The sequence below is a fragment of the Streptomyces sp. NPDC048504 genome (genome assembly GCF_043200035.1).
In the GTDB taxonomy this organism is placed as follows: Bacteria; Actinomycetota; Actinomycetes; order Streptomycetales; family Streptomycetaceae; genus Streptomyces.
Map to the genome: position 1 here is coordinate 1 of NZ_JBICXA010000022.1, position 114,373 is coordinate 114,373.

General features: G+C 70.2%; 99 protein-coding genes, 2 tRNA genes and 1 riboswitch. Of the genes, 43 read left to right on the forward strand and 58 right to left on the reverse strand.

Annotated elements, in window-relative coordinates:
* Positions 1 to 132 precede the first annotated feature (132 nt).
* The gene (locus ACGFY9_RS41500; protein WP_393763207.1) at positions 133 to 1,728 is read right to left on the reverse strand and encodes a Na+/H+ antiporter; all 1,596 of its coding nucleotides are present in this window, start codon (positions 1,726 to 1,728) and stop codon (positions 133 to 135) included.
* Positions 1,729 to 1,790: 62 nt separating this feature from the next.
* On the opposite strand from ACGFY9_RS41500, the gene ACGFY9_RS41505 reads away from it, so the two are divergent.
* The 3 genes from ACGFY9_RS41505 to ACGFY9_RS41515 all read left to right on the forward strand — a co-directional run bounded on the left by ACGFY9_RS41505 (position 1,791) and on the right by ACGFY9_RS41515 (position 3,861).
* Complete coding sequence (locus ACGFY9_RS41505; protein WP_393763209.1) at positions 1,791 to 2,051, forward strand: UBP-type zinc finger domain-containing protein; 261 nt, start codon at positions 1,791 to 1,793, stop codon at positions 2,049 to 2,051.
* A 266-nt stretch (positions 2,052 to 2,317) separates the two neighbouring features.
* Complete coding sequence (locus tag ACGFY9_RS41510) at positions 2,318 to 2,731, forward strand: anti-sigma regulatory factor (protein WP_393763211.1); 414 nt, start codon at positions 2,318 to 2,320, stop codon at positions 2,729 to 2,731.
* A complete protein-coding gene (locus tag ACGFY9_RS41515) occupies positions 2,728 to 3,861 on the forward strand; it encodes an RNA polymerase sigma factor SigF (RefSeq protein WP_393763213.1) in 1,134 nt (377 codons plus the stop codon). The genes ACGFY9_RS41510 and ACGFY9_RS41515 overlap by 4 nt, the downstream gene beginning before the upstream one ends.
* A gap of 72 nt (positions 3,862 to 3,933) precedes the next feature.
* Here ACGFY9_RS41515 and ACGFY9_RS41520 read toward each other — a convergent pair whose 3' ends face one another.
* On the reverse strand, positions 3,934 to 4,392 hold the full coding sequence (locus ACGFY9_RS41520; RefSeq protein WP_393763215.1) for a hypothetical protein: 459 nt from the start codon (positions 4,390 to 4,392) through the stop codon (positions 3,934 to 3,936).
* 116 nt (positions 4,393 to 4,508) lie between these two features.
* Here ACGFY9_RS41520 and ACGFY9_RS41525 point away from each other — a divergent pair, with 116 nt between their 5' ends.
* Complete coding sequence (locus tag ACGFY9_RS41525) at positions 4,509 to 5,477, forward strand: diacylglycerol kinase family protein (protein ID WP_318018745.1); 969 nt, start codon at positions 4,509 to 4,511, stop codon at positions 5,475 to 5,477.
* 319 nt (positions 5,478 to 5,796) lie between these two features.
* Positions 5,797 to 6,054, forward strand: a complete 258-nt coding sequence (locus tag ACGFY9_RS41530) for a WhiB family transcriptional regulator (protein WP_006142322.1) — start codon at positions 5,797 to 5,799, stop codon at positions 6,052 to 6,054.
* 171 nt (positions 6,055 to 6,225) lie between these two features.
* Here ACGFY9_RS41530 and ACGFY9_RS41535 read toward each other — a convergent pair whose 3' ends face one another.
* Both ACGFY9_RS41535 and ACGFY9_RS41540 read right to left on the reverse strand, forming a co-directional pair.
* Positions 6,226 to 7,692: a PAS domain-containing sensor histidine kinase gene (locus ACGFY9_RS41535; RefSeq protein ID WP_366490390.1), complete on the reverse strand. Its 1,467-nt coding sequence runs from the start codon at positions 7,690 to 7,692 to the stop codon at positions 6,226 to 6,228.
* Positions 7,693 to 8,054: 362 nt separating this feature from the next.
* Positions 8,055 to 9,125 carry an SIS domain-containing protein gene (locus ACGFY9_RS41540; protein WP_393763217.1) on the reverse strand — a complete coding sequence of 357 codons (1,071 nt, stop codon included), beginning with the start codon at positions 9,123 to 9,125 and terminating at the stop codon, positions 8,055 to 8,057.
* Positions 9,126 to 9,339: 214 nt separating this feature from the next.
* Between ACGFY9_RS41540 and nagB the strand changes: the two genes are divergently transcribed.
* On the forward strand, positions 9,340 to 10,125 hold the full coding sequence (nagB, locus tag ACGFY9_RS41545; protein ID WP_393763219.1) for a glucosamine-6-phosphate deaminase: 786 nt from the start codon (positions 9,340 to 9,342) through the stop codon (positions 10,123 to 10,125).
* A 106-nt stretch (positions 10,126 to 10,231) separates the two neighbouring features.
* On the opposite strand, the gene ACGFY9_RS41550 is transcribed toward nagB, so the two are convergent.
* From ACGFY9_RS41550 to ACGFY9_RS41565, 4 genes are all read right to left on the reverse strand, one after another.
* Positions 10,232 to 11,758 (reverse strand): glycoside hydrolase family 3 protein, encoded by a 1,527-nt coding sequence (locus ACGFY9_RS41550; RefSeq protein WP_393763221.1) that lies wholly within the window; start codon positions 11,756 to 11,758, stop codon positions 10,232 to 10,234.
* An 8-nt stretch (positions 11,759 to 11,766) separates the two neighbouring features.
* Positions 11,767 to 12,630 (reverse strand): carbohydrate ABC transporter permease, encoded by an 864-nt coding sequence (locus ACGFY9_RS41555; RefSeq protein ID WP_393763223.1) that lies wholly within the window; start codon positions 12,628 to 12,630, stop codon positions 11,767 to 11,769.
* Positions 12,627 to 13,610 carry a carbohydrate ABC transporter permease gene (locus tag ACGFY9_RS41560; protein ID WP_393763225.1) on the reverse strand — a complete coding sequence of 328 codons (984 nt, stop codon included), beginning with the start codon at positions 13,608 to 13,610 and terminating at the stop codon, positions 12,627 to 12,629. The genes ACGFY9_RS41555 and ACGFY9_RS41560 overlap by 4 nt, the downstream gene beginning before the upstream one ends.
* A gap of 312 nt (positions 13,611 to 13,922) precedes the next feature.
* A complete protein-coding gene (locus ACGFY9_RS41565) occupies positions 13,923 to 15,209 on the reverse strand; it encodes an extracellular solute-binding protein (RefSeq protein WP_393763227.1) in 1,287 nt (428 codons plus the stop codon).
* A 309-nt stretch (positions 15,210 to 15,518) separates the two neighbouring features.
* Here ACGFY9_RS41565 and ACGFY9_RS41570 point away from each other — a divergent pair, with 309 nt between their 5' ends.
* The 10 genes from ACGFY9_RS41570 to ACGFY9_RS41615 all read left to right on the forward strand — a co-directional run bounded on the left by ACGFY9_RS41570 (position 15,519) and on the right by ACGFY9_RS41615 (position 28,053).
* Positions 15,519 to 16,283: a GntR family transcriptional regulator gene (locus ACGFY9_RS41570; protein WP_033282079.1), complete on the forward strand. Its 765-nt coding sequence runs from the start codon at positions 15,519 to 15,521 to the stop codon at positions 16,281 to 16,283.
* Between the two features lie 68 nt (positions 16,284 to 16,351).
* On the forward strand, positions 16,352 to 18,493 hold the full coding sequence (locus ACGFY9_RS41575; RefSeq protein WP_393763229.1) for a carbon starvation CstA family protein: 2,142 nt from the start codon (positions 16,352 to 16,354) through the stop codon (positions 18,491 to 18,493).
* Positions 18,465 to 18,677 (forward strand): YbdD/YjiX family protein, encoded by a 213-nt coding sequence (locus ACGFY9_RS41580; RefSeq protein WP_393763231.1) that lies wholly within the window; start codon positions 18,465 to 18,467, stop codon positions 18,675 to 18,677. Before ACGFY9_RS41575 ends, ACGFY9_RS41580 begins: the two co-directional genes overlap by 29 nt.
* 152 nt (positions 18,678 to 18,829) lie before the next feature.
* A complete protein-coding gene (locus tag ACGFY9_RS41585; protein WP_393763233.1) occupies positions 18,830 to 19,093 on the forward strand; it encodes a DUF3311 domain-containing protein in 264 nt (87 codons plus the stop codon).
* Positions 19,090 to 20,700 carry a monocarboxylate uptake permease MctP gene (mctP, locus tag ACGFY9_RS41590; RefSeq protein WP_393763235.1) on the forward strand — a complete coding sequence of 537 codons (1,611 nt, stop codon included), beginning with the start codon at positions 19,090 to 19,092 and terminating at the stop codon, positions 20,698 to 20,700. The genes ACGFY9_RS41585 and mctP overlap by 4 nt, the downstream gene beginning before the upstream one ends.
* A gap of 120 nt (positions 20,701 to 20,820) precedes the next feature.
* Positions 20,821 to 21,327, forward strand: a complete 507-nt coding sequence (locus tag ACGFY9_RS41595) for a GNAT family N-acetyltransferase (RefSeq protein ID WP_393763237.1) — start codon at positions 20,821 to 20,823, stop codon at positions 21,325 to 21,327.
* 22 nt (positions 21,328 to 21,349) lie between these two features.
* Positions 21,350 to 21,504: riboswitch (cobalamin riboswitch) on the forward strand.
* 175 nt (positions 21,505 to 21,679) lie between these two features.
* Positions 21,680 to 24,058 (forward strand): ribonucleoside-diphosphate reductase subunit alpha, encoded by a 2,379-nt coding sequence (locus ACGFY9_RS41600; protein WP_393763527.1) that lies wholly within the window; start codon positions 21,680 to 21,682, stop codon positions 24,056 to 24,058.
* Positions 24,058 to 25,071, forward strand: a complete 1,014-nt coding sequence (locus ACGFY9_RS41605) for a ribonucleotide-diphosphate reductase subunit beta (protein WP_262055759.1) — start codon at positions 24,058 to 24,060, stop codon at positions 25,069 to 25,071. Before ACGFY9_RS41600 ends, ACGFY9_RS41605 begins: the two co-directional genes overlap by 1 nt.
* A 311-nt stretch (positions 25,072 to 25,382) precedes the next feature.
* Positions 25,383 to 27,467 carry a putative Ig domain-containing protein gene (locus ACGFY9_RS41610; RefSeq protein WP_393763239.1) on the forward strand — a complete coding sequence of 695 codons (2,085 nt, stop codon included), beginning with the start codon at positions 25,383 to 25,385 and terminating at the stop codon, positions 27,465 to 27,467.
* Positions 27,468 to 27,594: 127 nt separating this feature from the next.
* On the forward strand, positions 27,595 to 28,053 hold the full coding sequence (locus ACGFY9_RS41615) for a hypothetical protein (RefSeq protein WP_393763241.1): 459 nt from the start codon (positions 27,595 to 27,597) through the stop codon (positions 28,051 to 28,053).
* On the opposite strand, the gene ACGFY9_RS41620 is transcribed toward ACGFY9_RS41615, so the two are convergent.
* Positions 28,031 to 28,195, reverse strand: coding sequence for a hypothetical protein (locus tag ACGFY9_RS41620; RefSeq protein ID WP_329257156.1), 165 nt, complete (start codon positions 28,193 to 28,195; stop codon positions 28,031 to 28,033). The two genes, ACGFY9_RS41615 and ACGFY9_RS41620, sit on opposite strands and share 23 nt — an antisense overlap.
* Before the next feature lie 87 nt (positions 28,196 to 28,282).
* Between ACGFY9_RS41620 and ACGFY9_RS41625 the strand changes: the two genes are divergently transcribed.
* Complete coding sequence (locus tag ACGFY9_RS41625) at positions 28,283 to 29,245, forward strand: GlxA family transcriptional regulator (protein WP_393763243.1); 963 nt, start codon at positions 28,283 to 28,285, stop codon at positions 29,243 to 29,245.
* A gap of 17 nt (positions 29,246 to 29,262) precedes the next feature.
* On the opposite strand, the gene ACGFY9_RS41630 is transcribed toward ACGFY9_RS41625, so the two are convergent.
* The 10 genes from ACGFY9_RS41630 to ACGFY9_RS41675 all read right to left on the reverse strand — a co-directional run bounded on the left by ACGFY9_RS41630 (position 29,263) and on the right by ACGFY9_RS41675 (position 39,427).
* On the reverse strand, positions 29,263 to 30,633 hold the full coding sequence (locus tag ACGFY9_RS41630; protein WP_393763245.1) for a cytochrome P450: 1,371 nt from the start codon (positions 30,631 to 30,633) through the stop codon (positions 29,263 to 29,265).
* Positions 30,633 to 31,727, reverse strand: a complete 1,095-nt coding sequence (cyc1, locus tag ACGFY9_RS41635; RefSeq protein WP_393763247.1) for an epi-isozizaene synthase — start codon at positions 31,725 to 31,727, stop codon at positions 30,633 to 30,635. Before cyc1 ends, ACGFY9_RS41630 begins: the two co-directional genes overlap by 1 nt.
* Positions 31,728 to 32,023: 296 nt before the next feature.
* A complete protein-coding gene (def, locus tag ACGFY9_RS41640) occupies positions 32,024 to 32,674 on the reverse strand; it encodes a peptide deformylase (protein WP_393763249.1) in 651 nt (216 codons plus the stop codon).
* Positions 32,675 to 32,902: 228 nt separating this feature from the next.
* Entirely contained in the window at positions 32,903 to 33,883 is a 981-nt protein-coding gene (locus tag ACGFY9_RS41645; protein WP_033282065.1) for a tetratricopeptide repeat domain-containing protein, read from the reverse strand.
* A gap of 104 nt (positions 33,884 to 33,987) precedes the next feature.
* Entirely contained in the window at positions 33,988 to 35,238 is a 1,251-nt protein-coding gene (locus ACGFY9_RS41650; RefSeq protein WP_393763251.1) for an HD-GYP domain-containing protein, read from the reverse strand.
* Positions 35,239 to 35,242: 4 nt separating this feature from the next.
* Positions 35,243 to 36,583, reverse strand: coding sequence for an HD-GYP domain-containing protein (locus tag ACGFY9_RS41655; protein ID WP_393763253.1), 1,341 nt, complete (start codon positions 36,581 to 36,583; stop codon positions 35,243 to 35,245).
* Positions 36,584 to 36,740: 157 nt separating this feature from the next.
* Positions 36,741 to 37,043 (reverse strand): mycothiol system anti-sigma-R factor, encoded by a 303-nt coding sequence (gene rsrA, locus ACGFY9_RS41660; protein ID WP_393763255.1) that lies wholly within the window; start codon positions 37,041 to 37,043, stop codon positions 36,741 to 36,743.
* Complete coding sequence (gene sigR, locus ACGFY9_RS41665) at positions 37,040 to 37,732, reverse strand: RNA polymerase sigma factor SigR (RefSeq protein ID WP_033282150.1); 693 nt, start codon at positions 37,730 to 37,732, stop codon at positions 37,040 to 37,042. Before sigR ends, rsrA begins: the two co-directional genes overlap by 4 nt.
* A 236-nt stretch (positions 37,733 to 37,968) precedes the next feature.
* A complete protein-coding gene (locus tag ACGFY9_RS41670; protein ID WP_393763530.1) occupies positions 37,969 to 38,601 on the reverse strand; it encodes an alpha/beta family hydrolase in 633 nt (210 codons plus the stop codon).
* 10 nt (positions 38,602 to 38,611) lie between these two features.
* Entirely contained in the window at positions 38,612 to 39,427 is an 816-nt protein-coding gene (locus ACGFY9_RS41675; protein ID WP_393763257.1) for an SOS response-associated peptidase, read from the reverse strand.
* A gap of 50 nt (positions 39,428 to 39,477) precedes the next feature.
* Here ACGFY9_RS41675 and ACGFY9_RS41680 point away from each other — a divergent pair, with 50 nt between their 5' ends.
* The 4 genes from ACGFY9_RS41680 to ACGFY9_RS41695 all read left to right on the forward strand — a co-directional run bounded on the left by ACGFY9_RS41680 (position 39,478) and on the right by ACGFY9_RS41695 (position 43,088).
* Complete coding sequence (locus tag ACGFY9_RS41680) at positions 39,478 to 40,200, forward strand: M50 family metallopeptidase (RefSeq protein ID WP_393763259.1); 723 nt, start codon at positions 39,478 to 39,480, stop codon at positions 40,198 to 40,200.
* A 125-nt stretch (positions 40,201 to 40,325) separates the two neighbouring features.
* Positions 40,326 to 41,654, forward strand: a complete 1,329-nt coding sequence (aroA, locus tag ACGFY9_RS41685; RefSeq protein WP_393763261.1) for a 3-phosphoshikimate 1-carboxyvinyltransferase — start codon at positions 40,326 to 40,328, stop codon at positions 41,652 to 41,654.
* Between the two features lie 12 nt (positions 41,655 to 41,666).
* Positions 41,667 to 42,677: a ribosome small subunit-dependent GTPase A gene (gene rsgA / locus ACGFY9_RS41690; RefSeq protein ID WP_033282058.1), complete on the forward strand. Its 1,011-nt coding sequence runs from the start codon at positions 41,667 to 41,669 to the stop codon at positions 42,675 to 42,677.
* 87 nt (positions 42,678 to 42,764) lie between these two features.
* A complete protein-coding gene (locus ACGFY9_RS41695) occupies positions 42,765 to 43,088 on the forward strand; it encodes a multidrug efflux SMR transporter (RefSeq protein ID WP_043674501.1) in 324 nt (107 codons plus the stop codon).
* Between the two features lies 1 nt (position 43,089).
* On the opposite strand, the gene ACGFY9_RS41700 is transcribed toward ACGFY9_RS41695, so the two are convergent.
* On the reverse strand, positions 43,090 to 43,710 hold the full coding sequence (locus tag ACGFY9_RS41700; protein ID WP_393763264.1) for a TetR/AcrR family transcriptional regulator: 621 nt from the start codon (positions 43,708 to 43,710) through the stop codon (positions 43,090 to 43,092).
* A 216-nt stretch (positions 43,711 to 43,926) separates the two neighbouring features.
* Between ACGFY9_RS41700 and hisN the strand changes: the two genes are divergently transcribed.
* The 6 genes from hisN (at position 43,927) to ACGFY9_RS41730 (ending at position 48,802) form a co-directional block, all read left to right on the forward strand.
* Entirely contained in the window at positions 43,927 to 44,727 is an 801-nt protein-coding gene (gene hisN / locus ACGFY9_RS41705) for a histidinol-phosphatase (protein ID WP_366433843.1), read from the forward strand.
* Positions 44,728 to 44,964: 237 nt separating this feature from the next.
* Positions 44,965 to 45,339 (forward strand): cyclic nucleotide-binding/CBS domain-containing protein, encoded by a 375-nt coding sequence (locus ACGFY9_RS41710; protein WP_393763266.1) that lies wholly within the window; start codon positions 44,965 to 44,967, stop codon positions 45,337 to 45,339.
* Positions 45,340 to 45,464: 125 nt separating this feature from the next.
* Entirely contained in the window at positions 45,465 to 45,881 is a 417-nt protein-coding gene (locus tag ACGFY9_RS41715) for a Fur family transcriptional regulator (RefSeq protein WP_393763268.1), read from the forward strand.
* Between the two features lie 151 nt (positions 45,882 to 46,032).
* Entirely contained in the window at positions 46,033 to 46,800 is a 768-nt protein-coding gene (locus ACGFY9_RS41720) for an ABC transporter ATP-binding protein (RefSeq protein ID WP_393763270.1), read from the forward strand.
* Complete coding sequence (locus ACGFY9_RS41725; RefSeq protein WP_393763272.1) at positions 46,797 to 47,660, forward strand: ABC transporter permease; 864 nt, start codon at positions 46,797 to 46,799, stop codon at positions 47,658 to 47,660. Before ACGFY9_RS41720 ends, ACGFY9_RS41725 begins: the two co-directional genes overlap by 4 nt.
* A complete protein-coding gene (locus ACGFY9_RS41730) occupies positions 47,657 to 48,802 on the forward strand; it encodes an ABC transporter substrate-binding protein (RefSeq protein ID WP_393763274.1) in 1,146 nt (381 codons plus the stop codon). Before ACGFY9_RS41725 ends, ACGFY9_RS41730 begins: the two co-directional genes overlap by 4 nt.
* A 49-nt stretch (positions 48,803 to 48,851) precedes the next feature.
* Here ACGFY9_RS41730 and ACGFY9_RS41735 read toward each other — a convergent pair.
* The 4 genes from ACGFY9_RS41735 to ACGFY9_RS41750 form a co-directional block, all read right to left on the reverse strand.
* Positions 48,852 to 48,925, reverse strand: a tRNA-Met gene (locus ACGFY9_RS41735).
* 177 nt (positions 48,926 to 49,102) lie between these two features.
* Positions 49,103 to 50,938, reverse strand: a complete 1,836-nt coding sequence (locus ACGFY9_RS41740) for a tetratricopeptide repeat protein (RefSeq protein WP_393763276.1) — start codon at positions 50,936 to 50,938, stop codon at positions 49,103 to 49,105.
* 205 nt (positions 50,939 to 51,143) lie between these two features.
* Positions 51,144 to 51,217: transfer RNA gene (locus ACGFY9_RS41745), tRNA-Met, on the reverse strand.
* Positions 51,218 to 51,260: 43 nt separating this feature from the next.
* Positions 51,261 to 54,176 (reverse strand): UPF0182 family protein, encoded by a 2,916-nt coding sequence (locus ACGFY9_RS41750; RefSeq protein ID WP_393763532.1) that lies wholly within the window; start codon positions 54,174 to 54,176, stop codon positions 51,261 to 51,263.
* Between the two features lie 174 nt (positions 54,177 to 54,350).
* On the opposite strand from ACGFY9_RS41750, the gene ACGFY9_RS41755 reads away from it, so the two are divergent.
* Positions 54,351 to 54,893: a PPA1309 family protein gene (locus ACGFY9_RS41755; RefSeq protein WP_318018719.1), complete on the forward strand. Its 543-nt coding sequence runs from the start codon at positions 54,351 to 54,353 to the stop codon at positions 54,891 to 54,893.
* Between the two features lie 85 nt (positions 54,894 to 54,978).
* Here ACGFY9_RS41755 and ACGFY9_RS41760 read toward each other — a convergent pair whose 3' ends face one another.
* The 4 genes from ACGFY9_RS41760 to ACGFY9_RS41775 all read right to left on the reverse strand — a co-directional run bounded on the left by ACGFY9_RS41760 (position 54,979) and on the right by ACGFY9_RS41775 (position 58,179).
* Positions 54,979 to 56,076, reverse strand: coding sequence for a PDZ domain-containing protein (locus ACGFY9_RS41760; protein ID WP_393763278.1), 1,098 nt, complete (start codon positions 56,074 to 56,076; stop codon positions 54,979 to 54,981).
* Between the two features lie 53 nt (positions 56,077 to 56,129).
* On the reverse strand, positions 56,130 to 56,294 hold the full coding sequence (locus ACGFY9_RS41765) for a hypothetical protein (RefSeq protein ID WP_393763280.1): 165 nt from the start codon (positions 56,292 to 56,294) through the stop codon (positions 56,130 to 56,132).
* A 174-nt stretch (positions 56,295 to 56,468) separates the two neighbouring features.
* Positions 56,469 to 56,930, reverse strand: coding sequence for a molybdenum cofactor biosynthesis protein MoaE (locus ACGFY9_RS41770; protein ID WP_393763282.1), 462 nt, complete (start codon positions 56,928 to 56,930; stop codon positions 56,469 to 56,471).
* A 136-nt stretch (positions 56,931 to 57,066) separates the two neighbouring features.
* Positions 57,067 to 58,179 (reverse strand): SDR family oxidoreductase, encoded by a 1,113-nt coding sequence (locus ACGFY9_RS41775; RefSeq protein ID WP_266772347.1) that lies wholly within the window; start codon positions 58,177 to 58,179, stop codon positions 57,067 to 57,069.
* Between the two features lie 192 nt (positions 58,180 to 58,371).
* Between ACGFY9_RS41775 and ACGFY9_RS41780 the strand changes: the two genes are divergently transcribed.
* Complete coding sequence (locus tag ACGFY9_RS41780; protein WP_393763284.1) at positions 58,372 to 59,811, forward strand: zinc-dependent metalloprotease; 1,440 nt, start codon at positions 58,372 to 58,374, stop codon at positions 59,809 to 59,811.
* On the forward strand, positions 59,808 to 60,329 hold the full coding sequence (locus tag ACGFY9_RS41785; protein ID WP_393763286.1) for an NUDIX hydrolase: 522 nt from the start codon (positions 59,808 to 59,810) through the stop codon (positions 60,327 to 60,329). Before ACGFY9_RS41780 ends, ACGFY9_RS41785 begins: the two co-directional genes overlap by 4 nt.
* Before the next feature lie 76 nt (positions 60,330 to 60,405).
* Here the strand turns inward: ACGFY9_RS41785 and ACGFY9_RS41790 are convergent, their stop codons facing one another.
* From ACGFY9_RS41790 to ACGFY9_RS41805, 4 genes are all read right to left on the reverse strand, one after another.
* On the reverse strand, positions 60,406 to 61,161 hold the full coding sequence (locus ACGFY9_RS41790; RefSeq protein WP_393763288.1) for an AIM24 family protein: 756 nt from the start codon (positions 61,159 to 61,161) through the stop codon (positions 60,406 to 60,408).
* 17 nt (positions 61,162 to 61,178) lie between these two features.
* A complete protein-coding gene (locus tag ACGFY9_RS41795) occupies positions 61,179 to 61,859 on the reverse strand; it encodes an AIM24 family protein (protein WP_393763290.1) in 681 nt (226 codons plus the stop codon).
* Between the two features lie 11 nt (positions 61,860 to 61,870).
* Positions 61,871 to 63,553 carry a TerD family protein gene (locus ACGFY9_RS41800; protein ID WP_393763292.1) on the reverse strand — a complete coding sequence of 561 codons (1,683 nt, stop codon included), beginning with the start codon at positions 63,551 to 63,553 and terminating at the stop codon, positions 61,871 to 61,873.
* Positions 63,554 to 63,666: 113 nt separating this feature from the next.
* Positions 63,667 to 64,263 carry a M48 family metallopeptidase gene (locus ACGFY9_RS41805; RefSeq protein ID WP_328679205.1) on the reverse strand — a complete coding sequence of 199 codons (597 nt, stop codon included), beginning with the start codon at positions 64,261 to 64,263 and terminating at the stop codon, positions 63,667 to 63,669.
* A 217-nt stretch (positions 64,264 to 64,480) separates the two neighbouring features.
* Between ACGFY9_RS41805 and ACGFY9_RS41810 the strand changes: the two genes are divergently transcribed.
* Positions 64,481 to 65,707 carry a TOMM precursor leader peptide-binding protein gene (locus tag ACGFY9_RS41810; RefSeq protein WP_393763294.1) on the forward strand — a complete coding sequence of 409 codons (1,227 nt, stop codon included), beginning with the start codon at positions 64,481 to 64,483 and terminating at the stop codon, positions 65,705 to 65,707.
* Positions 65,700 to 67,097, forward strand: a complete 1,398-nt coding sequence (locus ACGFY9_RS41815; RefSeq protein WP_393763296.1) for an ABC1 kinase family protein — start codon at positions 65,700 to 65,702, stop codon at positions 67,095 to 67,097. Before ACGFY9_RS41810 ends, ACGFY9_RS41815 begins: the two co-directional genes overlap by 8 nt.
* 49 nt (positions 67,098 to 67,146) lie before the next feature.
* Here the strand turns inward: ACGFY9_RS41815 and ACGFY9_RS41820 are convergent, their stop codons facing one another.
* From ACGFY9_RS41820 to ACGFY9_RS41840, 5 genes are all read right to left on the reverse strand, one after another.
* Entirely contained in the window at positions 67,147 to 67,356 is a 210-nt protein-coding gene (locus ACGFY9_RS41820; protein WP_393763298.1) for a hypothetical protein, read from the reverse strand.
* A gap of 135 nt (positions 67,357 to 67,491) precedes the next feature.
* Positions 67,492 to 67,818 (reverse strand): hypothetical protein, encoded by a 327-nt coding sequence (locus ACGFY9_RS41825; protein ID WP_366489738.1) that lies wholly within the window; start codon positions 67,816 to 67,818, stop codon positions 67,492 to 67,494.
* Positions 67,815 to 68,183, reverse strand: a complete 369-nt coding sequence (locus ACGFY9_RS41830) for a WhiB family transcriptional regulator (protein WP_019058340.1) — start codon at positions 68,181 to 68,183, stop codon at positions 67,815 to 67,817. The genes ACGFY9_RS41825 and ACGFY9_RS41830 overlap by 4 nt, the downstream gene beginning before the upstream one ends.
* A gap of 173 nt (positions 68,184 to 68,356) precedes the next feature.
* Positions 68,357 to 68,674: a hypothetical protein gene (locus tag ACGFY9_RS41835; protein WP_393763301.1), complete on the reverse strand. Its 318-nt coding sequence runs from the start codon at positions 68,672 to 68,674 to the stop codon at positions 68,357 to 68,359.
* 168 nt (positions 68,675 to 68,842) lie between these two features.
* The gene (locus ACGFY9_RS41840; protein WP_393763303.1) at positions 68,843 to 71,134 is read right to left on the reverse strand and encodes an ATP-dependent DNA helicase UvrD2; all 2,292 of its coding nucleotides are present in this window, start codon (positions 71,132 to 71,134) and stop codon (positions 68,843 to 68,845) included.
* Positions 71,135 to 71,221: 87 nt separating this feature from the next.
* On the opposite strand from ACGFY9_RS41840, the gene ACGFY9_RS41845 reads away from it, so the two are divergent.
* Complete coding sequence (locus tag ACGFY9_RS41845; protein ID WP_318018708.1) at positions 71,222 to 71,479, forward strand: mycoredoxin; 258 nt, start codon at positions 71,222 to 71,224, stop codon at positions 71,477 to 71,479.
* A gap of 245 nt (positions 71,480 to 71,724) precedes the next feature.
* Here ACGFY9_RS41845 and nudC read toward each other — a convergent pair whose 3' ends face one another.
* The 5 genes from nudC to ACGFY9_RS41870 form a co-directional block, all read right to left on the reverse strand.
* Positions 71,725 to 72,669: an NAD(+) diphosphatase gene (gene nudC, locus ACGFY9_RS41850; RefSeq protein ID WP_393763305.1), complete on the reverse strand. Its 945-nt coding sequence runs from the start codon at positions 72,667 to 72,669 to the stop codon at positions 71,725 to 71,727.
* Positions 72,670 to 72,824: 155 nt separating this feature from the next.
* Complete coding sequence (locus tag ACGFY9_RS41855) at positions 72,825 to 74,237, reverse strand: dipeptidase (RefSeq protein ID WP_393763307.1); 1,413 nt, start codon at positions 74,235 to 74,237, stop codon at positions 72,825 to 72,827.
* Positions 74,238 to 74,247: 10 nt separating this feature from the next.
* Complete coding sequence (locus tag ACGFY9_RS41860) at positions 74,248 to 77,820, reverse strand: UvrD-helicase domain-containing protein (protein ID WP_393763308.1); 3,573 nt, start codon at positions 77,818 to 77,820, stop codon at positions 74,248 to 74,250.
* 100 nt (positions 77,821 to 77,920) lie between these two features.
* Complete coding sequence (locus tag ACGFY9_RS41865) at positions 77,921 to 81,358, reverse strand: ATP-dependent helicase (RefSeq protein ID WP_393763310.1); 3,438 nt, start codon at positions 81,356 to 81,358, stop codon at positions 77,921 to 77,923.
* 257 nt (positions 81,359 to 81,615) lie between these two features.
* The gene (locus ACGFY9_RS41870; RefSeq protein WP_393763312.1) at positions 81,616 to 82,002 is read right to left on the reverse strand and encodes an MGMT family protein; all 387 of its coding nucleotides are present in this window, start codon (positions 82,000 to 82,002) and stop codon (positions 81,616 to 81,618) included.
* A 186-nt stretch (positions 82,003 to 82,188) separates the two neighbouring features.
* Here ACGFY9_RS41870 and ACGFY9_RS41875 point away from each other — a divergent pair, with 186 nt between their 5' ends.
* The 3 genes from ACGFY9_RS41875 to ACGFY9_RS41885 all read left to right on the forward strand — a co-directional run bounded on the left by ACGFY9_RS41875 (position 82,189) and on the right by ACGFY9_RS41885 (position 88,278).
* Entirely contained in the window at positions 82,189 to 84,954 is a 2,766-nt protein-coding gene (locus ACGFY9_RS41875; RefSeq protein WP_393763314.1) for a lysylphosphatidylglycerol synthase domain-containing protein, read from the forward strand.
* A gap of 85 nt (positions 84,955 to 85,039) precedes the next feature.
* Positions 85,040 to 86,584: an alpha/beta hydrolase gene (locus tag ACGFY9_RS41880; RefSeq protein WP_393763316.1), complete on the forward strand. Its 1,545-nt coding sequence runs from the start codon at positions 85,040 to 85,042 to the stop codon at positions 86,582 to 86,584.
* 137 nt (positions 86,585 to 86,721) lie between these two features.
* The gene (locus tag ACGFY9_RS41885) at positions 86,722 to 88,278 is read left to right on the forward strand and encodes an alpha/beta hydrolase (protein WP_393763318.1); all 1,557 of its coding nucleotides are present in this window, start codon (positions 86,722 to 86,724) and stop codon (positions 88,276 to 88,278) included.
* Positions 88,279 to 88,358: 80 nt separating this feature from the next.
* Here the strand turns inward: ACGFY9_RS41885 and moeZ are convergent, their stop codons facing one another.
* The 12 genes from moeZ to ACGFY9_RS41945 form a co-directional block, all read right to left on the reverse strand.
* Positions 88,359 to 89,537 carry an adenylyltransferase/sulfurtransferase MoeZ gene (gene moeZ, locus ACGFY9_RS41890; protein WP_384162523.1) on the reverse strand — a complete coding sequence of 393 codons (1,179 nt, stop codon included), beginning with the start codon at positions 89,535 to 89,537 and terminating at the stop codon, positions 88,359 to 88,361.
* A gap of 63 nt (positions 89,538 to 89,600) precedes the next feature.
* Positions 89,601 to 90,350 carry a spherulation-specific family 4 protein gene (locus ACGFY9_RS41895; RefSeq protein WP_393763322.1) on the reverse strand — a complete coding sequence of 250 codons (750 nt, stop codon included), beginning with the start codon at positions 90,348 to 90,350 and terminating at the stop codon, positions 89,601 to 89,603.
* A complete protein-coding gene (locus ACGFY9_RS41900) occupies positions 90,338 to 91,297 on the reverse strand; it encodes an NAD(P)-dependent oxidoreductase (protein WP_033282020.1) in 960 nt (319 codons plus the stop codon). The genes ACGFY9_RS41895 and ACGFY9_RS41900 overlap by 13 nt, the downstream gene beginning before the upstream one ends.
* 144 nt (positions 91,298 to 91,441) lie before the next feature.
* Positions 91,442 to 92,914, reverse strand: coding sequence for a hypothetical protein (locus tag ACGFY9_RS41905; protein ID WP_393763325.1), 1,473 nt, complete (start codon positions 92,912 to 92,914; stop codon positions 91,442 to 91,444).
* The gene (locus ACGFY9_RS41910) at positions 92,911 to 94,644 is read right to left on the reverse strand and encodes a DUF3492 domain-containing protein (protein ID WP_393763327.1); all 1,734 of its coding nucleotides are present in this window, start codon (positions 94,642 to 94,644) and stop codon (positions 92,911 to 92,913) included. Before ACGFY9_RS41910 ends, ACGFY9_RS41905 begins: the two co-directional genes overlap by 4 nt.
* Before the next feature lie 212 nt (positions 94,645 to 94,856).
* Entirely contained in the window at positions 94,857 to 96,551 is a 1,695-nt protein-coding gene (locus ACGFY9_RS41915) for a dipeptide ABC transporter ATP-binding protein (RefSeq protein WP_393763328.1), read from the reverse strand.
* Positions 96,548 to 97,546: an ABC transporter permease gene (locus ACGFY9_RS41920; protein ID WP_393763330.1), complete on the reverse strand. Its 999-nt coding sequence runs from the start codon at positions 97,544 to 97,546 to the stop codon at positions 96,548 to 96,550. The genes ACGFY9_RS41915 and ACGFY9_RS41920 overlap by 4 nt, the downstream gene beginning before the upstream one ends.
* Positions 97,543 to 98,649 carry an ABC transporter permease gene (locus ACGFY9_RS41925; protein ID WP_393763332.1) on the reverse strand — a complete coding sequence of 369 codons (1,107 nt, stop codon included), beginning with the start codon at positions 98,647 to 98,649 and terminating at the stop codon, positions 97,543 to 97,545. The genes ACGFY9_RS41920 and ACGFY9_RS41925 overlap by 4 nt, the downstream gene beginning before the upstream one ends.
* Before the next feature lie 4 nt (positions 98,650 to 98,653).
* On the reverse strand, positions 98,654 to 100,372 hold the full coding sequence (locus tag ACGFY9_RS41930) for an ABC transporter substrate-binding protein (RefSeq protein ID WP_393763334.1): 1,719 nt from the start codon (positions 100,370 to 100,372) through the stop codon (positions 98,654 to 98,656).
* A gap of 203 nt (positions 100,373 to 100,575) precedes the next feature.
* Entirely contained in the window at positions 100,576 to 100,668 is a 93-nt protein-coding gene (locus tag ACGFY9_RS41935) for an Ms4533A family Cys-rich leader peptide (RefSeq protein WP_366433810.1), read from the reverse strand.
* Positions 100,669 to 100,724: 56 nt separating this feature from the next.
* Complete coding sequence (locus tag ACGFY9_RS41940; protein WP_393763336.1) at positions 100,725 to 101,816, reverse strand: DUF3152 domain-containing protein; 1,092 nt, start codon at positions 101,814 to 101,816, stop codon at positions 100,725 to 100,727.
* Between the two features lie 1,377 nt (positions 101,817 to 103,193).
* Positions 103,194 to 104,408: an alpha/beta fold hydrolase gene (locus ACGFY9_RS41945; protein WP_393763338.1), complete on the reverse strand. Its 1,215-nt coding sequence runs from the start codon at positions 104,406 to 104,408 to the stop codon at positions 103,194 to 103,196.
* A gap of 206 nt (positions 104,409 to 104,614) precedes the next feature.
* On the opposite strand from ACGFY9_RS41945, the gene ACGFY9_RS41950 reads away from it, so the two are divergent.
* The 4 genes from ACGFY9_RS41950 (at position 104,615) to ACGFY9_RS41965 (ending at position 106,517) form a co-directional block, all read left to right on the forward strand.
* Entirely contained in the window at positions 104,615 to 104,800 is a 186-nt protein-coding gene (locus tag ACGFY9_RS41950) for a hypothetical protein (RefSeq protein ID WP_393763340.1), read from the forward strand.
* A gap of 249 nt (positions 104,801 to 105,049) precedes the next feature.
* Complete coding sequence (locus ACGFY9_RS41955; RefSeq protein ID WP_393763342.1) at positions 105,050 to 105,694, forward strand: TetR/AcrR family transcriptional regulator; 645 nt, start codon at positions 105,050 to 105,052, stop codon at positions 105,692 to 105,694.
* A 134-nt stretch (positions 105,695 to 105,828) separates the two neighbouring features.
* Positions 105,829 to 106,056 (forward strand): DUF3107 domain-containing protein, encoded by a 228-nt coding sequence (locus ACGFY9_RS41960; RefSeq protein WP_019072095.1) that lies wholly within the window; start codon positions 105,829 to 105,831, stop codon positions 106,054 to 106,056.
* Between the two features lie 191 nt (positions 106,057 to 106,247).
* Entirely contained in the window at positions 106,248 to 106,517 is a 270-nt protein-coding gene (locus ACGFY9_RS41965; protein WP_393763343.1) for a hypothetical protein, read from the forward strand.
* Between the two features lie 22 nt (positions 106,518 to 106,539).
* Here ACGFY9_RS41965 and ACGFY9_RS41970 read toward each other — a convergent pair whose 3' ends face one another.
* The gene (locus tag ACGFY9_RS41970) at positions 106,540 to 107,277 is read right to left on the reverse strand and encodes a ferritin-like fold-containing protein (protein ID WP_033282009.1); all 738 of its coding nucleotides are present in this window, start codon (positions 107,275 to 107,277) and stop codon (positions 106,540 to 106,542) included.
* A 480-nt stretch (positions 107,278 to 107,757) separates the two neighbouring features.
* Between ACGFY9_RS41970 and ACGFY9_RS41975 the strand changes: the two genes are divergently transcribed.
* Both ACGFY9_RS41975 and ACGFY9_RS41980 read left to right on the forward strand, forming a co-directional pair.
* The gene (locus ACGFY9_RS41975; protein ID WP_393763344.1) at positions 107,758 to 110,400 is read left to right on the forward strand and encodes a DEAD/DEAH box helicase; all 2,643 of its coding nucleotides are present in this window, start codon (positions 107,758 to 107,760) and stop codon (positions 110,398 to 110,400) included.
* 129 nt (positions 110,401 to 110,529) lie between these two features.
* Positions 110,530 to 111,408, forward strand: coding sequence for an alpha/beta fold hydrolase (locus tag ACGFY9_RS41980; RefSeq protein ID WP_393763346.1), 879 nt, complete (start codon positions 110,530 to 110,532; stop codon positions 111,406 to 111,408).
* Between the two features lie 7 nt (positions 111,409 to 111,415).
* Here ACGFY9_RS41980 and ACGFY9_RS41985 read toward each other — a convergent pair whose 3' ends face one another.
* Positions 111,416 to 112,309, reverse strand: coding sequence for an NYN domain-containing protein (locus ACGFY9_RS41985; protein WP_393763348.1), 894 nt, complete (start codon positions 112,307 to 112,309; stop codon positions 111,416 to 111,418).
* Positions 112,310 to 112,505: 196 nt separating this feature from the next.
* On the opposite strand from ACGFY9_RS41985, the gene ACGFY9_RS41990 reads away from it, so the two are divergent.
* Positions 112,506 to 112,658, forward strand: coding sequence for a hypothetical protein (locus tag ACGFY9_RS41990; RefSeq protein WP_019058373.1), 153 nt, complete (start codon positions 112,506 to 112,508; stop codon positions 112,656 to 112,658).
* Positions 112,659 to 112,810: 152 nt separating this feature from the next.
* On the opposite strand, the gene ACGFY9_RS41995 is transcribed toward ACGFY9_RS41990, so the two are convergent.
* Positions 112,811 to 113,416 carry a MarC family protein gene (locus ACGFY9_RS41995; protein ID WP_393763350.1) on the reverse strand — a complete coding sequence of 202 codons (606 nt, stop codon included), beginning with the start codon at positions 113,414 to 113,416 and terminating at the stop codon, positions 112,811 to 112,813.
* 63 nt (positions 113,417 to 113,479) lie between these two features.
* Positions 113,480 to 114,337, reverse strand: coding sequence for a PHP domain-containing protein (locus ACGFY9_RS42000; RefSeq protein WP_393763351.1), 858 nt, complete (start codon positions 114,335 to 114,337; stop codon positions 113,480 to 113,482).
* Positions 114,338 to 114,373 lie beyond the last annotated feature (36 nt).

A 114,373-nucleotide genomic window follows, 5' to 3' on the forward strand; every position in this document is an offset into this window, starting at 1 on the left:
CATCCGTCAGCTCGTGTCGCCGCACCATACGGAGCTGCTGCCCGGCAAACCCCGAGATCCACCCAGCCCACCAAGAGCCATCAGAAACGGCCTAGGGGCCCTCGCCACAAGCCCGAGCGGCCCCCGACAGACCTAAGCCGCCTCCCGGTAAGCCGCCGCCTCCTCCAGGTCCAGCCTGCGCAGCAAGGTGCGGAGCATCTCGTCGTCGATGTAGCGACCGTCGCGGAGGCGGACGAACATTGAGCGTTCGGCGCTGATCATCTCGCGGGAGAGGCGGCGGTAGGTGTCGTCGACGGTCTCGCCGGTGACGGGGTTGGTGGCGCCGAGGCGCTCCCAGACGGCGTTGCGGCGGCGTTCCAGGACCTCGCGGAGGCGGTCGGCGAGAGGAGGCGGCAGGGCGTTGCGTTCGTCCTCCAGAAGGGCCTCCAGGCGTTTTTCGGCGACCCGGGAGGCCTGTGCCTGGGCGTTGGCCTCGGCGAGCGTCTCGGCCTGCTGGTCGCGGCCGGGGAACTTCAGCAGCCGGATGATCGGGGGCAGGCTCAGGCCCTGCACCACCAGGGTGCCGATGACGGTCGTGAAGGTCAGGAACAGGATGAGGTTGCGCTGCGGGAAGGGGTCGCCGCCGTGCACCGTGAGCGGGATCGAGAAGGCGATGGCCAGCGAGACCACGCCTCTCATGCCGGCCCACGCGGTGGTCATCGCCCCCTTCCAGGTGGGGCTGTCCTCGCGCTCCCTGATCCGCGCCGACAGGATGCGGGGAATGAAGGCCGCCGGGTACACCCACACGAACCGGGTCACGACGACGACCAGGAAGACGGCGATCGCGTACCAGGCGGCGTCCAGGCCCCGGTACTCGCCAAGTCCCTTGAGAACCACCGGCAGTTGGAGCCCGATCAGGGCGAACACCGCCGACTCCAGGACGAAGGCGACCATCTTCCAGACGGCCTCCTCCTGGAGGCGGGTCGCGAAATCGACCTCCCACGCGCGGTGACCCAGATAGAGCGCCACGACCACGACGGCGAGCACCCCGGAGGCGTGCACCTGCTCGGCGACCGCGTAGGCAATGAACGGGATCAGCAGCGAGAGCGTGTTCTGCAGCAGCGCCTCCTTGAGGTGGGTGCGCAGCCAGTGGATCGGCACCATCAGGAGGAGCCCGATACCGACACCGCCGACCGCCGCGAGCAGGAACTCGCCGATACCGCCGGCCCAGGTGGCGCCCTCGCCGATCGCGGCCGCGAGGGCCACCTTGTAGGCGGTGATCGCGGTGGCGTCGTTGAGCAGGGACTCGCCCTGGAGGATCGTCGTGATCCGTGACGGCAGTCCGACCCGGCGGGCCACCGCCGTCGCCGCGACCGCGTCCGGCGGCGCCACCACCGCGCCCAGCACCAGGGCGGCGGTCAGCGGCAGCCCCGGCACGATCACATAGGCGGCCCAGCCGACGACGAACGTGGCGAAGAGCACGTAGCCGACCGACAGCAGTGCCACGGGCCGCACTTGGGCCCGCAGGTCGAGGTACGAGCTGTCGGTGGCCGACGTGTACAGCAGCGGGGGCAGCAGCAGCGGCAGTACGACCTCAGGATCGAGGGTGTAGTCGGGCACCCCCGGGACGTACGAGACGACCAGCCCGACCGCGACCAGCAGCAGCGGTGCCGGCACCGGGGTGCGCCGGGCCGCGGCGGCCACCACGGCGCTCCCCGCCACCAGCAACAGCAGTGGCATCACGTCCATCGTTCTCGCCCGCCCTCGTTTTTTCGCGCGGCCAACCGCACACCCGTCGTAATCTGGCAATCATGAAACAGTGCACGCACGCCGACGCGCTGCCGCTCCCCGAACCGGGGCCCCAGAGCGAGACCTGTCTGGAGTGTCTGGCGGCAGGCACCCACCCGGTGCAGCTGCGACTGTGCCTCTTCTGCGGCCATGTCGCCTGCTGCGACTCCTCGCCCCTGCGCCACGCCACAGCACATCACAAGGACTCCGGACATCCGGTGATGCGGACGTTCGAGCAGGGGGAGAGCTGGCGTTGGTGCTTCGTCGACCACGTACTCCTGTGACGCCGTAATCCGACCCCCGGTTTCGACGGTTCGACCGTCTGACGTCTGGGTACGTCAACCCGGCGCGCGCTCTTCCCAATTGGGCCCGCAGGACCCCTAGCCACGGAGCGTATCCGTAGGTTTACTATGAGTGACAGCATGGGGTTGGGGTCCCGGGGACAGAAAAGTTCGGAGCGCGGTAGCGTCACCGCTGAACCAAGTATCGCGTTACCCCGGGGGGCGACCCCTGGGCCCCCGAAAGAGCTTGTACCACCTTGGAGGTGAGGGTGTCCCAGATCGCAGGCGAGCCCGCGACCCAGGACTTCGTGGAAGTCCGGCTGCCGGCTGCGGGTGCCTACCTGTCGGTGCTGCGGACGGCCACGGCCGGCCTCGCGGCCCGTTTGGACTTCACCCTCGACGAGATCGAGGACCTTCGCATCGCGGTGGACGAGGCCTGCGCGATCCTGCTCCAGCAGGCCGTGCCGGGCTCGGTGCTCAGCTGTGTCTTCCGCCTCGTGGACGAATCGCTCGAAGTCACCGTCTCCGCCCCGACGACGGACGGTCACGCCCCCTCGCGCGACACCTTCGCCTGGACCGTGCTCTCGGCCCTCGCGGGCAAGGTCTCATCGGCAGTCGACGAGGACAAGACCGTTTCGATCAGCCTCTACAAACAGCGCGGCGCGGGACCCGGGCCGGCGTGAGGAACGGGGACGGGCCGGTGCGGGACGAAGAGCGCGGCACACGGGAGCTGCCGGCCGAGGGCGGCTCAGGCGGATCCCGCCGCACGGCGGACGACGGCGCCCTCGTGCCACGCGGCCAAATCCCCGAGCAGGCCCGGCCGCACCCGGAGGAAGAACCCTCGGAGGCCGGTGTGATGGACGACGGTCAACGTGAGCAGGACGGTGCCGTGCGTATTGGTGGGGTCTCCCCCGTTGCCGGGGGTTCCCCCGCTCCGACTGGGTCGAGCGCGGGGGAGGAGGCGAAAGCTCGGGAAGGGGCGACGGGCCAGGCGATGAACGAGCACGAGCGGGACGACGTGGCGGGCGCGCAGAGCGTGCAGGTCACACGGCACGACCCCCAGGACCGCAGCGGGGCGCGCGCACTCTTCATCGAGCTGCGCACGCTCAAGGACGGCAGCGTCGAGTACGCGGAGCTGCGCAACCGGCTGGTCCGTATGCACCTGCCGCTCGTCGAGCACCTCGCGCGCCGCTTCCGCAACCGCGGCGAGCCGTTGGACGACCTGACCCAGGTCGCCACCATCGGCCTGATCAAGTCGGTCGACCGCTTCGACCCGGAGCGCGGGGTCGAGTTCTCGACGTACGCGACCCCGACGGTCGTCGGCGAGATCAAGCGGCACTTCCGTGACAAGGGCTGGGCGGTGCGCGTCCCGCGCAGGCTCCAGGAGCTGCGCCTGTCGCTGACCACGGCGACGGCGGAGCTCTCGCAGCGGCACGGCCGCTCCCCCACGGTCCACGAGCTGGCCGAGAAGCTGGGCATCTCGGAGGAGGAGGTCCTGGAGGGCCTGGAGTCGGCCAACGCCTACTCCACACTGTCCCTGGACGTCCCGGACACGGACGACGAGTCACCGGCGGTCGCGGACACGCTCGGCGCGTACGACGAGGCCCTGGAGGGCGTCGAGTACCGCGAGTCGCTCAAGCCGCTGCTGGAGGACCTGCCGCCCCGCGAGAAGCGCATCCTGCTGCTCCGGTTCTTCGGCAACATGACGCAGTCGCAGATCGCGCAGGAGGTCGGCATCTCGCAGATGCACGTGTCCCGGCTGCTGGCCCGGACGCTGGCCCAGCTGCGGGAGAAGCTCCTCATCGAGGAATAGGACACGTAGACGTCAAAGAAAGACGCAGACGTCAAGAAAGAAGAGGCGTCCAGGAGCAGGCTCCGCCCGGAGTCAGCTCTTCGGCTCCTCGGTTCCACGGCCGGGCCCTCGGATTCCGAGGGCCTGTGTCGTCGCCGGGTTCACCAGCAGCACCAGCGCGGCGATGGCGACCACCGCGAGCGCGATACCGGCCGGGATGGCCACACTGTCGGCCTGGAGCAGGTTGTAGGCCACGGGCAGTGCCATGACCTGGGTGATGACGGCCGGGCCCCGGCTCCAGCTTCGCTGCCCGATCAGTCCGCGTGCGGCGAGCAGCGGCAGCAGCGCGAGCACCACCAGGGTCACGCCACCGGTCACGGCCTGCTGGCGGTCGTCCGGTTCGCCGGTGAGGCCCAGGACGAGGATCCACACTCCGGCGACGGCCAGCGCGAGCCCCTCGACGGCGACGAGGGCCGCCGCGTAGGTCAGACGGCGCGGACGGTGTCCGTCGGGGCCGTCGGTCTCCGGGGCGGGGGTCTGCTGAGCACTCACCCCAGAAGGGTAGCCCTCGGGATCCGGCCCCAGGTGTTCAGGCTCACGCCCTCTCCTCTTACCCAACGCCTACCTCGGTATGGGCCGAGTACCCCCCAGTAGGTACGCTGCAACTCATGCGTGCACTTCTCGTGGTCAATCCGGCGGCAACCACCACAAGCGCACGTACGCGCGACGTCCTGCTCCACGCACTCGCGAGCGAGATGAAGTTGGAAGCGGTCACCACCGAGTACAGAGGGCATGCGCGCGACCTCGGCCGGCAGGCCGCGGAGAGCGGGAACGTCGATCTGGTCGTGGCCCTCGGCGGCGACGGCACGGTCAACGAGGTGGTCAACGGCCTGCTGCACACCGGCCCCGACCCGGAGCGCCTGCCGGGTCTCGCTGTGGTCCCCGGCGGCTCCACCAACGTCTTCGCCCGCGCCCTGGGCCTGCCCAACGACGCCGTGGAAGCGACCGGCGCCATCCTGGACGCCCTGCGCGAGGGCCGCGAGCGCACGGTCGGCCTGGGGCTGACATCCGGGACGCCCGGCACCGAGGACGAGGCCGTGCCCTCGCGCTGGTTCACCTTCAACGCCGGGCTCGGGTTCGACGCCGGGGTGGTCGGACGGGTCGAGCAGCAGCGGGAGCAGGGCAAGAAATCGACGCATGCGCTGTACGTGCGTCAGGTGGTCCGGCAGTTCCTCGGCGAGCAGCACCGCCGGCACGGGACGATCACGCTGGAGCAGCCCGGCGAGGACCCGGTCACCGATCTGGTGGTGGCCATAGTCTCGAACACCTCGCCCTGGACGTATCTCGGCAATCGCCCGATGTACACGTCACCTAAGGCGTCGTTCGATAAAGGCCTCGACGTACTCGGTCTCAGCCGCCTGTCCAGCGCCGCGGTTGCCCGGTATGGGACGCAGTTGCTCACTTCGTCCCCCGAACGCGGGCCTCATGGCAAGCACGCTGCGGCTCTGCACGACCTGAGTGAGTTCACCTTGCATTCGAAGGTCCCTCTGCCCCTCCAGATGGACGGCGACCACCTCGGACTGCGTACGAGCGTGACGTTCACAGGCGTACGCCGTGCACTGCGTGTGATTGTGTGAGCAGAAAGGGCTGAAGTCCTTTCACTCGAACGTTTAGACCAGGGTCCACCCCATGGAAGTACGGCTGTGACCTAGTCGACACCGAGGAATCAAAAAAAACTTTCCGGAAGGGGTTGTATCCGCCGCTGAGGTTTGCGAGTCTCTACGTGGCGATCGAGACGGCCCGCAACACCGGCCTCCACGGATCACCGGAACCCCTCTTCAATCCACAGGACCCCGCCAGTGAACCTGGCGTTCGGCCCTTCACTTGTTGAGGGATTCGTGAAAGCGTTCACATTCACAAGCAACCCGCACGTAATACCAAGGAGAGGTAGCAGCCATGGACTGGCGTCACAACGCCGTTTGCCGCGAGGAAGACCCCGAGCTCTTCTTCCCCATCGGCAACACCGGTCCTGCGCTGCTGCAGATCGAGGAAGCCAAGGCCGTCTGCCGTCGCTGTCCCGTTATGGACCAGTGTCTGCAGTGGGCGCTCGAGTCCGGCCAGGACTCCGGCGTCTGGGGTGGTCTCAGCGAGGACGAGCGCCGCGCCATGAAGCGCCGCGCTGCTCGCAACCGTGCCCGTCAGGCCTCCGCCTGACGCCCACCCTGCTAACAGCCTGAGCTTGGCGGCGCGTACAGCGAGTACGCATCTCCCGCCCCCGAGCCGCAGCGCGCAGTACCCCCGATGCGCATAGCAACGAGCGAGCAGCCCCGGATCAGTTGATGATCCGGGGCTCTTTGCTGTTCCCGAACACCCCGCCCCCGTACGTCACTTGTGCGCCTGCACCGGCACGTCCAGGATCACCCGGGTTCCCCGCTCCGGCCCCGGCACCATGTCGAACGTGCCGCCCAACTCGCCCTCCACGAGCGTCCGTACGATCTGCAGGCCCAGATTGCCGGAGCGGTGCGGGTCGAATCCCTCGGGGAGGCCCACGCCGTCGTCCTGCACGGTGACCAGGAGGCGGGCCTCCTTCGAGGTGCCGCCGCGGACGGCGGAGACCTCGACCGTGCCCGTCTCGCCCTCGCGGAAGCCATGTTCGAGGGCGTTCTGCAGGATCTCGGTGAGGACCATGGAGAGCGGGGTCGCGACCTCGGCGTCCAGTATCCCGAAGCGGCCGCTGCGCCGGCCGGTGACCTTGCCCGGGGAGATCTCGGCGACCATCGCGAGCACCCGGTCGGCGATCTCGTCGAACTCCACGCGCTCGTCCAGGTTCTGGGACAGCGTCTCGTGCACGATCGCGATCGAGCCGACCCGGCGTACGGCCTCCTCCAGGGCCTCCCGGCCGCGCTCGGAGTCGATCCGGCGGGCCTGGAGGCGCAACAGGGCGGCAACTGTCTGGAGGTTGTTCTTCACCCTGTGGTGGATCTCCCGGATGGTCGCGTCCTTGGTGATCAACTCCCGCTCTCGGCGCCGCAGTTCGGTGACGTCCCGGAGCAGCACCAGTGAACCGATGCGGGTGCCCTTGGGTTTGAGGGGGATCGCCCGGAACTGGATGACTCCGTCGCGTGCCTCGATCTCGAACTCGCGCGGCGCCCATCCGCTGGCGAGCTTGGCGAGTGCCTCGTCCACCGGGCCCCGGGTGGGGGCGAGTTCGGCGGTGGTCGTGCCCAGCGGCTGGCCGACGAGGTCGGTGGCGAGGCCCATGCGGTGGTACGCGGACAGCGCGTTGGGCGAGGCGTACTGCACGATGCCGTCGCCGTCGAGCCGGATCAGTCCGTCGCCGACGCGCGGCGAGGCGTCCATGTCGACCTGCTGGTTCGGGAACGGGAAGGAACCGGCCGCGATCATCTGCGCGAGGTCCGACGCGCTCTGCAGATAGGTGAGTTCGAGGCGGCTCGGGGTGCGTACGGTGAGGAGATTCGTGTTGCGCGCGATGACACCCAGGACGCGCCCGTCCCGTCGTACCGGAATCGACTCGACCCGGACGGGGACCTCTTCGCGCCACTCGGGGTCGCCCTCGCGGACGATCCGGCCCTCGTCCAGGGCCGCGTCCAGCATGGGGCGGCGGCCGCGCGGGACGAGGTGGCCGACCATGTCGTCCTGGTACGAGGTGGGGCCCGTGTTCGGCCGCATCTGGGCGACGGAGACATAGCGGGTGCCGTCACGTGTGGGGACCCACAGGACCAGGTCGGCGAAGGAGAGGTCGGAGAGCAGCTGCCACTCCGAGACCAGCAGGTGCAGCCACTCGAGATCGGAGTCGTCGAGTGCTGTGTGCTGGCGTACGAGTTCGTTCATGGAGGGCACGTCTGCGAGCGTACCCGCCGGTCTGTACCTGTCCTAAAAACACCCGCGGGCCGCGGCGCCTGAGAGGGACCCTCAGCCCTCTCGGCACCGCAGCCCGGAGCAGCAACGGCCACGGGGTGTGCGGTCCCGATCGGCCGATGGATGAGGAGCCGGGGCAGTCAGGGCAGAGAGCCTCGGTTCCTCGGTCCGTCCTCCTGTGCGGGGAGGACGGAGGCTTACGCCTGTAACACATTGTGGACTAGACCACATGCGGTGTCCATGCTTTGAAGGACGTTGAAGAGCCTAACCGTGTCGGGTCCTGTGCGGGACTGATTGGTCATGGGAATTTCCGTGGCCGAAACACGGACTCGGACTCAGCGGGTCTCCGTCACCTTGGCCAGCGCGCGGGGCGCGTCCGGGTCCTGGCCGCGGGCGATGGTGACCTCGTAGGCGAGGAGCTGGAGCGGGAGGATCTCCAGGATCGGCTGGAGTTCCTCGGGGACGCCCTCGACGGGCAGGACGAAACCGGCCGAGGCCTGCTCGACCTGGCCGGCCGGGCCGATGACGACCAGGTCGGCGCCCCGGCCGCGCAGCCGGTCCAGCACGGGCTGGAGGGCGGTGCCGCCCTTGCCCGCCGTCACGACCGCGATGACCGGGGAGACGTTGTCCACCATGGCGAGGGGGCCGTGCAGGAGGTCGGCACCGGAGTAGGCGAGAGCCGGGATGTAGCTGGTCTCCATCAGCTTGAGGGCGGCTTCCTTTGCGGTGGGATAGCCGTAGCCGCGCGAGGTGATCACCATCCGCTCGGCGAAGCGGTAGCGGGAGGCGAGGGAGCGGACCTCGTCCTGGCGGGCGAGGAGCTGCTCGGCGAGGTCGGGCAGCGCCTTGGCCTGCGCGCCGTCGCCGCCGCGCAGGCCCTCGACGAAGAGGTAGAGCGCGAGGAGCGAGGCCGTGTACGTCTTGGTCGCCGGGAGCGCCTTCTCCGGACCCGCCATGATGTCGACGTGGTACTCGGACACGGCGGCCAGCGGTGAGTCCGGGTTGTTGGTCACCGCGACCGTGATCGCGCCGGCCTCGCGGGCGGCCCGGGTCGAGGCCACCAGGTCCGGGGAGCCGCCGGACTGGCTGACGGTGACGACGAGGACGTCGGTCAGGTCGGGGCGGGCGCCGTAGGCCGTGGTCGTCGACATCGAGGTGAGTCCGCAGGGCAGGCCGAGGCGGATCTCCAGGAGGTACTTGGCGTAGAGGGCCGCGTTGTCGGAGGTGCCGCGGGCGGTGAGCAGCACGAAGCGGGGCTTGCGGGCGGCGACCTCCTGGGCTACCTGGCGGATGCGCGGGGCGCCCTCGTCCAGGATGCGGCGCAGGACCGCGGGCTGTTCGGCCATCTCGCGGGCCATGATCCGGCCGGGGAGTTCGCTGTCGGGGGCCGGGGTCGTGGCGGTCATGCGGGGTCCTCCGGAGGTCGGTCGGGGCTGTGCTGCGGTGTCCATTTCACCCCCTCTGCGCGAGGTGCGCCTCTGTGGGGCGGTTACCGGTTCTCGGACAGGCGGCGAACTCTGGGAGGCAGGAGCCTCCTCTGTTAGATTGGTGCGCGGATTGGTCTAAACCACACAGCTCCTCCGGGCTCCTCGAAGCCCCTCTGCAGAACGGCAGGCCAGCGTGGAAGTTGTCATCGTTCCGGACGCCAAGTCGGGCGGCGAACTCATCGCCGAGGCCATGGCACAGCTGCTCCGGCGCAAGCCGGACGCCCTTCTCGGCGTGGCCACCGGGTCGACGCCGCTGCCCATCTACGAAGCCCTCGCCGCCAAGGTCCGCGCCGGGGCCGTGGACACCTCGCGGGCCCGGATCGCCCAGCTCGACGAGTACGTGGGGCTGCCCGCCGAGCACCCGGAGTCGTACCGCTCGGTCCTGCGGCGCGAGGTGCTGGAGCCGCTCGGCATCGGGATGGACGCCTTCTTCGGCCCGGACGGGACCGCCGAGGACGTGCAGGCGGCCTGCGAGGCGTACGACCGGGCGCTGGGCGAGGCCGGCGGGGTCGATCTGCAGGTGCTGGGCATCGGGACCGACGGGCACATCGGGTTCAACGAGCCGTGCTCGTCGCTTGCCTCGCGGACCCGGATCAAGACGCTGACCGAGCAGACGCGGGTGGACAACGCGCGGTTCTTCGACGGTGACATCGAGCAGGTGCCGCACCACGTCATCACCCAGGGCATCGGCACGATCCTGGAGGCCCGGCACCTGGTGCTGCTCGCGACCGGCGAGGGCAAGGCGGACGCGGTCGCCGCGACCGTGGAGGGGCCGGTCGCCGCGGTGTGCCCGGCGTCGGCGCTGCAGCTGCACCGGCATGCGACGGTCGTGGTCGACGAGGGCGCCGCGTCCAAGCTGAAGCTCGCGGACTACTTCCGGCACACGTTCGTCAACAAGCCGGACTGGCAAGGGATCTGACGCGATCTCACATCCGTACGTGCCGGTGCCGGGCCCGCTCGTGGAGGGCCCGGCACCGGTGTATTCGGAGGTGTTCCCCTGGTCGGGGTCGCTCCCCCGGCTCACGTCACGCGCCCGCGATGACCTCCGCCGCCGCGTGGCCACAGACACGGGCCGCGCCGTGAGTCGCGATGTGCAGGGCACCTCGGGGCGGGGCCTGCGGGACACCCATCTCGACCACGACGGTGTCGGGCCGGGCGGCCAGCAGAGTGTCGAGGGCGGCCGCCATCCAGGGGTGCCGGTGTTCGTCCCGGACCACGGCCACGATGCGCCGGGTCCCGGCCGCCTTGAGGATCACACTCCCCGCGTCGTCCCCGGCGAAGCCGGCCGTCTCCGTGCCGGGCAGGAGCCGTTCGAGTTCGGCGGCCACGCCCCAGGGGGTCTCGTCGCCCACGGCGATGTTGGCGACCGGGGTGAGGAGAGCGACGTACGGCGGTTCGGTGAGCGGGGTGAAGTCCTCGGCGCCGGTGACCGTGAGGGCGCGGCGGGCGGCGACGAGACCGATGTCGACGCGCGTCACGCTTCCTGCCGAGGCGGAGCCCGTCTGTGCGTCGGCTTCCGGTTCCGAAGCAGCGGCGGCACCGGAAGCCGTCCACTGAGCCAACCCCCGTACCCGTTCCGCCGCTTCGGCCAGGCGCTCCTCCGGCAGCTCCCCCGACCGCACCGCCCCCACCAGCGCGTCGCGCAGCCGTCGTACCGTCTCGTCGTCCGCGAGGCCTCCGCCCACGCAGAGCGCGTCGGCACCGGCGGAGATGGCGATGACGCTGCCGCGTTCGATGCCGTAGGTGGCGGCGATGGCCTGCATCTCGATGGCGTCGGTGACGATGAGGCCGTCGTAGCCGAGTCGGCCGCGGAGGAGGTCGGTGAGGACGCGGAGGGAGAGGGTGGCCGGGCGGTCCGGGTCCAGGGTGGGGACCAGGATGTGGGCGCTCATCACCGCGCGGCTGCCTGCGGCGATGGCCGCGCGGAACGGGAGCAGCTCGCGTTGCTCCAGGACCGACAGCTCGGCGTCGATGCGCGGCAGCGCGTGGTGGGAGTCGACCGCCGTGTCGCCGTGGCCCGGGAAGTGTTTCGTGCAGGCGGCGACGCCCGCCGACTGGAGGCCGGTGACGTAGGCCGCCGTGTGCCGGGCCACCAACTCCGGGTCGGCGCCGAAGGACCGGACGCCGATGACCGGGTTGGAGGGGTTGGAGTTGACGTCCGCGGAGGGGGCCCAGTTCAGGTTCACGCCGCAGGCCGCGAGTCGGCGGCCCAGTTCGTGCGCCACCGCCCTGGTGAGTTCTACGTCGTCCACCGCGCCCAGGGCGTGGTTGCCCGGGAAGGAGGAACCCGTGCGGGCCTCCAGGCGGGTGACGTCTCCGCCCTCCTCGTCGATCGCGACCAGGACGTCGTCCCGTTCACACCTCAACTGGGCGGTCAGGGCGGCCAGTTGATCAGGCGAGGCGATGTTGCGGCCGAACAGGCCCACCGAGGCGAGGCCTTCGCCGAGGCGCCGTAGCAGCCAGTCGGGAGCGGTGGTGCCGGGAAAGCCCGGTTGCAGGACGGTGAGGGCGTCGCGCGTCAGGGTGTCTGTACCGCTGGCGAGTGTCGTCATCGGTGGCGTTATCCCTTCACAGCGCCGGCGGTCAGCCCCGCGGCCATCTTGCGCTGGACGATGAGGAACAGGACGACGATCGGCACGGCCATCATCGTGGCGCCGGCCATCATCGGGGCGTACTCGGTGCCGTGCTTGGTGGTGAAGTTGCCGAGCCAGACGGTCGCCGTCTGGTGCTCCTGGCTGAGCAGCATCAGGGCGTACAGGTACTCGTTCCAGGCCTGGATGAAGCCGTAGACCGAGGTGGCGACCATGCCCGGGGCCAGGAGCGGGAAGACCACGCGGATGAAGGCGCCGGTGCGGGAGCAGCCGTCGACCATGGCCGCCTCCTCCAGCTCCTTCGGGATGTTGACGATGAAGCCGCGCAGGGTCCACACCGTGAACGGGAGGATGAAGGTCAGGTACGTGATGACCAGGCCGGAGAGCTTGTCGTACTGGTCGAGGTCGTTCAGGAGCAGGAAGACCGGGATGATCATCGAGACCAGCGGGACCATCTGGACCGCGAGGATGCCGACGATCACGATCTTGCGGCCGCGGAAGGCGAAGCGGGAGATCGCGAGCGCGGCCAGCAGGCCGACGACGACGCCGATCACGACCACCGACAGGGACACGATGAGGCTGCGGCCGACCGGGCCCCAGAAGTCCGCGATGTCCAGCGCCCGGCGGAAGTTGTCGAGCGTGATGCCGGTGGGCAGCAGGCTCGGGTCCGGGTCGATGGCGTCCTTGGCCGGTTTGAACGCCGTGTCGAGCATCCAGTAGAGGGGGAAGCCGACGACGACGAAGACGAGCAGGCCCACGAGGTTCCAGCCCAGCTTCGACTTCCGGCGGCCACCGCCCGACGTCTTGGGCGCATCGGTCGTGAGCGCGCTCATTCGACCTCTCCGATCTGAAGCATCTGACGCATGTAGACGGCGACGACCCCGAGCAGCAGCACCACCGTGACCAGGGCTATCGCGGAACCCTGTCCGTAGTCGTTGACGACGAAGGCACGGTCGTACGAATAGGTGCTGAGCAGTTGGAAGTCGGCCTCGGGGTGGCCGCCGCGCATCACGAACACCTGGGGGAAGACGCCCATGTCCCAGATCACCGACAGGGTCGTGAGCATCACGATGATCGGCTTGAGGATGGGCAGGGTGACGTACCGGAAGACACCCCACGCGCCGGCGCCGTCGAGACGGGCCGCCTCCTCCAACTCCTGGGGGACCTGGGTGAGTCCGGCGCTGAGGGTGATCACCACGAAGGGCACCGCGCCCCACACCACCAGCAGCATGATCACGAGGAGGCCCTGCGGTCCGCTGGCGAACCAGTTGTGGCCGATCATGTCGACGCCCGGCAACTTGCTGAGCAGGGCGTTGAAGACGCCGTAGTCCGAGTCGAAGAGCCACTTGAAGACGGTGGTCGCGACGATGACCGGCATGCCCCAACTGGCCACCAGGACAATGTTGATGAGGGTCTTCATCCAGCCGGAGACCTTCTGCTGGAGCAGGGCGAGTGCCATGCCGGCGACCATCGTGAAGATGACCGAGCCGGCCGCGAAGACGATCGTGCGGACGACGACGCCCCAGAACTCGCCGTCGCCGAGGATCCCGGAGAAGTTGTCGAAGCCGATCCACTCGGCGGGCTTGAAGCCCCACAGCTGGGACTGGCCGAAGGACTGGAAGGACAGCGTGACCAGGCGGACCAGCGGATAGCCCATGACCAGGGCGAGGATGAGCAGACAGGGCGCGAGCAGCAGCCAGGGGATCCCGGCCCCGCTCGATGTCCCCCGTCTGCGGGGTGCGCCGGAGACGCGCGGTGGGGGCGCCTGCCGCGGCGGCGGCACCTTGGCAGGGGTGGTCGTGTCGGCACTCATCGCGCGCTCCTCAGCGATCCCTCAGGTCGTACGGCCGTGCTTCGTCCGGGGCGCGGGGCCCTGCCCCGAGAACACCAAGGTGTCCAACAGGGCCCCGCGCTGGGTCCTGCCGTCGAACTCCCGTCGTCCGCCCGAAGGGCGGGCCCGGCGGCGTCTGGTGCGTGCGATCGCAAGGCGCCGGAGCGTCCTCGTGGCGGAGCCACGTGGGCGGTTCGGCAACGCAGCTGGGGGTCCCCCCGCGCCTTTTGGGCAGTGGGGGAGTGCGTGCCAGGCGTCGCCGGGCAGGCGGGAGTTCGACGGCAGGGCCCTGGGTCACTTGGTGTTGATGACCTTGTCGATCGCGGCGTCCGCTTCCTTCGCGGCGTCCGCCACCGACTTCTTGCCGGTGCCGATGTTCTGCAGCATGGTCTGCAGGACCTGGGCCTTCTCGACCTGGCCCCAGCCCGGTGCCATCGGGACGAACCAGTTGGACTCGGCCGCAGTGGCCGGGACCGCCGTCGCGGGGTCGCTCTTCAGCGTCGCGAGGTCGGTCTTGTTGTTCGGCAGGTTGCCCTTGGCCATCAGGCCCTTCTGGCCGGACGGACCGGTGAAGGCGTTGATCCACTCGGCGGCGAGGGCCTGCGCCTTGGACTTCACCGGGACGGCGAGGTCCGAACCGCCCAGGAACACGGGCATGTTCTTGCCGGACGGGCCGGGCATCACGAAGTTGACGAGGTCCGTCTTCAGCTTGCCGCCGGTCTTGTCGTTCTTCGGGTCGGCGGCGGTCGCGCCCTCCCACGCGGCGGCGAAGATCATGGACGCCTTGCCCTGGCCGTAGACGATGTAACGGTCGGACTCGTCCTTGGTCTTGTCGCCGTGCATGTACTTGTCGATGACCGACTTCCACTCGTTGAGCCCCTTGACGGACTCGGGCGAGGAGAGGCTGGCCTTCCACTCACTGCCGGACTGGGTGGCGATGGCGCCGCCGGCGTCGTAGACGAAGGACATGGCCGCGTACCAGTCACGGGTGGGCTGGTACCAGGCGCTGAACTTGCTGCCTTCCTTCTTCTGGATCTTGTCCAGGTCGGCGGTCAGCTCGGTGTACGTCGTCGGGGGCGCCTTGACGCCGACCGAAGCGGCGATGTCCTTGCGCCAGTTGGCGACGCGGCCACCGGCGTAGTAGGGGACGCCGTAGGTCTTGCCGTCGTAGGTCACCGAGGCCTTGAGGCCGTCGAGCCAGGCGGAGGAGTTGGTGAACTTGGCGGGGTCGACGGGTGCGAAGGCGCCCTTGACCATGTAGCTCAGCATCTCGGTGTTGCCCATCTCGACCACGTCGGGCGCCTTGTCGGTGGCGAGAACCGCGTCGAGCTTGGTGTTCTTGTCCGGCCAGCCGTAGTACTCGTGCTTGATCTTGACGCCCGGGTGCGCCTTCTGCACGGCCGCGTCGGCCGCCTTCACCAGCTGGGGCCAGTTGTTCTGCGCGTCGACGGTGAGCCAGACGGTCAGCTCCTTGGCGTCGGCGCCGCTGTTCGAAGAGCCCTTGTCGTCGTTGCCCCCGCACGCCGCGATGGAGACCATCATGCCCGCGATACCGATCGCGGCTATCAGCTTGCGCTTCACGCCACCCTCCTCAGGGATGCCTGCCACACCTCCCGCCCAAGAGCCGGGACCTGAACCAATGGTGTAGACCAGTACCGGGAGCTTGGACCAGACCACAGGGCCTGTCAAGAGCCCCCGAAACACCCCTGACCAGCCGTTATGCGACCTACATATGCAGGAACCTTTAAGTAAGAAGGCAGCGAAAACAACGGTGCCGGAGTACTCTCTTCCGCTAGACCACTTGGCGCTGTGGACTAGACCAAAAGAGACGGCGACGGTATACAGAGGGGATCACCAAGTGACCCTTGTCCGGAGCCGGGAAGGCGGAGCATGAGCACCGACGTCAGCAGTGCGGAGAACGAGGGTGGGGCCACCGTCCGCACCGCGCGTGTGCCGAAGTACTACCGCCTGAAGAAGCACCTCCTCGACATGACGGAGACGCTGCCGCCCGGCACCCCTGTCCCGCCCGAGCGCACCCTGGCCGCGGAGTTCGACACCTCGCGCACCACCGTGCGCCAGGCCCTGCAGGAACTCGTCGTCGAGGGCCGCCTGGAGCGCATCCAGGGCAAGGGCACGTTCGTCGCCAAGCCGAAGGTCTCCCAGGCCCTCCAACTCACCTCGTACACCGAGGACATGCGCGCCCAGGGCCTCGAACCGACCTCGCAGCTCCTGGACATCGGCTACATCACCGCCGACGACACCCTCGCCGACCTGCTCGACATCACCGCCGGCGGCCGGGTCCTGCGCATCGAGCGCCTCCGCATGGCCAACGCCGAACCGATGGCCATCGAGACGACCCACCTCAGCGCGAAGCGCTTCCCCGCCCTGCGCAGGTCACTCGTCAAGTACACGTCGCTCTATACCGCGTTGGCCGAGGTCTACGACGTCCACCTCGCCGAGGCCGAGGAGACCATCGAGACCTCGCTGGCCACCCCCCGCGAGGCCGGCCTCCTCAGCACCGACGTCGGCCTGCCCATGCTGATGCTCTCCCGCCACTCCCTCGACAAGGAGGGCAAGCCGGTGGAGTGGGTACGGTCGGTGTACCGGGGGGACCGGTACAAGTTCGTGGCGCGACTGAAGCGCCCGCAGGACTAGGGGACTTACGGAGTTACCCGGGTTGCTCTACGTTCCTCCCGTCGCCGCATGGACGGGAGGACCACCCGGTGCGTACCGCGAACGTCCGAACCATCGTCGTCTGGACCCTCGTCGCGCTCGTCGGCGCGGCGGGCTGGTCCGTGCTCGCGCTGGCGCGGGGCGAGAACGTGTCGGCCGCCTGGATGGTCGCCGCCGCGCTCGGCTCGTACGCCATCGCCTACCGCTTCTACGCGAAGTTCATCGCGTACAAGGTCCTGAAGGTCGACGGCACCCGGGCCACCCCGGCAGAACGCCTCGACAACGGCATCGACTACCACCCCACCGACCGCCGCGTCCTGCTCGGCCACCACTTCGCCGCGATCGCCGGCGCGGGCCCGCTCGTCGGACCCGTACTCGCCGCGCAGATGGGCTACCTGCCCGGCACGGTCTGGATCATCGCCGGGGTCATCTTCGCGGGCGCTGTCCAGGACATGGTGGTGCTGTTCTTCTCAACTCGCCGCGACGGCAGGTCACTTGGCCAGATGGCCCGCGAGGAGATCGGCCCCTTCGGCGGCGCGGCCGCGCTGATCGCCACCTTCGCCATCATGATCATCCTGCTCGGCGTGCTGGCCCTGGTCGTCGTGAACGCGCTGGCCTCCTCCCCCTGGGGCACCTTCTCCATCGGCATGACCATCCCGATCGCCCTGCTGATGGGCTTCTATCTACGGGTACTTCGCCCAGGCAGGGTCTCCGAGGTCTCCCTCATCGGCGTGGCCCTGCTGCTGCTCGCCCTGGTCGCGGGCCGCTGGGTCGCCGAGTCGTCCTGGGCCGGCACCTTCACCCTCGCACCGTCGACGCTGGTGATCTGGCTGGTGGTCTACGGCTTCGTCGCCTCGATCCTGCCCGTGTGGACCCTGCTCGCCCCGCGCGACTACCTCTCCACCTTCATGAAGATCGGCACGATCGGCCTGCTGGCGATCGGGGTCGTGATCGCCCTGCCCGACCTGAAGATGCCCGCCGTCACCGACTTCGCCAAGCACGGCAACGGCCCGGTCTTCGCCGGCTCGCTCTTCCCGTTCGTCTTCATCACGATCGCCTGCGGCGCCCTGTCCGGCTTCCACTCGCTCATCTCCAGCGGCACGACCCCGAAGATGATCCAGAAGGAAACCCAGATCCGCATGATCGGCTACGGCGCCATGCTGATGGAGTCGTCCGTCGCCGTGATGGCCCTGGTCGCCGCGAGCATCATCGACCCGGGTCTCTACTTCGCGATGAACGCCCCGGCGGGCGCGATCGGCACGACGGTGCAGAACGCCTCGCAGGTGGTGAGCAGTTGGGGGTATCACATCTCCCCCGCCGACCTCGCGCAGGCCGCGAAGAACGTCGACGAAGCGAGTCTGCTGTCCCGCACCGGCGGTGCGCCCACCCTCGCGGTCGGCGTCTCGGAGATCTTCTCCAAGGTGACCGGCGGGAGCCTGCGCGCCTTCTGGTACCACTTCGCGATCATGTTCGAGGCGCTGTTCATCCTGACCGCGCTGGACGCGGGCACGCGGGTGGGCCGGTTCATGCTCCAGGACATGCTCGGGAACGTCTACCGGCCTTTCAGGAACGTGAGTTGGCGGCCTGGCCTGGCCCTGACGAGCGCGATCGTGTGCGCCCTCTGGGGTTACTTCCTCTGGGTCGGCGTCCACGAACCCCTCGGCGGGATCAACCAGCTCTTCCCGATCTTCGGCATCTCCAACCAGCTCCTCGCGGCCGTCGCCCTGGCCGTCTGCACCACTCTCCTGGTGAAGTCCGGACGCCTCAAGTGGGCCTGGATCACCGGGATTCCACTCGCCTGGGACGCCACGGTCACCCTGACCGCGAGCTGGCAGAAGGTGTTCTCCAGCGACCCGAAGGTGGGCTTCTTCAAGCAGCGCTCGGTGTTCCAGGACGCGATCGACGCGGGCAAGGTCCTGCCGCCCGCCAAGTCGATGGACGACATGCACACCGTCGTCACCAACTCCACGGTGGACGGGGTGCTTTCGGCCATTCTGGCGGTGCTCGTCGTGGTCGTGATCGCGGACGCCCTCCGGGTCTGCGTCCGCCATATCCGCCGCCCCGCGCTCTCCACCCTGAGCGAGACGCCGTACGTCGAGTCGAACATCGTGGCACCGGCCGGGCTGATCCCGACCCGGGAGGAGAAGGAGGAGGCGACACGGGATGCGGTCGGCGCTCAGACGGGCGGCTAGCCGGCTGGTCGGTGGAGTGCGGTGGTACGTCCGGGAGTTGACGGATGAGTCGGCGTACGACCGCTATGTCGCGCACGTACGCCGGAACCACCCGGACGCCGAGGTCCCCAGCCGCCGCGACTTCGAACGCACGCGGACAGACCGCCAGGAGGCCGATCCACGGCAGGGCTTCCGCTGCTGTTGACGCCGGCCGTTGCCGGCCTCCGTTGACACCGATGTCACGTCTTCACAGAATCGACATGCCGATATACGGACGGGGTCTTCCGCACGCGCGACGCCGTGACCTACATTGCCTGCGCATTACACAGGCGATCATTGAGGTGACGGAGCCGCGACATGTCAGACGTACCCGAAGTTCCGCCCGAAGCGGGCCCACCGGTGGTGACACCGGCCCGCGTCGTCATCGCGGTCTGCCTCATCGCGCCGTTCGTGGCGCTGCTCTGGGTCGGCTCCTACACAAAGATCGACCCCACGTTCATCGGCGTCCCGTTCTTCTACTGGTACCAGATGCTCTGGGTGCTGATCTCGACCGCGCTGACGATGACCGCCTACAAGCTGTGGCAGCGCGACCAGCGGACCCGCCATGGAGGTAACCGGTGAACGACGGCGTGAACGGCGTCGCTCTCGGCGTCTTCATCTTCTTCTTCCTGGCCGTCACGGCCCTCGGCTTCCTGGCCGCACGCTGGCGCCGGGCCGACAACGAGCAGAGCCTCGACGAATGGGGCCTGGGCGGACGGTCGTTCGGCACCTGGGTCACCTGGTTCCTGCTCGGCGGCGACCTCTACACGGCGTATACGTTCGTGGCGGTCCCGGCGGCGGTCTACGCGGCGGGCGCGGCCGGCTTCTTCGCGGTGCCGTACACGATCCTCGTCTACCCCCTCATCTTCACGTTCCTGCCCCGCCTCTGGTCGGTGTCGCACAAGCACGGATACGTGACGACCTCGGACTTCGTACGCGGCCGCTTCGGCTCGAAGGGGCTGTCGCTGGCGGTGGCGGTCACCGGCATCCTCGCGACGATGCCGTACATCGCGCTCCAACTGGTCGGCATCCAGGCCGTGCTGGACGTCATGGGCGTGGGCGGCAGCGCGAGCTCCAACTGGTTCGTGAAGGACCTGCCGCTGCTGATCGCGTTCGCGGTGCTGGCCGCGTACACCTACTCCTCCGGCCTCCGCGCCCCCGCGCTGATCGCGTTCGTGAAGGACGGGCTGATCTACATCGTGATCGCGGTGGCGATCATCTACATCCCGATCAAGCTCGGCGGCTTCGACGACATCTTCAGCGCGGCGGGCGCCAAGTTCAAGGCGGCGGGAACGGGCGGACTCGTCCCCGCACCGGCGGGCCAATGGACGTACGCCACACTGGCGTTGGGCTCGGCACTGGCCCTGTTCATGTACCCGCACTCGATCACCGCGACCCTCTCCTCGAAGAGCCGCAACGTGATCCGCCGCAACACCACGATCCTGCCGCTGTATTCACTGATGCTGGGCCTGCTCGCGCTGCTCGGCTTCATGGCGATCGCGGCCGGAGTCAAGGTCACCAACGGCCAGTTGGCGATCCCCCAGCTCTTCGAGAACATGTTCCCGGACTGGTTCGCGGGCGTGGCCTTCGCGGCGATCGGCATCGGCGCCCTCGTCCCGGCAGCCATCATGTCCATCGCGGCCGCGAACCTCTTCACCCGCAACATCTACAAGGACTTCATCAAGCCCGACGCGACCCCGGCCCAGGAGACCAAGGTCTCCAAGATCGTCTCGCTCCTGGTGAAGGTAGGCGCCCTGGCCTTCGTCCTGACGATGGACAAGACGGTCGCCATCAACTTCCAGCTCCTGGGCGGCATCTGGATCCTCCAGACCTTCCCGGCCCTGGTAGGCGGCCTCTTCACCCGCTGGTTCCACCGCTGGGCCCTCCTCGCCGGCTGGGCGGCCGGCATGATCTACGGCACCCTCGCCGCGTACGGCGTCGCCTCCCCGACCCAGGACCACTTCGGCGGCTCGTCCAAGGAGATCCCCGGCATCGGCGAGATCGGCTACATCGGCCTGACGGCGTTCGTGCTGAACGTCGTCGTGACGGTGGTCCTCACCTTCGCCCTGAAGGCGTTCAAGGCCCCGGAGGGCATCGACGAGACCAGCCCCGGCGACTACACGGCGGACGCGGGCGACCCGGGGGTACAGGTGGAGCTGCCTCCGGCAACAGCAGGGGCGACTCATTAGCACTGGGTGAGTGGCCCAACCCAAGGGGCGCGGGGAACTGCGCGACCAGCCACGACGAACCCGCAGCGGGCCACCGAGAGCACCCCCTCGGCGGCCCGCTGTTCGTACACACTGGCCCACATGGACATCCTCATCCGCCGAGCGAACCCCACCGAATACGAGACCCTCGGCGAGATCACAGCACAGGCCTACCTCCAGGACGGCCTCCTGGACTTCGGCGAGAGCGACAGCTACCTCGACGAGTTGAGAGCCGTAGCAAAGCGAGCCGCCGCAGCCGACGTACTCGTCGCTCTGAACGACGACCACATCCTCGGCGGAGTGACCTTCGTCCCGTCCGGCGGCCCGATGGCCGACATCGCGAAACCCGGAGAGGCCGAGATAAGGATGCTCGCCGTGTCCCGCGAGGCCCGCGGCCGAGGCGCCGGCGAGGCCCTGGTACGTGCCTGCATCACCCGCGCCCGAACCACAGAAGCCTGCACAACCATCGTCCTGTCGACCCAGAGCTCCATGCACGCAGCCCACCGCATCTACGAACGCCTGGGTTTCGTCCGCACACCCGACCGGGACTGGAATCCCGTGCCACACCTGGACGATCTCACTCTGCTCACCTACAAGCTGACACTCTGAAACCGCCGCGACACAACATCTGGTGGTGCCACGACAACCCGGCACAAGATGTATGCTCATGCTCGCTGTCGCCGCAGGGGAATCCGGTGCGAATCCGGAACTGTCCCGCAACGGTGTACTTACGTGCATATGCACGCATGGTCAGTCCGAGGACCTGCCGACGGCGCGCGTCCGGCCACCCGGCCAGGGCGCATGACGTCCGGGCCTCGTGGAGTGGGCCGGTGGACGCGACGCCCCGTGCGCTCGTGTACTGCCGCCTGCCCTCGGCGAGGCCCCGTGCCGAGCGAGGGAGAGCCCCACCGTGACCATCGCGCCAGCAGAGCCGGCATCAGCGACCCAGGCGAACGAGGCGATCGCGGCGACCACGACCGGACCCGGAACCGCCGTTCCCGGAACGGCCGTTCAGGACGCCGACGGCCCCGGTACCGCGATCCTGCGGACCCTGACCGAGCTGACCGCCGACCTCCCCGACGCCGACCCCGGCCGGGTCGCCGCCGCCACGTTGCGCGGCCGGTCCGCGCACGCGGACGTGGCGGAACTGCGCGAGCTGGCGACGGAGGCGGCCGCCGGCCTCATCTCCGAGGACCCGGTCTACTCCCGGCTGGCCGCCCGGCTGCTGACGATCAGCATCGCCGCCGAGGCCGCCTCCCAGGGCGTCACGACGTTCACCGAGTCCGTCGCCGTAGGCCACCGCGAGGGCCTCATCGCGGACCGCACCGCCGAGTTCGTGACGCTTCACGCGGCCCGCCTCGACGCGCTGATCGACACGGAGGGCGACGACCGCTTCGGCTACTTCGGCCTGCGCACCCTGTACAGCCGTTACCTCCTGCGGCACCCGATCACCCGCAAGGTCATCGAGACCCCCCAGCACTTCATGCTCCGGGTCGGGGCCGGCCTCGCCGAGGACGACAGCGCCCGCGCCCTGGACGAAGTCGCCGCGCTCTACCGCCTGATGAGCCGCCTGGACTACCTCCCGTCCTCCCCCACGCTCTTCAACTCCGGCACCCGGCACCCCCAGATGTCGTCCTGCTACCTCCTCGACTCCCCGCTGGACGAGCTGGACTCCATCTACGACCGCTACCACCAGGTCGCCCGCCTCTCGAAGCACGCCGGCGGCATCGGACTGTCGTACTCCCGCATCCGCAGCCGGGGTTCGCTGATCCGGGGGACGAACGGGCACTCCAACGGCATCGTCCCGTTCCTGAAGACGCTGGACGCCTCGGTCGCCGCGGTGAACCAGGGCGGCCGGCGCAAGGGCGCGGCCGCGGTGTACCTGGAGACCTGGCACTCCGACATCGAGGAGTTCCTGGAGCTGCGGGACAACACCGGTGAGGACGCCCGGCGTACGCACAACCTGAACCTGGCGCACTGGATCCCGGACGAGTTCATGCGCCGGGTGAACGCGGACGGCGACTGGTCGCTCTTCTCCCCCGCCGACGTGCCCGAGCTGGTCGACCTGTGGGGGGACGAGTTCGACGCGGCCTACCGCAAGGCCGAGGCGCAGGGGCTCGCCAAGAAGACCATCCCGGCCCGTGACCTCTACGGCCGCATGATGCGCACCCTCGCGCAGACCGGCAACGGCTGGATGACCTTCAAGGACGCGGCCAACCGCACCGCCAACCAGACGGCCGAGCCGGGCCACACCGTCCACTCCTCGAACCTCTGCACGGAGATCCTTGAGGTCACGGACGACGGCGAGACGGCGGTCTGCAACCTGGGCTCGGTGAACCTCGGCGCATTCGTGGACCAAGCGAACGGTGACATCGACTGGGAGCGGCTGGACGAGACGGTCCGCACCGCCGTCACCTTCCTGGACCGCGTGGTCGACATCAACTTCTACCCGACCGAGCAGGCGGGCCGTTCCAACGCCCGCTGGCGCCCGGTCGGCCTGGGCGCGATGGGCCTCCAGGACGTCTTCTTCAAACTCCGCGTCCCCTTCGACTCGCCGCAGGCGCAGGCCCTTTCCACCCGCATCGCCGAGCGCATCATGCTCGCCGCGTACGAGGCCTCCGCCGACCTCGCCGAGCGCAACGGCCCGCTCCCGGCCTGGGAGAAGACCCGTACCGCCCGGGGCGTCCTGCACCCCGACCACTACGGCGTGGAACTGACCTGGCCGGAGCGCTGGTCGGCACTGCGGGAACGTATCGCCCAAACCGGCATGCGCAACAGCCTGTTGCTGGCGATCGCCCCCACCGCCACGATCGCGTCGATCGCCGGCGTCTACGAGTGCATCGAGCCGCAGGTCTCCAACCTGTTCAAGCGCGAGACGCTCTCCGGCGAGTTCCTCCAGGTCAACTCCTACCTGGTCGACGAGTTGAAGCAGCTCGGCGCGTGGGACGCCCGCACCCGCGAGGCGCTGCGTGAGGCCAACGGCTCGGTGCAGGGCTTCAGTTGGATCCCGGCCGACGTGCGCGCCCTGTACCGCACGGCCTGGGAGATCCCGCAGCGCGGCCTGATCGACATGGCCGCCGCCCGCACCCCGTTCCTGGACCAGTCCCAGTCCCTGAACCTGTTCCTGGAGACGCCGACGATCGGCAAGCTCTCCTCGATGTACGCGTACGCCTGGAAGCAGGGCCTGAAGACGACGTACTACCTGCGCTCACGTCCGGCGACCCGCATCGCCCGCGCGGCCCAGGCCCAAACCCCCATCCCCGTACAGCAGTTGACCACCGACGAAGACGCGGTCGCCTGCTCCCTGGAAAACCCCGAGTCCTGCGAGGCCTGCCAGTAATGACGACCGAAGCCAAGAACCTCCTCGACCCGGGCTTCGAGCTGACCCTCCGCCCTATGCGCTACCCGGACTTCTACGAGCGCTACCGGGACGCGATCAAGAACACCTGGACCGTCGAGGAGGTCGACCTCCACTCGGACGTCGCCGACCTCGCGAAGCTGACGCCGGGTGAGCAGCACATGATCGGCCGGCTGGTCGCGTTCTTCGCGACGGGCGACTCGATCGTGGCGAACAACCTCGTGCTGACCCTGTACAAGCACATCAACTCCCCCGAGGCTCGGCTCTACTTGAGCCGTCAGCTCTTCGAGGAGGCGGTGCACGTCCAGTTCTATCTGACCCTGCTGGACACCTACCTCCCCGACCCGGAGGACCGGGCGGCCGCCTTCGACGCGGTGGAGAACATCCCCTCCATCCGCGAGAAGGCCGAGTTCTGCTTCAAGTGGATCAACGAGGTCGAGAAACTCGACAGCCTCCAGACCCAGGCCGACCGCCGCCGCTTCCTCCTCAACCTCATCTGCTTCGCCGCCTGCATCGAGGGCCTGTTCTTCTACGGCGCCTTCGCGTACGTCTACTGGTTCCGCAGCCGGGGTCTCCTGCACGGTCTCGCCACCGGCACCAACTGGGTGTTCCGCGACGAGACCATGCACATGAGCTTCGCCTTCGAGGTGGTCGACACCGTCCGCAAGGAGGAGCCGGAGCTCTTCGACGACCAACTCCAGCAGCAGGTCACGGACATGCTGAAGGAGGCCGTGGAGGCGGAGCTGCAGTTCGGGCGCGACCTGTGCGGTGAGGGTCTGCCGGGCATGAACACCGACTCGATGCGCCAGTACCTGGAGTGCGTCGCGGACCAGCGCCTCCAGCGGCTGGGCTTCGCACCGGTCTACGGCTCCGAGAACCCCTTCTCCTTCATGGAGTTGCAGGGCGTGCAGGAGCTGACGAACTTCTTCGAGCGCCGCCCGTCGGCGTACCAGGTCGCCGTAGAAGGCACGGTCGACCTGGACGAGGACTTCTAGGGCCCCGCCGGAGGACTCCCCCAGCGGACTCCCAGTCCCCTTTATGTGCCTCTTACTTCGCGGACGGCCCATGGAGCTTCCATGGGCCGTCCATGGAGTTCCTATGGAGCGGCAAAGTTCATGGGGTGCGTCTGTTCGCGGTCTCGTCGCCCCGGCTACGTTCCACCCGTCCTGTTCATGTCATTCATCAGTGGCCCCACAGGACGCTCAAAGTGTCATGCCCATGACGATGCCATCTGCCGCCGCTACGCGCGTCACAGGCCTGCCACCACGCCGAGGAACCCCACTCCCACGATGGAGGCAGTACCCCCATGCGTGAAAAGCCCAGACGGAGTCTGCGAAGACTGCTGACCGCCGCCATACCCGCCCTCACCCTCAGCGTCTTCGGGCTCGTGGCGGCCTCTCCCGCCGGCGCGCAACCCGCCCCACAGGCCGCCGTCCAGTCCGCCCAGGTCTCCAAGGTCACCCAGAACTCCAAGGCCCTGACCGCCCCCGCGGCCCAGGCCGTCCACTCGACCGGCAAGGCCGGCCAGAAGGTGCCGACCGAGCGCCTCTGCGCGACCGCGGCCCCCGGTTCGGCGTCCTGCTTCGCCCAGCGGCGCACCGACATCAAGCAGAAGCTGGCCGCCGCCGTGCACGCGGACGCGGCCGCGGCGGTGTCCGGGCTGAGCCCGGCCAACCTGCACAGCGCGTACGCGCTTCCCTCGACCGGCGGCTCCGGCCTGACGGTCGCCGTGGTCGACGCGTACAACGACCCCAACGCCGAGTCGGACCTGGCCACTTACCGCTCGAACTTCGGCCTCTCCGCCTGCACCAAGGCGAGCGGCTGCTTCAAGCAGGTCAGCCAGACCGGTTCCACCACCTCCCTGCCGACGAACGACACCGGCTGGGCGGGTGAGGAAGCGCTCGACATCGACATGGTCAGCGCGGTCTGCCCGAACTGCAACATCATCCTGGTGGAGGCCACCTCGGCCACCGACGCCAACCTCGGCACCGCCGAGAACGAGGCCGTCGCCCTGGGCGCGAAGTTCGTCTCCAACAGCTGGGGCGGCTCCGAGTCCTCCTCGCAGACCTCCGAGGACACCTCGTACTTCAAGCACCCGGGCGTCGCGATCACCGTCTCCTCCGGTGACGAGGCCTACGGCGCCGAGTACCCGGCAACGTCCCAGTACGTGACGGCAGTCGGCGGCACCGCGCTCTCCACGTCGTCCAACTCCCGTGGCTGGACCGAGTCCGTGTGGAAGACCAGCAGCACCGAGGGCGGCGGCTCCGGCTGCTCCGCCTACGACGCGAAGCCGACCTGGCAGACCGACACGGGCTGCACCAAGCGCATGGAGGCCGACGTCTCCGCCGTCGCCGACCCCGCCACCGGCGTGGCCGTCTACGACACCTACGGCGGCTCCGGCTGGGCGGTCTACGGCGGCACCAGCGCCTCGTCCCCGATCATCGCGGGCGTCTACGCGCTGGCCGGCACCCCCGGTTCCAGCGACTACCCGGCGAAGTACCCCTACTCCCACACCAGCAACCTGTACGACGTCACGAGCGGCAACAACGGCACCTGCTCGACGAGTTACTTCTGCACCGCGGGCACCGGCTACGACGGTCCGACCGGCTGGGGCACCCCCGACGGCACCGCCGCCTTCACCTCCGGCACCACCACGGGCAACACGGTCACCGTCACCAACCCGGGCAGCCAGTCCACCGTGACCGGCTCCACGGCCAGCCTGCAGATCTCGGCCTCGGACAGCGCGGGCGCGACCCTCACCTACAGCGCGAGCGGGCTGCCCACCGGCCTGTCGATCAGCAGCTCGACCGGGCTGATCTCCGGCACCGCGTCCACCGCCGGCACCTACGCCGTGACGGTGACCGCGACCGACTCCACGGGCGCCTCCGGCTCGGCCTCCTTCACCTGGACGGTCAGCACCTCCGGCGGCGGCTCCTGCACCTCGACCCAGCTCCTGGGCAACCCGGGCTTCGAGTCCGGCAACACCACCTGGACCGCCACCAGCGGCGTCATCACCAACGACACCGGCGAGGCGGCACACGCCGGTTCGTACAAGGCCTGGCTCGACGGCTACGGCTCCACCCACACCGACACGCTGTCCCAGTCGGTGACCATCCCGTCCGGCTGCACGGGCACGACCTTCACCTTCTACCTGCACATCGACACCGCGGAGACCAGCACCAGCACGGCTTACGACAAGCTGACGGTCACCGCCGGATCGACCACCCTGGCCACCTACTCCAACCTCAACGCGGCCACCGGGTACGTACAGAAGAGCATCAGCCTCTCCGCGTACGCCGGCTCGACCGTCACGCTGAAGTTCAGCGGCGTCGAGGACTCCTCCCTCCAGACCAGCTTCGTCGTCGACGACACCGCCGTGACGACCAGCTGACCCCTTCATGAGCTGGACCCCGGCCGTCTCGCAGCGGCCGGGGTCCTGTCATGTCCACGGATATTTCACTGCTCACGAGGGATCCGGATGCGTCCGTGACACGTCAAAGGGGCAAAGGAGGCCCCCCATGCGCCGATCGATTCTTGGTCCGTCCCTCGCCGTCGCCACCCTGGCGCTCGCCCTCACGGGCTGCGGCGGCACGAAGTCCGACACCGGCAGCGGCAGCGTGTCGCCGTCGTCGTCCCCCACACCGAGCAAGAGCCGGGCGGCCTGCACGGCGAAGGAGACACTCTCCGCCACCGACACGAGCGGCACGTTCTGCCTGACGACCGGCAACACCGTTCGCATCCTGCTGGACGGGACGACCACCCGCCCCTGGGCGCCGGTGAAGACCGTCGGTACCGGCCTGAAGGCCACCAACAGCGGGATCCTGATCCGGCCCGGCGACGCGAGCAACGCCTACGAGGCGGTCTCGGCCGGGACCGTGAAGCTCACGTCGTCCCGGCCACTGTGCGCGACCGCGCCGCACAAGATCTCGTGCAAGGGCATTCAGGAATGGTCGGTCACCGTCGTGGTGTCGAAGTGATCATCCGGTGGGCGGTCCGGATCTGACGGTCGATGCGCCGGTCGTGCGCGATGCCGAGCAGCGACGGGAAGGTCACGGCCACGAGGATGCCGACGACGGTGAGGAGGGCGATGAGGTTGTCCATGGCTGTGTTCATGGACATGAGTCTCGTCCTTTTGACTCCTTACCGTGAGTGGCGGGACTGCCGTACACCCTCGATTTACTGCCAGTCGTGGCGCACACTGGCAGCATGCTGAAGAACGTGGCCGTGGTCCTGCTCGACGGAGTGCACCCCTTCGAACTCGGCGTCGTCTGCGAGGTGTTCGGCCTCGACCGCAGCGACGAGGGCCTGCCGGTCTACGACTTCGCCGTCGCCTCGGCCGAGGGCCCGACCCTGACCACCCACGCGGGCTTCTCCCTGGCCGTGGAACACGGCCTGGAACGCCTGGAGACCGCGGATCTCATCGCCGTACCGGCCGGTGCGGCCTACGCGGCCCGGGAGTACCCCGAGGAACTGCTCGATGCCCTACGACGGGGCGTGGACCGGGGTGCGCGGGTGCTCAGCGTCTGTTCGGGCGTGTTCGTGCTGGCCGCCGCCGGCCTGCTGGACGGGCGGCGGTGCGCGGTGCACTGGCACCACGCGGAGCTGCTCGCCCGGCGGTATCCGAAGGTCGTCGTGGAGCCGGATGTGCTGTACGTCGACGCGGACCCGGTGATCACCTCGGCAGGCACCGCGGCCGGTATCGACGCCTGTCTGCACATCGTGCGCAAGGAGCAGGGGCCTGAGGTCGCCAACGCGATCGCGCGGCGGATGGTCGTCCCGCCGCACCGCGACGGCGGCCAGGCCCAGTACATCGAGCGGCCGCTGCCGCGCTCGCAGTGCGACACGGTGGGCGAGGTGCTGGTGTGGATGGCGGAGCACCTCAACCAGGAGGTCACCGTCGAACAGCTCGCCGCCCGTGCCCACATGTCACCGCGCACCTTCGCCCGCCGCTTCCAGCAGGAGACCGGGACCACGCCGTACCGCTGGATCCTGCGTCAACGGGTGCTGCTGGCCCAGCAGTTGCTGGAGGGGACGGACGAGACCATGGACGCGATCGCCTGGCGGGCCGGCTTCGGCACCGCGCCCGCCCTGCGCCACCAGTTCGTCCGGGCGCTCGGCACCACGCCGAACGCCTACCGACGCACGTTCAGGGGCCCGGAAGCCGCCTGAACGTACGCCGTCGCGTCTCACCGCGACACGGGCCTGAGCAGCAGCCGGTTCGGGCGGAGGGTGATGCCGACGCGGGTGGTGTCGTTCGAGCCGGACACCTGCTCGAAGCGGTACCTCGTCGCCACCGCCGCCGTGATCAGGCTCAGTTGGGCCATCGAGAAGTGGTCGCTGGGACACTTCCGGTTGCCGTTGCTGAACGGGCTCATGGCGAACTTCGGCACGTCCTTGGACCGTTCCGGAAGCCAGCGGTCGGGGTCGAACTCCGTGTTGTGGGCATATGAACGCGGGTCGCGCTGGATCGCGTACGGGCTGTAGATGATGTCGGCCCCGGCCGGAATCCGATAGCCGCCCAGTTCGGAGTCGGCGACCGCCCGTCGCGTCAATATCCATACGGCGGGACGCAGCCGCATGGCCTCGACGACGACATTGTTCGTGTGCGTGAGCTTCCGGACGTCGTCGAATGCCACCGGGCGGCCGCCCGTCACGGATTCGACCTCTTCGCGTACCTTGTCGGCGTGTTCCGGGTGTTCGGTGAGGACCTGGAGCAGCCACATGATCGTGGACGCGATTGTTTCGCTTCCCGGGGTGAGGATCGCGACGACCTGGTCGTGGATCTCCTGTTCCCCGATCGGATCGCCATTGTCGTCCGTCGCCTCCAGCAATGCCGTCAGCAAATCGTCCGGCTTTTGACCAGATTCGCGCCGCTCGGCCACGATCTCGTCGACGAGGAGGTGCAAATCGGCCAATGCCCGGTTGAATTCGCGGTTGGCCGGGAGGGGCAGCCGGTAGAGCGGTCCCGCCGGTACCACCATCCGCCGGTACATGCCCCGGAAGACGGTGGCGAGCGCGACGCACAGCCGCTCGGCGCGCTCGTCCATGAAGTCGCCGCGCAGCAGACAGCGGGCGGCGATCCGCACGGCGACCCGGAAGGACTCGGAGGTGCAGTCGATCGTCCCGCCGGACTTCCACCGCTCGGTGAGCGCGTGCGCCTCCTCCTCCATGATCGGGCCGTAGGCGGGGATCGCGTCGAGCTTGAACGCGGGCTGGATGATCCGCCGTTGGCGCCGGTGCAGGGGGCCGTTGGCGGTGGCCACGCCCTCCTTGCCGAGCAGTCCCTCCAGGGACTCCCACAGCGGGCCCGCGATGATGAAGTCGGGGTTCAGCGCCAGGGCGCCGGTGAGGGCCGGCGCGGTGACGGCGTAGACCGTCTTCGGGCCGAGGCGGAGCCTCACCACGTCGCCGTGGTCGCGGAGTTGGGCCATGAAGGCCAGGGGGTCGCGGACCAGCTTCCAGCCGTGGCCGAGAAGCGGGACCCTGCCGCCCGCGACGGGCGGCTCAAGCAGTTCCGGCACCTCGGGTGCCGCGGGCTTCACAGACTCGACGGTCATTACTCACCTGCCGCTTCGTTGTTGACGTACGGGGGTGTGGACCGGTCGTCCCAGCTGTCGACCATGTAACGGCCGGACTCGTGGTGGAACCAGTAGACGGTGCTGAACCAGTTCCGCATATTGCCGAGGCAGGTCCGTACCGCGGCGCTCAATTCCTTTCCGCGCACAGTGCCGTCGTCGAGCCGGTCGGCGAGACGTAAGGTGTCCCGTTCCGCGACGAGGAATTCGTCTATGCATTCCTCGATACGGCGCCTCAGTTCGGCGACAGCGTCCTCAAGAGTCAGCCCCTCGTGTTTGATGAGGCTGATTCCGAGATTGTGGACCTCGTCGCCCGCGAGTTCCTTGGGCAGCGAGCAGAGGTCGTTGTACCAGGCGGCGAATTCCTGGCTGAGCAGTGCCGCGCGCCGATATCCCGGGTGTTTCCGCACACTGTCCGGGAGTTCGAGTCCCGCGCTCGCCTCCAGCAGGTCCGTCCATATCCAGTGGGCGAAAGTGAGCCGGCGCAGCGCGAGATAGTCCTCGACGGTGGGGACGGTCCCCTCGGTGCGGTTGCGGAATTCACGGTCGTAGGCCTCGATGACCGCGTGGAAGTGCCGGGCGAACCGCGCGTTCCAGGTGTCGGGCAGGAACGAGTAGATCCGCATCATGCTGTCGGCGAACCCGGCGACCAGCGGGTCCGGGTGGAGCAGATGGTGCCGTGGTGAATCCAGTGCCGCATGCAACCGGAACCTCAACCGCCGCCAGGCGTCGGGGCGTTGGTGCACGATGTCCCGGTCGTGGCGGTCGTCCCAGACGAAGAACCACGCGCTGTAGTCCGCTATCGCCTGGAGCACCTCGTCCGGTGCGCCCAAGTAGTACCCGGCCATCAGGTCCGTGTAGCAAAGACCGTCGGCATATTCCCTTACCTTGTCCGCCGGCATGAGGCGCTTTTCCAGCAGCCAGACACGTGTCTTCTCCTGGAGCCTCGGCCAATACGGATGCAGTTGCCGGGGAAACGCCGCCTCGATCACCGGGAGAGAGAGCGACGGCGGAACCGCGATCACCGTCGTTACCGTTGCCGTTGTCGATGTGGTGCTGTGTGAGAAAGCAGGCACGAACAAACCCCTCTCAGCCGCCAGTTGCGCACGCCCCTCCCGCTGTGCCGGGCGTGCGCCGTTGCGTATCCCCGCACTTCCTATTCAGCACCACAACTGACCGTTCTGGGAACGGATTTGCTCCCTTCACTCCCCCCAAGTGCCGAGAATCCCCCCTTGTGTGACCGATTCTGGATCACTACGCGAGCACAAACGATCGAATGTGCGAGGGACAGACGAACGGCGCCTGGTCAGGGAGTTGCACCTGAACAGACGCCGTGCGTAAGGGAGACGGGTCGACCGCTGGGTCGGCCGGATCAGTCGTTGGCGACCACGGGGTAGCGGGGCTCGTTCTCGGCCATCTGCCGCAGCGCGTCCTTGCGGTCGCGCTTGGAGAGCCGGTCGATGTAGAGGTAGCCGTAGAGGTGATCGGTCTCGTGCTGCAAACACCGAGCGAAGTAGCCGGTGCCGCGGACCTTGATCGGGTTGCCCTTCTCGTCCTGCCCGGTCACCTCGGCGTAGTCGGGCCGTGCGAGCGGCGCATACGCGGTCGGCACGGACAGACACCCCTCGTTGCTCTCGTCCAGATGCCGCTTGTCGGCGGGCAGGTCGACCAGCTTCGGATTGCAGACGACACCGACATGCCGTTTGCCCTCGTCGTCCATGCAGTCGTAGACGAAGACCTTCAGGTCGACCCCGACCTGGTTCGCGGCGAGACCGACGCCCTCGGCGGTGCGCTGCGAGGCGAACATGTCGGCCACCAGCGTCTCCAGCTCCGCGCCGAAGTCGGTGACGTCCCTGCACTCCTTGTGCAGCACCGGATTCCCGACGACCGTGATCGCCCGCGAGACCCCCCGCTCCCGCCAGGCCGCCTCCCGCTCCTCGGTCCCCTCGGTGTCGATGACAAACCCCTCGTCATCCACGGGGAGCACGCCCACGTGCTGCTGATCGGTGTCCTGCTGCGCCATGACCGACGTAAGCCTTCCTGAAAACCAAGGGGGAGAAGTTGCTGATACAGGGTACGTGGAGTTCTTCAGGAGACGCCGGCCTGTGTCAATGGGCGGCGACAACGCCCTGCCTTTGAGGGGCGCGGGACTGTGTCGATGTGCGGCTCCGCCGCGCGAGCGCGCCCTGTCTTTAAGGGGCGCGGGGAACTGCGCGACCAGCCACGACGGCGCGGCACCCGACCAACGACCTCAGCAGACCTCTTCCAAGTCCCGCCAGTCCCGTGAATCAGGGCTGTCGGCAACCCACCCGTCCAACAGCCCCCTGACGAGCGACGCCGGCGCAGCCAACCCACACTCGCGCTCAGGCACCCACAACTGCCCATCCGTCCGATGCCCCAGCGGCCCAGGATGCCCAGGCTCACTGTGATCATGCGGATCGAGATGCTCCCCGTCACCCTCATCGGACGGCATCCGGGACTCGGAACACATCCGGCACAGCAACCGCACGGAAGACGACCAGTCCTCCGCCGCGAACCCCGCATCCGCCGCCAACTGCTCCAGCGCATCCCGATCGGCCTCGGCGGCAGCCTCCAGCAGGACGACCCAGGTAGGCACAGGAGACGGCGCCCACAACTCGATCTCGTCGAACACGGGGTACGAGTGCCCGGCGGCGGTCGTCCGCTCCCCGTGCGGCACGCCGTCATGGAGCACAACCTCACCCCACCGCCGCCCGGACGAGGGAAGCGGAATGGACAGCACCTCGATCCGCGCGGGGTCCAGCCGCCGCCCCCAGACCACCTCGGCCTCACCCTCGGGAGAGAGCCGTACAGCCGCACTGCCGAGATCCATCCCGGCCGGCTCACCCGCCCCGGTGACCCCGCCCGGCACCCGCAGCCCGTACGCCTGCCAGGCCCGCCGGGCCAGCGGCCAGTCCTGCAGGGCGGTGGCCGCGATGCCGACGTTCCACCAGTCAGGCGCGCCGGCCTCCCGGTCGAGCAGCGCGACGGCCCGCAGCCCGGCAGCCCGCGCCTGCTCCCAGTCGTGCCGGAACTTGTGCAGCAGGGCGAGGTTGAACCAGGACTCGGACAGCCAGGGCTCCAGATCGGCGGCCCGCGTCAGCAGCGCGCCCGCGTCCTCGTACCGGCCGTCGCCGATCAGCGTGAACGCGCGGTCTGTGGCCTGCCGCCAGGAGGCGGAGGGCCGGTGCCGTCCCTTGCCGAAGATCCTCACGATTCCCGCCTGCCAGTTCCGTTCAGTGGGCTGGCTCTGCCCCCGGACACCCTCTTCTTCGCATCCAACCACGTACGGCTGGGAGGGCGCTCATTACCCATGGGTTACCCAGCCGAAGGCAAGGTCAGACAGTCCCGGGACAGTACCCGGGCCAGTGCTTCCACGACCTCGGGAGCGTAGTCCCCGGCGGTCCCGAGGCGCAGCTCCTCCAGCGCCTGCAGAGGCCCGCCGGGGCCGCCTGCCCGGGTTTTCTCCTCGTACGCGTTCACGGCCCGGACGATCCGCGCGGACAGCGGCTGCTCCCGGCACGGGTCGGCCTGCCGCTCCACGACGGCAGCCACCTGAGGACTCACCCCGGTCTGCCGTACGACGGCCCCGCCGAGCAGCGCTATCCGCCGCTGCTCCTCCGTAGGGAGTACGGCGGTGGCGCCGGCCGGTACCGGGTCGACGAGGCTGAGCTGGCCGATGTCGTGCATCAGGGCGGCGTACTCCAGGACGGTGAGGTCGGGCTCGGACAGCCCCAGGTCCCGCCCGACCGCCTGACACAGCGCGGCGACCCGGCGGGCGTGCCCCGCAGGCGTGTAACCGGCTATCTCGGTGGACCGGGCGAGGGAGGCGATGGTCTGCCGGTAGGTGTCCCGTACGGCCGCGTACCGCCGGAGGGACAGCTGGGTCAGCAGCAGCGGCAGCGAGAACACGGGCAGCGCCCACAGCCCCACGACGGCGACCGCGAGCGCCATCACCGCGCCGGTCGCGCACACGGCCGACCCGATCCCGAGCATCCCCCGCAGCTCGTCCCGCAGCAGCGGCCCGAACGGCCACCGCGTCCGCGAGTGCGCGAGCGCGGCGGCCAGTACAGCGTCGCAGAGCGCGGTGAGGGAGAGCAGCGCGACCAGGAGCAGGGCGTAGGCGGGGCCGCCCCAGTGCCTGAACACACCCTGGTTGTACAGGGGTTGGAAACAGACGGCCGCGAAGCCGACGGTCAGGACGCGGCGCGCCATGTGGTCGGGGGTGCGGCTGTGGCCGCGCGCGATGTGCGGGACGCAGCCGACGAGTGTGGCGGCGACGACCACGGCGACGGTCTGGAAGACGCCGTGGTGGGTGGGGTTGCCGGCGTCGGCACCGAGCAGGGCGTAGGAGAGGGCGGCGGCCGCCCCGAGCGGGGCGGTTTCCCTGAGACCGGTCGTCCCGTTCCATCGGCTCAACTCCCCTACGGCGACGAGGACTCCGAAGGCGAGGGCGACGGGGGGTTCTTCGAGGCCGGTCCAGAGGGTGAGGGTGAGGGAGGTGAGGGCTAGGAGGGCGGCGGAGGTGTGGATGAGGGTGAGGATCAGAGGGGGCCGGGGTGAGGGCATTGCGTCAGCCCCTCAGCACAGTGGAAACGGGTGGGCTGGGTGGGAGAACAATGGACGGCTGGACCTCGTCGGCGGTCACCGCCGGATGCCACCCACACCGCCCCAGCGCCCGCACCAACGCCCGAACCATCAACGGGTCGAACTGAGTTCCGGCACAGCGCGACAGCTCCTCCAGCGCGACAGACACCGGCCGAGCCCGGCGGTAGGACCGGGTGGACGTCATCGCGTCGAAGGCGTCGGCGACAGCAACTACCCGCGCGGACTCCGGGATCTGACTCCCCAACAGCCCGTACGGATACCCGCTCCCGTCCAACCGCTCATGGTGGTGCAGGACAGCCGCACGGGCCTCCCCCAGGAAACCAATGCCCCGCACCATCTCGTGCCCGTACTCGGGATGCAGTTCGATCACCCGCCGCTCCTCGGGAGTGAGCGGCCCGTCCTTGCGCAGCAGGCGCGTGGGAACGCCCAGCTTCCCGACGTCGTGCAGGATCCCGGCGAAGCGCAGCACCTCCACCCGTGAGTCGTCCATGCCGAGCTCGCGTGCGATCATCATCGACGCCTGCCCGACCCGCTCACTGTGCCCGCGGGTGTACCCGTCCTTGATGTCGACGGCCTGGACGAGAGCACGGATGGTGGCCTGATGGGCGGCGCGTTCCCGGTGGTACTGGGCGAACACCCACCAGGACACCCCCATCGGCAGCAGCACGAGCAGCGCGGCGACGGGGCCGTAGGGACTGCGCCACAGGACGGCCATCATCAGCCCCGCGAGCCCGTGCACGCCGATGGGCGCCAGGGACCGTAGGAACAGCCCTCGCCAGGCCCGCCGTACGGGCATCCTCCCCCACTGCCCGAAAGGCGTGGGAGGTGCCCCCACGGCCAGCGCGAGAATCCCGCCGTCGAGCACGGTCAGGACCAGGCAGAACGCGAGGACGGCGGCCAGGGCGGGCACCAGCGCGTACGGGAAGTCGGACGCGACGACGGCGTTCCGCCCGCCCAGCGCCCAGTGCACACGGGCCGCCGCCCACACGCCCAGCGCGAGCTGCGCGGCCCGCCAGCTGCGCCGCAGCCAGGGCGAACCCTGTTCGACATGGGAGAACAGCGCCCCCGGCAGCGGCACGAGCGCGGCGGCGGGGGGCGGGAGGAGGAAGGCCGCGGCGAGCAGCACCGGGTAGAAGGTTCCCGCGAAGCGGCGCCGGGCGACCTGCTCGCAGCCGGCGTAGAGCGCCGCCAGCAGTACGACCGCCCACCAGGGTGCGTGGACGGTCGGCAGCGGGAGCAGACACCACAGGGCGCCCAGGACGACACAGACGACGTACGCACGTGCCCGTGCCGGTGTCGCCTCCATGGCTGACGCCCTTCCCCCGACCATGCCTGTCCAGGCCGAGGAGCCTAGGGCGGGCGGGGGAGGGCTGCGGGCGTATCACCCGCGAATTAGCACGTTCGAGTGACGATCGCCCGTTCAGGAAACGGTCAGCAGACCGAGACCCAGGTCAGGACCGAGGTCAGGACTCCTGGGGGGCGGCCGTCAGGTCGTGCTCGGGCACGGCCTGCCCGGAACGGATCAGATCGAGCCGCCCCAGGACCTTGGCCCGCAGGTCGGTCGGTACCTCGTCCTGACCGCAGCACCGCTTGACCAGCTTCTTCACGGCCTCTTCGAGCCCGTACTTCTCCAGGCACGGCGAGCACTCCGTGAAGTGCTGCTTGAACTTGGCGCGGTCGACGTCCGGCATCTCGCTGTCGAGGAACTCGTAGAGATGGTCGAGGACCTCACTGCAGTCCGTTTCGTGCGGCTCTCCGCAGCTCATGAGCCCGAGCCTTTCGCTTCGTTCGACTCTCCGGCACCGGCCGGGACCAGGCCGCGGTCACGCGCGTAGTCCTCAAGCATGCCGCGCAGTTGACGACGGCCGCGGTGCAGCCGGGACATCACCGTACCGATGGGTGTCCCCATGATGTCCGCGATCTCCTTGTACGCAAAGCCCTCGACGTCCGCGAGATAGACGGCGATGCGGAATTCCTCGGGGATCGCCTGGAGCGCTTCCTTCACGTCCGAGTCGGGCAGGTGGTCGAGCGCCTGCGACTCGGCGGAGCGCAGACCGGTCGACATGTGCGACTCGGCGCGCGCGAGCTGCCAGTCCTCGATCTCCTCGGCCGCGGAGCGCTGGGGTTCACGCTGCTTCTTGCGGTACGAGTTGATGAACGTGTTGGTGAGAATCCGGTACAGCCACGCCTTGAGGTTCGTGCCCTCACGGAACTGGTGGAAGGACGCGTACGCCTTCGCGTACGTCTCCTGCACCAGGTCCTCGGCGTCGGCCGGGTTTCGCGTCATGCGCAGCGCGGCCGAGTACATCTGGTCGAGGAATTCGAGCGCGTCCCGCTCGAAGCGCGCACTGCGCTCCGAGGTCGATTCCGCTGTGACCTCGCTCGTGCCCTGGCCCTCGGGCTGCTCCGCCTGGCCGTGTTCGGTCCCTGCGTCGGTACCGGGAACCGGACCCACCTCCTCAAGATTCCGGGTGGCCTCGAAGCCGATGCCACCAGAATCGGAGGATAGACGACGATCCGGTCCGCCCGCCGCCCCAATAGGGGTGGCCTTGGTCGCGCGCAGCACCGACCAGTCCAGGTCGGAGCGGCTGCTACGGGACGGGCAGAAGGTCGAACCCATGCGGCGGACTTCCTTTCTACGACTCTCTCTGTCCGCCTCAACAGTGGTAAGGGCCCCGGCATTCCCGCCCCTTACCCAAGTGTTCGAGTCCACTCCACCACGCGCCCCGTGATGATCTCCAGGGCCTCGTCCTGCCCGATCTCCGCCCGCTTGGGCACCGCGAAGCCATGATCGCCGTACGGCACCTCGACCAGCCCGAAGTCTCCCTCCGGGAACTCCGCCGGTTTCCCGAAGGGGTCGTTCCCGCCCTGCACGACGAGCGTGGGCACCCCGGCCCCGAGCAGTTCAGCGGCCCGCGACTTCTCGGGCCTGCCCGGCGGATGCAGCGGAAAACTCAGGGCGAGGACGGCGGCCGCCCCCAGCTCCACAGCCGTACGACAGGCCACGCGGGCTCCGGCGCTGCGGCCCCCGGAGACCACCGGCAGCCCCGGCTTCGCGACCGCCGGCCAGATCCCGCGCCACCCCACGTCGAGCGTCTTGGGCGCCGGCGCCACCTTCTTCCCGGCGACCCGCCAGGGCTGCTCGACCAGCGCCACGCTCACCCCGTGCCCGGGAAGCACGGCGGCGAGGGCCTGCAGATCCCGCGCCTCGATGCCGCCACCGGCACCATGGCTGACGGCGAGGACGAGCCGCGCCTTCGTGGCCGTGTGCCAGGTGATGCGGGCGGTCCCCGCGTCGGTCTCGACGGTCTCGCTGGAAATGATCTCGCTCACGTCAGAAGAGTGTGCCCTCTTCGGGCCCCTCCAGCTCCTTCAGCAGCTCCGGCCCGTTGTTGCGGACGTTGCTGACAGCCGTGGACACCGGGTACGCGCGCATCAGCCCGGCGGGCGGCGGGGCGAGCAGCTCGCGCAGGTCGTCCGGGTCGGTGCGGGACGGGTCGAGCCAGGAGTCCCAGCGGTCCGGGGTGAGCATCAGCGGCATCCGGGGATGGATGTCGGCCAGCGCGTGCGGCCCCTCTTCCGGCGCGACCGCCAACGGAGTCGTCTCCGCCTCGGTGGTGATCACCGAGCAGGTGACCCACCAGGCCAGCGGATGGTCGTCGGGCAGGGTCCGGTCCCGCCAGAACTCGTACAGCCCGGCCATCGCGAAGACCGACCCGTCGGCGGGCAGCACGAAGTACGGCTGCTTGCGCTGCCGCTTCTTCTTGCCCTCGACCTCCAGCTCCCGCTCGTCCTTGGCGGTGACCCACTCGTAGTAGCCGTCGGCGGGGATGATGCAGCGCCGGGCGGCGAAGGCGCGACGGTACGACGGCTTCTCGTGCACGGTCTCGGCACGCGCGTTGATCATCCGGGCACCGCCCTCGGGCGTCTTCGACCAGCTCGGCACGAGCCCCCACTTGAGCCGACGGAGCTGGCGAACCGGCTTCGGGCTGTCCGCGTCCTTAAGTGGACGGTCGAGGACTGCATAGACCTCTTTGGTCGGGGCCACGTTGTAGTCGGGGGCCAGAGCCTCCTCGGGCTCCCACTTCTCGATCTCAAAGACTCCTGCGAGATCCTCGGGCCCACGACTCGCTGCATACCGTCCGCACATACGTGCCAGACTGCCAGATTCGACGACCACCACGGGAGCCTCCGCCGCCAATGGACAGCACCGCAATCACCTCGTTCAGCGCCCTCTGGGACGAGGTCTTCGGCAGCCAGCCCGACCCCGACCTGTGGGTGGTGATCGCCACCATGGTCGCCGCGCTGGCCGTGGTCGTCCCGCACGGTCTGTGGCGCCTCTCCCGCAATGCCATCACCATCGCCCACGAGGGCGGCCACGGCCTGGTGGCCCTGCTCACCGGCCGCACCCTCACCGGCATCCGCCTCCACTCCGACACCAGCGGCCTCACGGTCAGCCGCGGCAAGCCGCACGGCCTCGGCATGATCCTCACGGCAGCCGCCGGCTACACCGCTCCCCCACTCCTGGGCCTGGGCGGCGCGGCCCTCCTGGGCGCCGGCCACATCACCCTCCTCCTGTGGCTGTCGACCCTCCTCCTGATAGCCATGCTGGTCATGATCCGCAACGCCTACGGCGCCCTCACGGTCATCCTCAGCGGAGCAGCCTTCCTGCTCGTGTCCTGGCTGACGGGCCCCCAGGTGCAGGCGGCCTTCGCGTACGCGGTGGTGTGGTTCTTGTTGCTGGGGGGAGTCCGCCCGGCTTTCGAGCTCCAGGCGAAGAGGGCACGGGGCGGCGCGGGCGACTCGGACGCCGACCAACTCGCCCGTCTGACCCACGTACCGGCAGGCTTGTGGTTCTTCCTCTTCCACTTGGTGTCACTGTGCTCGCTGATAGGCGGCGGCAGGTGGCTGCTGGAGCTGTGACAAAGCCCCGAAGGGGCGAGTCACAAACGGCGCGGGGCTGTATCCATGTGCGGCTCCGCCGCGTGGGCGCGACCAGCCTCAACGGCGCGGCACCCGAAAGACGGCCTACTTATACAGTGGGTCACATGGCCCCGAACAACGACCAAACCGCCCTCTGGCCCGCCCCCACAGCCGCCGGAGCCGTCAACGCGACGGTCCACGTCCCGGGGTCCAAGTCGGTAACCAACCGCGCCCTCGTCCTGGCCTCCCTCGCCAGCGAACCGGGCTGGCTGCGCCGCCCCCTCCGCTCCCGGGACACCCTCCTCATGGCAGCCGCCCTGCGCGCGATGGGCGTAGGCATCGAGGAGGGCGTAGGCGCGGAAAAGGGCTCCGGCGAGTTCTGGCGGGTCATCCCCTCGGGCCTGCACGGCCCGGCCACGGTCGACGTCGGCAACGCGGGCACCGTCATGCGCTTCCTTCCCCCCGTCGCCGCCCTGGCCGACGGCCCCATCCGCTTCGACGGCGACCCGCGCTCGTACGAACGCCCCCTGCACGGCGTGATCGACGCCCTCCGCGTCCTCGGCGCCCGGATCGACGACGACGGCCGGGGCGCGCTGCCCCTGACGGTGCACGGCGGAGGCGCGCTGGACGGCGGCCCGGTGGAGATCGACGCGTCCTCGTCGTCGCAGTTCGTGTCCGCCCTGCTCCTCTCCGGCCCGCGCTTCAACCAGGGCGTCGAGGTCCGCCACATCGGCTCCTCGCTCCCCTCGATGCCGCACATCCGGATGACGGTCGACATGCTGCGCGCGGTCGGCGCCCAGGTCGACACGCCGGAGTCGGGCGGCGAGCCCAACGTCTGGCGGGTGACCCCGGGCGCGCTGCTCGGCCGGGACCTGACCGTGGAGCCGGACCTGTCCAACGCCCAGCCGTTCCTCGCGGCGGCGCTCGTGGCCGGCGGCAAGGTCGTCGTACCGGACTGGCCGGCGCGGACGACCCAGCCCGGTGACCGCCTGCGGCAGATCTTCACCGAGATGGGCGGTTCCTGCGAACTGACCGAGTACGGGCTGGAGTTCACCGGTTCGGGTGCGATCCACGGCATCGACGTGGACCTGAGCGAGGTCGGCGAGCTGACCCCCGGCATCGCGGCCGTGGCGGCCCTCGCGGACTCGCCGTCAACTCTGCGGGGTGTCTCCCACCTCCGCCTGCACGAGACCGACCGGCTGGCCGCGCTCACCAAGGAGATCAACGAGCTGGGCGGTGACGTGACCGAGACCGCCGACGGTCTGCACATCCGCCCGCGCCGCCTGCACGGCGGGATCTTCCACACGTACGAGGACCACCGCATGGCCACCGCGGGCGCGATCATCGGCCTCGCGGTCGAGGGCGTACAGATCGAGAACGTGGCGACGACCGCGAAAACCCTCCCGGACTTCCCCGACCTGTGGACCGGGATGCTCGGGAGCGACGGGGCGTAGGGGACACACGCCATGCGTCGCTACGGCAAGAACACCGACGAGGACGACATCCGCCAGCGCCCGAACCGCAAGGGCAACCGGCCGCGCACGAACATCCGCCCCAAGCACGAGGAAGCGGTCGAGGGCATGGTCGTCACCGTCGACCGGGGCCGGCTGACCTGCCTGGTCGAGGACCGGGTCGTGATGGCGGTCAAGGCCCGCGAACTGGGCCGGAAGGCGGCGGTGGTCGGCGACCGCGTCGGCATCATCGGCGACCTCTCCGGCGACAAGGACACCCTCGCCCGCATCATCCGCATCGAGCCGCGCACCTCCGTGCTGCGCCGCACGGCCGACGACGACGACCCGTACGAGCGCGTGGTCGTCGCCAACGCCGACCAGCTCGCCATCGTCACCGCCCTCGCCGACCCCGAGCCGCGCCCGCGCCTCATCGACCGCTGCCTGGTCGCGGCCTACGACGGCGGCCTCGACCCGCTGCTCGTCCTGACCAAGTCGGATCTGGCCTCACCGGACGAACTCCTGGAGATGTACGGCGCGTTGGGCGTCCCGTACGTCGTCACGAGCCGCGAGGAGCTGGAGAACGGCACCGCGGTGGAGCGGGTCCGCAAGCAACTGGACGGCAAGATCACGGCGTTCGTCGGCCACTCCGGTGTCGGCAAGACGACCCTCGTCAACGCGCTGGTCTCGCTGGAGCGGCGGCGCAGCACCGGCATCGTCAACGCCGTCACCGGACGCGGCCGGCACACCACGACCTCGGCGCGCATGATCCCGCTGCCCGACGACTCCGGCTGGGTCGTCGACACCCCGGGCGTCCGTTCCTTCGGCCTGCACCACGTGGACCCGTCCCGGGTCATCAAGGCCTTCCCCGACCTGGAGCCGGGCACGGCCGACTGCCCGCGCGCGTGCAGCCACGACGAGCCGGACTGCGCCCTGGACCAGTGGGTGGCCGACGGCCACGCGGACCCGCAGCGGCTCTATTCGCTACGGCGGCTGCTGGCCACCCGGGAGCGAACCGAGGGCGACTGATCACCGCCTGACCACCGCGTGTTTGTGGGGACTCAAGTTCGGTAAGTGCATAATCGCACCGAGCCGGACAAACGGGAGGACAGCACAATGGCGTGGCTGCTGGTTGTCGTGGCCGGAATTCTGGAGACCGGGTTCGCCGTGTGCCTGAAGCTGTCCCACGGCTTCACGCGCCTGTGGCCGACGGTCGCCTTCTGCTCCTTCGCCCTGGGCAGCTTCGGCCTGCTCACCCTCTCCCTGAAGAAACTCGACGTGGGCCCGGCCTACGCCGTGTGGACCGGCATCGGCGCGGCCGGCACCGCGATCTACGGGATGGCCTTCCTGGGCGACCTGGTGTCGACGCTGAAGCTCGTGTCGATCAGCTTCGTCATCGTCGGCGTGATCGGACTCCAACTGTCGGGCTCCGCGCACTAGTTCAGGCACCCAGGATCCGATGGGTCGGCGTCAGCGCGCCGCGCACCAGTTCACCGACCCCGCCCTCCCCCGGCGGTGCGGCCACGCAGGACAGCGCCAGCCGTACGACGAGTTCGCAGGACCGGGCCAGGTCGGCGGTGTCCGGCTTGGCCGCCCCGGGTCCGGCGAGTGCCGCCACGGCACGGTCGCGGACGACGGCCACGAAGTCACCGGGTGAGGGCAGCGGTCCGTCGGCCCGGCGCTGTGCCGGCACGGCGGAGGAGGACGGCACCGCGGACAGGGTCGGCGAGGGCAGCCGTTCGCTCCAGCAGCCGGTGAGCATCGCCCGTACCAGCGCGTTCTCGCGGGCCGCCGACGTGGTCCACTCGGCGGTCGCGGTCAGCCGCTCGCGGGCGTCGCTGTGGCTGCCGAGCGCCCGCTCGACACCGACGAGATACCCGTCGGCCTCCCTTCTGACCAGTGCCCGCGCGAGCCCCTCCTTGCTGCCGAACTCGTTGTACAGCGTCTGCCGGGACACTCCGGCGGCCGCGGCCACGTCCACCATCCGTACGGTGGACCACGACCGGCGCGCCAGCGCCGTATAGGCGGCGTCCAGCAGGGATTCCCGCGCTGCAGGCATCATTCGCCTCCCGGGGGCGAGCGGCTCTGCGCCCAGATTTGACGCGCACGGGAGCACTGTCAAGGGTTCGCGGCGGCGCCGGGGGGCGCACTTCGGCCATTGCGCGCGGGAGTTGACGGAAGGGTGCCGCTCAGGGAGAGACGCGATGGTCCCCCACCTCCCGCTTTCGCCCACCGGACCCTGTAGCCCCGACGCGACCCCTGAAGATACGGTTCACGCATGGCCGACTATCACGATGACCTGCGCCTCGCCCACGTCCTCGCGGACGCCGCCGACGCCGCGACGACCGCGCGGTTCAAGGCGCTCGATCTCAAGGTCGAGACCAAGCCGGACATGACTCCGGTGACCGAGGCGGACAAGGCGGCCGAGGAAGTCATCCGCGGTCATCTGCAGCGCGCGCGCCCGCGCGACGCGGTCATCGGCGAGGAGTACGGCAGCGAGGGCACCGGCCCGCGCCGCTGGGTGATCGACCCGATCGACGGCACCAAGAACTACGTACGCGGCGTCCCGGTCTGGGCCACGCTGATCTCCCTGATGGAGGCGGCGGAGGGCGGCTTCCAGCCGGTCGTCGGCCTGGTCTCCGCGCCCGCGCTCGGCCGCCGCTGGTGGGCCGCGAAGGGCCACGGCGCCTACACGGGCCGCAGCCTGTCCTCCGCGTCCCGGCTGCGCGTCTCCCAGGTCTCGAAGCTGACGGACGCCTCCTTCGCGTACTCCTCGCTCACCGGCTGGGAGGACCAGGGCCGCCTGGGCGGCTTCCTCGATCTGACCCGCGAGGTGTGGCGCACGCGCGCGTACGGCGACTTCTGGCCCTACATGATGGTCGCCGAGGGCGCGGTCGACATCTGCGCCGAACCCGAACTCAACCTCTGGGACATGGCGGCCACCGCGATCATCGTCACCGAGGCCGGCGGCACCTTCACGGGCCTCGACGGCCGCCCGGGCCCGCACAGCGGCAACGCGGCCGCGTCGAACGGCATCCTGCACGACGAGTTCCTGGGGTATCTCAACATGCGCTACTGAGCAGCACGGGACGTCTGCGCACGCCCCCAATCGGCCGCACGCGCCCTCTTGTTGACCCGTGCTTTACCTGCAACTCTGAGAGTCCCCCCACTTGTGAATTTGTGAATCCGGTAACTAACGGACGCAGAGTCCGTGAACGACGCGGATTCCACTAGGAGGTGGCCTCACCCCATGCTGCATCCAACGCCGCAACCCACGCCGCGATCCACTCCACAGTCCACGCTGGTCCGCGACGCCATGAGCACGGTGGTCCTCACCATCGGCCCCACCCACACCCTCCGCCAGGCAGCCGCCCTGATGGCATCGCGCCACGTCGGCGCGGCCGTGGTCCTCGACCCGGACGCCGGCGGCATCGGCATCCTCACCGAACGCGACATCCTCAACTCGCTGGGCCGGGGCCAGAACCCGGACACCGAGCGCGCCCACGCCCACACCACCACCGACGTCGTCTTCGCCACCCCGGCCTGGACCCTGGAGGACGCGGCCGGCGCGATGGCCCACGGCGGCTTCCGCCACCTCATCGTCCTCGACCACGCCGAGCCCGCCGGCATCGTCTCGGTCCGCGACATCATCCGCTGCTGGGCACCGGCGCGACAGCAGGTACCGGCCTGACAGCGAGCGGGACCGAACCGGAGCCGGAGGGGGGCCGGAATCGACTTGGACTGAGTCCAAGTCCAGCACCCCTCCAAAGTCACACCTATTCGGAAACTGGTCACCCTGCTGTTAAGCTGGCGGGCATGAGTGACCTTCTGGAGCGGCTGCGCGGACGCGGATGGCGGATGACCGCACAGCGGCGCGTCGTGGCCGAAGTGCTCGACGGCGACCACGTCCACCTGACCGCCGACGAGGTCCACTCCCGCGCCGTGACCAAGCTCCCCGAGATCTCCCGGGCGACGGTCTACAACACGCTGGGCGAGCTGGTCTCGCTCGGCGAGGTCCTCGAAGTCTCCACCGACAAGCGGGCCAAGCGCTACGACCCGAACGCGCACCGCCCGCACCACCACCTGGTCTGCGCCCGGTGCGGCCAGATCCGCGACGTCCACCCGGACGGCAACCCCCTCGCCGACCTCCCCGACTCGGAGCGCTTCGGCTTCACGGTCTCGGACGTAGAGGTGACGTACCGCGGGCTGTGCCCGAACTGCGCGAGCGCGTAGCAAGTCCCTTCACAGGCCCCGGTATCCGTGCGACACGGACGCCGGGGCTTTGTGCTGCGTACGGGCTTCCCGAATCTGACGGACCGTCATATTGTCGTGCGGCACCCCCCACCCGTACAGACAGACGTACCGCCCTCCGCAAGGAGCAACCGTGGGAGACCCGCACCCAAAACTCCACGCCACCCAACTGACCCGCGCCTTCGGCCGCGCCCCGCACCGGGTGGACGCCCTGGGCCCTCTCGAACTCACCGTCGCCCCAGGCGAGTTCGTCTGCCTGGTGGGCCCCTCCGGCTGCGGCAAGTCCACCCTCCTCCGCATAGCCGCAGGCCTGTTGCGCCCCACCACCGGCACCCTGGAGATCCGCACGCGGAGCCCCCGCCCGGCAGCCATGATCTTCCAGGACTACGGGATCTACGACTGGAAGTCGGTCAGGGCGAACGTCCGCTTCGGCCTGGACATCCAACGCGTCCCGCGCCGCGAGGCGAACGCCCGCGCCACCGAGTGGCTGACCCGCCTGGGCCTCGCCGACTTCGCCCACGCCTACCCGGCGACCCTCTCGGGCGGCATGCGCCAGCGGGTGGCGATCGCCCGCGCGCTGGCCGTAGAACCCGAACTGCTCCTGATGGACGAGCCGTTCGCCGCCCTGGACGCGCAGCTCCGCACGATCCTCCAGGACGAACTCCTCGCCCTCACACAGACGTTGCGCACCACCACCCTCTTCATCACGCACAGCCTGGAGGAGGCGCTGGTCCTGGGTGACCGTGTCCTGGTGATGTCAGCCCGCCCGGGCCGGATCATCGCCGAACACCGCCCGCCGTTCTCCCGGCCGCGCACCGGCGACATCCGCGACACCCCCGAATTCACCGCCCTGAAAAGCGAGTTGTGGGAGCTGCTGCGGAAGGAGGCGGTACCGGCATGACCACCGTCGTCCCCGACCGCCAGGAGTCGGTCCTGGTCCGCCGCCCCGGCCCCCACGAGCTCAACCCCCTGCGCACCCACCGCCACCGGCGCGCTCTGGAACTCACCCTCGCCGTGGCGGTCCCCCTCGCCCTCATCCTCTGGTGGCAACTGGCCGCCACCCAGGGCTGGATAGACCCCCGCGTCTACCCGCCCCCCTCCACGATCCTCTCCGACGGCTGGTCCCGAGCCGCCGCGGGCGACCTGTGGCCGGACGTCTGGGCCACCACCCGACGCGTCCTGGGCGGCTACGCGCTGGGCACGGCGACCGGCTACGCCCTGGGCCTGCTGATGGGCTCCCTGCCCCTGGTCCGGGCCGCGCTCGAACCACTGCTGGACGCCCTGTACGTCGTACCGAAACTGGCCCTGCTCCCCATCTTCCTGAACATGTTCGGCCTGGGAGAAGGCCCACAAATAGCGCTCGTCGCAACGACGGTCTTCTTCTTCGTCTGGATCTCGACGATGTCGGCGGTGGTGGCGATCCCCTCCGGCCACCGGGACGCGGGCCAGGTCTTCGGCGCCACGCCATGGCAGATGTTCCGCCACGTCCTCCTCCCGGCCTCCCTCCCCGCGGTCCTGGTGGGCGCGCGCATAGCGGCCGGCGTGGCGGTCCTGGTCATCGTCGCCTCGGAACAGATCGCGGCGACGAACGGCCTGGGCCATCTGATCTTCGACTCCCGCGCGCTGTTCGAGAACGACGTGATGTTCGTGGGCATCGTGTGCGTGGCGGTCCTGGGGGTCGTCTTCTCCGAACTGGTGCGTGTGGCAGGCAGGTTGCTCACACCGTGGGCACCGCGGGACCGAGGACGGGGGCAGTCATGAGAAGACGCGCTTACGGTACGGCGGTTGTCGTCGCGGCCCTGCTGGCGTCGGCGGGCTGCTCGTCCAAGTACGCGGGGGACAGCGGGACTTCAGGCACGCCCGGCGCGGGCCACCGCACGGTCACACCGGTGGACGGCTGCGGCAAGTCCTCCTGGACGGATCCGGCGGACCTCTCCCCCACCCGCGTACCGGCCCGCTGCGAACCCCTGGCCCCTTCCGCCCAACCCCTCCCCAAGACACGGAAGTTGACGATCGCGACGGGAACGCTGAGCGCGGAGTACGTAGCCCCGCTCGAAGTCGCCGTCAACAAGGGCGAGTTCAAGAAGGAGGGCCTGGACGTGACGCTCAAGGTGCTCCCGACTCCCGACGCACTGCCACTCCTGGCCAAGGGAGACATCGACGCGATGTGGGCGGCCCCGGAGGCGGCCGTCATGAACGGCGTCAAGGGCGGCTTCGACATCAAGTGGGTCGCCGGCAACTTCTCCCCCGACCCCAAGTCGAAGAGCGGCCTCTGGGTGAAGCTGAAGAAGGGCGAGGCGGCGGCGGACGTCAGGATGGCGGGCCGCAGGATGGGCACGATGATCGGCAAGGGCTCGGTGATCGCGTACCCCATGGAGAAGGCACTGGCGACCCACGGCGGCGGCCTCGACAAGATCCAGTACCAGCAACTCGGCTCGGCCGACGTCCTCACCGCCCTCCAGAACGGCGGCGTCGACTCGGCCTGGCTCCTGGACCCGGTCTGGCGCAAGGTCGACGACAACCCCCAGTACGCCTTCCTGGGCGGCCAGCCACTGGGCGAGCCCCTGGGCGGCATGCTCTACGGCCCCAGCCTCCTGAACGACGACGTGAACGCCGGCGTGGCCCTCCTCCGCGCCTACATCCGCACGGTGAACACGTACTTCGCCGGCGACTACAAGGCGGACCCGTCCTTCGTCGCCTACCTCGCCGAACTCCTGAAGACGGACGAGGCGGTCCTCAAGTCGACCCCGTCGCTCACGATGGACTGGGAGATCCGCGCGGGGACGACGACCCGCCTTCAGGCCGCGTACAAGGCGGCGGGCGTCTCCAAGGGCGCGGCACTGCCGGAATCCAGGACGGTGGACCGCTCGCTGTACGAAGAGGCGGTGGGCCACCAACCGTAGAAACACCAAGGGCCGGAACCCATTGCTGGATTCCGGCCCTTGGCCTTAGTAGCGGGGACAGGATTTGAACCTGCGACCTCTGGGTTATGAGCCCAGCGAGCTACCGAGCTGCTCCACCCCGCGCCGTTGTGTGTACAACGCTACGTCAGACGGCCGGACAGAAGCAAATCGGTTATCAACCCAGGTCAGCCATATCCAGCCTGTCCGGCGTTTGAGGACGAGGCCGTCCAGGCCGAAGCAGGGGGTCTGGGGGCGGCAGCCCCCAGTGATGGGACGGGTAGGGGCGGCGGGGGCGAAAAACTACGCCGTCAGCTCCTGCCGCAACGCATCCCGCAACCGAGCCGCCCGCTCAGAAACCTCCCGAGGCCCCAGCGTCACCGCCCGATCAGCCCACCGCTGCCCCTCGGCCAGCTCCCCCCGACGCGCGTAAACGAGAGCCAACCGCAACGCCGCCCGCCCATGCCCCGCATCCGCAGCCCGAGCCCACCACACAGCAGCCTCGGGCTCACTGCCCTCCCGAGCCAGCAACAGCCCAAGATTGAACGCCCCGTTACGGGACCCGGCCTCGGCAGCCTCCCGATACCACCGAGCCGCCTCGACGACATCGCCCCGCGCAGCGGCCAGCATCCCGACCCGAACCTGCGCGCGGCGATGCCCCTGAGAAGCCGCCCGCTCGTACCACTCCTCACACTCGGTCTTCTCGTGCACCTGCTCACCCAGCTCATGCGCGGGTGCGGGCGGCCGCCGCGCATCAAGCACCGAGGCCAGCCGATAGGCGGCCTCCGCGCTCCCCCCACCCGCGGCACACCGCAGGTGCCGCTCGGCCTCCCGCTCGTCCCCGTCCCGCAGCCGGGCGATCCCGACCTGCAACGCCGCTTCGGTGTGCCCGGCAGCCGCCGCCCGCTCGTACCAGGGCAGCGCGACGCCTTCGTCACCCCGCCCGGCGAAGAGAATCCCGAGGTTGAACGCCGCGTCCACGCTCCCGGCCTCCGCGGCCTTGGAGAACCACGGCTCGGCCCCGGTCGCGTCGCCGCCCTGAAGCAGCAGCACGGCCAGCGCGTTGGCGGCCTCCCGGTGCCCGGCGTAGGCAGCCCGCCGGTACCACTGCTCGGCCTGCGCGGTACGCGTCTGCTCGGCGCAGAGGAGCCCGAGGTTGTACGCGCCGTTCACGTCCCCGGCGTCCATCGCGGCCCGGTACCACCGCTCGGCGGTCTGCGTCTCACCGCGCTCGGCGTGCAGCGCGCCCAGCGCGTTGGCCGCGTTGCCGTCGCCGTCCTGGGCGGCCCGGAGCCACCACACGGCGGCGCTCTCGGTGTCGCCGGCGTCGCGCAGCAGGAACCCGAGCGCGCAGGCGGCCCGCGCCTCCCCGTCCTTCGCGGACGTCAGATACCAGCGCCCGGCCTCCTTGAGCTCGCCCCGCTTCTCCAGGATCGCCCCGAGCTGCAGCGCGGCCCGCTGATGCCCACGCGCGGCGGCCTGCCGGTACCACTGCTCGGCCTCGTTGCCGGGGGATCCCGAGGCTGCGGGGGCCGATGCGACACCGTTGTCAGCCCCGCCCTCGTACTCGTCCTCGTGCGGCGCCTGCCGGTCGAGCGCCCGCGCCAGCCGGTACGCGGCCTCGCGGTGCCCGCGCTCGGCGGCGGACCGCATCCACTGCTCGGCCGCGGTGTCCCCGCGGTGCTCCAGCAGGTCGGCAAGGGCATACGCGCCCAGCGCGTGGCCCTGTTCGGCGGACTGGCGCAGCCAGTACTCGGCGGCGGGCTCGTCGCCGCGCTCGCGGTGGTACCGGCCGAGCGCGTGCGCGGCGGCCGCGGACCCCGCTACGGCCGCGATCCGCCACCAGCCGGCGGCTTCGTCGGGATATCCGCGCTGGTGCAGGAGGACGCCGAGGTTGTTGGCCGCGGCCCGGTCGCCCTCGGCGGTGGCGGCACGCAGCAAGGGCTCGGCTCCGTCGAGATCACCGCGGCGCAGCAGCATCGCTCCGAGGACACTCGTCGCCTCGACGTCGCCGGCCTGTGCGGCGAGCCGTGTGCGTGCCTCGTCGACAACCTCCCCGTCACCGGTCTCGTCCCGGTCGGAAGGCTGCACAAAACGCCCTGTATCCAACAGAGTTGCCTTGTCCCCCATAACGTCCATCGTCGCACCACCTGCAACCTGGGTACACCTGGTATACCGCAGCCAGTGAGGTCTCTACAGCGTTTTGTCGACATGCCCACAGAGAGACAACACAAACACGGTTTCACCAACTCCCCCCGGCGGCACGGCCGTCACCCTCGTCGGCACATGCGTTCGCACAGCGCGAAGGCCCGGATCCTTAAAGGATCCGGGCCTTCGCGATCAGTAGCGGGGACAGGATTTGAACCTGCGACCTCTGGGTTATGAGCCCAGCGAGCTACCGAGCTGCTCCACCCCGCGCCGTTGTGTTGCAACCGTACCACGGCGTGAGGTGGGCTTTTCCCTATCCGCTACTGGGGCTGCTGCTCGGACTCGGACTACTGGTGCTCTTGCCACTGCCCTTGCTCTTGTCGGCCGCGGCCTGCGCGTCCTCGGCCCGCTGCAGCGCGGACTGAAGATCCTTCTGCGCCTGCCCGTACGCCTCCCAGTCGCCCTTCTTCAACGCCTGTTGCCCGGCGTCGAAGGCCTTCTGCGCGTCGGTCAACGCGGCCTGGACCGTGGGGTTGCTGGATGTCGGTGGGGTGGTGGTCTCGTCCGGTGGCGGAGTCGTGGTGCTCTCCGCCCCGAAGACCTTGTTCAGCCCCTCGTCCAGGGTGTCCTCGAAGGCGGTCTTGTTCCCGTAGGCCACCAACACCTTGCGCAGGAGCGGGTACTTGAGTCCACCACCGCGTACGTAGACGGGCTCCACGTACAGCAGTCCCCCGTCGAGCGGCACCGTCAGCAGGTTGCCGTACTCGATGTCGGAGTCGCCGCCCTTGAGCAGCTTGATGGATTCCGCGATGTCCTGTTGGGAGTTGAAGGCGCTCTGCACCTGTTTGGGCCCGCCGACGGTCGTACTGGTCGGCAGCTTCAGGATTCTGATCTTGCCGTAGTCCGGGGTACCGGCCTCGGAGTCGACGGCCATGAAGGCGCTGAGGTTGTCTCTGCCGTTCGGTGTGAACGTCGTCGTCAACGAGAAGGCCTGCGCGGACTGGTCCGGCATCTTCATGCTCAAGTAGTACGGCGGCACCGCGCTGTTGGACTGGTTCGTCGGATCGTTCGGCACCTGCCACACCTCGCTGCCGCTGAGGAACGTCTGCGCGTCCGTCACGTGGTAGCGGGTGAGGAGTTCACGCTGGACCTTGAACAGGTCCTGCGGGTACCGGAGATGGGCCATCAGCGAGGACGAGATGTCCTTCTTGGGCTCGACCGTGTGCGGGAACGCCTTCATCCAGGTCTTCAGGACCGGGTCCTCGGTGTCCCACTGGTAGAGCTTGACGGCACCGGTGTACGCGTCGACGGTCGCCTTCACCGAGTTGCGGATGTAGTTGACCTGGTTCTGCTGGGCCACCACCGCGCGGTTGTTGTTGGTCGCCGTCAGCGAGTCCGCCGTGGTGTCACCGAGGGTCGTACGCGAGGCGTACGGGTATCCGTTGCTCGTCGTGTACGCGTCGACGATCCACTGGATACGGCCGTCCACGACCGCCGGATAGGCGTCACCGTCGATGGTCAGCCAGGGCGCCACCGCCTCGACGCGCTCCTTGGGCGTGCGGTTGTACAGGATCCGCGAACCCTCGCCGATCGCACCGGAGTACAGGATCTGCGGCTCGTTGAACGCCACCGCGTACGCGGCCCGGTTGAGCGGGTTGGAGAGGTTGACCCCGCTCTTTCCGGTATAGCTTGTGGTCTTCTCGCCGCTGTCGTCGGAGTAGTCGATCTCCTTCTGGGGACCGCCGACGATCGAGTACGTGGTGGTCTTCTCGCCGTAGTAGATCTGCTGCTTGTACGTCCCGAGGTCCCCCGTGGACGGCAGATCGGACTCGGTGAAGACCGGGCGGCCCTCGGAGTCGACCGCGGTGCCCTTGGCGGCGACCACTCCGTAGCCGTGGGTGTAGCGGAAGTGGTCGTTGATCCAGTTGTTCTTCGGGATGCCGTTGAGGTTCAGCTCACGCAGACCGATGACCGTGTCCTGGTCCTTGCCGTCCTCGCTGTAGCGGTCGACATCCAGGTTGGTCGGGAACGCGTAATAGTTCCTGATCTGCTGGAGCTGCTGGAACGTGGGCGACACGACGTTCGGGTCCACGATCCGGATGCTCGCCGTGGAGTCGACGTCGGAGCGCAGCTTGGTCTTGTCCTTGGTGGTGCTCGTCCCCGAGTACTCCGTGACCTTGGTGTCGTCGATGCCGTAGGCCTCGCGCGTCGCCTTCAGGTTCTTCTGGACGTACGGGGCTTCCTTGGCCTGCTCGTTCGGCTGGACCGTGAACTTCTGGACGATCGCCGGGTACAGGCCGCCGATGAGGATCGCGGAGAGCACCATCAGGCCGAAGCCGATGACGGGCAGCTGCCAGGTGCGCCGCCACAGGGTGGCGAAGAACAGCAGCGCGCAGATGACGGCGATGCAGAACAGGATCGTCTTGGCCGGCAGATACGCGTTCGCGTCGACGTACCTCAGGCCCGTCCAGTCACCCGTCGCCTTGAAGTCGCTGGATTTGACCGCGAGTCCGTACCGGTCGAGCCAGTAGGCCACCGCCTTGAGCGCGACGAAGATGCCGAGCAGCACCGACAGGTGTCCGGTGGCCGCGGCCGTGGCGCGCGCGCCGGGGCTGGTGATGCGCAGGCCGCCGTACAGGTAGTGCGTCAGCGCGGCGGCGAGCAGCGAGAGGATCGCGGCGGCGAAGCCGAAGCCGAGCAGGAAGCGGTACCAGGGCAGGTCGAACGCGTAGAAGGACACGTCGAGGTGGAACTGCGGGTCCTTCTGGTGGAAGGGCACGCCGTTGACCCACATCAGCCAGACCCGCCACTGACTGGACGCCGAGGCGCCCGCGATCAGCCCGACCAGAGCGGTGATCGCCAGAAGCAGCCACTTCTTGTACGGCGCGATGCCCATCCGGTAGCGGTCGAGGCTCTGCTGCTCCATCGACATCGCGCTGAGCGGCGGGCGCAGGCGGTGCGCCAGCCAGATGTTCACGCCCACCGCGGCCGCCATCAGGAGGCCGAAGACGAAGAACAGTCCGATCTTCGTCGTCAGGGTGGTGGTGAACACGGACGAGTAATGCACCGACCGGTACCAGAGCCAGTCCGTCCAGAAGCCCGCGAACATCGTGAACGCCATGCCGAGTACGGCAAGGACGCCCAGTGTCATGAGCAAAGTCCGGACGCGCCGGGACGGGCGGCCCACTCTGATCCGCGGCCCTGTCGGGCCTCCGCCGCGGTCCGGCATCTGGAAAGCCAAGGTGCGCACCTCGAAGTTCGCTGTTGGTCGCTGTCGTTGCGTCAGGTCCCCGGTGTCGGGGGCCCTCCGTAGCCCCGCGTGATCGCGGGCCCACACCTATGCAACTTACTCACCGTTTACTCGGTTCCCGATTCCGGCCATGAACGAGGCAGGATTGTGACCATGTCCAACACTCCCATGGCAGCGAACCCTCTCACCCGGGCCGTACTCGAGATCGACGAGTACGCCTCGGGCCTCGGCTGGGACCAGCCCGCTCGCCTCTTCGCCCTGGTAGACACCGCGCGACTGCGGGCCCAGGAACCCGGTCTCGCGGCCCAACTCGGCCTGCGGGACGAGCCCGAGACCACTGGTCTCACCCCGATCGAGCAGGAGGAGATCCCGGCCGGAAAGCCGCTGGACGAGTTCCTCGGCACGATCGCCTGGCCCGACGCGGTGGCCGGCTGCGCGCTCACGGTCGAGCGCCTGATGCTGCCGCCGTCCGCCGAGGCCTCCGTCCCGGAGGGCCTGAGCGGGAAGAAGCTCACCCAGTGGGTCGCCCAGCACCCGGACCGCCAGGAGGTCCGGATGACGGTCGCGGTCCTGCGCGACGGCACCCGCGACTCGGCCCTGCGCCTGCGCGAGAAGGACTCCCCCACGGAGGTCCTCACGGGCGGCGCCCTGGTCCCCGGCCTCGCGGAGGCCCTGTCGGCGACCTTCGAGGACTGACGCCGTCCGCTACGACTCCGGGGGCGCCCTCCGTGTGAGGGCGCCCCCGGAGTCGTAGGCGAGGTCTTCTTAAGAAGAGGGTCGTTCAGCTCTTGGTGCTGCACTTCGGGAGGTCGTCGGTCTTGCCACTGTTGATCAGCTTGAGGTCGCTGATCGCGTCCTTGATGGTGTTGACCTTGACGAGCCTGAGGCCGCTGGGGGTGTCCTTGGCGGCTTCAGCGCAGTTGTCGGCAGGCGTCAGGAAGTACTGGGCGCCCTTGCTGCGCGCACCGACCGTCTTCATCGAGATGCCGCCGATCGGGCCGACCTTGCCGGTGTCGTCGATCGTGCCGGTGCCCGCGACGAACTTGCCGCCGGTGAGGTCGCCCGGGGTGAGCTTGTCGTAGATGCCGAGCGCGAACATCAGTCCGGCGCTGGGGCCGCCGACGTCGGCGAGCTTGATGTCGATGGTGAACGGGAACGTGTGATCGGTTCCGGCGGAGATACCGACGATGGCGCGCTTGGTGCCGGTGTCGTCGGAGGTTGCGGTGGTGATCGTGATCTTCTTCGTCGCGGTCGCCGTCTTGTTCGCCTTCACGGCGGCGGCCTGCTCCTTGGCGGGCACGATCGTGAACACGACGTTCTCGCCGGGCTTGTGCTTGGTGACCAGCTTCGCGACGTCGTCGGGCTGCTTCACCGTCGTACCGTCGACGGCCTTGATGACGTCACCGGCGTGCAGCTTGCCCTCGGCCGGGGTGCCCTTGACGACCGTCGAGACGATCACCCAGGACTTCACCGGGACGCCCAGCTGCTCCAGGGCGGCGACCTTGGCGCTCTCCTGGGACTGGCTGAACTCCTCGGCGTTCTCCTGGGTCGACTGCTGCTCCGTCTTGCCGTCCGGGTACAGCGTGTCGTGCGGGACGATCTTGTCGTCGTGGGCGAGCCAGCCGTACACGGCCTCGATGAGGTTCATGTTGTAGTCGGCGCTGGTGACGCGGACCGTCGTCATGTTCAGGTGACCGGTCGTCGGGTAGGTCTTGCGCCCGTTGATCTGCAGCACCGGCTCGCCGTCGTGGTCCCCGAGCGTGTTCACCGTCGGGCCCGGCGACATCTCCGCATACGGGACGTTGATGAGGACTCCCGCGCACAGGAGCGCGATCAGCATCAGGGTGGAGGCGAGCATCGTCGCGGTGCGGCGTGGCATGGCACGACAGTACGGGACGCGTCTGTCAGCGCACCGTCAGGGCCGCCTTCCGGTCACGTGCCGGAGTGGGACTTCTCCATGGCCTCGCGGAACCGGGCATAACCGTCAAGTTCCGGGCCGTCGCTCCGCATCTTGCGGGTCCGGTTGGCCCAACTGCCCCACACGCCGGCACCTATCGCAGCCGCCAACGGAATCAACAACCAGGCGAGTGCCGCCATGCCGACCTCCCAACCCCGGATGAGTGACCTCAACTGACTGATCAGCAGATTAGCCAGCCCCACTGACAACGCTCGTGCCCGGGGGGCGGTTACGCAACCGGAGGACGGGTGAGAAGCCGATCAGGGTCGGTGAGAAGTCGGTGAGCTGTCGTCAGCAGGCGCGGTGAGCCGGCATCAGCAGGCGCCGACCCACTCCTCGGTGCCGTCCGAGAACTTCTGGTGCTTCCAGATCGGCACCTCGTGCTTGAGGTCGTCGATCAGCTTCCGGCAGGCCTCGAAGGCCTCACCCCGGTGCGGACACGACACGCCGACGACGACCGCGAGGTCCCCGATGCCGAGATCCCCCACACGGTGGACGGCGGCCAGCGCCCTCACCGGGTACTCCGCGACGACCTTCTCGGCGATGCGCCGCATCTCGTCCTCGGCACTGGGGTGGCACGAGTACCCCAGCTCGTCGACATCGGCCCCGCCGTCGTGATTGCGCACGGTCCCTACGAAGAGGGCCATCCCGCCGGCCGCGTCGTCTCCCAGGGCCCGGAAGACCTCGTCCACGGAGAGCGGCGTCTCCCGGATCCCGATCAGCTTGATGGGATCCTGCGCGGCCTGTTCACCGGGATGGTCGATCGTGGGTGCCATGCCTCCATCGTGCCGTACCTCGCGGACAGCGAGGAATAGCACTTTCACCAGGCACGCGCGCGTAGGGACTTGGAGCCTTCTACAGGAGCACGTTTTACCGGGAGCGAGATCAGGGTGTCCCCGAAGGGCCTGCCCGTCAGATCCGCCGCCGCGCCTTCCGCGCCCGTCGTACGACCGCCGCCGCGCCCAGCAGCGCGACCGTCGCGCCCGCCGCACCCGCCGCCGTCGCGTCCTTGCGGCCGAGCCGTCGCCCGACGACCGTGTGCCGCCCGGAGACCTCCTCCAGCAGCTCCGCGAGCACTTCCTCGTTGGTCCACTGCGGCCGCCAGCCCGCGTCGTGCAGCCGGCTCCCGCTCACCACCCAGGGGTACATCGTGTACGCCAGGTCGCCGGCCGGGGACGGGGTGAGCCCGATCCGGTGCAGCCGGGCGGCGGCGCCGAGCGCGACTGCGGACGGCAGCTCCATGCGGCGGATGCCGCTGAGCTCCTCGACCTCCTCCTGCTCCAGCCAGCCGTCGCAGCCGACAGCCAGCTCGCCCTCGACCTTCTCCAGGACGGCGTACTCCAGGGCGCTGCACAGGTCCTCGACGTGGCAGAACTGCCAGGCGGGCCGCGACCCTGCCACCACCAGCAGCCGGGGCGACTCGAAGTACCTGGTCAGGGCGGTGTCGGTGCCGCCGACGAGGACTCCGGGGCGGACGACGGTGACGTTGAGCCCGGGATGCGCACGCGGTGCGCGCCGTGCGAGGCGCTCGACCTCCAGGAGGTCGCCGACGCCGGTGGCCTCCGCGGTAGCGCGCAGTTCGGCGTCCTCCGAGAGCGGCAGTTCGTTGTCGGGCAGCGCTCCGTAGACCATCGCCGAGGTGCACAGCACGACCCGGTGGACCCCGGCCGCCGCGGCGGCGGTGAGCACGGTCTGCGTCCCCCGGACGTTGTACGCCGAACGGGCGGCCGGGTCGGTCTCCAGATCGAGGTCGAGCGCCAGATGGACGACGACGTCCGCGCCGCGCAGCTTCTCCGCGATGGCCGGATCCCGTACGTCGAGGATGTGCCACTGCGCCGCGGCGCACTCGCCGCGCCGCTCGTCGATGGCGATGACCTGCTTGATCTCCTCGGAGGCGGCGAGCCGCTCGGTCAGCAGCGCCCCGATCCCGGACGCGGCGCCGGTGACCGCGACGACGGGCCCGCGCACGGCGGGACTGGTTGAGTGGTTTCGCGCTGCGCGAACCTGCGGATCTGGGGAACTCACCGGGCGTCTCCAGCGGTTGTCTTCAGTACGGATGCGCGTGACGCGTCCGGACCAGGTGGCATCCATCCTGCCGCAGGCCGGGTCTCGGCGAAGCACTGAGGCCCGATCGGCCCGCGGTGTCTACGCTGGGTGGTGTTGAAGGGCAGTCGTGCCGTCGGAGAGAACCGGCGGCCTTAACAGCCGAGGAATCCCGTGAGTGACACCCCATTCGGATTCGGCCTTCCGCCGGAGGAGCCGGACGACGGCGACGAGGGCAAGAAGAAGGACCAGGAGAGCGGTGGTGGTCAGGGACCGGCCAACCCGTTCGGTTTCGGCGGCCTGCCCGGTGCCGGGGGCTTCGGCAGCCCCGGCGCGGACAATCCGCTCGCAGCCATGTTCGGCTCGCTGAACCCCAATGACCTGGGCGCCGCGTTCCAGCAGTTGGGCCAGATGCTCTCGTACGAGGGCGGCCCGGTGAACTGGGACATGGCCAAGCAGATCGCCCGCCAGACGGTTTCCCAGGGCACGCAGGACGGCGTCAAGGACGCGAGCATCGGCCCCGCCGACCGCAGCGCGGTCGAGGAGGCCGTGCGGCTGGCGGACCTGTGGCTGGACGACGCGACGTCGCTGCCGTCCGGCGCCGGCACCGCTGTGGCGTGGTCCCGCGCGGAGTGGGTCGAGGCGACCCTGCCCGCGTGGAAGGAGCTCGTGGACCCGGTCGCCGAGCGTGTCGGCGCGGCCATGGGTGACGTCCTGCCGGAGGAGATGCAGGCCATGGCGGGCCCGCTGATCGGCATGATGCGCTCGATGGGCGGCGCCATGTTCGGCACGCAGATCGGGCAGGCCGTGGGCGTCCTCGCGGGCGAGGTCGTCGGTTCGACCGACATCGGCCTGCCGCTCGGCCCGGCCGGCAAGGCCGCGCTGCTGCCGCTGAACATCGAGGCGTTCGGCAAGGACCTGGGCGTCCCCCAGGAGGAGGTGCGGCTCTACCTCGCTCTGCGCGAGGCCGCCCACCAGCGCCTGTTCGCGCACGTGCCGTGGCTGCGCTCGCACCTGTACGGCGCGGTCGACGGGTACGCGCGCGGGATCAAGGTCGACACCGCCAAGCTGGAGGACGTGGTCGGCCAGTTCGACCCGGCGAACCCGGAGCAGCTGCAGGACGCGCTCCAGCAGGGCATGTTCCAGCCGGAGGACACCCCGGAGCAGAAGGCCGCCCTGGCCCGTCTGGAGACGGCTCTGGCGCTCGTCGAGGGCTGGGTGGACGCGGTGGTCCACGCGGCCGCGAAGCCGCGCCTGACGTCCGCCGACGCGCTCCGCGAGACCCTGCGGCGCCGTCGCGCGACGGGTGGTCCCGCCGAGCAGACGTTCGCCACGCTGATCGGCCTGGAGTTGCGGCCGCGCCGGCTGCGCGACGCCTCCCGCCTGTGGGCCTCGCTCACGGACGCGCGCGGTGTCGACGGCCGGGACGGCCTGTGGGCCCACCCGGACATGCTGCCCACGGCCTCCGACCTGGACGACCCGGACGGCTTCGTGCACCGCGAGCAACTGGACTTCTCCGAGCTGGACAAGATGCTCGGCGAGGCGGCGAGCGGCACCGCGGAGAAGCCGAACCTGACGAAGGACGAGGACTCCAAGGACGACGACACCGAGTGAGCCTGTACGACGACGCGGTCCTCGTACTGAAGAGCTACGAGGACCAGACGGACCTGCGCCAGGCCTACCTGGACCACCTGGCCGCCCACCCGGACGGCATGTGGAAGTCCTGCCACGCCGGGCATGTGACGGCGAGCGCCCTGGTGATCGACCCGAAGCACGGCAGGGTCCTGCTGACCCTGCACAAGAAGCTGCGGATGTGGCTCCAGATGGGCGGCCACTGTGAGCCGGAGGACACCTCACTGGAGGAGGCGGCACTGCGCGAGGCCACGGAGGAGTCCGGCATCACCGGACTGACCCTGCTGCCGGGCGGCCCGGTCCGCCTGGACCGGCACCCGATCCCCCCGCCGTGCCACTGCCACTACGACGTCCAGTACGCGGTGCTGGCACCCCCCGGCGCCGTCCAGGAGATCAGCGACGAGTCCCTCGACCTGCGCTGGTTCCCTTACGACGAGGTGCCGTCCGTAGCGGACGAGTCGGTCCTACGGCTGCTGGAGGCGACGCGCGCCAGGCTCTGAGCGGGGTGTGGGAAGCGGTGAACGTGTAAGGGGCGCCCGCGATGGCGGGCGCCCCTTACGTTGGATTTCCGGACGGTCAGCTCCAGGCGTTGCCCTGATTCTGCGCGTGCGCGCCGTGCTGGCCCATGCCGAACTGGGCGGCGATGCCCTGGCCGATCGCGGCGTTCTGCGGCGGCAGCAGTTCGCTCGGCTGGACGAGCGCGTAACCGCTGCCCATGAAGCTCAGCTCCCAGCCCTCGCCTGTGTTGCCGCGGCGCCGCCACACCCCGGAGGAGTGCGTCTGGGCCTGCATCTGGACGCGCAGACCGGTGGACCAGGCGACGATCGCGTCGGCGTCGCAGTTGACGTACTTGTCGGGCGTGACCTGCATCATCAGGGGCGCTCCCGAGGTCATCAGGGCGACCTTGCCGCGGCCGGTGATGTTGAGCTGGTACTTCCCCGAGCCGGAGATGCCGTACTGGCTGTCCACGGCGATGACCTCGTGGTGCAGCGAGGAGTCCATCGCGAGGACGTAGCTGCTGTCGACGGTGAGGCCGTCCTGTTCCACATCCACTACGTGGATGTGCTGGGCGAGGTTGGCGAGGAAGACCGTGCCCTGCCCGTGGCAGCGCATCAGGCTGAGGCCCTCGCCGGTGGCCGCACGCGCGTAGGCCTGCTGGGTGTTCTGGTACTCGGCGTCGAACTCGACGAGCCCCTGGTAGGCGACCATCGTGCCCTTGCGGGCGAGGATGTCGTCGTGGCCCTCCAGGACGATGCGCAGCATCTGCTTGTTCTGCAGGCTGTAGCGCTCCTGGGACTGCGAGTCGTTGAACGCGAAAAGCGGGCTCTGCATGGTGTCGTGTTCCCCCCTCAGCCCCGGAACCGGAGACGGTCGGTGCTGTCCTCGCTGGGCTGGACGACGACGATGCCCGTCCCGGAGAAGGCCATCTGGTAGGCCTCGCCGCTGCCGCGGCCGATCAGCGACTGCGCCTTGAAGCTGCGCTTGCCCTTCACCTTCAGGTTCGGGGACCAGGCGACGAGCGCGTCCGGGTCGACGTACGTCTCGTCCTCGCCGCCGCCGCAGTCGACGACGATCGGCTTGCCGCGGGAGGTCAGCGCGACCCAGCCCTGGCCGGTGATCTTGGTGTTCCACAGGCCCTGTCCGGCGAACTTCGCCAGCCCCTTGACGCGCTCCACGCCCCAGGTGAGGTGGGTGTCGAAGGCGAGCAGGTTGGTGGCGTTGACGGAGATCCCGTCGCCGTTGAGGTTGATGACCACGACATCCGCGCCGTAGTCGGCGAGGTAGAGCAGTCCGTCGCCGGAGCACTTCATCAGGGGCGCGCCTTCGCCGGTCATCCAGTCGCGTGCGACCTGGCGCACGGCCGGCGGGTTGGGCTCGTACTGGATGAAGCCTTCGTAGGCGATCATCGAGCCCACGCGCGCGAAGAGGTCGCTTCCGGTCTGCATGGCGACCTTCAGCATGTTGTTGCCGTGGTTCTCCATGCGGGCGGAGACGGGTGCGGGGGCGTAGCCCGCGAGCGGCTGGTTCATGACGGGCTCCCTCAGACCTCGTACGGCTGGACGACGATGAAGTTTCCGGGGGCGGCCCGGAACTGCAGGTTGACGCTCTCCCCGGTGTCGCCCGGATAGGCGTTGCGGCGCATCCGGACCTGGCTGGAGACGATCACCTGGGCGGCCGCGGACCAGGCGACGACCGCGTTGCAGTCGGCGAACGTGGTCGGCGTGACCGGCAGCACCACGGGCGAGCCGTGGGTCTTCACGACGATGGTGCCGGTCCCCTGGAACTGCATCGTGAACAGCGCGCCCCCGGGGATGCCGTGTCCCTCGATGCGCCGGACCTCGTACTGGAGGCTCTCGTCGAAGGCGAGGACGTTCTCGGCGGAGACGCAGATCGCGTCCCCCTGGAGCTCGACGGGGTGCAGGTGGGTGGAGTTCTCGGCGAGGAACACCTGGCCCTGGCCGGTGCAGCGCATCAGCTGCATCTCCTGGCCGGTCGCGTTGCCCACGATCCGTCCGGCGAATCCGGCGCCCTTGTAGCCGAAGTCGACCTTGCCCTGGTAGAGCACCATGCTGCCCTGGCGGGCCAGCACGGGCTGGCCGCCGATGCCGAGGTCGACGCGGATGAGCTTCTTGTTCTGCTGCGTCCAGCGCTGCCCGGTGGGCGTCTCCTTGAACTTCTCCAGCGCGGCCGACACACCGGCGCCCTGAGGAGAACCCGACGGCACTCCGTAGGCGGCTGCCTGCCCCGGGACCTGCCCGAAAGCGGGCGGCTGCTGCCCGTACCCAGGAGGCGCGGGCGGCTGGCCGTAGCCAGGGGGCGGAGTCGGCTGACCGTAGCCGGGCGGCGGGCCCGGCGCGTGCGGAGCCTGGGGCTGCGCGTAGCCGGGCGGCGGAGGCGGGGTCTGGCCGGGGGCCTGCTGTCCGTACGGCGCCTGCGGCTGGCCGTAGGGCGCGGGCACGGGACCCGGGGGCGGCACGGTGCCCGCCCCGGGCGGGGTCATGGGCGCGATGATGGTCGGCGCGGCATGCACGGAGGGCGCGGGCGCCGGCGGGGGTGCGTACCCCTGCGCGACGGGCTGGGGGGCCGGGGCGGGTGCCGGGGCCGCAGGGGCGCCGAACGCGGGCGGAGCGAAGCCAGGAACGGCACCGGACTGCGGCGGCGCGGGCTGCGCCTGCTGCGGCTCGGGCGTCTCCTCCTCGGCGACCTCGCCGCCGAAGTTCTTCAGCAACGCTTCCAGGCCACCGTCGAAGCCCTGGCCGACGGCCGCGAACCGCCAGACGTCCTTCAGGTAGAAGTCACCCAGCATCACGGCCCGCTCGGTGGTGAACTCCGAACCGTTGAACGAGTAGCGGGCCACCTCCTCGCCGCCCGCGACGATCCGGACGTAGCCGGGGGCGATCTGCGACATCTGCCCGGCACCGTCGAGCGTCGCCGTGAACGCCAGCTTGTGGATCTGCGGCGGGATCTTGTCGAGCGTGACCCGGAAGGACTCCGAGTCGCCCGCCTGGGCACCCAGGAGCTGGATGGACTCCTCGGGGGACTTCGGCTGGTTGAAGAACACGAAGTACCGGTCGTCCGAGAGCCGCTCCTCGGCGTCGAGGCCGAAGCAGCTGATGTCGAACGTCAGTCCGGGGCCCGTGATCTGCACACCTACGTACAGATCCGTGCCCGCGGTGAGGTCACTGATCTTGGCCTTGTGGCCGCGTTGGAATTCCCTGGCCATGCGTAACGACCGTCCCCCATCCCGATGCAAGTGAGTCGCGCCAGGCTAACGGCAATCACTGACACCGGAGGAAGTCGGTACAGACCCGGTACACAATCCCCCACAAGAGGGCCTCACTCGTCGCGGGCGCCCGGGGGATGGGGCAGCCGCTCAGCCGCGACCACACCTTCGAGGTAGCCCTTGGCCCGCTCGGTGCGCGGATACGCCTCAAGGAGCCGCCAGAAACGCGGCCCGTGTCCGGGCACCAGGAGATGCGCCAGCTCGTGCAGCAGCACGTAGTCGACGACGTACTCGGGCATGCCCTGCAGCCGGTGCGAGAGCCGGATGCTGCCCTCGGAGGGCGTGCAGGAGCCCCAGCGCGTGTTCTGGTTGGTCACCCAGCGCACGGAGGTGGGCCGGGCGCGGCCGTCGAAGTACTGGGCCGACAGCCGCTCGGCGCGCTCGGACAGCTCGGCGTCACCGAGCACGCGTTTGCTCTCCTGGGCGGCCAGCTTGTCGAGCATGACGGTGACCCAGCGCTTCTCCTCCGCCTCGGACATGCGGGCGGGGATGAGCACGACGGTGCGATCGCCCTCGCGGTACGCGGAGACCGTTCTGCGCCGACGCGCACTCCTGCGGACCTCGATCGCGCTCGCCCCCGAGCCGCTTGGCGGCTGGCTCGTCGTACTGCGCTGTGGTTTTCCGGCGCTGTGCAGTGGGTCGGCGGGCACGCCACGACGTTACCCTCTGCACACGCGGGAAGTCCCGACTCCGGGGCGGTTTCGGTATCGATCCGCCACCAAGCATTTGATTTGTACGACGAATCCCACAGCCTGTGGACAACTTTCTGCACCCGACGCCCGGGCCGGGCAGGCTGGCATCGCAGGCGGAGCACCGACCGGTTCCGTCGGCACACGGGACGTACTTCTAGGGCTACGGGGGCCTGTCATGCATCCGATGGTGAAGCCCGCGCTGCGGCGCGGCTGGCGCGATCTCCACACCGTGCAGTTCGGGATGACACCGGCGCACGCGATGACTTTGGGCCCGATGGACACCGCGACGAGCAGTTTCCTGGACCTGCTCAACGGCACCCGCGGACTGCCGCTCCTGCGCGAGGAGGGCGAGCGGATGGATCTGCCCGAGGGCCAGGTGGACCACTTGGTGGAGGGGCTGACGCGTGCGGGACTGCTCGACGACGCGAAGGGCGGCGGGCCCGCGGCCGATGCCCTCCGCGCGAAGAAGGACGTCCTCGACCGGCTGCGCCCGGACCTCGCCTCGCTCTCCCTGATCACCGGCGAGCCGGGCGAGTCGATGGGCCGTCTGGCGGCTCGCCGCGAACTGCGGGTACAGGTGAGAGGCGCGGGCCGGGTGGGCGCGGTGCTGGCCGCGCTGTTGTCGGGCGCGGGGATCGGCGAGGTCGACGTGCGCGACGGCGGTCGCACCGAGCCCTGGGACGTCGCTCCTGGCGGGCTGCCCGCGGAGGCGGTCGGCGAGCGCCGGGACGAGGCGGCGCGCCGCGCGGTACGCCGGGCGGCACCGGACCGCCCGCCCCGCCGGACCTCGCAGGCCGCGTCGGAGGAGAGCGACCCTGGTTTCTCCCTGGTGATCCTCGCCCCACGGGACGACGTCGCCGTCCATGCGCCCGACCCGGCCGCCGCCACCGGTCTGATCGTCTCGGGGACCCCCCACCTGTACGCCGGTGTCGTGGAGGGCACGGGAGTCGTGGGCCCGCTGGTCCTGCCCGGCGAGACGTCCTGCGCGGGTTGTCTGCACCACGCGCGCACCGACCGTGATCCGACCTGGCCGCGTCTGGTCGCGCAGTGGCGCTCCGGCAGGCAGCCGCAGGTGCGGCCCTGCGATCTGACGCTGGCCACGACCGTCGCCGGGCTGGCGGCCGCGCACGCGCTCGCCTTCCTGGACGGGCGGTCGCCGTCGAGCGCGGGCGCGCGGTGGGAGGTCTCGCTGCCCGGTCTGCACTGGCACGCGCGACCGGTCTGGGCGCATTCCGGCTGCCCGTGCGGAGCCGCGGAGAAGGGTACGAAGAAAGGTAAGGAGGGACACACCTCTACGGACGAGGATCGACACGCGACAATGACAGGGGACCGGCCGTCGAGGGATGTGCGCCGTAAGGCAGACTCGGCCCGGCCGGCCGGGACTTGGAGGGCGCATGTCTGATCTTCCCCGCAAGGCGGTCACCCGCACCGCCAAGCTCGCCGCGCTCCCGCTCGGCTTCGCCGGGAGAGCGACGTGGGGGCTCGGGAAACGGATCGTGGGCGAGTCCGCGGAGATCGTCGGCCGCGAGCTGCAACAGCGCACGGCGGAGCAGCTGTTCAAGGTGCTCGGCGAGCTCAAGGGCGGTGCGATGAAGTTCGGGCAGGCGCTGTCCGTCTTCGAGTCCGCGCTGCCCGAGGAGGTGGCCGGTCCCTACCGTGCCGCACTGACCAAGCTCCAGGAGGCGGCACCGCCGATGCCGACGCGCACCGTGCACGGTGTGCTGACGGAGCGGCTCGGCGAGGACTGGCGGGAGCTGTTCCTGGAGTTCGAGGACAAGCCCGCGGCGGCCGCGTCGATCGGCCAGGTGCACCGGGCGGTGTGGCACGACGGCCGCGAGGTCGCGGTCAAGGTGCAGTACCCCGGCGCCGGCGAGGCCCTCCTGTCCGACTTGACCCAACTGAGCCGATTCGCCCGCCTGTTGGGCCCGCTCATCCCCGGGATGGACATCAAGCCCCTCATCGCCGAGCTCCGCGACCGTGTCTCCGAGGAGCTCGACTACGGCCTGGAGGCGCAGGCCCAGCAGGCGCACGCGGAGGAGTTCGAGGGCGACCCGGACGTCGTGGTACCCGCCGTGGTCCACCAGTGCGACCAGGTCCTGGTCACGGAGTGGATCGACGGGATCCCGCTGTCGGAGGTGATCGCCGACGGCACCCAGGAGCAGCGCGACCGGGCTGGCCAGCTCCTGGCCCGCTTCCTCTTCTCCGGCCCGGCCCGCACCGGTCTCCTCCACGCGGACCCGCATCCGGGCAACTTCCGTCTGCTGCCCGCCGATCCGGACGGCAAGGGCGACTGGCGGCTGGGTGTCCTGGACTTCGGCACGGTCGACCGCCTCCCCGGCGGTCTGCCGACGCCCATCGGCGACTCCCTGCGCATGACGCTCGACGGCGACGCCGAGGCGGTCTACGAACTGCTGCGCACGGAAGGCTTCGTCAAGGAGTCGATAGAGCTGGACCCCGACGCCGTACTCGACTACCTCGTGCCGATCATCGAGCCGGCCCAGGTCGACGCGTTCACCTTCAGCCGCGGCTGGATGCGCAGCCAGGCGGCCCGTATCGCCGACCCCCGCTCCCCCGCCCACCAGTTGGGCAAGCAGCTCAACCTGCCCCCGGCGTACCTCCTGATACACCGGGTGACATTGAGCACAATCGGCGTCCTGTGCCAGTTGGGTGCGACGGTTCGGCTGCGCGATGAGCTGGAGGAGTGGCTGCCGGGGTTCGTACCGGAGGACCCGGACGCGTACGAGGAGTATGAGGAGTATCTGGACGAGGAGGATCCCGCGGCGGAGGCGTGAGCCTAGCCGCGGGTGGCGCGAGCCGGGCCGCTGACGGCGCGCGTGCGGCCTACCACCAGGCCGAGTCCAGCCGTCCCTCGATCGCCCTGAGGTTCTCCCGGGCACAGAGGTCACAGAAGTAGTGCCGGGTTCCGTTCTCCACGGAGCAGGTCCAGGTGGGCTGCGGGCCTTCGGACCTGGTGCCGCAGCGGGCGCACACGAGGGGTTGGGGCTCCGCGGTGAAGGCTCCGGTGTCACTGCCTCCGGGAAGACTCGTCACGCGCCGACGATATCTCCGCGGCCGGGGATCGGCGGGCGGAACGCACCGCGGGGCCGGTCCGTTCGGACGGACCGGCCCCGCGGGGAGAGCTTTCGCCTCCGGAGATCGGAAGGCCACCGCTTCAGGTGTGATCGGTTACTGCATGACGGCCATGGCGAGCGCACGGCGGGCGCGCATCGAGGCGCGCTCGGCCCTGCGCTGCATCCGGCGGGCGGTCACCAGGCGCACGGCCCGGCGTTCCCGCTCGGCCTCGTGCAGGCGCTCGTGCATATGCGCACGAGCCAGAGCTTCTGGGATGAGTTGCATCTCTCGGGTCCTGTTCTGGCGCGACTCGGTCGCACCCGGGGTGGTGAAGTCTGGGATCGCGGAGCCCGCGGGCTCGCTGGGAGTGGACGGCTTCATCGGGGCCTGCTTCTTGGGGTCGTGCGTGAGGGGGCGGTCGATCGTTCCGAAGATGTTCATGCCGTGACCGGGTTCTTGCGCGGACGGCCACGCGGCCGCTTGCGGGCCACGACGACACCCTGGACGAAGAGCTCGCCACCCCAGACACCCCAGGGCTCACGCCGCTCCTTGGCGCCGGCGAGGCAGGCCTCGATCAGCGGGCAGGTGCGGCAGAGGGACTTGGCGTACTCGACATCTGCCGGCGACTCGGCGAAGAAGACCTCCGGGTCGTAGGAACGGCAGGGGACGGGCACGCCCAGGTTCTCGATGGCGTCGTCGAGCGCGGTGAGCGTAGTGAGCGGAGTCAAGGTGGAGTCCTCCGTGAGGCCGGGCGGGGGGATCGTTTCGGAAGGCGGTACGGACGGGGCGTGCGCTTCGAGTTGCACGGTTGTTCTTCCTCGTCTGGTCGGTCCGGCCCTGTTGGGCCGGTTGTCGGCTTGGTACCGGGTTCTTTTCTTGTCCCGAGGCCCCTTCGCTCCGTCGTCCCCGTTCGGGGAAAACAGAAGGGCCGCGGATCCCGGATGGGGTTCCGCGGCCCTGAAGGCGCCGGCCTGATCGATCAGGCTGGATCACTCCAGGGTTCTGGCCCACGGAAGGCCCACATCTGGTGGTGCTGCGTCGTCTGCTTCCGGCTTCCGGCACCGGGTGCAAAGGCATAGGCCTGCGCCTGTGCCCCTACTGCTTCCAGTGCCTTGGTCGGTCGCTCATTGCGCTCACGGACGGGAAGGACCGCGAGAGACAGGGCGGAGGCCGGACGGGCGGCAGAAATGCCGGACAGACCGGTGCCCAGGTTCGAAACGCCGAGCATGCACAGGGAGACGACCGAGGGATCGGTCATTTTCACGGTGCTGGCGGAGCTGGTGTTGATGCTGATCACTGGAATCGCCTCCTCTCGGCGTCTCGGGGGACCGGGGGTGAGACCGGTCCTACGGATATGCAAGTACAGCACGGAATCAGGGCCTTCGAGAAGGCCCCCTGTTCCCGTGTCTAAGAACCTATGGGGATTGCTGGGGCATGCGCAAACTATTTTCTCGACGAGTTTGAATCAGTCCTCCGCGACACCCTCCGCAGGCTCCTGACCGCCGCAGATGGCCAGGACATCGGCCCCGTAGCGGTTGAGCTTGCGGACGCCGACGCCGGGGATCCGCGCGAGTTCGCCGTCGTCGTCGGGGACGGTCTCGGCGATCGCCATCAGCGTCTTGTCGGTGAAGACGCAGAAGGCCGGCTGACCGCTGCGCTGCGCCTGGACCTCCCGCCACTCGCGCAACCGCTCGTAGAGGCCCTCGTCCATGTCCGAGGGGCAGTCCTCGCAGCGCATCAGCTTCATCTCACCGGCCTCGGTGAGGGTGCGGCCGCAGACCCGGCAGCGGGCCACCGTGCGCTGCGTCCGGCGCGGCACGGCCTTGGGGTCGCCCGTGAAGCCGCGCTCGATGCCTCCGGGGGCGACCGTGCCGGGTCTGCCGACGGCGCCGGTCGAGCCGGGGCGCAGGCCGTCCAGGAAGCGGCTGGGGCGGCGGTTGGGGCGGCCGCCGGGTGAGCGGGAGAGGGCCCAGGAGACGTGGAGCCGCTCTCTGGCACGGGTGACGCCGACGTAGAGGAGGCGGCGCTCCTCCTCGATCTGTTCGTCGGTCTTCGCGTACGTGATGGGCATCATGCCCTCGGCGACGCCGACCAGGAAGACGACGTCCCACTCCAGGCCCTTGGCCGAGTGCAGGGAGGCGAGGGTGACGCCCTGGACGGTCGGGGCGTGCTGGGCGTTGGCCCGCTCGTCGAGTTCGGCGACCAGGTCGGCGAGGGTGGCTCCGGGTTTCGCCGCGGCGAAGTCCTGGGCGAGGTTGACCAGGGCCGCCAGCGACTCCCAGCGTTCTCTGACGGCGCCGGAGCCAGCCGGGGGCTCGGTGGTCCAGCCCTCGCCGGAGAGGACGGCACGGACCTGCGAGGGCAGGTCGATGACGTCGTCCAGGAGGGAGTCGTTGCCGCCGAAGCGGGCCGCGCCGCGCAGGGCGATGCCGGCCTTGCGGACCTCGGGGCGGTCGAAGAACCGCTCGGCGCCGCGCAGTTGGTAGGGCACTGCGGCGTCGGCGAGGGCCTGTTCGTAGGTCTCGGACTGGGAGTTCGTGCGGACCAGGATCGCGATCTCGCTCGCCGGGACGCCCGCGTCCATGAGGTCGCGGATGCGGCGGGCGGCGCCCTCGGCCTCGGCGGGCTCGTCGGTGTACTCGGCGTAGACGGGCTCGGGGCCCGCGGCGCGCTGGGAGATCAGCTCCAGCCGGTGGTCGGCGGCCCGGCCGCGGGCCTGGGAGAGCAGGCCGTTGGCGAGGTGGACGACCTGGGGTGTGGAGCGGTAGTCGCGGACCAGCTTGACGACGGTGGCGCCGGGGTGGCGGGTGCGGAAGTCGAGCAGGTGGTCCGGCGTCGCTCCGGTGAAGGAGTAGATCGTCTGGCTGGCGTCGCCGACGACGCACAGGCTGTCGCGGTCGCCCAGCCACAGCTCCAGGAGGCGCTGCTGGAGCGGGCTGACGTCCTGGTACTCGTCGACCACGAAGTGCTGGTACTGCGAGCGGACCTGTTCGGCGATGTCGTCCCGGTCCTGGAGGACGGCGACGGTGAGCAGCAGGACGTCCTCGAAGTCGATGACCGCGCGGTCGCGCTTGACGTCCTCGTAGGTGGCGTAGAGCTGGGCGATCTCGGCGGGGGCACGGGGGACGTCGCGGCCCGCCTTGGCCGCTGCGGCCGCGTAGTCGGAGGGCACGGTCTGGGTGACCTTGGACCACTCGATCTCGGCGGTGACGTCCCGCAGTTCGCCGCGGTCGAGGCGGATGCGGCAGGCGGCCGCCGCGTCGGCGACGAGCTGGATCTTGCGGTCGACGAGCCGGGGCATGCTGCCGCCGATCGCTTTCGGCCAGAAGTACTGGAGCTGGCGCAGCGCGGCCGAGTGGAACGTGCGTGCCTGGACTCCGGTGGCGCCGAGCTGGCGCAGTCGGCCGCGCATCTCACCGGCGGCGCGGTTGGTGAAGGTGACGGCCAGCACGCTGGAGGACTGCAGGACCCCGGCGCGCACTCCGTAGGCGATCCGGTGGGTGATCGCCCGTGTCTTGCCCGTGCCGGCGCCCGCCAGCACGCACACCGGACCGCGCAGGGCGGTGGCCACCTCGCGTTGCTCGGGGTCGAGTCCTTCGAGCACCGCGTCGGCCGAGTCCGGTACCTGCGGGAAGAGGGAGGAGTGCGTTGCTGCTGTCACACGGCCATGCTGCCAGGTCGCCGGAGACGGGTGAGCCGGTTGTCCACAGGGAGGCACCCGCAGTCGTACTAATGCGGCAGGCGTCACGTGCCGCATGCCGCCCCTGGTGGGAATTGCGGCCGTGTCGCGTACGTTCCCTCACTGCGAGGACACATCCCCCGAGCTGTTGAGGAGCGCGAGAGAATGTCGGGCACTGTGACGATGTACAGCACCACGTGGTGCGGTTACTGCCGTCGGCTGAAGAGCCAGATGGACCGCGAGGGAATCGCGTACAACGAGATCAACATCGAGCAGGATCCGGCTTCGGCGGCGTTCGTCGAGAAGGCGAATGGCGGGAATCAGACGGTGCCCACCGTTCTGGTGGTTCCCTCCCAGGGCGGCTCCGAGGTCGTCATGACGAACCCGAGCCTTGCCCAGGTGAAGCAGGCGCTCGGCGCCTGAACGACGGTCGGCGCACACAGCTCCGAAGAGGGCGGCCCCTGATGTCGGGGGCCGCCCTCTTCGTCGTCGTCCTCACGAGTGCCTTCGGCGAGTGAGGGGCCGTCGAGGAAATGGGCCTCTACGAAGGTGACGTCTTCCGGCGGCGCGTCCTCGCGGGCGAGCCGGATCATCTACGGCGAGCGATCCACACCCGTCACGGATCCGCACCCCACTCATCAGCGCCCCGTCATCCGCCCCCGGTTGCCTCAGACGAAGGTCCGCGTCGGTAGCGGCTTGCCGTACCAGAGCTCGATCAGGCGGGCCGCGATGGAGATGCCGTACGGCGGCAGCACCTCTTCGGACTCGAAGGCCGCGCGCAGTTCCTCGCGGGAGAACCAGCGGGCTTCGTGGATCTCGTCGCCGTCGACGTTGATGTCGGTCGAGGTGGCGCGGGCCATGAAGCCCAGCATGAGGCTGGACGGGAAGGGCCAGGGCTGGCTGGCGACGTACTCGACGTGGCCGACGGTGATGCCGGCCTCCTCGAAGACCTCGCGGCGCACCGACTGCTCGATGGACTCGCCGGGCTCCACGAAGCCGGCGAGCGTCGAGAAGCGGCCCTCGGGCCAGTGGACCTGGCGGCCGAGCAGGATGCGGTCCTCCTCGTCGGTGACAGCCATGATCACGGCGGGGTCGGTGCGCGGGTAGTGCTCCGCGCCGCAGGCCGGGCAGCGGCGGATGTGGCCGGCCGCGGCGATCACCGTGCGCTCGCCGCAGCGGGAGCAGAAGCGGTGCAGGCGCTGCCAGTTCTCCAGGGCGACCGCGTGCACCATGAGGCCCACGTCCCGGGGTGACAGCAGCAGGCCGGCCTCGCGGAGGCCCGCGGGCCGCGCCGACTGGTCGATACGGCCGGGCAGGGCGTCCTTCTGGAGGGCGAAGTAGCTGACGCCGTCGTCGTCGGTGCCCAGGAAGTAGCGGTGCGCCTCGGTGAGCGGGGCCTCGAAGGACGGGGTCATGACGAGTTCGGTGTTGCCGTCGGGTGTCTCGTCGATGAGGACCTGGCCGCCGGAGACCACGAAGCAACGGGTGGTGGGGTGGCTCCACGCCGCGGCGAGCCAGGCCTCGTCGAGCCGGTGGTGGGCGGCTCGGTCGATGCCGCTCGGGGCGGTGAGCGAGATGGGTCGGTCGGCTGTGTGGTCGGTCCAGGTGGTCACGGGTGCTTCCAACTCCCCCGGCAATGCGGATTGTTTCGGCGGGCGGTTCAGCGGGACGTACGGCAGGAGGTGACCGGGTCCGGCGGGGACGGGGTGTGCGGGGCGGTTCTTCCAGTGTGCCTCGCGCGCGTGGCCGTTCCGGTCGCGCGGGTTCGTCAGGGCGCGCGGCGCCAGGTGTCGGCGAGGTCTCCCCACAGGTGGGCGGTGGTTTCGACGCCCTTCAGGAGGAGGTCGATCTCGACCTTCTCGTTCGGGGCGTGCCAGCCGTCTGAAGGGACGGAGATGCCCAGGAAGAGGACGGGTGCCCCGAGGACTTCCTGGAGGTCGGCGGCCGGTCCCGAGCCGCCCTCGCGGGTGAAGAGGACCGGTTTCTCGAAGGCGCGGCCCATGGCGCGGACGACGGACTGCAGGGCCGGGTGGTCCAGGGGCGTCAGGCACGGGCGCGTGGCCGCGCTGAACGTGATCTCCGGCCGGATTCCGTCGGGCACCTGCTGGGCGGCCCAGGCTCGGACGGCCTTCTCGATGTGGTCGGGGTCCTGGCCTGCGACCAGCCGGAAGGAGAGCTTCACCATGGCCGAGGACGGGATGATCGTCTTGCTGCCGGGGCCCTGGTAGCCGCCGCCGATGCCGTTGACCTCGGCGGTCGGGCGGGCCCAGATGCGCTCCAGGGTGGTGTGTCCGGCCTCGCCGTGGGTGCCGTGCGACTTGGCGGTGCGCAGCCACTCCTTCTCGTCGAAGGGCAGCTCGGCGAAGAGTTCGCGCTCCTGGTCGGTGAGTTCGGCGATGCCGTCGTAGAAGCCAGGGACGGCCACGCGTGCGTGCTCGTCGTGCAGCGCGGCGACGAGGCGTGCGGCGGCGGTCGCCGGGTTGGGCACTGCGCCGCCGAAGGAACCGGAGTGGATGTCCTGGTCGGGGCCCAGCAGCCGGATCTCGCACTCGGCGAGGCCGCGCATGCCGGTGCACACCGTGGGGGTGTCCTCGGACCACATGCCGGTGTCGGAGACGATCACGGCGTCGGCTGCGAGCCGGTCGGCGTGCTCCTCGGCGAGCGCCCGGAAGTGCGGGGAGCCGGACTCCTCCTCGCCCTCGACGAGCAGCTTCAGGTGCACGGCCGGGGCGGTGCGGCCGGTGGCGGCGAGGTGGGCACGGACGCCGAGTGTGTGGAAGAACACCTGGCCCTTGTCGTCGGCGGCCCCGCGCGCGTAGAGGCGGTTCTCGCGGACGACGGGCTCGAAGGGCTCGCTGTCCCAGCCGTCCTCGCGGGCGGCGGGCTGGACGTCGTGATGGCCGTAGACGAGGACCGTGGGTGCCTCGGGGTCGTCGGAGGGCCACTCGGCGAAGACGGCGGGGGCGCCCTGGGTCGGCCAGACCTCGACGGTGGGGAAGCCGGTCTCCCTGAGTGTGGCGGCGAGCCAGTCCGCGCTGCGCCGGACATCGGAGACGTGCTCGGGCTGCGCCGACACGGACGGGATGCGCAGCCATTCGGCGAGGTCGTCGAGGAAGGCTGCGCGGTGCTGCTCGATGTACGTGCGGACCGCGCTGACGGCACTGTCAACGGTGTGGCTCATGGTCACGAGCCTATCGGCCCGCACTGACATCCTCGGTGGGCGGTTCCTCACAGTTTGCTTGCGCGCCCGGCTCCTCCAGCAGCAGCCGCTCCAGCGCGGCCCGGTCCGGGAGGTTCTCGGGGCGTACGACCTCACCGCCGCGCACGTACAGGAACGCGGCCGTGACCGCCTCCAGGGGCACGCCCTGCCGCTCGGCCCAGGCCAGCCGGTAGATCGCGAGCTGGAGCGGATCGGCGGTACGGGTGCGGCTGGTCTTCCAGTCGAGGATCTCGTACGTCGCTTCGTCGCCGTCGCCCTGTCTGTAGACGGCGTCGATACGGCCCCGTACGACGCGGCCGGCGATCGCGAGCTGGAAGGGGGTCTCGACGCGGTAGGGCGTGCGCCGGGCGTACTCGGTGCGTTCGAAGGCTTCCTTTAGGGCTTCCAGATCCCGTTCGTCGGCGATCTCGGCCTCGCTGCCGGGCAGTTCGTCCGGCTCCAGCATGGGCAGGGTCAGCTCTTCGTAGCGTGACTCCACCCAGGCGTGGAAGCGGGTGCCCCGACGTGCGGCGGGTTGCGGCGGGCGCGGCAGCGGGCGCGCGAGTTCCTGCGCGAGGGCGTCCGGGTCGGCGGCCAGGAGCATCAACTGGGTGGCCGTGAGCGAGTCCGGCAGGGGGACGTCGGTGACTCCTCGGCGGGCGCGGAGGAGTTCGCCGGTGAGGGCGTCGAGGTCGCGGTCCCAGGAGGCGATGGCGCGGGCCTCCTCGGGGGTGAGGCGCGTGCCGGGCGGTTCCGTGGGGTGCGGGCGGGCGCCCCCTGGCGCACTGGAGTGCTCGGCGACGTGCGGGGCCGTCGCCTGGTGCGGGACGGTCGGGCGGTCCGTGGTCCAGGCGTCCCAGTCGGCGGGGTCGTCCTCCGGGAGGGCGTCTTCGGCTTCGGCCCCGGTTTCGGGGAGGGACTCCTCATACGGAGGCTCCCCGAAGGGGGGCTCGTCGTAAGGAGGTTCGTCGTCCTCCGGTGGTGGGGGCCAGTCCGGGTCGTCGTGGGCGTTCGGGTCATGCGTGGCCGCGGGGTGGCCCTCGTCGTGGGAGGCGAGGTACTCCAAGTGGTTCATGACCAGCTTGGCGGCCTTGTGGCGGTGGGCCATCGCTGCGTCGTCCAGGGGCAGCGGCCAGGCCTGGTCGGCGGTGGCCGTGTGCAGAGCGGGGTTCTCCGCGCCGTCCTCGGGCTGGTCCGCCCAGGCCTCGATCTCGCCGTATCCGGCCGCGCAGTGGTCGTACAGGGCCTGGAGGAAGTCGGAGGGGCCGCGGGGCTTCTTCTGGGTGGGGCCCCACCAGTGGCCGGAGCCGAGCAGCAGGGAGCGGGGGCGGGTGAAGGTGACGTAGCCGAGGCGGAGTTCCTCGGTGTGCTGGTGGTCCTTCATGGCCTCGTGGAAGAACCTCAGGCCCTTGGAGTCCCAGGACGCGACGTCGGGCAGGGTGGCGGTGTCGCCGCGCAGCGCGTGCGGCAGGACCTTGCCCTGGGCGGTCCATTTCTCGCGGCCCTGGCCGCTGGGGAAGGTTCCGGTGACCAGGCCGGGGACGGCCACGACGTCCCACTCCAGGCCCTTGGACTTGTGCGCGGTGAGGACCTTGACGGTGTTCTCGCCGCCGGGCAGGGCGTTGTCTAGGCCCTTCTCGTACTGGGCGGCGGTGCGCAGGAAGCCGAGGAAAGCGAGCAGGCTCGCCTCGCCGTCGCCCGCGGCGAAGGAGGCGGCGACGTCCAGGAAGTTCGACAGGGTCTCGCGGCGGCGGGCGGCCAACGCGTGCGGGGACGCCGCCAGTTCGACCTCCAGGCCGGTGACGGCGAGGACGCGGTGCAGGACGTCCATCAGGGCGTCGGACAAGGATCGGCGCAGGTCGCGCAGCTCGGTGGCGAGGTGGGCGAAGCGCACGCGCGCGTCCGGTGAGAAGGGCAGCCCGTCGTCGTCCCCGGTGCGGTCGGCGCCGTAGAGGGGTGTCTCCAGGAACGTGTCGAGGGCGTCGGCGAGCGATATCACCTCGGAGGGGTCGACCCCCTCGACGGCCTCGGCGAGTCGGCGGTCGGGGTCTTCGTCGTCCCCCACGCGCGTGTGCGCCACCAGGAGCCGGGCGCGCCGCCCCAGGAGGGCGAGGTCGCGCGGGCCGATGCGCCAGCGTGGGCCGGTCAGCAGCCGGACCAGGGAGGCGTTGGCGCCGGGGTCCTGGAGGACTTCGCAGACGGCGACGAGGTCGGCGACCTCGGGCAGGTGCAGCAGCCCGGAGAGCCCGACCACCTCGACCGGGATGTCGCGGGCGACGAGGGCGCCCTGGATCTCGGCGAAGTCGGTGGCCGTGCGGCACAGGACGGCGATCTCACCGGGCGGCTTCCCGGTCCGTACGAGGTGGGCGATGGATTCGGCGAGCCAGTCGATCTCCTCGGTGTGGGTGGGCAGCAGCGCGCAGCGGACCATGCCGTCGCGCTCGGCGCCGGGGGCCGGGCGGAGGGCCTCCACGCCCGCGTGCATGGCGCGCAGGGGTTCCGCGAGGTTGTTGGCGAGGTCGAGGAGGCGGCCGCCGCTGCGGCGGTTCTCGCTGAGCGACTGGCGGGCGGCGAGGCGGCCGTCGGCGTGCGCGAAGTGCTCCGGGAAGTCGTCGAGGTTGGCGACGGACGCGCCGCGCCAGCCGTAGATCGCCTGGCAGGGGTCGCCGACGGCGGTCACCGGGTGGCCCGTGCCGGCGCCGAACAGGCCTGCCAGGAGGATGCGTTGGGCGACCGAGGTGTCCTGGTACTCGTCGAGCAGCACCACCCGGTACTCGTCGCGCAGGATGTCACCGACCTCGGGGCGGGTGCGGGCCAAGGTCGCGGAGAGGGCGATCTGGTCACCGAAGTCGAGCAGGTCGCGCTCGCGCTTGGCGGTCCGGTAGCGGCTCACCAGCTCGGTGAGTTCACGCCGTGCGGCGGCCGCCTCGGGGACCTTGCGCAGCTCGGCGTTGCTGAGCTTGCGGCCCTCCAACGCGCGCAGCAGCTCGGCGTCGTAGGCGCGCAACTCCTCGGGGCGTACGAGGTGTTCGGACAGCTCGCCGTCGAGGGTGAGGAGGTCGCTGACGAGGTCGGGGAAGGAGCGGGTGAGCGCCGGGTAGGGGCCTGGGGCCTCGCGCAGCACGCGCGAGGCGAGCTGGAAGCGGGTGGCGTCGGCGAGCAGACGGGCCGTCGGTTCGAGTCCGATGCGCAGGCCGTGGTCGGTCAGGAGGCGGCCCGCGAAGGCGTGGTAGGTCGAGATCACGGGCTCGCCCGGAGGGTTGTCCGGGTCGATGACGTCGGGGTCGGTGACGCCCGCCTTGATCAGCGCCTTGCGGACGCGCTCGGCGAGTTCACCGGCGGCCTTGTTGGTGAAGGTCAGTCCGAGGACCTGCTCGGGGGCGACCTGGCCGGTGCCGACCAGCCACACCACGCGGGCCGCCATGACCGTCGTCTTGCCCGACCCGGCTCCGGCCACGATCACCTGCGGGGCAGGCGGCGCGATGATGCAGGCCGTCTGCTCCGGGGTGAAGGGGATGCCGAGGAGCTCCTTGAGCTGCTCGGGATCGGTGATACGGGCGGGCATGTCGGAGAGGCTAGCGGCGGCCACTGACAGTCGAGGACCAATCGCCCTCAGGGGCAGAAGAAGCGCAGGTCAGCACATGTGGTGCGATACGTCACGCGAGTTACTCGACGACGTGTCGTCCCTCGGGCCGTGCGCTGCACGAGGCCCGGAACGCGCAGTGCGCGCAGTGCTGCCCGGCCGTGGGCGTGAACCGTTCGTCGAGGACCTTGCCCGCCGCCGTGGCCAGCAGTTCACCGGCCCACTCCCCCTCCAGGGGCTCCTGGGCCTGCACCTTGGGCAGGGTCTCGCCGCCGTCCCGCTGTGCGGCACCCTGGCGCAGCTGGACGAGTTCGGCGCCGCCCGGTTCGGGGCGCACTCCGTCGAAGGCCTCGTCAACGGCGCCTTCCTGGACGGCGAGTTGATAGACGGCGAGTTGAGGGTGGAGCTCCACCTCGCGGGCGGTGGGCGTCTGCTTGCCGGTCTTGAAGTCGACGACGTAGGCGCGTCCTTCGCCGTCCGCCTCGACGCGGTCCATGGAACCGCGGATGCGCACTTCGTAGTCGCCCGCTTCGAGGGTGACGTCGAAGTCGTGCTCGCTGGCGACGGGCGTACGGCCGGGGCGGACGCCGTTGGAGTCGACGTGCCACTTCAGGAAGCGTTCGAGCGCCACGCGCGCGTTGTCCTTCTCCTGCGCCGACTTCCAGGGCGCGTCGAAGGCGAGCGCGTTCCACACGGTGTCGAGGCGCTCCATGAGGGCGTCGAGGTCGGCGGGGGTGCGTCCGGAGGCGACCTCGTCGGCGAGGACGTGCACCACGTTCCCGAAGCCCTGGGCGGCGGTCGCGGGCGCGTCGGCCTTCACCTCGCGGCCCAGGAACCATTGCAGGGCACAGGTGTTGGCGAGCTGGTCGAGGGCGCTGCCGGAGAGCACGACGGGCTGGTCGCGGTCGCGCAGCGGCACCTTGCTCTCGGTCGGGTCGTACATGCCCCACCAGCGGTACGGGTGCGCGGACGGGACCAGCGCGCGGCCCTCCTCGTCGGCGAGCGCGGCCAGCCGGGCCAGCCGGCGCGCGGCGGCCTCCCTGAGGGTCTCGGACACGCGCGGGTCGACGGTCGTGGCGCGCAGCTCGGCGACCAGTGCGGCTACCGACAGCGGGCGGCGCGGGCGGCCGGTGACGTCCTTGGGCTCGACGCCGAGTTCGGTGAGGAAACGGGACGGCTGATCCCCGTCGTCCGCGGGTGCCTTCACGGCGGTGACGACGAGGCGTTCACGCGCGCGTGTGGCGGCGACGTAGAACAGGCGGCGTTCCTCGGCGAGCAGGGCCCCCGGGGTGAGCGGTTCGGCGAGTCCGTCGCGGCCGATGCGGTCGGCCTCCAGGAGGGAGCCGCGTCGGCGCAGGTCCGGCCACAGGCCCTCCTGGACGCCTGCTACGACGACCAGGTTCCACTCCAGGCCCTTGGAGCGGTGTGCGGTCATCAGGCGTACGGCGTCGGGGCGTACGGCACGCCGTGTGAGCGTGTCGGCGGCGATGTCCTCGGCGTCGATCTCCTCCAGGAAGTTGAGGGCGCCCCGGCCCCCGGTGCGCTCCTCCGCGCGGGCGGCGGTCGCGAACAGCGCGCACACCGCGTCCAGGTCGCGGTCCGCGTTGCGCCCGGCCGCACCGCCGCGCAGTGCGGCCCGCTCCAGGCGCCCGGGCCACGGTGTGCCCTGCCAGAGGTCCCACAGCGCCTCCTCGGCCGTACCGCCGCCCGCCAGGCGCTCCCGTGCCTTGCGCAGCAGCGCGCCCAGGCGCTGGGCTCCCCGCGCGTACGTCGGGTCGTGAGCGACCAGACGCTCCGGCTCGGCGAGCGCCCGCGTGAGCAGCTCGTCGGAGGGCGGCGGCACGGAGTTGCCACCGGCCCGCTCCTCCTCGCGCAGCGCCCGGCCCAGGCGGCGCAGGTCGGCGGCGTCCATGGCGGCGAGGGGGGAGGCGAGCAGGGTGAGGGCGGTCTCGGTGTCGAGCCAGGAGGAGGCAGCGGGCTCTTCGGGATCGGCTTCCGGCGTGGCCTGTTCGTTCTCGGCTTCCGCCGCGGACCGTTCGTCGCCGGCTTCCGACCCAGCGTCTTCTCCGTCGTCGCCCTCCCCTACGGCTCGTACGGCTTCGGTGTCGTCCTCGGGCCGTACTGATGCTTCCGCCGCCGCCACCGCCCGCAGTGCCGTCAGCAGCGGTGCCACCGCCGGTTCGTGGCGCAGGGGCAGGTCGTCGCCGTCGATGTCCAGGGGGACGCCGGCCGCTGTGAGGGCGCGTCGGATCGTGGGGATGGTCCGGGAGCCGGCGCGCACCAGGACGGCCATGTCGTGCCAGGGGACGCCGTCCTCCAGGTGTGCCCTGCGGAGGACGTCGGCGATGTTGTCCAGCTCCGTGCCAGGGGTCGGGTACGTGTAGACCTCGACGCGGCCGCCGTCCCGTACCGGGGACAACTCGCGGTGGGCGCGCACCTTCTGTGCCGGGAGCCTGGTCAGGGGCATGCGCTGGGTGAGCAGGCGGGTGGCGGTCAGCAGGGCGGCGCCTGAGCGGCGGGAGGTCCGGAGCACCTCTACGGGGGCCGGACCGCCGTCCGCGCGCGGGAAGGCGTTCGGGAAGTCCAGGATGCCGTTCACGTCGGCGCCCCGGAACGTGTAGATCGACTGGTCGGGGTCGCCGAAGGCGACGAGGTTACGGCCGCCGCCGGCGAGAGCGTGCAGCAGCCGTACCTGGGCCGGGTCGGTGTCCTGGTACTCGTCGACGAACACGGCGTCGTACTGCGCGGCGAGCCGCTCGGCGACCTCGGGGCGCTGTGCGAGGAGCACCGCGCGGTGGACGAGTTCCGCGTAGTCGAGCACTCCTTGGAGGTCGAGTACGTCGAGGTACTCGGCGAGGAACGCGGCGGCGGCACGCCAGTCGGGGCGGCCGATGCGGCGGGCGAAGGCGTCCAGGGAGTCCGGACCCAGGCCCAGTTCGCGGCTGCGGGCGAGGACCGCGCGGACCTCGTCGGCGAAGCCGCGGGTGGTGAGGCAGGCCCGCAGTTCGTCCGGCCAGCGCACGTGGGCGAGACCGAGGCGCTCCAGGTCGGGCTGGCCGACGAGCAGTTCGCGTACGGCGACGTCCTGTTCGGGTCCGGACAGCAGCCGTAGCGGCTCGACGAACAGGTCGCTGTCCTGGTGGGCGCGGACCAAGGCGTAGCAGAACGAGTGGAAGGTGGTCGCGCGGGGCGCGCGGGCGGCGCCGATGCGCGGCGCCATGCGGTCGCGCAGCTCGACGGCCGCCTTGCGGCTGAACGTCAGCACGAGGATCCGCGCGGGGTCACCTCCCCGGGCGATCCGTGCCGCGACGGACTCCACGAGGGTGGTCGTCTTGCCGGTGCCCGGACCTGCGAGGACGAGCAGCGGACCGGACTCGTGGTCAACCACGGAGCGCTGTGGCGCGTCCAGACGAGGGGGAGCCGGCCGGGTCGGCGGGGTACGCACCAGTCGGTAAGCGCCACGGCTCCCCTGTCGCACCTGGGGGTGCGACAGGCGCCTGGTGGAGGAAGAGGAGCTCACGTGGTTCGCCGGTCCTGGTGGGTGTGCTGGTTGCCTGACCACCGCGCGTGGAGGGCGGTGACCGCGAGGTGAGGGGGACAGGTGCAGCCGACGCTACGCCGACGGGTCACCGGGAAGCAGGACTTCCGCGCGTTCCCTCACGGCTCGCGCTCCCCTCGCGTCCCTCGCCCCTCGAACGTACGGCATGCCACGGACGTGCCGGGTTTCCCCCGTACGGGCCACAGGCCGCCCCGGGGCGCGTCCGATGGCGGAAGCTGTCAGGTGTGACCGTCCGCGCGCTCGCCGCCGTCCCATCGCGCCCGTTTCATGTCGACGCGTGGCAGGTGCCCCTCGGCGGATCTGCTCGCCTCCTTCAGAGGAGTGCCCTCCGCCCGGTAGTTGTCGAGCGCCCGCAGCTCGTGGCCAGGGAGCAGCACGCCGTCCGCGCGGATTACCCGCCACCACGGAACGGCTCCCCCGTAGAGGGCCATCACACGGCCGACCTGGCGCGGGCCGCCCTCCTCCAGCCATTCGGCGACGTCCCCGTACGTCATGACGCGCCCGGGCGGAATTCGTTCGGCCACGTCGAGGACGCGCTCCGCGTACTCGGGCAGCGCGTCGCCGTGCTCGGGGCCGGTGTCGTCCGGAAGGCTCTCCTCGCTCATCCGACCCATCCTGCCGCACCCCACCGACAATGCGACGCGCTGGCGACTCTGCGTATCCCTCGCCCCGGAGCGGCGCGTGGGGCAGACTGTGCGCCCCCGCATTTGCACCCTGATGCCCCCGTGTGTCGGTGGGGCATGCCACCATCGTGCGGGCGGTGACCGGTGATACGAGATCAAGAAGAGACGATGAAGCAGCAGGGTGTGCACCCCGAAGACGCGGAGGGCACCTCTGACGCTGCGTCGCGCCCGGACACCGCCGACGCCCGCGAGCAGGACCCCACGGAGGGGTCAGCCGAGACGCCCGCGCCCGGCCCCGCGCCTGGCCCTGTGGCCGGTCTCGACGACTGCGGCGACGACCCGCACGTCGAGGAGGTCGAGGGCGACGAACCGCTGCTCCCCGCGCGCGTGCACCGCCCTTCCGATCTCATGCGCCTCCTGGTGGGCTTTCTCGCGATCGTCGTACTGCTCGCGATCGCCGCGTTCGCGCACGGCACGACCTCGGGGCTCGAACAGGACATCAACAAGGGCACCGGGCAGGCGCCCGACCTGCTGATCAAGATCGCGGGGCTGGCGTCCAGCATCGCCATCCTGCTGGTACCGGTCGCCTTTGCGATCGAGCGGCTGATCAAGCGGGACGGGCTGCGCATCGCCGACGGCGTCCTCGCGGCGGTCCTCGCCCACGGAGTGACACTCGCCACGGACCTGTGGGTCGCGAAGGCCGCCCCGGGCTCCATCCAGGAGGCGCTCACCCAGCCCTCCCCCGGCGACATCCACGCCCTCACCGACCCGGTGCACGGCTATCTGGCGCCCGTCATCGCGTACATGACGGCCGTAGGCATGTCCCGGAGGCCGCGCTGGCGCTCCGTGCTGTGGATCGTGCTGCTGCTCGACGCCTTCTCGATGCTGGTCACCGGGTACACGACACCGTTCTCGATCATCCTGACGGTGCTGATCGGCTGGACCGTGGCCTACGGGACGCTGTACGCAGTGGGTTCGCCGAACGTCCGGCCCACTGGCCGGACGCTGATGGCGGGCCTGCGGACGGTCGGCTTCCACCCCGTGGGCGCGGCCCGCGAGGAGGTCGTCGACACGGAGAACGGCGACCGCGGCCGGCGCTACTTCGTGACCCTGGAGGACGGTCCGCCGCTGGACGTCACCGTGGTCGACCGCGAACAGCAGGCCCAGGGGTTCTTCTACCGGGCGTGGCGCAATCTGACGCTGCGCGGCTTCGCGACCCGCAGCAGCCTCCAGTCGCTGCGCCAGGCGCTGGAGCAGGAGGCCCTGCTGGCGTACGCGGCGATCGCAGCCGGGGCCAACGCCCCGAAGCTGATCGCGACCTCGGAGCTCGGCCCCGACGCCGTGATGCTCGTCTACGAGCACACCGGCGGGCGCACGCTCGACTCGCTCGCGGACGAGGAGATCACGGACGATCTGCTGCGCCTGACCTGGCACCAGGTGCAGGCGCTGCAGTCGCGGCGCATCGCCCACCGCAGACTCGCCGGTGACGCGATTCTGGTGGATCGTTCCGGCACGGTGATCCTCACGGATCTGCGCGGCGGTGAGATCGCGGCCGGTGAGCTGCTGCTGCGCATGGACGTCGCCCAGTTGGTGACGACGATCGGTCTGCGGGTGGGCGCCGAGCGCGCGGTTGCCTCGGCGGTCGGTGTCCTCGGTCCCGACGCCGTGGCCGACTGTCTGCCGATGCTCCAGCCGATCGCGTTGTCGCGCTCCACGCGCGCGACGCTGCGACGCCTGTCCCGGGAACGCGCTCAGCGGGAGCGCGACGCGATCCTGGAGGCGTCCCAGCAGACCAGGCTGGCCCGCGCGGAGGATGCCTCGGAGAGCTCCACTCCCGTACTCGAAAAGCCCGACAAGAAGGCCGTGCGCGCGGAGCAGCGGGCCGAGAAGCGGGCCATCGACGAGGCGTTGGACGAGGCGCGCGAGGAGGATCTGCTCACCCAGATCCGTCATCAGGTGCTGCTGATCAGACCGCAGGCGCACGTCGAACCGGCCCGTCTGGAGCGGGTGCGGCCGCGCACGCTGATCAGTTTCATCGCGGGCGCGATCGGCGCGTACTTCTTGCTGACGCAGCTCACGCACATCGAGTTCGGTCCGCTCGTCGCCAACGCCCAGTGGGGCTGGGTGGCCGCGGCCGTGCTGTTCTCGGCGCTGAGCTACTTCGCGGCGGCGATGGCCCTCCTGGGGTTCGTGCCGGAGCGGGTGCCGTTCCTGCGGGCCGTGGCGGCGCAGGTCGCCGGGTCGTTCGTGAAGATCGTGGCCCCGGCCGCGGTCGGCGGTGTCGCCCTCAACACGCGCTTCCTGCAGCGTGCCGGGGTGCGGCCCGGGCTCGCGGTGGCGAGTGTCGGCGCGTCGCAACTGTTCGGCCTGGGCTGCCACATCCTGATGCTGCTGTCGTTCGGCTACCTGACCGGCACCGAGAAGACGCCGTCGCTGTCGCCGTCCCGGACGGTCATCGCCGGTCTGCTGACGGTGGCGGTGCTCGTGCTCGTGGTGACCTCGGTGCCGTTCCTGCGGAAGTTCCTCGTCACGCGCGTGCGGTCGCTTTTCGCGGGCGTCATCCCGCGCATGCTCGACGTGCTGCAGCGGCCGCAGAAGCTGGTCACCGGCATCGGCGGCATGCTGCTGCTGACGGCTTGCTTCGTGATGTGCCTGGACGCGTCGATCCGGGCGTTCGGCGACGACTCGACGTCGCTCAGCCTGGCCAGCGTCGCGGTCGTCTTCCTCGCGGGCAACGCGCTCGGTTCCGCGGCCCCGACCCCGGGCGGTGTGGGCGCGGTCGAGGCGAGCCTGACGCTCGGTCTGATCGCCGTGGGCCTCCCCAAGGAGGTCGCCGCTCCGGCGGTGCTCCTGTACCGGCTGCTGACGCTGTGGATCCCGGTGCTGCCGGGCTGGCTGTTCTTCAACCACCTGTCCCGCAAGGGCTCCCTGTAGAGCACCCACACGGACACGCACGCGTGCGTACCTCGTACGGCCCGCGCCCCGAGCGCAGCGCCGTGTACGACCCCAGGATGGGGTCATGCCGAACCCCTCCCGGCTGCGTGCCGCTGCCCTGACCGCCACCGTCGTCCTGCTGTCCGCCACGCTGGCGGGCTGCGGCGGCGACTCCAAGGACGAGGATCCGACGGCCCAGAAGCTGAGCTGGAAGGACTGTCCGGCCCCGTCCGAGGCCGAGGGCGGCGGCGCCGCGCCGTCGCCGCTGCCGAACGGCACCAAGTGGCAGTGCGCCACCATGAAGGCGCCGCTCGACTGGAGCAAGCCCAAGGGCGACACGATCGGACTCGCCCTGGTGCGGGCGAAAGCCAGCGGGGACAAGAGCAAGCGGATCGGCTCGCTCGTCTTCAACTTCGGCGGCCCGGGCGGCTCGGGCGTCACCACGCTGCCCGCGTTCGGCGAGGACTACGCGACCCTGCGCACCCGCTACGACCTGGTGAGCTTCGACCCGCGCGGGGTGGGCCGCAGCGCCGGCGTCGAGTGCGAGAGCGACTCCCAGCTCGACCAGTACTTCCAGCAGGACGCGACCCCGGACACCACGGCCGAGCGCACCAAGCTCCTGGCCAACACCAAGCAGTTCAACGCGGCCTGCGAGAAGCACTCCAAGAAGATGCTCCCCCAGGTGCGCACCACCGACGCGGCCCGCGACATGGACCTGATGCGTCAGGTCCTCGGCGACGACAAGCTGCACTACTTCGGCATCTCCTACGGCACCGAACTCGGTGGCGTCTACGCCCACTTGTTCCCCAAGCACGTGGGGCGTGCCGTCTTCGATGCGGTCGTCGACCCCACCCAGAACTCCGAACAGGGCTCCCTGGGACAGGCCAAGGGCTTCCAGCTCGCGCTCGACAACTTCGCCGACGACTGCACGTCCAAGACCACGGACTGCCCGATCGGCGACACCGCGCAGGACGTCAAGGACCGCATCGCCAAGCTACTCAAGGACCTCGACACCAAGCCGATCCCGGGCATTTTCCCCCGTCAGTTGACCCAGACCGCCGCCACGAACGGCATCGCTCAGGCGCTGTACTCGAAGGACTTCTGGGAGTACCTCACCGAGGGCCTCGAACAGGCATACAGCGGTGACGGCAAGGTCCTCATGGCGTTGTCCGACTCCATGAACGGGCGCAGCGAGAACGGCGAGTACAGCAACATCACCGCGGCGAACGTCGCCGTCAACTGCGCCGACGACAAGCCGAGATACACCGCCGACTACGTGGAGCAGAAGCTGCCCGAGTTCCGCTCCGCCTCTCCCCTCTTCGGCGACTTCCTCGCCTGGGGCATGGTCGGCTGCACCGACTGGGCCGTGCCGGGCGCCGCCGACCATCCCGATGTGAGCGCGGCCGGGTCGGCGCCGATCCTCGTCGTGGGCAACACCGGTGACCCGGCCACGCCGTACGAGGGCGCGCGGAAGATGGTGGACGCGCTGGGCAAGGGCGTCGCGGTCGAGCTGACGTACAAGGGCCAGGGGCACGGGGCGTACGACAGCAAGAACAAGTGCGTGCAGAGCGCGGTGAACGGCTATCTGCTGAACGGGAAAGTCCCGGCGGCCGGCACCGTCTGCTCCTGAACCCACTCCTGAAATCCGGGAAAAAGCGCAGGTCAAAAGGTTATCCACAGGTCGTCACGGGCTCGGCTCGCGCCGCCTACTATGGCCTGACCGCCATCCGCTGCGTGACGCGGACGGCCTGCGAGGGGGGAATGCACATGGCGCGATTCGTACGGTGGACGGCCCTGATGGCCGCCGCCGCACTGCTGACGGCCGGCTGTAGCACCGGCTCGTCCGACGACGGCAAGGACGGCGCGGGCGCGGGGGACGCCAAGCCGTCCGCAGTCGGCTCGTCCTCTTCCACGACGGCTGCGCTGCCCGCGTCGCTGACCGGACAGAAGCTCGGCTGGGGGCGCTGCAAGGCCACCGCCGACTCGGCCGCGCCGAGCAGCGACTGGCAGTGCGCGACGCTCAAGGTGCCGCTGGACTGGGCGAAGCCGGACGGCTCGACGATCGGGCTCGCGCTGATCCGCTCCAAGTCGACGGGCGGCGACCGCATCGGCTCGCTGCTGTTCAACTTCGGCGGCCCCGGCGGCTCGGGCGTGGACTACATGCCGGCGTACGCCACCACGGTGTCCGCGCTGCACGAGCGTTACGACCTGGTGAGCTGGGACCCGCGCGGGGTCGGCGCCAGCGAGGGCGTCCGCTGCCGCGGCGACAAGGCGATCCAGGCCTCCGAGGACATCGACGCCACGCCGGACACACCGGCCGAGGAGACGGCGTACTTCCAGGACGCCACCGACTTCGGCAAGGGCTGCGAGAAGGCCGCCGGGAAGCTGATGGCGCATGTGTCGACGACCGACACGGCCCGCGACATGGACCTGATGCGCCAGGTGCTGGGTGACACGAAGATGCACTACTTCGGCATCTCGTACGGCACCGAACTCGGCGGCGTCTACGCCCACTTGTTCCCCAAGAACGTGGGGCGGCTGATCCTGGACGCGGTCGTCGACCCGAGCGCCGACTCGGTGGGCCACGCGCTGAACCAGACCCGGGGTTTCCAGCGCGCGCTGGACGACTACCTCAAGTCGACGGACCAGGACCCGGCTCAGGGCTCGAAGAGGATCGCGGCCCTGCTGAAGCGCATGGACGCCAAGCCGCTGGCGACCTCGACCGGGCGGAAGCTGACCGAGACACTGGCGCTGACCGGCATCGTCCTCCCGCTCTACAGCAAGGAGAGCTGGCCCACGCTGACCAGCGCCCTGAACTCCGCGGAGGAGGGCGACGGTTCGGAGCTGCTGGCACTCGCCGACGGCTACAACGACCGTGACAGCGCGGGGCACTACGGCACGACGACGCATTCCCAACGGGTCATATCGTGCTTGGACGACAAGCAGCGGCCGACGCCTGCGCAGACGCAGAAGCTGCTGCCCGAGTTCGAGAAGATCTCCCCCGTGTTCGGCGACTTCCTGGGCTGGGACACGGCCGGGTGGTGTCACGACTGGCCGGTGGCCGGGCAGTACGACACCCCCGAGGTCAGCGCGCCCGGTGCGGCGCCGGTCCTGGTGGTCGGCAACACCGGGGACCCGGCGACGCCGTACGAGGGTGCCCGCAAGATGGTCGACGAGCTGGGCAAGGGCGTCGGTGTGGAGCTCACCTGGAAGGGCGAGGGACACGGGGCCTACGGGAGCGGGAGCGACTGTGTCGACTCGACGGTGGACGCGTATCTGCTGAAGGGGACGGTGCCCAAGGACGGGAAGGTCTGCGCCTCGTAGCCGGGGCGGTCGGGGCGACGGGGGCAGCGGAAAGGGGCCCGGCACCGATGGTGCCGAGCCCCTCCCGGGAAAGCGTGCGTCTAGTAGACGGGCTTGTCGGGCTCGATCTGGTTGACCCAGCCGATCACGCCGCCGCCGACGTGGACCGCGTCCGCGAAGCCGGCCGACTTGAGGACGGCGAGGACCTCCGCACTGCGGACACCCGTCTTGCAGTGCAGGACGATCTTCTTGTCCTGCGGGAGCGTCTCCAGGGCGGTGCCCATGAGGAACTCGTTCTTGGGGATCAGCTTGGCGCCGGGGATCGAGACGATCTCGTACTCGTTGATCTCGCGGACGTCGATGATCTCGATGTTCTCACCGTCGTCGATCCACTCCTTGAGCTGCTTGGGAGTGATCGTCGAGCCGGCGGCCGCCTGCTGGGCCTCCTCGGAGACGACGCCGCAGAAGGCCTCGTAGTCGATGAGCTCGGTGACGGTCGCGTTCGGGCCGCAGACCGCGCAGTTGGGGTCCTTGCGGACCTTGACCTGGCGGTACTGCATCTCCAGGGCGTCGTAGATCATCAGGCGGCCGACGAGCGGGTCGCCGATGCCGGTGAGGACCTTGATCGCCTCGGTGACCTGGATGGAGCCGATGGACGCGCACAGCACGCCCAGGACGCCGCCCTCGGCGCAGGAGGGGACCATGCCGGGGGGCGGGGGCTCCGGGTAGAGGCAGCGGTAGCACGGGCCGTGCTCGGACCAGAAGACGGAGGCCTGGCCGTCGAAGCGGTAGATCGAACCCCACACGTACGGCTTGTTCAGCAGCACCGCGGCGTCGTTGACCAGGTAGCGGGTCGCGAAGTTGTCCGTGCCGTCGACGATCAGGTCGTACTGGCTGAAGATGTCCATCACGTTCTCGGCCTCAAGCCGCTCTTCGTGGAGGATCACGTTCACGTACGGGTTGATGCCCAGCACGGAGTCGCGCGCGGACTCGGCCTTGGAGCGGCCGATGTCGGCCTGGCTGTGGATGATCTGGCGCTGCAGGTTCGACTCGTCGACCTCGTCGAACTCCACGATGCCGAGCGTGCCCACGCCCGCCGCGGCCAGGTACATCAGCGCCGGCGAGCCCAGACCGCCGGCGCCCACACAGAGCACCTTGGCGTTCTTCAGCCGCTTCTGCCCGTCCATGCCCACATCGGGGATGATCAGGTGGCGGGAGTACCTGCGGACCTCGTCTACGGTGAGCTCGGCAGCCGGCTCGACCAGGGGTGGCAGCGACACGGGGACTCCGTTGGTCGGTCAATCACTACAGTTGTTCTCCCCGTAACACTGCCATGCCCTTCTTCATTCCGAGACACCCGTTCCGATCCGCGAGACGATCTCGTCCCAGTAGCCGGGCATGGTCTCCCAGGGGTCGGTGCGGCCGCCGTGATCGGTGCGGTCGGTGAAGTAGATCGTCGAGGCGCCCTGCCAGCGGGCGATCCGCAGCGCCTCGTCGAGATGGCCGCGCGGGACGCCGTGCACGAAGTGGCAGAAGCGCTCGGGCGGGTAGTCGGCGGTCCACTCGGCGACCTGCGACCAGCGGTAGTCGCTCCACGGGCCGGAGAAGGTCACCAACTGGTCGGCGCACTCGGCGTATCCGGGGTGCGGGTGGGTGCCGTGCCCCAGGACGATGTGGGCGCCGTCACGAATCTCTCGGAGCGCGCCGACCGTGCGGCGGGCCTCGGGGAGCGCTGCCCGGTCGGTGGGACAGCGGTCCAGGAGAAAGCCGTCGACCTGGTACCAGTCGCGGTAGCGGTGTGCCTCGGAGATCAGGTCGCCGAAGGTGCGGGCGCCGTGGGCGGCGTCCAGGTGGCCGAGGACGCGGACGCCGGTGTTGCGGAGCCGCCCGGCCGCCTCCAGGCAGTGCGGGTCGGGGCGGGCCCCCGGGCCGGAGGAGACGTTGAGGACGACCCAGTGCAAGGGGGTGCCGGGGCGAGCGAGCTCGCCCCATTCGGTCGGCGCGACCAGGGGGTGCGCGTAGCCGGGGATGCCGAAGCCGGTGCGGACGCCGGTGCTCGCGGTGCCCGGGGTCGTGCTGGTCAGATGCGGCATGCCGCCTCCATCCAGATGTCGGCGAGGGACTCTTCGAGGTTGATCCGGGGCCGCCAGCCGAGCCGGTCGCGCGCGGTGCGCACATCGGCCTGCTGCCAGCTCCCGCAGCCGTCCGGGTACGGGTACGCGACCGGGGCCGCGTGGTCGGGGTCGGTGCGGGGGTGCCCGATGGCCGCCCTCAACGGGCCGGGCGGGCCGTCGAGTTCGTGCAGGGCGCCGCCGTATCCGGCCACGCGGGCGAGGACGGCGGCGGCGTCGCGCAGCCGGACCGCGCGGCCCGAGCCGATGTTGATGACGCCCTGCGCGGCGGAGAGCGAGGCGGCGTGGACGGCGCGGGCCACGTCCCGTACGTCGACGAAGTCGCGTTGCGCGCCCAGGCCGCCGAGCTTGAGTTCGCCGTCGCCGGACTGCATGGCCCGGCGCATGGCCTCGGCGAGCCGACCCAGCGGGGAACCGGCGGGGGTGCCGGGTCCCGCGGGCGAGAAGACGCGCAGCACCACGGCGTCGAGGCCGGAGCCCAGGACCAGTTCGGTGGCGGCGAGTTTGCTGACGCCGTACGGGCCGCCGGGGCGGGGTACGGCGTCCTCGGCCGTGGAGGAACCGGGCTGGCTGGGGCCGTACTCGGCGCCGCAGCCGATCTGCACGAGCCGGGCTCCGCAGCCGCTGCGGCGCAGGGCCTCGCAGACGGTGGCGACGGCGACGGTGTTGTGCCGGGTGAGCTCGCGGGCGCCGCCCCGGGTGGCCCCGGCGCAGTTGATGACGACTCCGGGGTGGACGGCGTCCAGGAAGCGGGTGAGCGCTCCGGGGCTGCCGGTCGCGAGGTCGAAGCGGACGTCGGCGTCGTCGCCGCGGCCGAGCGCGGTGAGCTGGACGGCCGGGTCGGCGAGCAGGCGGTCGGCGACGAAGCGGCCGAGGTAGCCGTTGGCTCCGATCAGCAGGACCCTCATCGGACGGCTCCCGGGGCCGACTCTCCGGATCGGGAGGTGATCATCTGGTGTTCTCCTTCACAAGGTGATGCGGTTGCCTCCGGCGGTGGGGCCGGGCGCCTGCGGCTGGGTGACGCGTCTGGTTGGTGCGGGTCATCGGCGGCGTCACCGCGGCTCGTTCGCCGGCGCGTGCGCGGAGGCTCTGGTCAAGGTGCGGATGGTGTGGAACAGGAGGGCCAGGGCGGCTGCTCCGCAGGCCAGGGCGGGGATGCCGCCCTGGCCGCAGGAGGCCAGGACGGTTTCGACGGGGGTGGCCAGGAAACCGCAGCCGGGGAGCCGGCCGATGAGGTCCGTGGCCAGGGCCGTCGCCTCCGTCGCGGCCGCCGCGCCGAGCGCGAGGGTCGGGGCACGGGTGAAGCCGTGGACGGTGAGGAGGCGGGCGAGCAGCAACAGGGCACCCAGGGTGATGGCTGGGGCATACGCGGCGGGCTCGCCCAGGGCCGCGCCACAGAGGGCGAGGAGGGCGGTCAGTGCGCACAGGAACAGGGCGAACGTGCCGAGCAGCAGCGGCCGAACCGAGTCGGCGAAGTCCTCAAGTCCGCGACTGGTCGCGAGCTTTCGCCGGGCGCGCACGGCGAAGTGGTGGGCGCACCAGGCGGCGGGGGCGCAGGCCAGGGTGAGGGCCAGGACCGGTGCGGTGGCCGTGGACCAGGCTCCGCCCGCGATGCCGGTCGGCAGGCCGTCGGGCCCGCCGTCGTCCGCAGCGCGGAGCAGGCCGTCGCCGAGGAGGGCGTAGGCCAGCAGCCAGTACGTCCACAGGCGCGTGCCGGGGGGCGTGCGCCACGCGTGCGTGCCGGGCGGGTTGCTCAACGGGCCGCGGCCGAGGGCCAAGCGCACACCGAGCGCCACGGCGAGAACACCGCCGACGGCCACCGCCAGCCGCAGCCGGCCGTCCGTGAGCCGCACTCCGGTGACGGCCGCGGCGCAGAGGACTCCGGGCAGGAGGGCGAGTACGGCCCAGCCGGCGCGGGGCGCTTGTCCGGTCACGGCATCGGAAGGCGGGGCGGCCGCGTCGTCGCGGGGCACGCGTGCGTACATCTCCTCGGCGAGCGAGAACACGTCCCGGTGCCGGAAGCGGGCGGCGGTCCGATCGGTGACGCCGTGTGCCTCCAGCCCTGCGGCGATCTCCAGCGGGTCGACGGCTCGTTCGCACAGTTCGCGGTGACGGTGCATCAGCGCCTTGACCGGGTCGGCGGCGCCACGGCGGGCTGGGGCCGGTTTGCGGTCGGTCGCGCGGGAGGCCGCTTCGGGCGCCGTACGACGGTGTGGCTGCTCGGCGTCGCTTGCGGGACGGGCGGCACGTGGAGCGGGGGCGGCGGTGATCGGGGCGGTGTCGTAGCTGTTGGGGCCGGCGACCAGCAAGGCTTCGTCACGGTCTACGGCGACACGGACGTCACCGGTGTCCTGGCCAGCGGCCGACGGCTCGCCCGGCACTTCTCCCTCGCCCTGCACTTCTCCCTGCGCCTCTCCTTCCGCCCCCGGCTCCCCGTTCTCCCCGAGCCACTCTTCCGACCGCGCGTCCCACGCCTCCGCGCTGCCGGGCGTCCCGGGGCGGTCGAGTTCGCCGAGGCCGCTCATCGGGCTGCCTCCGTGGCCGGCAAGGGAGTTGTGGCGCCAACCGGCGCTCCGGTCGCCCAGGCGGGGCCGCCGCGGGCCACGACGCGGGCCATCGGGCCGGTCCAGCGGCCGGGGACGTGGGACTCGGCGGGGGCCGCGAAGGGGAGGGGGTCTCCCGACTCGTTGAGGACGACGCGGCGTACCGGGGAGTGCGAGACGATCTCCAGGTAAATGCCGTGAAATGCCGCGATGTTCTGCTCGACGGTGAACAGTTCGAGCGCTCGGGCGCGGGCGGCGGCGCCCAGGCGCTCACGGCGCTCGGGGTCGCGCAACAGGCTCACGCACGCCTCCGCGAGCGCCCGCGGATTACGCGGGGGCACGACGAGCCCCGTACCGCCGATGGCCTCGACCACCGCGCCGACATCCGTGGACACGGTCGCCCGGCCGCAGAACATGGCCTCGACGAGGCTGAGCGGGAAGCCCTCGACGACGCTGGAGAGAACGATCACCGTGCCGGCCGCGTACGCCTCGGCGAGCGTGGGGGCCTCCGGGCCGCCGATCTCATCGAAGGACACCGGGTTGTCGCCGACCGCGTGCACGCCCTCCGCCTCGTCGGGGAAGAGCTGTGCGGCCAGCGCCCGGCAGTGGCCCAGGTAGGCCTCACCTTCGGCACCGGACGGCGCGCCGACGATCCGCAGGCGCGCCTTGGGCTCGTCCTTGCGGATCTCCGCGAAGGCGTGGAGCAGGGAGATCAGGTCCTTCGCGGGTTCGACACGGCCGACCCACACCAGCGTGTCCGGGTCCGCGCCGTCGGGCGCCTCGCCGACCTCCGCGAAGCGGGTCGCCTCCATGCCGGGGTGGACCGTGCGGAGCTTCGTACGGTCGGCGCCACAGCGTTCCTGCCAGCGGCGGGTGTGGCTGTTGCCAGGGGTGATGAGCGTGGCCCGCCGGTAGATCTCGGCGGCCAGCCTGCCGTGGAAGGCGGCGAGCAGGGCCCGTACGGCGGGCGGCGCGTCGGCGGAGGCCAGGTAGTGCGTCCGCAGTTGTACGCCGTACTCGGTCACGAGCAGTGGGACGCCTGCGAAGTGCCGGGCGAGCAGTCCGGGCAGGGCCGCGGTGCCACCGGCGGTCGCGTGGCAGAGGTCCACGGAGCCGAGGGCGTCGTCCTCGTACCAGTCGAGCGAGAGGGGGCGCAGGGCGCGTTCCAACTGCGCGGCGACGGTGAGGAGTTCGGGTACGCGCGCCTCACGTGCCCCACGGAGTGCGCCGGGCGCACGACAGGCGCGTTCCAGCGCACGTACGGCGCTCTCGGAGCGCAGCGCGGCCACGAGTCCGCCCTCGTCGCGGGCGAGTTCCGCAAGCCCGTACAGCGCGTTGGCGAAACGGTCCGCCACATCGGCGGAGGGCGCCCCCGGCTCACCCGGCACCCCTTCCGCCACCCCCGAGGAGGCCTGGCCGTCCCCCTCGCACAGCACGGCCGCCAGCTCCTCGTAGCACTCGGCGAACCGCCGACGTGCGCGGCGCCCGAGGGTCACCCCGTCGTCCTCGGCGGTCCACAGCGGCGCGGTGCGCACCCGGCTGACCTGGGGCGGCAGTTCGAGCCAGCCCTCGTCCTCCTGGCGCTCGCTGCGGCTGAGCGCGTAGATGTCGAACTCGTGCTGCCCGAGCCCGCGTACGAGCCGGTCGCACCAGAGTCTGGCGTCACCGCTCACATACGGATAGCCACCCTCCGTAAGCAGTCCTATGCGCACGGGTACACCCCCGATCTCCCATATGGGGAGCCGCCGTTGACCCGGCGGCTCGCAGCGGGACGAACGTATGCGGACAAGGCGGTGGCGCGACGGACGGTTGTCCATCGCGCCACCAAAAGGGGTGAACGGGCGTAACTTTCCCGTGCAGGTCGCGTTCCGTCGCGCTAAGAGATCAATCGCGCACGAAACGTCAGACCGCTGTCGCGCCGTCGCTACGGTGCCGTAGCGACGAGTTCGTCCCGTCGTGGGGACGGCACAGTCCCGTCGTAGGGACGGCACCGTCTCGTCGTCGCCAACTCCCTTCGGACCGCCCTGCGCTGGGCCGCGACCTGGGGATCGAGGGCCGGTACGGCGGCCAGGAGCTGCTTCGTGTACGGGTCCTGGGGTGCGTCGTAGACCTCGTCGGCCGGGCCTTGTTCAACGATCCTCCCGCGGCGCATCACCGCGACCCGGTCGCTGACCTGGCGGACGACGGCGAGGTCGTGGGCGACGAACACGAGCGCGAGGCCGAGTTCGCGCTGGAGTTCGCCGAGCAGGGCGACGACCTGGGCCTGTGTGGTGACGTCGAGCGCGGAGACCGGCTCGTCGCACACGATCACGCGCGGGTCGGCCGCGAGCGCCCGTGCGATGCCCACGCGCTGGCGCTGGCCGCCGCTGAACTCGTGCGGGTAGCGGTCGTAATGCGCCCCTTCCAGCCCCACGCGCTCCAGGAGTTCGCGTACGCGCCCCCGGATGCTCTCCTCGTCGCGTTCTCCACGCGCGCGGAGCGGGTCGGCGATCGACTCGCCCACGCTGCGGCGGGGGTTGAGGGAGGAGACGGGGTCCTGGAAGACCATCTGCACGTCGGGGCGGACGCCTCCGCCGGGCTTGATCTCGCCGGCCGTCGGCTTCAGGAGCCCGACCAGCATCCGGCCCAGCGTCGTCTTGCCGCTGCCGCTCTCGCCCACGATGCCGAGGGTCTCGCCCCGGTGGATCGTCAGCGACACGTCGTCCACGGCCGCGAACGCCCGCTTCCCGCGCCCGAATTCACGCCGTAGGCCCGTCGCCTCCAGGACGACGTCCGCAGGCGCCGTGGACGCCGCCGAGAGGGTGCGCGGCGCGTCCACGCGCGGGACCGCGCCGAGCAGGTCGCGGGTGTACGCCTCGGTCGGTGCCCCGAGGACGGTGCCCACCGGCCCGTGTTCGACGGCCCGCCCGTGCCGCATGACCAGGATCTCGTCGACGCTCTCGGCGGCGACACCCACGTCGTGCGTGACGAGCAGCAGCCCCAGGCCGGTCTCCTCGCGCAACGTGTGCAGCAGGTCCAGGATCTGCGCCTGGACGGTCACGTCGAGCGCGGTCGTGGGCTCGTCGGCGATCAGGAGGTCGGGCTCGCACGCCAACGCCATGGCGATCAGGGCGCGTTGCCGCATGCCGCCGCTGAACTCGTGCGGGCGCGAACGGGACCGCCGTACCGCGTCCGGAATGCCGACCCGGTCCAGTACGTCGACGGCACGCGCGCGTGCGGCCCGACGCGACACGCGCGTGTGCACGCGGTAGACCTCGGCTATCTGGTCGCCGATCGCGTAGTACGGGTCCAGGGACGACAACGGGTCCTGGAAGACCATCGCGGCCTTACCGCCACGCAGCCGGCGCAGGTCCGCGTCGGACGCCTCCTGTACGTCGATGCCGGCCACCCGTACCGAGCCGCCGACGTCGGCCCCCGTGCCGCGGTGCAGCCCCAGCAGGGCCGAGGCGACGGTGGACTTGCCCGAGCCGGACTCGCCGACCAGGCCCAGCGCGGCGCCCTTCTCCAGCCGGAAGGAGAGGCCGTCCACGGCCCGCAGAGAGCCGAACCCGACCGTCAGGCCGGTCACTTCCACCAAGACGTCCGCCGAGGCGTCCGTCGAACCGTCCAGCGAACTCATGCGAGCACCACCCGTCGGTCGGCCACCGCGTACAGCACGTCCGCGACGGCGTTGGCGATGACCACGAAGAAGCCGATGACCAGGACCATGCCGACGACCACCGGCAGGTCGACGACATTGACGGCGTGGACGAGTTCCTGTCCGATGCCGGGCAGCCCGAACAGCGTCTCGGTGAGCACCGCGCCGCCGACCGCCGAGCCGACGTTGTTGGCGTTGAGCGCGATGATCGGCGCGAACGCCCCGCGCAGCGCGTGCCGCCCGATGATCGACCGTTCACCGACGCCGTACGCGCGGAAGGTGCGGATGTGGTCCTCGGCGAGCGTCTCCAGCATCGACGCCCTGGTGAGCCGGGCGAACGTGGCGGCCTCGATGAGGGCGAGGGAGAGCCAGGGCAACAGCAGGTTCCAGGCCCACTGTTCGGGGTCGTCGGTGAGGCCGACGTACTGCGGGAAGGGCAGCAGTTGCAGCTGCCCGCAGACGACGATCATCAGCACCAGGCCGATCACGAACACCGGGGTGGCGACGCCCGCGAGGGTGATGCCGGTCAGCAGTCGCTCGGTGAACCGGCCGCGCCGCCACGCCGACAGGATGCCCGTGCCGACGCCGAGGATCAGCCACAGCACCATCGCGCCGAACACGAGCGACAGGCTGACCGGCAGCTTCGCCAGGATCAGCTGGGTGACCTGCTGGTCGCCCTGGTACGACTGCCCGAGGCAGGGCGCCGAGCAGTGCTCCACGGAGGTGCCCGTGGAGTAGTCCTGGCCGACGAGGATGCCCTGGAGGAAGTGCCAGTAGCGGAGGTACAGCGGGTCGTCGAGCCTCAACTGCTGCGCCACCTGGTGCACTTGCTCCGGGGAGCAGCGCGGGCCGCAGGTGATCTGGGCGACGTTCCCGGGGGTGACGAAGAAGACCACGTAGACGATCACCGAGATGGCGAACAGGGTGATCACGGTGCCGATGGCCCGGCGCAGGACGAAGCCTCCGAAGCCGCTCATGCCGGGTCCTCCTTCCCGCCGTTGGCGTCGGCCGACTTGATCGTGTTGATGCTCGGATCAACTGTTGACCGGCCGGAACCGGGGTCCACCGCGACCTTCTTGCCGCTCGCGTCGGCCTTCGCCTCGCGCTTGCGGCCCGTGCCGACGCGCAGGCGGGAGGCCGCGCGCGGGTCGAGGGCCGTGCGGACGCCGTCGCCGAGGACGGTCAGGGAGAGCACGGTGACGAAGAGGGCGCCGGCGGGCAGCAGCAGGTACTGCGGGGCGGCCTGGTACCAGACGTCGGCGGCGGTGAGCATCTGTCCCCAGGAGGGCGTCGGCGGCTTCACCCCGACACCGAGGAAGGACAGCGCTGCCTCGGCGCTGATGTTCATCGGGAAGAGCAGCGCGGAGTACGTGATGACGGGCGCTGCCAGGCCGGGCAGCAGCTCGCGCCGGGCGATGCGCCAGGTGCCCCAGCCGCTGAGCCGGGCGGCCGCGACGTAGTCGAGTTCCTTGAGGGTGAGCGTCTGGGCGCGCACGATCTTCGCGACGTTGCCCCAGGCGATCAGCCCGATGACTCCCGCGACCAGCAGGGGCCTCGGGAAGCTGTTGGGCACGATCGCGAGCAGCGCCAACGACATGATCATCAACGGCATCGCCACGATGATGTCGGTGATCCGGCTCAACACTTGATCAACCCATCGGTTGCCGAGCCCGGCGGCGACACCGATCACGACTCCGATGAAGACCTGCACGACGGTCGCCCCCAGGGCGACGCCGAGGGAGACGCGGGCGCCGTAGGCGAGCCGGGCGAACAGGTCGCGGCCGGTCTGCGGTTCGACGCCGAGCCAGTGGTCGCCGGTGATGCCCCCGAAGGAGCCGGTCGGCACACCTCCGCGCGCGGAGTCGATGAGTGAGGGGTGGTAGGTGAAGGGGTCCTGGCCCTCGATGGCGGTGAGCAGCGGCGCGGCGAGCGCGACCAGGACGAGCAGGGCGACGACGACCGCCGCGACGAGGGCGGCGCGCTGCACACGCAGCCGCCGCCAGAACTGACGGGCCCCCGAGACCGCCGGGACGGAGAGATCCGTCCCGGCGGTCTGGGAGGCGACAAGTGCCTCGCTCATGGGGTTACTTGACCGCGACCTGGGAGATGTCCAGGACGCCGGTCCAGTCGCTGATCACGACGTTCTTGATGTCCTTGCCGACCAGTCGCTTGTAGACGGGGTGGAACAGCGGCACGGTCAGGGCCTGCTCGCCGATCTTCTTGTCCAGCGCACCCCACCGCTTGGCGGCGTCGTCAAGATTCGTCAACTTGTTGATCGCGTCAATCTCGTCATTGACCGACTTGTCATTGAGCATGCCGGTGTTGAAGTTCGCGCCGTCCTTGACGATCTGGCGGCCGTCGAAGATCGGGGCGAGGAAGGGACCGCCGGAGGGCCAGTCGGCACCCCAGTGGGCGAGGAAGAAGCCCGGCTCGGTCTTGACGCTGTGGATCTTGTCCTTGTAGTCGTTGATCTCCAGGCCTTGGAGCTTGACGGTGATGCCGGCCTTCTTGAGCGCGTCCTGGATCGCGGTCGCGATCTCGGGGCTGGTCTCGAAGTCCTTGTCGTTGGAGTGCGTCAGCGTGACGGTGATCCCCTTCGGGTAACCGGCCTCCTTCAGCAGCTCCTTGGCCTTCGCCGCGTTGCCGGACGCGCCCGCCGGGAAGAGGTCGTAGGGGTCGTACCCGAAGGACTTCTGGTTCGGCAGGAAGGTGGTCGCGGCCTCGGCCAGCGACGAACCGCCCGCCGCGTTCACCACCGACGACCGGTCGATGGCGTACGAGATCGCCTGCCGCACCTTGGCGTTGTTGAACGGGGCGACCTTGGGGTTGAACGCGATGTAGTTCGTGTAACCGAAGTGCCCGGTACCGACGCGCGCAGCGAGCTCCTTGTCGCCCGTCACCTTGGCGAGCTCGGCGGGCCCGAGGTTGGTGTCCGTCGTGACAGCCGCGGCGTCCGCACCCTGGGACGCGGACAACCGCTGGTTGATCACGGACGAGTCGAGCCCGGACTTCACGTCGATCTTGTCCGGGTAGGCCTTGCGCTCGGCATCCGTGGCCGTGGACCAGTACGTGTTGCGCTCCAGGACGATCGTCTCACCGTCGTTCTGGTTGCTGACGACCTTGTACGGCCCGGACGAGACCGGGTGCTCCTCGTACTTCGTCCCCGTGTCCTTGCCCTTCGGGACGGGCGTGAACTGCGTCTGCGTGGCGAGGTACGGGAACTCGCCCTCGGGCTTGTTCAGATGGAACACGATGGTTCGGCTGTCAGGAGTCTCGATCGCGCTGAGCCCCTTCTTGTCCTTGTACGGCCCCTGGTAGTCGGCCGCGCCGACCAGCCAGTCCCGCAAGTAGGGCGCGCCGCCGGAGAGTTCGGGGGCGAAGGAGCGCTCGATGCCGTACTTGATGTCGGCCGAGGTGATCGCCGTACCGTCCTCGTACTTGAGGCCCTTCTTCAGGGTGTACGTCCACACGGTCGCGTCCTTGTTCGGGCGCCCGGTGTCGGTGGCGAGGTCCGGGACGACCTTGGCACCGGCCGAGCCGTTCTCACGGTTGCGGGTGGTGAGCGTACGGAAGACGAGGGAGGGGACGTTGCCGCCGCCGGAGGTGTACAGGCGGGCCGGGTCGAAGTCCTCCTGGGGCTGCGAGTTCAGGACCGTGAGCGTGCCGCCCTTGTGGGGCGTGGAGTCGCCACTGGAGCCCTTGGCATCGTTGTCCTTCGGCCCGCAGGCGGCGGCGCCCGCTGCCACGGCCAGGCTGACGGATGCCACGGCCACGCGCCGGGCTATGACGGACGGTTGACGCATCGGAATGACGACCTCTCGGGTGACTTCCGAGGATCTCGCGGGGATTTCCCGGAGAACTCTCGAATGGTGAGACGGATGGACGAGGAGTGAGACGGGAGTGAACAGCCGTCTGCCCCGGCGTCAGGTCGTCGAAAAAACCCTGCCAAGGTCGTACGGCAAGGGCATGGTGGTGCGGGTCGCGACACAAACGCCAGAGGCGGTGTTCAGCGACAGAGAATGTCGGCCACGCAGAGCGGGGTCACGCCGATGAGCGCCAGCTCGATGCCGGCGCGGTTCGGAACATGACTAGACCACATGCCCAAAAATATGGTGGAAGTTGCGGCTCGTGTCAATGTGACATAAGCGTCGCCCGTCAACTGCCCGGGTACGGCCAGGGGTTCGCCAGGCAGTGGATCCCGTCGTGATCGAGGAACTTGGTCTGCTGCTGCATGACGGGCGCCAACTCGCCGTCCTTGTCGCAGGTGACGTGCCCGTAGCCGAGACGATGACCGACTTCATGGTTGATCAACATCTGTCGATACGCGTACATCTTGTCCCCATATGTTGACGACCCCTGCGCCCATCGATACGCATTGATCATCACGCGCTCGGTGGCCGCCGAGTCGCACGACACATTGTCCTCGGTGGTGTCGAGCCCGGACTTGGCACACCACGTGGCGGTGGTACCAGGGCTCGCGAGGGTGATCACGAAGTCCGGTTTGCCGGAGTAGATGCGCTCGAAGGTACGGGCGCCGTTGTGGGCCCAACTCCGCTTGTCGTTCAGCGTCTTCTGCACGGCCTGCGCGAAGAGCGTCCCGTCCAGCCCGAGCCCCTGCTCGACATCCACGCGGTACGTGTACTTGCGCCCCTTGCCGGGCGCCCTGTCGACCCCGGGCACGGCGTCGAACTTGTCCGGCCCCTTGAGCTTGGCGCTGAGCGGGTACTTCTCGGCCATCTTCTGGGCGTACGTCAAGGTCACCAGGCGCGGCGAACTGGAGGGGCTCGCCTGCGGCGAGGCCGTCTCTCTGGCATCCCGGGCCCGATCGGTCGCCGCCTGCGACCGCGCACCGTCGCCGTCACCGTCCTTGGCGACCTGCCCGGCCACGATGACGGCCAGCACGGTGGTGACGGCGGCGGCCGCGATACCGGTGTACGTCCGTCCCTTACGGCCCTTGGCGGCCCCGGGCGCGGAGTCGAGGTCGGCAGGGGGCTCGTCGGCGTCGCTCTCGGGGGTCCAGGTGGTGACGGAGCCGTACGGGTCGGAGGGGTGCGTCGCGACGCCGGTACGGGGCGCGAACACGTCGTCGTCGGCGTCCGCTTCGAAGGCGTCGACGTAGTCCTGCCGGGGACTACGACCGGCCTGCCCGCCTCGCCGGGGACCGGCTTGAGGGGCCTGGCGCTGCCGCGGGATGGGCAGCCCCGGGCCCGAACCGGAGGGCGTACCGGCGAGGGGGGTGTGGGGCATGCCGGGGGCACCGGGTGCGCCGGGCGGAGCTTGCGAAGCACCGAGCGGCCCGCGCGGCCCGCCGGGTCCCACACCGCTCCGCCCCTTCAACTCACCCCAGGCACCCCCGGATTCAGGCTGCTCGGGATGACCGGCACGCGCGCGTGGAGCGCCGTCGGACACACGGGGGACACCACGCGCGGGAGTGCCATCGGGCAGCCTCGGAAAACCGTGGGCCGGAGTGCCGTCGGCACAACGGGGAGTGCCCTGCACGGGGGTGCCGTCCGGCGCCCGCGGAACACCGCGAGCCGGTGTGCCATCCGCCAGCCTCGGAAACCCATGAGCCGGCGTGCCGTCCGGAAGCCGGGGAACACCGTGCCCCGGAGTGCCGTCGGCGGAACGCGGCGCACCCTGCGCCGACCAGCCGTCCGGCAAACGCGGAACCCCGCGCGCGGGAGTGCCATCAGGAAGACGCGGCCCGCCGGCCTCAGGACCACCGCCGAAGAAACGCAGCGACCCGTGAGCCGGGGTCCCATCAGGAAGACGCGGCCCACCTTGCGCGGGCGGCTGCCCCTGGTAACGCGGTACTCCGTGAGCGGGTGTCCCCTCCGGGGGGCGCGACCCACCTTGAGCCGACGGCTGGCCCTGGAAACGCGGCACGCCGTGAGCGGGTGTCCCCTCCGGCGGACGCGACCCACCTTGAGCCGACGACTGCCCCTGATAACGCGGCACCCCGTGAGCAGGCGTCCCGTCCGCGAAACGCGGCCCACCCTGCTCGGACGGCGGCCCTTGGAAACGCGGCACGCCGTGACCGGGTGTCCCCTCCGGGGGACGCGGTCCACCTTGAGCGGGCGGCTGCCCCTGATAGCGCGGCACCCCGTGAGCGGGAGTCCCGTCCGCGAAACGCGGCTCGCCCTCCGAAGACTGCGCCCCTTGGAAGCGCGGCACCCCATGAGCCGGAGTCCCACCCGGAAAACCCGGCACGCCGTGAGCCGAAGTCCTGTCCTGGGGACGCGGCCCCCTTTGAGCAGATTGAGCAGGCGGCACCCCCTGCCCCCGTGGAACTCCCCGCGCAGGCGTGCCGTCGGTCATCCCCGGACCCGGGATCCCCCGGGCCGGTGTCCCGTCCGGGAGGCTCGTCGCGCCGTACCCCGGATTTCCGCCCGCCGAAGACTGCTGCTGGCCAGGTACAACCCCGGGCCCAGAACCAGGAGAACCAGGCCGGCTTCCCTGCCCCCGCTGAGACTCCCGAGTCCCCGGTGGCGTCCCCGGCGTCCCCTGAGCGTCCCCAGACGCGCCCTGCGCGCCCGTTCCGCCCTTCCCCGCTCCTATGCCTACGTCCGCGGAGTCACCCTTCGCAGGGGACCTACGGCGACTATGGCGTCCCACGTCGCCCCCTCAGCTCCCCGCGTTCGTATCGTCGGCCCTGCCATCGCCCCCGGCACCGGATCCGGACCCCGCGCCCGCTCCCGCTCCCGCACCGCCGGCATCACTCACCGTACTCACCGAACCGCCGCCCCGGGACCCCCGCGCACCGCCTCCCCCACCTCGGCCGAAACCATCCGCCTCAACAGCGCGACGTCCCCGCACGGCACCGGTGTCCGCAGCGCTGTCGGCACCGGCTCCCGCCGACTCCCCCACCTCGCCGAACTCTCCCAACTCCCCCGCATCCGCGAGAAATTCACGGAACGCCACCGCCACCGTCTCCGGGTACTCCATCATCGCGACGTGCCCCGCGTCCGGCAGGGACAGCAGGCGGGAGTCGCGGAAGGCGCGGGCCGCGCGCTGGGCCATGCGGTAGCCGACCAGTTGGTCGCGGCCGCCGTAGACGAGGAGGGTGGGGGCGAGGACGCGTTCGGCCTGGCGCCAGAGGCCGTGTTGGCCGCCCAGGGTGTACGCGTTGACGATGCCGCGCGAGGAGCGGGCCATCGCGTCCCAGAAGTACGGGAGTTGGAGTCGCCGCTCCAGCTCCTCGACCGCGTAGCGGAACGCCTCCGGTGTCACGTTGCCGGGATCGCCGTAGCAGAGGCCGAGGACGCCGCGGACGCGCTGCTCGGCCGTCCAGTCCCTGCTGATGCGGGTGAACAGGGACGCGACCCCCGGCAGGCCCAGCAGGGCCGTCGGCACCGCCGAGCGCTGGATGCGGATCTCCGGCAGGGCCGGCGAGATCAGCGTGAGCGTATGGACGAGGTCCGGGCGCACCGCGGCCACGCGGGTCGTGATCGCGCCGCCCAGCGAGTTGCCGAAGAGGTGCACCGGGCCGCGCCCGGCCGCGTCGAGGTAACGGATGACCGCGCGCGCGTGCCCCGTGACGGAGTAGTCGCCGTCGTCCGGTGGCGGGGAGTCGCCGAAGCCCGGCAGGTCGAGGGCCTCGCTGTCGGCCAGGCCGTCGAGCTCGGCCATGAGCTGCGACCAGTTCTGCGAGGAACCGCCCAGCCCGTGGACGAACAGCGCGGGCGGCAGCCCTTCGCGCACCGCCGCTCTCGACCGCACCGTCAGGGTGATCCCCGGCAACCCGACCGACCTGAGCCGCTCCCCCTCACCGACCCTGACGGGCGCCACCTTGGGGAGCACACTGGCGGCCGACACGGAAGGCAGCTCTGTCGAAGACATGCGGCAATGTTACGAGACGATCACGCAGTGGCTCGTGTGTTCGCCGTCACAAGCCCTGTGCGAGCCCCACGACAGCCCTACGGCGTCCGCCATGGCACCTGGCACCCCTGCCCGGTGTCTCCTAGGCTCGTAAACAGGGCACCCGTATCGACAAGCGCACGACGGACGACCGTAAAGCGCACGACGTACCAGGAAGGGAGCCCGCCATGACCGTCGATCCCAGCGATCCCGAGACGTTCGAGGACGAGAGCGACACCCCGTTCGATGCCGAAGCCCCCGAGGACGACCCCACCGACGAACAGCCGGCCGACGTCGACCCGGCCAAGGCCAACGAGGCCGACGTCGTCGAACAGGCCCGCGTCGTCCCCCTCGACGAAGACGACTATCGGTGACACGGCCGAGCCCCTGAGCAGACGGATCGAGCCCCTTCAGTAAGAAGACGGATCGAGCCCCTTCAGTAAGAAGAAGCCACTTACCTCCGACTGCCCGCGACCTCTACATCCCCTTCTAGGGGCATTCGCGCGGCTTTCACCATCGTCCGGTACGTGAAATTCTGCGCTCGCACCGCGCACACCACGGTTACCGAAAAGTACGATGGCGGCGCGGCGCTCACCGCATGAGGACGACATTTGGGAGGCGGCGTGACAGCCATCGAGCAGACAGAGGCGGCGCGCCCGCGGGGCACCCGCCTGCCGCGCCGTGCCCGACGGAACCAGCTGCTGGGCGCCGCCCAGGAGGTCTTCGTCGCGCAGGGCTACCACGCGGCCGCGATGGACGACATCGCAGAGCGCGCCGGCGTCAGCAAGCCGGTGCTCTACCAGCACTTCCCGGGCAAGCTCGACCTCTACCTCGCCCTCCTCGACCAGCACTGCGAGTCGCTGATCCACGCGGTGCGCACCGCGCTCGCGTCGACGTCGGACAACAAGCAGCGCGTCCGGGCGACCATGGACGCGTACTTCGCCTACGTCGAGGACGACGGCGGCGCCTTCCGGCTGGTCTTCGAGTCGGACCTGACGAACGAGCCCGCCGTGCGCGAGCGCGTCGACAAGGTGACGAACGAATGCGCCGAGGCGATCTGCGACGTCATCGCCGAGGACACCGGCCTCTCCCGGGCCGAGTCGATGCTGCTCGCCTCGGGTCTGGGCGGTCTCGCCCAGGTCGTCGCCCGCTCCTGGCTGCACAGCGACCGCAGCGTCCCGCGCGACCAGGCGGTCCAGCTGCTGGCCTCGCTGGCATGGCGCGGCATCGCCGGTTTCCCGCTGCACGGGAGCGAACAGCACCACTGACGGCCGTTTGTTCCCATGGGCTGTTCGCTCTTGGCGTTCCGGCGCGGAACATCTACGTCCCCTCGCCGGGCTAATGTGTGCTGCGTACGGCGCGGAAGATCGCGCACTTTGCTGACCGTCGGAGGGACATAGCCGTGGAGGTCAAGATCGGCGTGCTGCACACGCCTCGCGAGATCGTTCTGGAGACCGGTCAGAGCGCCGAGGAGGTCGAGCAGGCCGTGGCCGAGGCGCTGACCGGGAAGGCTCCGCTGCTGAGCCTCGTGGACGAGCACGGCCGCAAGGTCCTCGTCCCCGCCGACCGGCTCGCCTATGTCGAGCTCGGCGAGGCGGCCCCGCGCAAGGTGGGCTTCGGCGCGCTGTAGTCGCGAACGGACGAGGGGCCCGGTGACCGTGGAGGTCACCGGGCCCCTCGCGTTTCCGCCGCTGTTCTCGTCTGCGTTTTCACCACAGATGGAGCACAAGTCACCCACAGGGGAGGATTGCATTCCGCAGGTCACGGGTATGACCGGCTACGACCGCACAACGCACGCCGGCCGTGGGAGGGACCCCCGTGATGATCCTGGAAGCGCTCGGCTCCGCTGTGCTCGGCCTGCTGCTCGCGTGGGCCGCCACGCACCGGCTCGCACACCGTCTGCCGACCCGCCCCCTGGTGTTCTGCACGGGCGTCGCCGGAGCCCTTTTCGGTGACTTCGTCACCCACAGCGCGCTGGGCCCCGGCAGCGGCCTGGCGAGCCTGCTCGGCGCGGCGGTCGTCTCGGCGGCCTCGCTCTCGCTGCTCCTTCGGCCCTCACGACGGCTCCGGGGGCGGTCCGCCCCCGCCTAGCCGTCCTCCCCCGTAGCCGTATCTAGGCGGCGAGCCCCAGCGCCGCCATCCGCTTGGTGTGCGCCTCGGTGATCCGGGAGAACATCCGGCCCACCTCCGCGAGGTCGAAGCCGTCCGCCACGCCGCCCACGAGCATCGTCGACAGTGCGTCGCGATCGGCGACCACCCGCTGCGACTGCGACAGCGCCTCGCCCATCAACCTCCGTGCCCACAGGGCGAGTCGGCCGCCCACGCGCGGGTCCGCGTCGATCGCCGCGCGTACCTTTTCCACGGCGAAACTGGCGTGCCCGGTGTCGTCGAGGACGCCGAGCACCAGCAGGCGGGAGTCCTTGTCGAGGCGGGCGGCGACCTCGCGGTAGAAGTCGCTGGCGATCGAGTCGCCGACGTACGCCTTGACGAGGCCTTCCAGCCAGTCCGAGGGCGCCGTCTGCTTGTGGAAGCCGTCGAGGGCGGCGACGAACGGCTGCATCGCGTCGGTCGGCTCGGCCCCGATCTCGGTGAGCCGGTCCCTGAGCTGCTCGAAGTGGTGGAACTCGGCCGACGCCATCTTCGCCAGCTCGGCCTTGTCCGCGAGCGTCGGCGCCAGCTTGGCGTCCTCCGCGAGCCGCTCGAAGGCCGCCAGCTCGCCGTACGCGAGCGCGCCGAGCAGGTCCACGACCGCGTTGCGGTACTGCGGGTCGACGGAGGCCGTGGCCCAGTCCTGGGCGGCGACTCCGGTGGGTTCGGCGGGCGCGTCGGAGGCGTTGTCAGCGGTCGTCATGAAGCGCACAATAGCCCGCTCACAGCACGGCGGAAGTCCCTGGTCAATCAGTGTGACGACGACTACGTGACCAAATCGGCCAACGCATGTGCGCGATTCCGGGGTATGGTGGTAATGCGCCCGCCGAGTATTCGCCGGGCCGCACGAATGAGGATGCCCGGTCGGTGGCCCGATCGGCTCCGACCCGACAGCCCTCCTCGCCCGTACGTGACAGTGCGTACGTCGTTCGGAGGGGGACCCTCAGCGGTTCGAGCGCTAGAGCGTCGGCAGTGGTCCCGTGCAGTACGGCTTGCCCTCACGGGTTGTCCGTAAGGCAGCCGACGTCCCCGGCACGGTCCTGACACGACCCCCGCGCTCGCCTCGCACCGCGCACACAGAAGAGGCAGCACCCTGACTACTTTCCGAGAGCTCGGAATCCTTCCCGAGACCGCTGAGGCCCTTGAGGCCGTAGGTATCGTCTCCCCCTTCCCGATCCAGGAGATGACGCTCCCCGTCGCCCTTTCCGGCACGGACGTCATCGGCCAGGCCAAGACCGGCACCGGCAAGACGCTGGGCTTCGGCCTCCCGCTCCTGGAGCGCGTGACCGTCCCCGCCGACGTCGAGGCCGGCCGCGCCAAGCCCGAGCGGCTGACCGACGCCCCGCAGGCGCTCGTCGTGGTCCCCACGCGCGAGCTGTGCACGCAGGTCACGAACGACCTGCTGACCGCGGGCAAGGTGCGCAACGTCCGCGTCCTCGCCATCTACGGCGGCCGGGCCTACGAGCCGCAGGTCGAGGCGCTCCGCAAGGGCGTCGACGTCGTCGTCGGCACCCCGGGCCGCCTGCTGGACCTCGCCGGCCAGAAGAAGCTCGACCTCAAGCACATCAGGTCGCTCGTCCTGGACGAGGCCGACGAGATGCTCGACCTGGGCTTCCTGCCCGACGTCGAGAAGATCATCAACTTCCTGCCGGCCAAGCGTCAGACGATGCTGTTCTCGGCGACCATGCCGGGCGCGGTCATCGGTCTCGCGCGCCGCTACATGTCGCAGCCCACGCACATCCGCGCCACCTCGCCGGACGACGAGGGCGCGACGGTTGCGAACACCAAGCAGTTCATCTACCGCGCGCACAACATGGACAAGCCCGAGCTCGTCGCCCGCATCCTGCAGGCCGAGGGCCGGGGCCCGGTCATGGTCTTCTGCCGTACGAAGCGCACGGCGGCCGACCTCGCCGACCAGCTCCAGCAGCGCGGTTTCGCCTCCGGCGCGGTCCACGGCGACCTCGGCCAGGGCGCCCGCGAGCAGGCGCTGCGCGCGTTCCGCAACGGCAAGGTGGACGTGCTTGTCTGCACCGACGTCGCCGCCCGCGGTATCGACGTCGAGGGCGTCACGCACGTCATCAACTACCAGTCCCCCGAGGACGAGAAGACCTACCTGCACCGCATCGGCCGTACGGGCCGCGCGGGCGCCAAGGGCATCGCGGTCACCCTCGTCGACTGGGACGACATCCCGCGCTGGCAGCTCATCAACAAGGCGCTGGACCTGGGCTTCCCGAACCCGCCGGAGACGTACTCCACCTCCCCGCACTTCTTCGAGGAGATGAACATCCCCGCGGGCACCAAGGGTGTCCTGCCCCGCTCGGAGCGCACGCGCGCCGGGCTGGCCGCGGAGGAGGTCGAGGACCTCGGCGAGACCGGCGGTCGCGGCGGCCCGCGTGGCCGGGGCGGTCGCGATGGCGGTCGTGGCGGCCGAGACGGTGGTCGTGATGGCGGCAGGGGCGGTCGCGACAGCGGCCGTGACAACAGCCGCGACGAGTCCCGTTCCGCCGACACCGAGCGCCCGGCGCGCACCCCGCGCCGCCGCCGTCGGACCCGCAACGGCGCCCCGATGGAAGGGACTTCGGCGGCTACGGCCGTGACGTCGTCCACTCCGGAGGAGACCGCGCTGGCCACCTCCGAGGACACCGCGACCCGCACTCCGCGCCGCCGTCGCCGCACACGCAACGGAGCGGCGGGAGAGCAGCTGCCGGCCACGGCAGTCACCTCCACGCCCGCGTCCGAGGTCGCGGAGAACGCCGTGGCCACGGCCGAGGGTCCGGCGCTGGACGCCCCGACGACGTCAAGCCGTCGGCGTACGCGGAAGTCGGCGGAGCCCGCGGTCGAGGCCGCGGTGGTGACCCCGGTGGCCGAGGCCCCCGTGGTCGAGACTCCGGTCGAGGAGACGAAGCCGCGTCGCCGGACCCGTAAGGCCGTACAGGCCGCGGAGCCGGTCGAGGTCGTGACCCCCGCTGCTGCCGAACCCGCCGCCGTGGCCGCGGTCGACACGGTCGAGGCCGTCGAGGCCAAGCCGCGTCGGACCCGGGCGCGGAAGACCGCGGCTCCGGTCGAAGCGGTCGAGGTCGTCAACACGGTCGAGGCCGTCGAGGAGACCAAGCCGCGTCGCCGTACCGCGACCCGCAAGGCCGTCGCCGGCATCCCCGCGCAGGTGGTCGAGGAGCAGGGCGGTGCCGTGGAGGCCGCGCCCCGTCGTCGTACCCGCAAGGTTGCGGAGCCGGTCGTGGAGGCCGTGGAGACGCCGGTCGTGGCGGAGGCCAAGCCGCGGCGGGCCCGGAAGACCGCGGCTCCGGCCGAGGTCGTCGCCGTGGACACCGCCGAGGCCGTCGAGGCGAAGCCGCGCCGTACGCGCAAGACGGCCGCTGCCGTTGCCGTAGAGGCACCGGCGGAGGTCGCCGAGACCAAGCCGCGCCGCACTCGCAAGGCCGCGGTTGCCGCCGAGACCGCCGTGGACACGGTCGAGGCCGTCGAGAGCAAGCCGCGTCGGACCCGCAAGACGGCCGTTGCCGTCGAGGCACCGGCGGAGGTCGCCGAGGTCAAGCCGCGTCGGACCCGCAAGACCGCGGTTGCCGCTGTGGACACGGCCGAGGCTGTCGAAGCCAAGCCGCGTCGGGTCCGCAAGACGGCCGCGGCAGCCGAGATCCCGGCCCAGGTGGCCGAGGAGGCGGATGTCAAGCCGCGTCGCCGTACGACCCGCAAGGCCGCCGAGGCTCCGGTCACCGTGGAGACGGCGGAGGCGCCCGAGGCGAAGCCGAGGGTGCGCCGGCCGCGCAAGACCGCGGCGACGGCGGCAGCTGAGGCCACCGAAGGCTGACCGACTCAGTAACGCCGATGGCCCGGCCCACGTCACGTGGGTCGGGCCATCGGCGTTCCACCAGCCCGTTAACCCCGGTTACACCCTCCCGTCCCCATTCCGCTCAGTCTCGCCGGTTAACCTCACCCCATGAGCAAGCCGCCCTCCTTCACCCCGCCCCCCGGTGCTCGCGCGTACCAGTTGCGGACCGCTCGCGGTGAGTTCGCCGTCGTGGACTCGCCTGTCGGCGACGGTGTCGAGGCCAAGGGAGTCGCCTTGTTGCTGCCGGGATTCACCGGGAGCAAGGAGGACTTCAACCCCTTGCACGAGGCGTTCGGGGCGCGCGGATACCGGACCGTGGCCGTGGACGGGCGGGGCCAGTACGAGACGGACGGGCCCGCGGACGACGAATCCCCTTACGCCCAGGACGAGTTGGCGCGGGACGTGCTCGCGCTGGCTGAGACCGTGGGCGCGCCGGTGCATCTGCTCGGGCACTCCTTCGGCGGGCAGGTCGCCCGGGCCGCAGTACTGCTCGACCCCGCACCCTTCGTATCGCTGACGCTGATGGCGTCGGGGCCGGCGGAGATCTCGGCCTCCCAGCAACAGCGCGTGAAGCTGTTGCGGGACGCGCTCGCCGTGATGTCGATGGCCGAGGTGTGGGACGCGATCCAGGCGATGGAGGCACCGGAGGAGACCGAGACCGGCGGTGGGCTGGACGAGGGGCTCGACGACCGGGCCGACCTGCGCCGCCGCTGGCTGGGCACCAAGCCGGCCCAACTCCTCGCCGCGGGACGCCAGTTGTGCGTGGAGCCGGACCGGGTGGCCGAACTGGCCGCGGTCCCCCTCCCCGTCCATGTCCTGTCGGGCTCGCGCGACGACACCTGGCCGGTGCCGCTCCTGGACGACATGGCCGTACGGCTGAAGGCGCGGCGGACGGTCATCGCGCGGGCCGAGCACTCACCGAACACGGACCAGCCGACCGCTACGGCCAAGGCCATCGCCGACTTCTGGGACACCCCGAGCCGGTAAAAAAGCGCTAGTACTGCGTCTGCAGGTGCTCCCAGAACCCGTCCCGCAGCGCCCGCCGCAGATCGGCCTGCCCGCGCAGGGAGTACTGCAGCAGCCCTTCCGCCTCGACCAGCAGGTCCTGGTCGACGGACCCCGGCAGATACGGATGCCCGGGCAGCAGCTCGACCAGCGCTTCCCTCCCTCGTGCCGCGAGCCACTTCGCCGCGATCTGCGCGCCCACGAAGCGGACGTCGTCGCGGGTGGGCCGGGTGGCGGCGGCCTCGTAGACGGCGGACGCGCGCCGGGAGACGTACGGCTTGAAGAAGTCGAGGTCGAAGGTGCGCTGGCTGTCGACCTCCCAGAGGAGCGGCTCAGCCTGGTTACGGCCCTCCGGGGCCTCGATGCCCCACAAGTGGACGCGGGCGCCGTACCCTTGGGCCGCCTCGACCGCCGAGACCAGGTCCTCGTCGCCGCCGATGAGGGCCGCGTCGCTGATGGCGCGGTGCCGGGCGAGGGACTCCAGGTCGGAGCGGATGAGTGAATCGACGCCCTTCTGCTGGTTGTTGGCGTTCAGATTGCCCAACCGCACCTTGACGTCCGGGAGTTCGGCGATGGACTGCTGCTCGGAGGTGTGGATGCGGCGCCGGGCGCCGTCGTACCAGTAGACCCGCAGCAGCCGGCTGTCCGCGAAGATCGTGCGGGCCTTGTCGATGAGCGCCTCGATGAGGCCCTCGGTGTCGAGGTCGAAGGTGCGTCGGTCCTCGGTCCCGGAGACGAGGCGGCCCGCGGCTGCATACAAATACCCGGCGTCGACGAAGATCGCATGCGTCGAGGGCGTCTTCGCCACTTCGGCGAGCATGCGCTGCAGCAGCTCGTTCGTGCGGTCGATGCGGGCACTGAGGGCCGCGAGGTCGTCGTTCATCGCTTCCATTGTCCCGGCGGTCACGCTGCGAACACAACCGGTCCCGGTCAGTCTCGCGGCGATCTCTTACCGGTCAGTAATTAGGCGTTCGAAAAATTTCCTTAGCGTAGGGAATGTTTGTAACACGCATCCCGTTGACTACATCAGTAACCAAGTAGTTCTCCTCAGGAGGATGACCAGACGAAGGGAGAAGCCAATGCGCTTCGAAATCATGCGTCTTGACGAGGTCGACGGCACCACCGTGGACAGCACCGTCGTGGACGCCGCCTCCGTCAATCGGATCGTGCAACAGGCCGCCGCCATAGGACAGCGACTGTGGATCCGCCCCGCCGAGACCAAGGCCTCGTAACACTCAAGGCCGCGTAACACCGACGACGTAACGACCACGACCCATACCCGCGACCCTTACGCGGATCGCAACCACACTTCAGAACCCCCGTACGGCACCGACGCCGTACGGGGGTTCTGCGTATATCCGCGTGCGGTGGAGGCCTACGGCGCTCAGCTCGCCCGGATCACCTGGGTGATCCCGTTGATGATCTGCTGCACGGCGATGGCGGAGAGCATCATCCCGGCGAGCCGCGTCACCAGCACCACCCCGCCGTCCTTGATGACCCGGATGATCAGCAGCGAGTAGCGCATCACCAGCCACAGCACGACATGGATGGCGAGGATCGCCGCCCACACCGACACCTGCGTGGCCACACTGTCCGCCTTCTGCACGGCGAGGATGACGGACACGATCGCACCGGGCCCGGCGAGCAGCGGCATGCCCAGCGGTACGAGCGCGACGTTGACGTCCTTGGTCTGCTTGGGCTCATCGGTCTTACCGGTGAGCAGGTCGAGCGCGATGAGCAGGAGCAGCAGCCCGCCCGCGATCATCAGCGCGGGCACGGAGACATGCAGGTAGTCGAGGATCTGGTGCCCGAGCAACCCGAAGACGGTGATCACACCACCCGCGACACACACGGCCTGGAAGGCCATGCGCTTCTGCACCTTGGACGGTCGTCCGGCGGTCAGCGCGAGGAAGATCGGGGTGATCCCAGGGGGGTCCATGATGACAAAAAGGGTCAGGAAGAGGGAGCCGAAAACGGCGACGTCGAACATGGGTGAGCCACGAGCCTTGCAGAGAGATGAGCGGAGGGAGACGTACGGAGTGGTCGGACGAGTTCAGGCTCCGCCGGTCCCCGGCACCGGGAACGCCCCGGTGGCGCGCCGCGTGATCTCGCCGTACACCTCGGGATCGGTCGTGTACTCCCCGAGCTGCACGCTCTTCCGGCTCCCGTGATAGTCACTGGACCCGGTGGCCAGCAGCCCGAGCTCCTTCGCGAGCCCCCGCAACCGCAGCCGCGTCTCCGCGTCGTGATCCATGTGCTCGACCTCGATACCGTCGAGCCCGGCGGCAGCCATCTCGGCAATGGCAGCTTCGGGCACGGTGTGCCCGCGCTTACTGGCGCCAGGGTGCGCGAACACGGTCACGCCCCCCGCGGCCTTCACCAGCCGGATCGCCTCAAAGGGATCGGTCTCGTGCTTGGCCACATGAGCGCGCCCCCCGTCGGCCAGCCACTCGACAGTGAACGCGTCGTTCACCGTGGGCACAACGCCCAACTCGACAAGCGCGGTGGCGACATGAGGCCGCCCGACAGATCCTTCGCCGGCGATCCGGGCAACCTGCTCCCAGGTGACCGGCACCCCCAGCTCCTGAAGCCGCCCCACCATGGCCCGAGCCCGAGGCACCCGATCGTCCCGAACCAGCTCCCGCTCGGCGAGCAGTGCGGGCTCCTCCGGATCGAAGAGATAAGCCAGCATGTGCATGGACACCCCGTCGATCCGACAGGACATCTCGGCCCCGGTGACAAGAGTGAGCCCCGAGGGCAACGCGCCGATCGCCTCGGCATACCCACGACTGGTGTCGTGATCGGTCAACGCGACAACATCCAGCCCAGCAGCGGCGGCGTTCCGCACCAGCTCAGCGGGCGCATCCGTACCGTCAGAGGCCGTGGAGTGGGTGTGCAGATCGATACGCACGCGCAGACTCCAGAGGGTGACGATACGAAAAGGGAC

Coding starts and splice junctions, on each gene's coding strand:
- ACGFY9_RS41500 (WP_393763207.1), bottom strand. CDS start 1,728: ATGGACGTGATGCCACTGCTGTTGCTGGTGGCGGGGAGCGCCGTGGTG.
- ACGFY9_RS41505 (WP_393763209.1), top strand. CDS start 1,791: ATGAAACAGTGCACGCACGCCGACGCGCTGCCGCTCCCCGAACCGGGG.
- ACGFY9_RS41525 (WP_318018745.1), top strand. CDS start 4,509: ATGCGTGCACTTCTCGTGGTCAATCCGGCGGCAACCACCACAAGCGCA.
- ACGFY9_RS41530 (WP_006142322.1), top strand. CDS start 5,797: ATGGACTGGCGTCACAACGCCGTTTGCCGCGAGGAAGACCCCGAGCTC.
- ACGFY9_RS41535 (WP_366490390.1), bottom strand. CDS start 7,692: ATGAACGAACTCGTACGCCAGCACACAGCACTCGACGACTCCGATCTC.
- ACGFY9_RS41540 (WP_393763217.1), bottom strand. CDS start 9,125: ATGACCGCCACGACCCCGGCCCCCGACAGCGAACTCCCCGGCCGGATC.
- ACGFY9_RS41550 (WP_393763221.1), bottom strand. CDS start 11,758: ATGACGACACTCGCCAGCGGTACAGACACCCTGACGCGCGACGCCCTC.
- ACGFY9_RS41555 (WP_393763223.1), bottom strand. CDS start 12,630: ATGAGCGCGCTCACGACCGATGCGCCCAAGACGTCGGGCGGTGGCCGC.
- ACGFY9_RS41560 (WP_393763225.1), bottom strand. CDS start 13,610: ATGAGTGCCGACACGACCACCCCTGCCAAGGTGCCGCCGCCGCGGCAG.
- ACGFY9_RS41570 (WP_033282079.1), top strand. CDS start 15,519: ATGAGCACCGACGTCAGCAGTGCGGAGAACGAGGGTGGGGCCACCGTC.
- ACGFY9_RS41580 (WP_393763231.1), top strand. CDS start 18,465: ATGCGGTCGGCGCTCAGACGGGCGGCTAGCCGGCTGGTCGGTGGAGTG.
- ACGFY9_RS41585 (WP_393763233.1), top strand. CDS start 18,830: ATGTCAGACGTACCCGAAGTTCCGCCCGAAGCGGGCCCACCGGTGGTG.
- ACGFY9_RS41595 (WP_393763237.1), top strand. CDS start 20,821: ATGGACATCCTCATCCGCCGAGCGAACCCCACCGAATACGAGACCCTC.
- ACGFY9_RS41605 (WP_262055759.1), top strand. CDS start 24,058: ATGACGACCGAAGCCAAGAACCTCCTCGACCCGGGCTTCGAGCTGACC.
- ACGFY9_RS41610 (WP_393763239.1), top strand. CDS start 25,383: ATGCGTGAAAAGCCCAGACGGAGTCTGCGAAGACTGCTGACCGCCGCC.
- ACGFY9_RS41615 (WP_393763241.1), top strand. CDS start 27,595: ATGCGCCGATCGATTCTTGGTCCGTCCCTCGCCGTCGCCACCCTGGCG.
- ACGFY9_RS41620 (WP_329257156.1), bottom strand. CDS start 28,195: ATGTCCATGAACACAGCCATGGACAACCTCATCGCCCTCCTCACCGTC.
- ACGFY9_RS41625 (WP_393763243.1), top strand. CDS start 28,283: ATGCTGAAGAACGTGGCCGTGGTCCTGCTCGACGGAGTGCACCCCTTC.
- ACGFY9_RS41630 (WP_393763245.1), bottom strand. CDS start 30,633: ATGACCGTCGAGTCTGTGAAGCCCGCGGCACCCGAGGTGCCGGAACTG.
- def (WP_393763249.1), bottom strand. CDS start 32,674: ATGGCGCAGCAGGACACCGATCAGCAGCACGTGGGCGTGCTCCCCGTG.
- ACGFY9_RS41650 (WP_393763251.1), bottom strand. CDS start 35,238: ATGCCCTCACCCCGGCCCCCTCTGATCCTCACCCTCATCCACACCTCC.
- ACGFY9_RS41655 (WP_393763253.1), bottom strand. CDS start 36,583: ATGGAGGCGACACCGGCACGGGCACGTGCGTACGTCGTCTGTGTCGTC.
- rsrA (WP_393763255.1), bottom strand. CDS start 37,043: ATGAGCTGCGGAGAGCCGCACGAAACGGACTGCAGTGAGGTCCTCGAC.
- ACGFY9_RS41675 (WP_393763257.1), bottom strand. CDS start 39,427: ATGTGCGGACGGTATGCAGCGAGTCGTGGGCCCGAGGATCTCGCAGGA.
- ACGFY9_RS41680 (WP_393763259.1), top strand. CDS start 39,478: ATGGACAGCACCGCAATCACCTCGTTCAGCGCCCTCTGGGACGAGGTC.
- aroA (WP_393763261.1), top strand. CDS start 40,326: ATGGCCCCGAACAACGACCAAACCGCCCTCTGGCCCGCCCCCACAGCC.
- rsgA (WP_033282058.1), top strand. CDS start 41,667: ATGCGTCGCTACGGCAAGAACACCGACGAGGACGACATCCGCCAGCGC.
- ACGFY9_RS41695 (WP_043674501.1), top strand. CDS start 42,765: ATGGCGTGGCTGCTGGTTGTCGTGGCCGGAATTCTGGAGACCGGGTTC.
- ACGFY9_RS41700 (WP_393763264.1), bottom strand. CDS start 43,710: ATGATGCCTGCAGCGCGGGAATCCCTGCTGGACGCCGCCTATACGGCG.
- hisN (WP_366433843.1), top strand. CDS start 43,927: ATGGCCGACTATCACGATGACCTGCGCCTCGCCCACGTCCTCGCGGAC.
- ACGFY9_RS41710 (WP_393763266.1), top strand. CDS start 44,965: ATGAGCACGGTGGTCCTCACCATCGGCCCCACCCACACCCTCCGCCAG.
- ACGFY9_RS41715 (WP_393763268.1), top strand. CDS start 45,465: ATGAGTGACCTTCTGGAGCGGCTGCGCGGACGCGGATGGCGGATGACC.
- ACGFY9_RS41725 (WP_393763272.1), top strand. CDS start 46,797: ATGACCACCGTCGTCCCCGACCGCCAGGAGTCGGTCCTGGTCCGCCGC.
- ACGFY9_RS41730 (WP_393763274.1), top strand. CDS start 47,657: ATGAGAAGACGCGCTTACGGTACGGCGGTTGTCGTCGCGGCCCTGCTG.
- ACGFY9_RS41740 (WP_393763276.1), bottom strand. CDS start 50,938: ATGGACGTTATGGGGGACAAGGCAACTCTGTTGGATACAGGGCGTTTT.
- ACGFY9_RS41750 (WP_393763532.1), bottom strand. CDS start 54,176: ATGCCGGACCGCGGCGGAGGCCCGACAGGGCCGCGGATCAGAGTGGGC.
- ACGFY9_RS41755 (WP_318018719.1), top strand. CDS start 54,351: ATGTCCAACACTCCCATGGCAGCGAACCCTCTCACCCGGGCCGTACTC.
- ACGFY9_RS41760 (WP_393763278.1), bottom strand. CDS start 56,076: ATGCCACGCCGCACCGCGACGATGCTCGCCTCCACCCTGATGCTGATC.
- ACGFY9_RS41765 (WP_393763280.1), bottom strand. CDS start 56,294: ATGGCGGCACTCGCCTGGTTGTTGATTCCGTTGGCGGCTGCGATAGGT.
- ACGFY9_RS41770 (WP_393763282.1), bottom strand. CDS start 56,930: ATGGCACCCACGATCGACCATCCCGGTGAACAGGCCGCGCAGGATCCC.
- ACGFY9_RS41790 (WP_393763288.1), bottom strand. CDS start 61,161: ATGCAGAGCCCGCTTTTCGCGTTCAACGACTCGCAGTCCCAGGAGCGC.
- ACGFY9_RS41795 (WP_393763290.1), bottom strand. CDS start 61,859: ATGAACCAGCCGCTCGCGGGCTACGCCCCCGCACCCGTCTCCGCCCGC.
- ACGFY9_RS41800 (WP_393763292.1), bottom strand. CDS start 63,553: ATGGCCAGGGAATTCCAACGCGGCCACAAGGCCAAGATCAGTGACCTC.
- ACGFY9_RS41810 (WP_393763294.1), top strand. CDS start 64,481: ATGCATCCGATGGTGAAGCCCGCGCTGCGGCGCGGCTGGCGCGATCTC.
- ACGFY9_RS41815 (WP_393763296.1), top strand. CDS start 65,700: ATGTCTGATCTTCCCCGCAAGGCGGTCACCCGCACCGCCAAGCTCGCC.
- ACGFY9_RS41825 (WP_366489738.1), bottom strand. CDS start 67,818: ATGAACATCTTCGGAACGATCGACCGCCCCCTCACGCACGACCCCAAG.
- ACGFY9_RS41840 (WP_393763303.1), bottom strand. CDS start 71,134: ATGCGGCACGTGACGCCTGCCGCATTAGTACGACTGCGGGTGCCTCCC.
- ACGFY9_RS41845 (WP_318018708.1), top strand. CDS start 71,222: ATGTCGGGCACTGTGACGATGTACAGCACCACGTGGTGCGGTTACTGC.
- ACGFY9_RS41855 (WP_393763307.1), bottom strand. CDS start 74,237: ATGAGCCACACCGTTGACAGTGCCGTCAGCGCGGTCCGCACGTACATC.
- ACGFY9_RS41860 (WP_393763308.1), bottom strand. CDS start 77,820: ATGCCCGCCCGTATCACCGATCCCGAGCAGCTCAAGGAGCTCCTCGGC.
- ACGFY9_RS41870 (WP_393763312.1), bottom strand. CDS start 82,002: ATGAGCGAGGAGAGCCTTCCGGACGACACCGGCCCCGAGCACGGCGAC.
- ACGFY9_RS41875 (WP_393763314.1), top strand. CDS start 82,189: ATGAAGCAGCAGGGTGTGCACCCCGAAGACGCGGAGGGCACCTCTGAC.
- ACGFY9_RS41880 (WP_393763316.1), top strand. CDS start 85,040: ATGCCGAACCCCTCCCGGCTGCGTGCCGCTGCCCTGACCGCCACCGTC.
- ACGFY9_RS41885 (WP_393763318.1), top strand. CDS start 86,722: ATGGCGCGATTCGTACGGTGGACGGCCCTGATGGCCGCCGCCGCACTG.
- ACGFY9_RS41895 (WP_393763322.1), bottom strand. CDS start 90,350: ATGCCGCATCTGACCAGCACGACCCCGGGCACCGCGAGCACCGGCGTC.
- ACGFY9_RS41900 (WP_033282020.1), bottom strand. CDS start 91,297: ATGAGGGTCCTGCTGATCGGAGCCAACGGCTACCTCGGCCGCTTCGTC.
- ACGFY9_RS41905 (WP_393763325.1), bottom strand. CDS start 92,914: ATGAGCGGCCTCGGCGAACTCGACCGCCCCGGGACGCCCGGCAGCGCG.
- ACGFY9_RS41915 (WP_393763328.1), bottom strand. CDS start 96,551: ATGAGTTCGCTGGACGGTTCGACGGACGCCTCGGCGGACGTCTTGGTG.
- ACGFY9_RS41920 (WP_393763330.1), bottom strand. CDS start 97,546: ATGAGCGGCTTCGGAGGCTTCGTCCTGCGCCGGGCCATCGGCACCGTG.
- ACGFY9_RS41925 (WP_393763332.1), bottom strand. CDS start 98,649: ATGAGCGAGGCACTTGTCGCCTCCCAGACCGCCGGGACGGATCTCTCC.
- ACGFY9_RS41930 (WP_393763334.1), bottom strand. CDS start 100,372: ATGCGTCAACCGTCCGTCATAGCCCGGCGCGTGGCCGTGGCATCCGTC.
- ACGFY9_RS41935 (WP_366433810.1), bottom strand. CDS start 100,668: ATGTGGTCTAGTCATGTTCCGAACCGCGCCGGCATCGAGCTGGCGCTC.
- ACGFY9_RS41940 (WP_393763336.1), bottom strand. CDS start 101,816: ATGCCCCACACCCCCCTCGCCGGTACGCCCTCCGGTTCGGGCCCGGGG.
- ACGFY9_RS41945 (WP_393763338.1), bottom strand. CDS start 104,408: ATGTCTTCGACAGAGCTGCCTTCCGTGTCGGCCGCCAGTGTGCTCCCC.
- ACGFY9_RS41950 (WP_393763340.1), top strand. CDS start 104,615: ATGACCGTCGATCCCAGCGATCCCGAGACGTTCGAGGACGAGAGCGAC.
- ACGFY9_RS41965 (WP_393763343.1), top strand. CDS start 106,248: ATGATCCTGGAAGCGCTCGGCTCCGCTGTGCTCGGCCTGCTGCTCGCG.
- ACGFY9_RS41970 (WP_033282009.1), bottom strand. CDS start 107,277: ATGACGACCGCTGACAACGCCTCCGACGCGCCCGCCGAACCCACCGGA.
- ACGFY9_RS41975 (WP_393763344.1), top strand. CDS start 107,758: ATGACGCTCCCCGTCGCCCTTTCCGGCACGGACGTCATCGGCCAGGCC.
- ACGFY9_RS41980 (WP_393763346.1), top strand. CDS start 110,530: ATGAGCAAGCCGCCCTCCTTCACCCCGCCCCCCGGTGCTCGCGCGTAC.
- ACGFY9_RS41985 (WP_393763348.1), bottom strand. CDS start 112,309: ATGAACGACGACCTCGCGGCCCTCAGTGCCCGCATCGACCGCACGAAC.
- ACGFY9_RS41990 (WP_019058373.1), top strand. CDS start 112,506: ATGCGCTTCGAAATCATGCGTCTTGACGAGGTCGACGGCACCACCGTG.
- ACGFY9_RS41995 (WP_393763350.1), bottom strand. CDS start 113,416: ATGTTCGACGTCGCCGTTTTCGGCTCCCTCTTCCTGACCCTTTTTGTC.